The sequence below is a fragment of the Vibrio crassostreae 9ZC13 genome (assembly GCF_000272045.2).
In the GTDB taxonomy this organism is placed as follows: Bacteria; Pseudomonadota; Gammaproteobacteria; order Enterobacterales; family Vibrionaceae; genus Vibrio; species Vibrio crassostreae_C.
The window spans coordinates 1,686,704-1,802,046 of record NZ_AJYZ02000019.1 but is presented as its reverse complement, the minus strand read 5'-3'; the positions used below and the strand labels follow the sequence as shown (position 1 = coordinate 1,802,046).

Genomic DNA, 115,343 nt, shown 5'->3' with positions numbered 1-115,343 from the left:
GAACCCAGATTCCAGCTACGAAAAAGCCCAACTCACTCAATAAATATTGAATCGTTGGGCTTCTTTTCAGCAACTAGCGATCAGTGCGTGGTCTTTACTCGATTACCAATAGGTAAATAGAACCAAGCTACCGCTTTACGCCAGTTTAAACTTACCAACTAATGCTTCTAGCTCAGCAACCTTAGCGTTCAAGCCTGATGTATTTTCGGAGCTACGAGTTGCTAGCTGCAGAGATTGCTCAGAGATATCGCTAATCGCGGTAATGTCCGCTGCAATTTCTTTGGTCACAGCCGTCTGTTCTTCTGCCGCAGTCGCAATAGAGTTGACCATGCTTTGTACATTGCCCGCTCCGCTAACAATCGCTTCCAATGCTGAAACCGCACTTGAACTTTTCTCTACGCCAATCTCAACTAACCGACAGTTATCCTGCGTGTAAGTAACGGCTTCTTGCGTACCAGATTGAATTGATTGAATAATGCCCGATACTTCTTGTGTCGCTTTGGTTGTTCTCTCAGCCAACGCTCTCACTTCATCAGCAACTACAGCAAACCCACGCCCAAACTCGCCAGCACGCGCAGCCTCAATCGCAGCGTTAAGAGCTAACAGGTTAGTTTGCTCAGCAATGTCTTCGATTACCTTGATAACGCTACCAATCTGCTCACCGTGAGAACCTAGAGTATTCATTTGCAACGACATATCGCTCATTTGAGTCGACACTTGTTGAATACTCGCCACCATCTCAACAATCACGTTGCGGCCATCTTCTGCAGAGGTTTCTGAGCGAAGTGCTTCTTCATAAGTAGACGTGCCCTGCTGCGCCACTTCTGAAATGGTCAAGCTTAACTCTTCAGCAGCCGTTGCAATTAAGTTGGCCTTATCAGCTTGAGCAGAAGCGCCCGTTACGATGTCTTGGCTAATAGAAGAGAGCTCCCCTGTCACCGATTGGACTTGGTGAGTCACAGACGAGATTGAACCTAATAGGTCTACTAGTGATTTCTGCATCTGGTTAATCGACTTAGCCAGTTCAGCCAATTCATCACCAGAATCATCAATAATATCGCCTGCCGTTAGGTCACCATTTGCTACACGTCGTGCTACTTGTTCTACACGAGTAAGACGATTGGTAATAGAGCTAGACAATAGATACGCAATCACACAACCAAAGACAATCGCAATAGCAGACAACACCATGATAGTGCGCTCGATGGTAGTAAACGTGTCGGTTAGTGTCAGTAGTGACTGTTCTGTATCTGCGCGCTCACTTGCTGACGCTTGATCCAGTAAGTTCTCAATAGGGATAAGATTGCTCTCATACAAAGATCGTAGCTGTTGAATATTAGCTAGTAGCGCAGCTTCATCATTGATCTTCGGCACAAGCTTTGATTCAAACTCTTGAGTGAAACGCCCCATCAGGTCTTCAATTCGCTGAATACGGCGGTGGTCTTCCGAACCTCTACTCTCCAAACGCTTAGCCTGCTCGATAGCTTGAGCAAATTCGTTCTTGCTGGTTCGATAATCATTGAGTGCGTTATCAACCAGTGTAATTGCACCAAGCGCATCTCGATAGACATCTCCAGCTTCATCGATCAAAACAAGGTAGGTAACGGTACCCGGTACATCATCTAATCTAATCTCATCGGCGCTCTTATGAGCGCCAATAACTTCCATCCATACAATACCGACTAACGTGACAAGCACCGCCAATATAGAGCCAAAACCGGCATACAGTTTCTTTCTCACTGACAATTTCACACAACACCTACCTAAATCAAAATATAGCTCTAACAGCTATTCGTTCCATTTATATCGGCTATCAGACGGATACCTTTAATAATTATTTTTCTTAGATAATTAAGTTCCAGACATAAAAAACGGGAGCTAATGAGCTCCCGTTTCTTAACTTACTTTAGCTCGCGATTGTAGCTTCTTAAAACTATAGCTTCTTAGAGATAAGCGCAGAGCCAGCAATAATACCAATACCTAGTAGCATGATTGCACCTTTACCGCTGTCGAAGCCAGAAGAGATACCCATGAATGCAACGATTGCGATAGCTACTGGGATGATGTACTTAACTAGCGTGTACCATAGACCGAATAGTGGGAAAGATACTTCACCATCGTTAGTGATTTCTTTCTCTAGGTCAGCACGGTTTAGTCTCCAACCAGCGAAGATACATACCAACATACCGCCAACCGCTAGGAAAATCTTATCCGTTAGTAGGTCGAAAATGTCGAACGCGCCAGTATCAAACAGTGTTGGACCGAAGCCGCCAAGTGATAGAGAAGCGAAGATACATAGAATCGCCATTACAACACTTGCAGACAGTACCGCTGTTACACGCTTCATGCCTTTCTCATCGATTAGGTAAGAAACCACAACTTCAAGTAGAGATACTGAAGATGTTAGTGCCGCAACACTCAAACCAACGAAGAACATAAGAGCAAATAGAAGACCAACTACGCCGCCCATTTCAGCGAACAGCTGAGGAACAACAACGAATACTAAACCAGGGCCCGCTGCAGGTTCCATACCGAACGCGAACATTGCAGGGAACATTGCAACACCAGCTAGAATAGCAACACCAGTATCCATTGCGGTTACCATTGCTGTTGTCTGAACTAGGTTCTCTTTCTTCTTAAGGTAAGAACCGTATGTCATCATACAACCCATACCAAGACTTAGAGAGAAGAATGCTTGACCTAGAGCGGCTAGAATTACATTGCTGTCTACTTTAGAGAAGTCAGGACTGAATAGGAACTCAAGACCAGCCATCGCGCCCGGAAGCATAATGCCTTTGATTGATACTACAATAAGGATAATGAAAAGAAGCGGCATCAGGATCTTACCTGCTTTCTCAATACCACCAGAGATACCTTTCATAACGATAACAACGTTAAGTAGTAGGTATAAGCCCATCCACATTAGTGGTTGAACTGGGTTTGAGATAAAGCCACCAAAGCTATCACCAATTGCTTCTGGTGCGTCTAGAAGACCACCTGCAATTTTACCGATGTATGCGATTGACCAACCGCCTACTACTGGGTAGAAACCCATGATAAGTAGACCACTGAATACGCCGATAACGCCAGCGAACGTCCAACGACGGTCAGTTGTTTTAAATGCACCTACTGCTGATTTTTGCGTATGACGGCCAATCGCAAATTCAGTCAGCATGACACTGAAACCAATAAAAATTACAAAAAACAGGTAAATGGCAACGAATGCACCACCGCCACTTTCGCCTGCTGTGTATGGGAATTTCCAAATGTTACCTAAGCCAACAGCAGAACCTGCTGCAGCCATTACGAATCCTAACTTCGAACCCCAGGTATCGCGGGGTGTTGTGGTTGTATTACTAGTAGCCACGTGTACTCCAAACTTTTGTGTTATGTGATGTTGTGTTTTGCTTTGGGTGGCGTCTTTAAAAGGAAGGTGTATAAATAAATTTACACACCTAAAAGATTTGATTGACGCTCGTTGTCTAGCAAGTAAACCAGTTTAAGAATAAAATTGGAAGAGCATACCGTACAAATTTCGTTAAAGATGTAAATTTTTATGGTTAAATGCCGACTTTTCATACAAAACAATCGTTTTCTTCTTAAGTTGACCAAAACTTAACAACTTTAACCTATTTACATCTTTTGCTCTATTTTGTAAATAGTTGAATCCTTAAATTCCCATATACGTTAAATAGCATTACTATCTAAGTGTCTCTTTTTTCGAGTATTCAATGTGGATAAGCTTTATCATTTTTTAACTTTGGCCTCTGTTGTTTTGTACTGGGTTCTCGTAGCCGGTGTGACGTTTCGTGTTGTACTAAAACGACGCTCTGTCAGCGTTTCTCTTGCTTGGCTAATGGTTATCTACATTATCCCGATTGTTGGTGTAGCTTGTTACTTCCTTTTTGGTGAGCTAAACCTAGGCAGAAAAAGGGCTGAACGCGCTCATCGTATGTTTACCCCTTTCGGCGACTGGTTCCGTCAATTGAATGATTGCCAACTTCACCAACCAGGGAAAGTCGGCTCCCCTATCCATAAGATTGACGAGCTTTGTAACAATCGAATGGGCATCCCTGCACTCAGTGGAAACACTCTATCGCTGCAATCTTCACCAAACGAGATCCTACACGCAATTATCGAAGATATAGAAAATGCACAAACCAGTATCAAGATGGTTTTCTATATTTGGCATCCAGGTGGCCTGACCGATTCGGTTGCCTCTGCGCTGATTCGCGCTGCAAAACGTGGCGTAGATGTTAAAGTTTTGCTCGATTCAGCCGGTAGCCCTCGCTTTTTCAAAAGCCACTGGCAGTCAATGATGAAGGACGCAGGCGTTCAAGTCGTACAAGCACTAGAAGTGAGCCCATGGCGTATTTTCTTACGTCGCCTAGATTTAAGACAACACCGCAAAATCATTGTGATTGACGAGACTATCGCCTATACGGGTTCAATGAACATGGTCGATCCTGCTCACTTCAAACAAAGTTCCGGCGTTGGTCAGTGGATTGATGTAATGGTCAGAGTGACTGGGCCAACCGTTAATGTGTTATCCGCTATTCATGGCTGGGATTGGGAAGTTGAGACTGGTGAACGCATTCTCCCTGATATACCTGAATGCCCAGTTGAAGAAATCATGACACATCATCCGGTTCAAGTAGTGCCGTCTGGCCCTGGCATGCCGGAATATTTGATCTTACAAGTACTGACCATCGCCATCAATCAAGCGAATCATTCTGTACGTATTACTACACCTTATTTTGTGCCAAGTGCTGACTTACTCGAAACACTTAAGATGACAGCTCAACGCGGCGTAACTGTAGAACTGATCATTCCACACAATAACGATTCACTAATGGTTAAATGGGCTTCTCGTGCGTTTTATACCGAGTTGCTTGAAGCTGGCGTGAAGATCTATGAATTTTACGGTGGCCTTCTTCATACCAAATCGGTAGTGATCGATGAAGAGTTTTGCTTGATCGGAACCGTCAATATCGACATGCGCAGTTTGTGGCTCAACTTTGAAGTGACTCTGGCTGTGGATGATGTGCATTTCACGCAAAAACTGTCTGAGCTGCAGAAATCTTATATCGCTTCATCCCACTCTGTAGAGTTAGAACAGTGGGAGCAAAGAAACCTTAGTAATCGCTTCTTTGAGAGGCTGTTCTACTTGTTCAACCCACTCCTATAATTCCAGCAATGAGTCGATTATGGCTCGTTGTTTCCCCATCGATCATTTTTAACCTTTCACTGTTAACTGAGTGAAAGGTTAAAAATCGTAAGAAAAGCGCAAAAATCCCCGCTCCGCTCTTGCTTTGAACACTCTTGGCATGTTTTAAATAGGACATAACCGATTGATAAGGAATTCACAGCATGTCCGAGAACAAAACCACTAAACTTATCACTGCCGGTCGTGATAAGAAGTGGACCAATGGTGTTGTTAACCCACCAGTACAACGCGCTTCAACTGTCGTATTTAACTCAGTAGAAGAGAAGCGTAAAGCTACGATTAACCGCGCTAACAAGACCCTTTTTTACGGACGTCGTGGAACCAACACTCATTTTGCCTTCCAAGATGCGATGGTTGAAGTAGAAGGCGGCGCGGGTTGTGCACTGTACCCGTGTGGTACAGCAGCAATTTCGAATGCCATTCTCTCTTTTGTAGAAACAGGTGATCATATTTTAATGGTTGACACCTGCTACGAACCTACTCGTGATTTCTGTGACACCATCATGAAAAAGATGGGGGTAGAGACAACTTACTACGAGCCAACGATTGGTGAAGGTATCCAAGACCTTATCAAGCCAAACACTAAGGTGCTGTTTACTGAGTCTCCAGGCTCTGTCACCATGGAAGTGCAGGATATTCCAACACTAGCGCGTATCGCTCATGAACATGACATCATCGTTATGCTAGACAATACTTGGGCGGCTGGCGTGAACTTCTCACCGTTTGATTTTGGTGTTGATATCTCGATTCAAGCAGCGACCAAATACATCGTGGGTCACTCTGATGTGATGCTAGGTACGGCAGTCGCCAATGAGAAATGCTGGGATCAACTAAGAGAGCAAAGTTACTTGATGGGGCAATGTGTCTCACCTGATGATGCTTATTTAGGGCTTCGCGGCATTCGTACTCTTGATGTGCGTCTACGCCAACACGCAGAAAGCAGCTTGAAGGTCGCAAAATGGTTAGAGACTCGTCCTGAAGTTAACCACGTTCGTCACCCTGCTCTTGAGTCTTGCCCAGGCCATGAATTCTTCAAACGAGATTTTACTGGCGGTAATGGCTTGTTCTCTTTTGTACTAAACAACTCTAATATCAAAGCGACGACAGCGTTACTTGATGGAATGACACATTTTAGTATGGGTTACTCTTGGGGTGGATTTGAAAGTTTGATTCTAGCTAACGAACCAAGCAGTTTTGACAGCTTGAGAACTGTTGCCAATCCTAATTTCGAAGGTACCTTGATACGTGTTCATATTGGGTTAGAAGATGTTGATGACCTGATTGCTGATCTAGAGGCGGGATTAGAACGTTATAGCGCTCTGATTTAATCTGAGACGATAGGTCTAATATGCAAAAAAGGCAGGATATTCCTGCCTTTTTCTGTTTAAAGCATAACTCAAAATACTCATATTCAGATACTTCAGCTCATAATACAAACCGCTCATAGTCCAGAAGCTTTCAAAGCCAATATTGAACCTTAAAGCACATCTACTTAAAGATCTCAGAGCGATGAAAAAATGGCTATGAATTTTTCAATTTCTAAGTGATTGTTCCGCTGAAATAAATAACACTTTATTTGTGTGGGCAACCGACTAAATGATCATTGACCATACCTGTTGCTTGCATAAATGCGTAACAGATTGTTTCTCCTACAAACTTAAAGCCTCTCTTCTTCAAAAACTTACTCATCGCTTTAGATTGCTCGGTAGAAGCGGGAACTTGAGACATCTCAGTCCATTGATTCACGATCACTTCATTATCAACAAATTGCCATAAGGCATTAGAAAGAGAGCCGAACTCTTTCTGTAATTCAAGCGTTGCTCGTGCATTGTTGTATACCGAAGCAATCTTACCCCTGTGTTTAACCACATCGAAGTTTTCAATGATGTGCGGCACGTTGTCTTCATTCAGCTCAGCTAGCTTGTTTAGATCGTAATTATCGAACGCGGCACGATAGCCTTCACGCTTTTTAAGGATCGTAATCCAACTCAGACCTGCTTGAGCACCTTCTAAAGTAATGAACTCAAACAGAACTTGGTCATCATAAACAGGCACGCCCCACTCTGCATCGTGGTACTCCCTTTCAAGCTCATGTTTAAGCGCCCATGCACACGTTCTATCCACTGTATTAGCTTCCATTTCGATGGTCTCTTTTAGTAATCATACATAAAAATAATGCCCCAATTAGGGGCATTATTTCAAAGGTCAGTTGACGTTAAGCCACTTCAATTTTATGGAACAAACGATACAGCACAGGCACTACGATTAGCGTGAGTACAGTCGCAAAGCCTAAACCAAACATGATGGTTACTGCCATTGGTTTGAAGAAGATATCCGGTAGTAGAGGGATCATACCTAGAATGGTGGTAATCGCCGCCATACATACCGGGCGAACACGACTCAGAGCCGCATCAACAACCGCTACATACGGATCTTTACCAGATTTCATCTCAATCTCAATTTGATCAAGTAGTACGATACCGTTCTTCAGAAGCATCCCAGATAGACTCAAGAAGCCCAACAGCGCCATAAAGCCGAATGGTGTATTCAAGGCTAGCAAGCCTGTCGTCACCCCTATCAACGCCAATGGAACCGTTAACCAAACGATCAGAGGCTCTTTCACCGAGTTAAACAAGAACACAGTGATTAAGAACATGAACAAGTAACCCAGAGGCATGGTTGTGAACAGTGACGCCTGTGCATCTGCTGACGACTCATATTCACCCCCCCATTCCAATGAGTAACCCGGAGGCATCTCAATCGCTTCAATCTGTGGTTGTAAGCGTTTCTGTAGAGTTGAGGCCGTCTCTTCACCCAATAGATCAGGATCCGCCATTACCGTTAGCATACGCTTACGGTTCTTACGGATGATCAGTGGATCTTCCCATTCTAGCTCGTAACCTAACGTTACTTGTTGAAGTGGGATGTACTCACTTAATGCTGGGCTCCAGATCTTCATGCCTTCGATGTTACGAATATCGACACGCTCGTCTTCAGGCAAACGAGCCACAATCGGCATTAACGTTGTACCATCACGATACACACCAATCGACTTACCAGAGAAAGACATTGCTAGGAAATCATCAACGTCAGATTTAGTAATACCATAACGACGCGCTTGGCTTTCATTGAACTGAGGCTCTAATACCTTAGTTCTTTCACGCCAATCGTGACGAACGTTAAATGCGCCTTCATCAGCACGCATGATGTCCATCACTTGTGCAGCGATTGAACGTAAAACCGTTGGATCAGAACCCACAATTCGCGCTTCAATTTTCGCACCGCCACCAGGACCTAATTCGATCTGTTTAAGCTTGTAGTCAATCTCTGGGAACTGACCATTTACATGTTCACGGAAGCGTTTCATTAGCCCTTCAAGTACTTCATAACTTTTCACACGAACCGTTATCTCGCCGTAAGCGCTATAACTTTTCTCTGGCGCATAAGTCAGCATGAAACGTTGCAGGCCTTTACCCGCGGTTGTCGTGATATGTTCAACTTCGTCCTGCTCAGCTAGCCAACTCTCAAGCACTTTAAGCTTGGTATTGGTCGCTCGAATATCGGTACCTTCTGGCATCCACACATCCACTTGGAACATAGGTGTGGTTGAAGACGGGAAGAAGGCTTGCTTAACGAAACCAAAACCGTACACACTCGCGCCTAAACCAATAATCAGAACAAACATGGTTAACCAAGCACGCTTCATACAGAACTCAAGGAAGTTTTTGTAGATAACAAAAACCATCCCGTTGTATGGGTCCTTACCTTCGTTATCTGGATCGACCTTCTGACCTTTAAAGAACATGTCGGCAAAGAACGGCGTGAGCGAGATGGCAGTAAACCAACTCAGCATCAAGGAGATCAGTAGCACCGTGAACAAGGTGCCACAGTATTCGCCTGTTGAGTCTTCAGATAAACCAATTGGAGCAAACGCAGTCACCGCAATAACCGTCGCACCAAGCAGCGGCCATTTGGTTTGGGTTACGATATCGGTGGCTGCCTGCATCCGGGTTCGCCCCTTCTGCGTGCCGATCAATATCCCTTCCACCACCACAATGGCATTATCCACCAGCATCCCCAAGGCGATAACCAACGCGCCCAGTGAAATACGTTGTAGGTCGATCTTGAAGTACTGCATGAAAATGAATGTACCGAATACGGTCAATAGCAGTATCAAACCAATCAATAGGCCCGATCTTAGTCCCATGAAGAACAGTAACACCACGATTACGATCGCAACCGCCTGCCCTAAACTCACCACAAATCCGCTTACCGACTTGTCTACCTCTTTCGGTTGGTTATAAACCTCGGAGATGTCGATGCCGACGGGTTGTTGATACTTTAGCTCGGCCAATCTTCGATCAAACGCTTCACCAACCGCTACTACGTTCACGCCTTGCGCAAAAGAGACACCAAGGTTAAGTGCGAGCTTGCCGTTATAGCCAATGATGTTACTTGGCACTTCAACATAACCACGAGTTACATTCGCCACATCTTTTAAATAGATGAGACCTTGAGCACCACCTTCTGTCAGAATTAAATCGCCAAGCTGCTCAACATTCTGGAACTCACCCGTTGGATGAATTCGAATGTATTCGTCGCCAATTCTTACCGCACCCGCACTTGATACAATATTTTGAGTCGATAAAAGATTAAATACCGTGCTTGGAGACAGACCTAAGGAGCTTATCCGCTTCATCGATATCTCAATGAATACTTGCTCTTGTTGTTGACCAGAAACAGAGACCTTACTGACCCCATCAACCAACTCCAGCTCTCGCCTTAGATAATCAATGTAATCCAGCAGCTCTTTGTAGCTATAACCATCACCCGTCACCGCAAGCAAGATCCCGTAAACGTCACCGAAGTCATCAATGACTTGAGGATCATTGACCCCAGGTGGCAGTTCAACCTTAAGATCATTCACTTTTCGGCGAAGTTCATCCCAAATTTGCGGAAGATCGTCCGGACCATAGTTATTCTTCATCGTTACCGTTACCTGAGACAGGCCACGGCTTGAAATAGAGTTCACTTCGTCGACATAGGTAAGCTGTTGAATCGCTTTCTCTAGTGGGTAGGTAACTTCTTCTTCCACCTGCTGAGGCGTTGCCCCCGGGTATGAAGTCACGACCATTGCATCTTTGATGGTAAAGGCAGGATCTTCTAAACGCCCCAAACCGAAGAATGCTGAAACACCACCAATAAGAAAGATCAGAGATAGCATCCAGCTAATGACTTTGTTACGTATAAAGTAAGAAGCAACACCTGTGATCTGATCATCACCCTGTTGATCGTCATTTTGGGGCTTGTTATTTACTTCACTCATTGTTCGTCTCCTGAGACAATACTTCCACTGTCATCCCATCTCGCAATCGCGATACGCCTGCAACAACGACATGCTGCCCCATTTCCAATCCTTTCACTACCTGCAATGTTTCCTGGTTTGCTTTTCCTAACACGACTTGTTGTTTCGAGACTGTCTTGTCGTCGTTAAGAACCCACACATAAGAGTTTTTACGATCCAGTTCATCACCGTCTGCATTGAATACCGCTTCGATCGGAATAAGTACACCAGCTTTTAGCTCCAAACCGATATCCCGCCCGTTTGAAGTCACATCAACGGCCATACCATCAAGAATCAAATCGTCTTCTGGCATCGGCAAAGCTAATGTAACCGTGAAGGTACCCGTACTTGGATCGGGTTCAGTGGTGAACTCTTTAATACCTGCGGTGTATTCATTACCGCTTGGCACTCTCACCACAGCTTCCACGTTCGAGAGGAGCGTTTCATTGGGTTGATTCACATAAATTTGGTCAGGGAGCTGAATCACAACTTCGACATCCTCAACACTGTGAATGTTCACAATCTGTTGGCCTACCTGAATATTTTCATATTGGTCGACACTGACTCGAGAAATAATCCCATCAACAGGCGCACGAAGCATAGTGAACGATAAGCGCAGTTTCGCCAGTTCCAACTCGGCATAAGCAATCTGGCGTTGAGCGGCAATTTCATCGAATTGCGACTTAGCCAATAAGCCTTTCTTCACTAGCGGACTCGAACGTCGGTATTGACTATTGATTACCGTGTAACGAGCTTGAGCATTGTCCACATCCAATTGATAATCGGTTGGGTCAAGCTCGGCAATGATGTCCCCTTTGGCAACTCGTTCACCTTCCTTCACATCTAGCTTGAAGATTTCACCCGCAACTCGGAAACTGAGGTGAGCCTTCTCAGCAGCGTTTGCTACCGCAGGGAAATAGAGTTTGTCGCTAAAATCGATGACTGAAATCTCGATAGCTTTAACCAAGGGCGTGTTATTCACTTCTACAGCTTGCTTATCTTCACAAGCCGTCAGTAAGGCTAAACACGACAGGCCAGCAGCCACTTTAAGTGTTTTCATGTTATAGCCCCCTTTCCTTGATCCACTCTCGAACTTTAATGCCCGACTCAAGACCATTGACGCCAGAAGTCACAATGCGATCGCCATCGTTCAATCCAGAGACGATATGGCGTTTTTCATCGATGACAATGGCAACATTTTCAACAATGCCGTCGCTATTCACACGCCATACAGAGACATCATCCCCATCGGTCATCATTGCTGACGTTGGTATTTTGGTGGCCGCCGCTAACGATGAAACGAGATTTACCGAGCCAGACATACCGGGCAAAATACCCACATCGGTTGGTCTTTCCATTACCATGGTGACTTTGTACGAACCTGTTTTCGGGTCAGCTTCGGTATCCACTTCTTGGAAGGTTAAAACGTAAGAGTTTTCAGGAAACGCATCAAAAACCATGGTTGCATCAATCTCGACCCCTGATGAAAAGCGCGTAATAAGTTGGTCGGGTAATAAGAAGACGACTTTAAGAATTTGATTGGTTTGAATATTCATCACGCCTTGTTTAGCCGCAATGTATTCATGGTTTTCAGCAGGAATGATGGAAATGGTTCCGTCATACGGCGCAACCAAAGTGGTGTAGCGAAGATTCGCGTTAGCTTGATTAAGCACCGCGCGAGCTGAATTGTGGTTCGCTTTCGCTTGGTCGAAATCTTGCTCTGATACCACACGATCTTTACGAAGTTTGATCGCACGTTGATATTGAACATCGGCTAGCTGAAAATTCGCTTTTGCTTGCTTCTCGAGTAGTTGATATTCATCGGGATTTAACTTAGCAAGCTCGTCGCCTTTAGACACGTGCTGCCCAGCGGTCACATCGATGCTCTGCAATAACCCAGGAACACGGAATGCGAGTACCGCTCTGTCACCAGCTTCTGTGGTAGCAGGGAAATTACGCTCAAAGGCATTATTACCGACGGAGACAGTGAAGAGTTTGGCGGGTCTGGACTCAGGTTCAGGCACGGGAGGAAGCTCCTTACCACACCCAGACAACCCAGCTAAGGCAGTCAATAGGACAAGGGAGGCTCTATACATTGGTGATCATCCATATCTATAAATATTTTTATAACATAGATTAATCACATGTAACTTACCAGTCAGCGTAAGATTTATTTAGAGAAAATTATTAAAAAAAATAACGGCTTGGAATAAATTTTCCTAAACCGTTATCTAATCCTTTTTAGATTTTACCACTACATGTTCTTAAATTCACGATTCACTTTAAACGTATCTGAGGTGACATAAGCTTCCATGTTGCGGACACTGGTCTCTAACTTCTGGAAATCACCCTCTAAAGTGTTCAATAGCGACTCTGCAGTTTGCCCTTTTTCCCAAGGCTTTTGCTTCAGCGTATGCTCTTGTTTCGCCTTCATTTGGTCGACATACTGAGGTGGTTGTTTTTCAAGCATAAATGTCAAAGCTAAATACGCTAATAACACCAGAAAACTACCACCAAGCAGTGCTGCTGAGATAACTAAGATGCGAACCAACCACACTTCAAGGCCAAAATAGTTCGCTAACCCTGCACACACACCAGACAATTTGCCGTTAATCGTGTCGCGATACAGTTCTCTACTCATAGTTTCGTCTCCAGTTAGGCGACTCCGCATCCAGTATTTTTTCTAGCGTTTTCACTCGGTCTTGCATGGATTCGGCTTGCGCAGAAAGCTTATGCAGACGTTGAAGATCCGTTTCAGAAAGACCATTGCTGGATTTCTTCTTGCTGCGGTAATGTAAGAATAACCATAGCGGTGCCACGAAGATTAAAAAGACAATCAGTGGACCTGCAATTAGAAATGTTGACATAGACAACTCCTAGATTATTTATCGCGGTTTTCAACTTGTTGCTTCAGTTTCGCTAGCTCTTTTTCGATTTCATCTTGAGCTTGTAGCTCGGCAAACTCTTGGTCTAAAGATTTTGCGTTGCCAGTCTTAGCGTAAACGTCCGCTTCAGCTTCTAATTCATCCACTTTACGCGAGAATTGCTCAAACTTCGCCATTGCTTCGTTGGTTTTGCTTGAGTGCAGGTGTTTTTGAACATCACGACGGTTGCTTGCCGCATTGTTACGAATCATTAATGCTTGTTGCTTTGCACGAGTTTCTGCGATCTTTGTTTCAAGTTTACCAATTTCACTCGTCAATTTTTCGATGGTTTCATGAACCAAGGTTTGTTCGGTGTGAAGGCTCTTGATGATGTCTTCCAGTTTTTGCTTTTCGATTAGCGCCGCTCTCGCCAAATCTTCGCGTTGTTTGGTCAGGGCAAGTGTCGCTTTATTTTGCCAATCTAGAATCTGTGTTTCGATAGCTTCTACTTTACGCGCTAGCTCTTTCTTGTCAGCAATTGCTTTTGCTGAGTTGGTACGAACTTCAACTAAGGTGTCTTCCATTTCTTGGATAATAAGACGAATCATCTTTTCTGGATCTTCAGCCTTATCTAATAGTGCACTGATGTTTGAATTTACAATGTCTGCAAAGCGAGAAAAAATACCCATGAGGAACTCCTTAATTACAATGATGGCAAATGCGTTTCAAATCGTTGTGCGACTTTATCAATCCACTTGCTCAAAAATTTACGTTTGTTGTTAAACCTACCATAAATAATCCAAGTAGCGTGCCAACTTTTAAGCCATTTATTATCAGTTACTTACAATAAAATGGTGATTAACTCGAACCATGCTATGATGAATTTAGCCAAGTATTGGTATTTTTCACCACTATGGCTCTTACATGACCTCTCCAGCGATTAATTCATACAAGGACCCGCTATGCAGCAGAACCTCATTGGTGAATCACCTAGCTTTCTCTCTGTGTTAGATAAAGTTTCCCAACTCGCACCAATAGAAAGACCCATTCTGATCATTGGCGAACGTGGCACAGGTAAAGAGTTGATCGCACAAAGACTGCATTACCTTTCAAGACGTTGGGATCAACCTTTGATCTCATTGAACTGCTCAACCTTAAGTGAAGGTTTGATTGATTCAGAACTGTTTGGTCATGAATCGGGATCCTTTACGGGTTCGAAAGGGCGTCATCAAGGTCGTTTTGAAAGAGCAGAAGGCGGAACGCTGTTTCTGGATGAGCTGGCGACCACTCCCCTTGCGGTTCAAGAGAAACTACTGCGCGTTATTGAATACGGGCAATATGAACGTGTCGGTGGGCAAAAGGCGCTAAGTGCCAATGTCAGACTGGTGTGTGCAACCAATGCCGACTTACCATACATGGCATTAAAGGGCGAATTCCGAGCAGACCTATTAGATAGACTGGCGTTTGACGTCATTACTATCCCTCCTTTGCGTGAGCGAAAAGAAGACATCATGCTACTGGCAGAATATTACGCCATTAAGATGTGTCGTGAATTGGAATTGGAGTTGTTTGTTGGCTTTGCCCCCTCTGCCGTTGAATCGCTTTTGGATTATTCTTGGCCAGGGAATGTACGAGAACTCAAAAACGTCATTGAGCGAGCTATCTATCAGCACGGAAAAGATCCATATCCTATTGAATATTTGGTGTTTAACCCATTTAAACCCGCATGGAAAACAGAGCAAGATTCCTCTCCGGAAACTGGCAATGAGCCGTCTAACAGCCATACTTCATCAGAGAGCTTGTTTTCTTTGCCGCTTGATTACAAAGCATGGCAAGAACAACAAGACATCAAGCTACTCAACCAAGCCCTCAAACAGAGCAAATATAACCAGAAACAAGCCGCAGAATTACTTGGGTTAACCTACAACCAATTACGTGGAATGGTGAGGAAGTACGCGATTGTCGGACAAGCTAACGATAAATAGCTGTCCACGCTTGATTATTATTTGGAGCCGAATAAATAAAATGTTAAATTGTCCGGATCTTGAGGCTCCTCTAACGCCTCGTTTCGAAAAGTATTTCTTTTTATGAAAGCACTAATAAGACTATCACTGAGCATCTGCACGTTGAGCTTTCTCGCTGGATGTGGTGAGAGTGTGAATCACGAGCAAATCCGTGAAAAAGGCTTCATTTATTGCGGCCAAGGTAATCCTAGTACCTTCAATCCACAGCTAGTTGATAGTGGCATTACCGCAGAATCGCTGAGTCCTCAAATCTTCGATACACTGCTCACTCTTGATCCGATGACGTACCGACCAAAACAGAACTTAGCGACAAGTTGGTCTGTTGATAAATCAGGTACAGAATACACGTTCAAACTGCGCCCAAATGTTGCGTTCCAAACCACAGACTGGTTCACCCCAACTCGTAGCATGAATGCACAAGATGTGGTGTTTAGCTTTGAACGTGTCATTGATAGTTCAAACCCATTTCATTATGTGGGTGGCGGCCTATACCCATGGTTTGCCGGAATCGACTTCAAAAACCTGATTGTCGATATCACCGCAGTTGATGACCTAACGGTGAAATTCCAATTAAGTCGCCCAGACAATTCGTTTCTCAACAATATCGCCACCAGCTATGCAGTCATTCACTCTAAGGAGTATGCCAATCAGCTCATTGCAGCGGATGAGAAAAATCGAATCGATTCCAATCCAGTCGGCACTGGCCCTTTCTACTTAGATGAATACCAAATCAACGACCTAGTGCGCTTGAAAAAGAACAAGCACTACTGGAAAGGTGAAGTACAAATGGACCAAGTTGTGTTCGATACTTCGCAACGTGGAACAGGCACACTTGCCAAGCTTCTGCGTAGTGAGTGTGACGTGCTCAACTCACCAATTTCTAGCCAAATCCCTATTATTCAGGCTCATGAAGAGTTGAAGATTTCTGCTACTCCGGCGGTTAATGTCTCTTTCATCGCGCTGAATACTGAGCACCCTGCACTGCGTGACTCTCGAGTTCGTAAAGCGCTCAACTTAGCCATCAATCGTCAGAACATTCTTGATTCTGTGTATTACGGTACAGGAACCAAAGCCTACACCTTGCTTCCTCCGACTTCTTGGGCTCACCAAAAAGACAGCGTTCAAGTTCGCTACGACCGAAACTATGCGGTTGCGCTTCTCAAAGAAGCTGGCGTTGAACCTGGGTTAGAGCTTTCAATGTGGGTACCACTAGAGCCACGCGCATACAATCCAAGTCCAAGAAAAACGGCAGAACTTATCCAAGCAAACTTAGCCGATATTGGTATTGAATTGAAACTCTATACCGACGACCGATTTGACCGCACACAGTTGTCCTCTATTTCCTCAACAGACTTGTTGCTTACAGGCTGGATAGGCAATACCGGTGACCCGGACAACTTCTTACGTCCGCTGCTCTCATGCAGCTCTGAGCGTGCAGGGTTAAACGTCTCGATGTGGTGTAATTCAGACTTTGATTTCCTTCTCGACTTAGCATTAGAGATCAATCAACAAAGGCACCGTGTGAACTTGTACCGACAAGCCCAAAACATTCTCAATGAAGAAGTTCCTGTGATTCCTTTAGCTCATGGCGTGCAATTTCGCGTGCACGATCGTTCGCTAACAGGCTTTAAAGCAAGTCCTTTCAATGCCCAACCTTTTGATCAAGTCAGAAGAGAGGTGCAGTAATGTTTTGGTATACATTAAGACGTGTAAACTTATTCGTTATTACGCTAGGAATTCTGACCTTGGTAGGTTTTTCCCTGCTTCGATTAGACCAAACCTCACCTTGGGCAATTCAAGATTTTTGGCCCGGTTGGATTAGCTATATCACTGAATTATCGACGCTAAACTTTGGCCTAAGCAAACACGGTGTGCCTATCATCGATGAGTTGGTCCTGGTGTTCCCTGCAACGCTAGAGCTGTGCTTCTTTGCCTTTGTGTTGGCACTCATCATCGGTATTCCTTTCGGCACCATTGCTGGTATGAGACAAGGTAAATTTGTTGATACCACCATATCGTTCACCTCAATGGCCGGTTACTCTGCGCCTATATTTTGGGTCGCGTTGCTGATGATCATGGTGTTTTCACTGCACTTTGAAATGTTCCCAGTTGGTGGCCGATACGACCTACTTTACGAGATTGAACACGTGACTGGATTCGCGATGATTGACGCCTTTTTTGCCGAGGGTCGCTACCGTGCGCACGCACTACAAAGTGTTATCGAGCACATGGCGTTGCCTTGTCTTGTTTTAGCACTGGCGCCAACGACTCAGGTCATCCGATTGATGAGAGCGTCAGTGGCTGAAGTAATGACGCAAAACTACATCCGCGCTGCGCGAATTAAAGGTCTTTCCACTAGAGAGATCATCACGCAGCACGTGCTAAGAAACGCGATACCTCCGATTATTCCTAAGGTCGGTGTTCAGCTATCGAGTATGTTAACGCTTGCTATTGTTACCGAGTCTATCTTTAACTGGCCGGGCATTGGCCGCTGGTTATTGGATGCCTTATCGAATCAAGATTACGTTTCAATTCAAGCTGGTGTAATTGTGGTGGCTACCTTAGTTTTGACCGCTAATATTCTGTCCGATCTACTGGGCGCGATGATCAATCCACTGGTAAGGAAGGAATGGTATGCTAACAAATAACGTCTACCAAGAAGAACAGATTCCAACCCAGTTCGAACGTTTCTGGCGCAGCTTCCGCAGCAATAATCTAGCTATGTTTGGCTTGTGGTGTTTGGTGCTTATCATTCTGGTCACCGTCACTTCACCGTGGCTAGCCCCGCATGATGCACAAGAACAAACCGGTCACCTATTAACGCCGCCCTCTTGGGATCCTGCGGGAACGGTAGAATACTTTTTGGGTACGGATGACTTAGGCAGAGATATTCTCTCTCGCCTAATAATTGGCTCTCAGTTAACCTTCGGCGCCGCGGTGGTGATTACCTTTATCGCAGCCGTCATTGGTTGTCTGATTGGCGTACTTGCTGGTATGACGCGCGGTTTACTATCAAGCACGCTAAACCACCTGCTTGATACTGTTATGTCGATTCCATCTCTTCTGCTGGCGATTATCTTCGTGGCATTCCTTGGCTTTGGGGAGTTTAATATCTTGCTCGCCTTGTGCTTGGCACTGATCCCGCGCTTTATACGCTCGGTGTACATTGCCGTGCATGCTGAAGTAGAAAAAGACTATATTCTGGCTTCTCGCCTTGATGGTGCGAACGATTTTTACCTGCTATGGAACTCAATCCTTCCGAACATCCTTACCGTGATCGCTCTTGAAGTTACGCTGGCACTGTCAGTCGCAATTCTTGATATCACGGCTTTAGGTTTCCTAGGGCTTGGCGCTCAAGCACCGAGTACCGAATGGGGCTCCATCTTGGGTGATTCGGTCGAGTTGATTTACCTTGCGCCATGGACAGTTACCCTACCCGGCTTAGCTATTATGTTTACAGTTATCGTGATTAACCTCGTCGGTGAAGGTGTTCGCCAAGCGCTAAATGCAGGAATCGAATAATGCCGTTACTTGATATTCGACATCTAACCATCGAGATTGAGACCCCTCAAGGGATGGTTAAAGCCGTAGATCGAATGAGTATTACCCTCAATGAAGGGGAAATTCGTGGCTTAGTAGGTGAATCAGGCTCAGGTAAGAGTTTGGTTGCAAAAGCGATCGTCGGAGTATGTAAAGAAAACTGGAAGGTTTCTGCAGACCGAATGCGCTTAGGTAATATCGACCTACTGCAACTGACGCCGAAAGAAAGACGCCGAGTGATCGCCCGCGATATCGCAATGATCTTCCAAGAGCCATCAACGTGTCTTGACCCTTCTGAAAAAGTAGGTAACCAGCTCGTTGAAGCGATCCCTTCCCATTCGTTTGAAGGTCGATGGTGGCAACGATTTAAGTGGCGTAAGAAGCAAGCGATCGCATTACTACACAAAGTCGGCATCAAAGACCACTCTCGCCTAATGGACAGTTACTCTTATGAGCTGACAGATGGTGAGTGTCAAAAAGTCATGATCGCAATGGCGATCGCTGCCAAGCCAAAAGTCTTGATTGCTGACGAGCCAACCAACGATTTAGACCCAATTACACAGTCTCAAATATTGCGTCTTTTGAGTCGTATGAACCAGATCAATAACACCACCATCGTGTTGATCGGCCATGACTTAACCACCATTACCCAATGGGCGACTCGCATTACCGTGATGTACTGTGGTCAATCGGTAGAATCCGCTGATACACCGAAGCTGTTGGATGCACCAAAGCACCCGTACACCGTTGCTTTGTTAAAAGCGATGCCAGACTTTAACGACTGGATTGCCCACAAGGAGAAGCTCCAGTCTTTGCCGGGGTCAATTCCACCGCTGCAACATCTTCCTATTGGTTGTCGATTAGGGCCTCGCTGCCCATACGCACAAAGGCAGTGTGTCGAGATCCCACATACGAAACGTATCAAGAACCATAAGTTCAACTGTCACTTCCCTCTGAATATGGAGAAGAAAAAGAAATCATGAGTGCATTATTAGAAGTCAGTGATTTGTCTAAAGACTTTACGACTCGCTCTGGTCTTTTCCGTAAAAAGATTCATCAGGCGGTGAAGCCAGTTAGCTTTTCTCTTGAAGCAGGCCAGACAATTGGTTTTATCGGCCAGAATGGTTCTGGCAAATCAACATTAGCCAGAATGCTCGCAGGCATGGTGGAGCCAACCGCAGGCGAGATCCGCGTGAATGGCGAAAAGCTAGAGCACAAAGACTACTCGACTCGTTGTAAGCTGATTCGAATGATATTCCAAGATCCGAATACGTCACTTAACCCGCGCATTCAGATCGGTCGAATTCTTGAAGGTCCATTAAAGCGAAACACCAACATGCCTCCAGAAGCTCGTATGCGTCGTGTGAAAGACACACTACTGCGCGTAGGCCTTCTACCGGAACATGCGTATTTCTACCCTCAGATGCTTGCTGCAGGCCAGAAACAGAGGGTTTGTTTGGCTCGTGCCTTAATACTTCAGCCATCCATCATTGTTGCTGATGAAGCTTTAAATGGTTTGGACATGGCAATGCGCTCGCAAATCATCAATCTGTTCTTAGAGTTACAAGAAGAGATGGGCGTATCGTTCGTTTATGTATCTCAACACCTCGGTATTGTTAAGCACATTACCGACAAGATTATTGTCATGCATGAAGGCAATGTGGTTGAGAGTGGGGAAACAGATCAAGTGCTAACCAATCCAACTCACCAAATCACCCAAAGATTGGTTGAGAGCCATTTCTCCAAAGCGCCGAACCACTAACCTGGAATCACGCTACATTTAGCAGAGGGGAAAAGTATGTATCGAACAGCTTCAATGCTTCCCCTCTTGTTGGTGCTGTTGTCCTTTAACGCGACAAGCACACCGCTCACATGGCTAGATAGAAGCTTCGTCGAAACTGCCTTTTATAACGTCGCGCTTCAACACGAATACTCCCAAGGCAACAAACCGCTCGCCAAGTGGAAACAACCGATCAAGATTTGGATCGATCATCGAGTGGGCGATGAGGAACTGCATCAAGAGCTCACAGAGCTTCATATCAAACACTTATCAGAAGTCACCCAACATCCAATAACAATCGTCAGTAAAGAGTCCGAAGCGAACGTTAAATGGATATACACAAGGCAGAGCCAGTGGGTATCTGAGGCGAAATCGGTGCTCAAGCTCAAATCAACTCAACATTTAAATAGCGCCATCTGCACGGCGGGCTATAGAACCAATTCTAAAGGCGAGATTGTATACGCTGGGATTGTAATCCCGGTTGATCAGGCAAGATCGCGAGGTAAGCTGGTCGCCTGTATCGTGGAAGAGATCACACAAGTTCTAGGCCTGCCGAATGATTCAGATAAAGCCTACCCTTCTATTTTCAACGACCACACGCCAGAAGACTTATTATCGCCGTTAGACGTAGTGCTACTGCAATTGCTGTATGAACCAGAATTGAAAGCTGGAATGACAAAATCTGAAGTAAAACCTATCGTTCGAAAGATACTCAAGAGATACAGCAAAACAGGTGTGCTTCAGCAAGCTTCTAAAGCCGCACAGCAAGCGCCTTTGTATCAGTTGATTGGGTATTGACGAATATACGTTGGAAGTAACTTAGATGGGATAATTGAATGATAGCGCTGCCTAAGAAAGGCAACGCTGACTTACGATGTTACTGTATTACGAAAGAACTAGCGCTTAGCTGCCTGCTTTTTCAATTCGAAGTCGAACTCATCCGGGAACAAGATAACGCCTTCTTCTTGCTCGTTCGGGAATACTACAACAGCAAGTTCGTCGTCTTCTAGACCGTTCGTCCAGCGACTGTGCCATTTGTTCAACGAAATAGACTCAGCTTTACACTCAGACCAATCACCCGTTGCCCATGATTCTGCGAACTCTTGGTTTGGCCATACTGGAACACAATCTTCATCTTCTGTGTTCAGCATTACACAACCGTGTTCATCGGTTAAGATCCATACTTCACGGTTTGCTACGATTTCTTTCACACAGTATTTCAGGCGTTGCTCGCCCGTGTACTTGTTGATTTCAGCGATTTTTTTATCGTCTAGCTGTGTAGTCATCTTAATTTCCTACTTTAGTCAGTAACTTTGCTCTTAAAGCTATTTTATGCCGAGTGTTGTTAACTTCAAACATTATCGATGAAGAAGAAAGTCTACTTCAAAGAAAAACGCCTGCTAAATAAGCAGGCGTTTAATATTAAGCGACTTGATTAAACAAGCTCACCTTGTAGCCAAGGCCAGCCTTGCTTCTTACGGCTTAGTGTATTTTCCATCATTAATACGCCGCCTTTCTCGTGCTTAACCAATTTCTCAGCCCACTCACCTTTGTATAGAAGACGAGTTTGAGCAGTAGTGATATCTGTTAGCATTACCGCAGCGAACGCTAGACCGTCTTTCTCACAACGCTCTTCAAGATCAGCTTCTAGCGCTTCGATCATGCCGTCTACTTGCTCAAGAGTCGCAAGTTCAACTTGACCAACAACAACATCACGACCGTTGAATGGGTAGCCTTTAAGGTCTTTTTCTACTAGCTGTGCAGCAGATAGGCCTTCGATGTTTGTTTTTGCGATTAGAAGCGCTTTGATGAATGCATCAACGTCAGTTACGCCAGCAATTTCAGCAAGCTCAGCAACCGCGTCTTTGTCTTTTTGAGTACATGTTGGAGAAGCGAAACCAACTGTGTCTGAAAGAATTGCAGACATCATTAGTTTAGCGATTTGTTGAGAGATTGCGTGACCTTCAATCTTGAACATGTTGAAAAGTACAGTGTTTGTACAACCAACAGGCCAGATCCAAGCTTCCATTGGGTTTACTGTCATCACGTCGCCTAGACGGTGGTGATCAACAATACCTACGATCTCTGCATCAGCAACATCATCTGGTGCTTGTGCTAGATCTGAGTAGTCTACTAGCCAGATTTTCTCACCAGCAACAGAAGTACGAAGCTCTGGCTTTTCAGCACCAGCGACTTCTAGAATGTGTTGAGTTTCGCGGTTGATCTCGCCTTGGCGAATTGGTGTCGCTTCCTCGCCACGAGCCTTAAGAAGCTCAGTTGCAACTAACGCACTACAAATACTGTCACTATCAGGGTTTTTGTGACCAACAACTAAAATCATGTTTCTTCCTATTACACTAACAATTATGACTCTACCTTTAGAGCCTCTCTTTATTAGCCATACTTTACCTCATTTTTTTAGATTGGTCATGTTTCGTGGGTTTAGCCAATAGTAACAATAGATAAAAAAACAACAAATGCAATTGATAATTATTATCATTCGTATATATTTATCTTAAGCCACTAATTTTGAGTAACACCTATGGATCGACTAATCTCTTTTTTGCCAAGCAGTAGTGCTGCGAAAACAACTCAGTTTTCACTGTCATTTAAGCGCCTGCTTTTGCCTGTCTCACTTGCAGCTTTGGTTGCAGCCCCAGCTACACGAGAGCTGACGGTGACTACTTTGTCAGACGCGTTTTGGGCAGTGTCTTGTTATGTTGCTTTAACCTTGGCTATTTACCACTGGTTAAGTCTGTACATAAACAAAGATAACGTCTTCAATAAGCTCGTCCATCAATCTCGTTCAAACCAAGTGGTATTCGCGGCTCTCATGGGCGCGTTGCCCGGCTGTGGCGGTGCGATAGTGGTAACCACACAATTTATCTCGGGAAAACTCGGATTTGGTGCGGTAGTTGCGGTGCTCGTCTCAACCATGGGTGACGCGGCGTTCCTGCTCATAGCGAGCGAGCCTAAGACAGGTTTAGCCATGATGGCGATGGGCGTGATCGTGGGTACTGCGTCAGGCCGAATCATTAACTTGTTTCACGCAGACGACTTCTTACGCCCAAAAAAAGCAGAGAAAAATGAAGTGGTGAGCAGCTGTGCTTCTCAATCTCAAGACAAAGAATCGGTCTCTAAAAAAGCGATAAACCTGCAAGGTTACCTGTGGTCTGTACTGATTATTCCGGGTGCTGCCGTTGCCCTACTTGGCTCTTTTCAAGTCGATGTGAACGAGCTGCTCGCTTTGCCTGAAATGTCGATGGAATGGGCGGGGACAGTTTTGCTGATCAGCTCGATGTTTCTGTGGGGGCTAACCCGTGAAATTGAGGATTACAAATCAGCCGTGAGTGAGGACGAAAAGTGTATAGGCTCTCACCCATTGCAAAAGACCGCTCAAGATACAAACTTTGTCACCGCTTGGGTGGTGGTTGCCTTTCTTTTCTTTGAATTTGGCTCTGTGATAGCAAATGTTGATTTTGCGACGCTATTCTCAAGCTGGGGCATCATGCTCCCCCTGGCTGGCGTGTTGATGGGTTTGCTACCGGGCTGTGGACCGCAATTATTGGTCACTAGCTTGTACCTATCAGGTGCGCTTCCACTTTCGGCTCAGGTTGGTAATGCGATTTCAAATGATGGTGATGCGTTATTCCCTGCGATTGCCATGGCACCTAAAGCAGCGCTTATCGCGACCTTGTATTCGAGTGTGCCCGCTTTGATCTGTGCATACGGTTATTGGTTTATGTTCGAACTTTAAGCTTAAGTTTCTATTCAAGGCTCAAGTTTTTATTCAAGATTTAGGCTTCACTCCTTAGGTTTCAAATCGTCGGTACTCTGTATCGGCCTTTTTACTTTCGACGACCTAGCTCTTTAGAAAGCACTCAAAAACCCTCTTCCTTTGCCCCATAGCTGTTACCACGTTGCTTCTGCAACTTATCTCAAGCCATACTTTATAACTCGCCGCTAAAAAGCCTTCATAAACGCGACTACAAGACTTAATTAGAAATCTCTGTACAGATATTAGAAATACAAAAAGCCCCTGTAAGAATCCTTACAGGGGCTTTAATTCAAGCTCTAATCTTAGCTTTTAAGCGAGAGGCTTAAGCTACTTCGATTGGACCACCGAATGAAGTTACTGGAGGCAGTTTGCCTTGGAACTTCTCGAAATCAACCAAACATGTGTTTGCTGACGTTGCTTGAGCAAGTTCAGACGTACCGATATCTTGAGTCAGTGTGTTTGGATCGCCGTATGTATCTAGCGCGCCCACTTTCTCGTTGATCGGACCGTACCAAGCACCTTCTTCGATACGAACAACACCAGGAGCGTAGCTATCCATTAGAACAGCACCTGCTAGTAGTTGACCACGGTCGTTAAACACACGTACTACATCGCCATCTTTGATGCCTTTCTTCTTAGCATCTACTGGGTTGATGTAGATTGGCTCACGGCCTTGTACCGCGTAAGTCGCACGCCACTCTTCAGATTCACACATCTGAGAGTGAAGACGCTTGTCTGGGTGACAAGATTGTAGCCAGTACGGGTGCTTGTCAGAGCCTGGACCACCGTGTGAACGTTCAGATTTCTCGAACCACATTGGGTGTTCTTGACAGTGCTCGTAACCCATGTTGCCAACAGTACGGCTTGTGATTTCGATGAAACCAGAAGGCGTGCCTAGTGCGTTGATCTCTGGATCTTCACGGAATGAAGCGTGACGAGTCCATGGCTTACCTTTGCCGAAGTCTAGGAAACCTTTCTCCCAGAACTCAGCAAACTCAGGCATTTCGAAGCTACCTTCGTTTGATGCGCGACATTCGTCGTACAGAGATTTAACCCACTGCATTTCGTCCATACCACGCGTGTAATCGTCGTAACGACCCCAACGCTTAGTTAGGCTAGACATGATCTCGAAGTCAGTCTTAGACTGGAACAGAGGATCCACTAGCTTGTGCATTGCGATCAAACCACGGCCAGAGTACGCGCCGTAACCATCGATATCGTTACGTTCCCACTGAGTACAAGCTGGAAGAACAATATCAGAGTGACGACAAGTTGCAGTCCAAGCGAAATCAACAGCCACTACAGTTTGTAGGCTCTTGAATGCTTTACGCATCTTGTTGCGATCTTGGTGGTGGTGCCACGGGTTGTTACCACTGAATACCATCATCTTGATGTCAGGCAGTGTCACTGTTGCGCCGTTTGCTTTGATCTTCTTACCTGGCTCTAACAGGCTATCTACCCAACGAGCAACAGGGATTACGCGGCTGTAACCGTTGTAATCAGTGTTAGTGTGCTTAGGCGATTGACCTTTGTCGATGTTCAGCGGGAATGAACCCGGAGCAGCGAAGCCAGTTGAAGATACACCGATACCAGAGTAGTGGTGACCGTAAGAGATACCACCGCCCGGAAGACCAATTTGGCCAACCATTGCTGCGATAACTGCACACATCCAGTAAGGCTGTTCACCGTGCTCTTGACGTTGGATACTCCAACCAACAAGAATCTGTGTACGACCGTTAACCAGCATCTTAGCGAAGTCACGAATAGAGTCCGCGCTTGCGCCACAGATAGCAGAAGCCCATTCTGGCGTCTTCTCAACTCTGTCTTTCGTTTCACCTTGAACGTACTTGATGAAATCTTCAAAACCTAGACAGTAAGTTTCGATGAACTTCTTGTCGTATAGGCCTTCGTTGTAAAGAACGTGAGCAACACCAAGCATGAACGCCACATCAGTTTGTGGGTTGATGTACATTTGCTCGTTTTCTAGGTAACGACCTGTTTTGTTTTTAACAGGGTCAACAGAAACAACGTTGATCTCTTTCTTAGCAACTTTTTCTTTCAGCTGTTCTAGGTATGCGAACGACTCGTGAGTCTCACATGTCCAACCTACTTGCAGGTTTTTAACTGGATCGTTACCCCAAAGAACAATGTTGTCACTGTTTTCTAAGATAAGTTCCCAAGATGTACCTTGTGCGTAAACTTCAGTAGAACCTAACACGTAAGGCATGATCGTTTGACCAGCACCTGTTGAGTAGTCACCGATTTTCTTCACAGAGTAACCGTGAAGTGCCATTGCACGTTGCATGTGGTTAGTACAGCTGTGGAACTGACCCGTTTGTCTCCAACCAGTTTGACCTGTGTGAAGCGCCCATGGACCGTAATCTTTCTGTACGCGCTCTAGCTCGCGGTAAACAAGGTCTAGTGCCTCATCCCAAGTCACACGAATAAAACGGTTGTTACCACGCGTGTCTGCGCTGTATTTATGCTTCTTCAACCAATCTAGGCGAACCATTGGGTAACGCACACGTGATGGGCTGTAGATAATACCTTTAATACCTTTCAACATCTCAGTTGGGTGTTGATCGATTTCTAGAGGTTTAATTTCTTGTACTTTACCCGCATAAACACGAGCTCGGAATGCACCCCAGTGAGAACCAGAGACTTTCCACGCACCGTCTGTTTCTGCTGCAGACGCTGATGCCGACGCCAATAAGCTTGGACCGATAACCGATGCCGCACTTGTAGTAGCGACACCTTTCAGAAAACTTCTTCTTGTAATTGCCATTGTGTTACTCCAATTGACGTCTTATTAGTGATGGCCTTCAGAAAAATCTGATGAGTGCTTCTGTAGATACTTAAGAACCAGTGCTTCTGTATCTGTATCGAAGTTAACGAATGCAATCATACCATCTAGCATGCCTACCCAACCGTTAGCGCTGAAGTGAGCTTCATCTGGCTGTGAGTGACACGTTGAACAGTTAGATTGGTACGCTTGACCCGCTGCGTTCCAGATTGGATCGAAGTTATCAACCATAGACTCTTTCTTCATCCAAAGTGCTAGGTTAACTTCTTCCCATGGAAGGCCAGTAAGCTCATCTTCTTTCTTCTCACCAACAGTGATAACGTCACTTTGAGATACTTCTTTCGTCAAGATTGCAGTTGAGATGTTCATACCGAAGTCTTCTTGGATTACACGTCCGAAGCCTTTCGCTTTACGCCAACCGTCGATTTGAATCTTGATCATGTCGCCTTTTTCGTCGATAACCGCAACTTTACTTGCAGGGCTTAATAGACCCGCTTCAACTTCAGCTGTTTCATCCGTATACATTGGTAGGTGACGAATAGAGATTACGTCTGAACCATTTGCGTAAGATGTGCTGCTTGCTACATTTTCTAGCTCGCCAACAATACCGCTTGCTGATGCCATATCTAATGGAAGGTTGTGAGCAATACCTTTGTGACAGTCAACACAGCTTTGATCACGCTCTGCCGCGTTTTTCATCTGGATACGCGCTGTTGGGCGCATGTTTTCGAAATCCATTGAATCGTAGTTGTGGCAGTTTTTACACTCTAGAGATTTGTTCGAAGAGAAACGATCCCATTCGTGTTTAGCCAGCTCGATACGACGAGCTTCGAATTTCTCAGGCGTATCTAGGTCACCAAATACTTGAGCGAAGACTTCTTTAGATGCTTGCATCTTACGAGCAATTTTTGCTGTCCATTCATGTGGAACGTGACAGTCAGGACAAGTAGCACGTACACCAGAAGTGTTTTTCCAGTGAACCGTTTCTTGTAGTTCTACGTATACGTTGTCACGCATAGTGTGACAGCTTACGCAGAACTCTTCTGTATTCGTATGTTCTAGCGCTGTATTAAAACCGCCCCAGAAAATAACACCGGCGATAAAGCCACCCATAGTTAGTACACCAAGACTGATGTGTACCGCTGGGCGAGTCATTGTGCGCCATAATTTAACTAAAAATGATTTCATGTTTAGCTCTCTTAAAAATTAGTTCTAATAAAAATGTGATAGCAAGAGGGCATTACATGCCGCCGTGAGCACCTGGAGGTCCGAATACAAACACTTGCAGTGCCCAAACTAGGAAGCCGTAACCGCCTACAAAAGCCACACTTAATATTGGGAAGAGAACCACCGCGATGAAGAGGAAAGACTTCCACTCCAGCGAATGTTTTTCGCTAGTTTCAATTTTATTAACATCACTCATACATTTTGCCTATTTTGTATTTAGTAATTTCGAGTAACCCATTCTATGGGGCTAAAGTTCTTAAGTATCTAACGACAAATTTTAGACCATACTCAAAGTAGGGTTCAATCAAATCTCCCGTTATAACCCTTGCTAATCAATACTTTTTTGAGCTCATCCAAAGTTGTTTTTAGTTAAACAAAGTTATTAAAAAGTATTAACAAATGTGAAGAATTAAGTACATTTCACAAATGTTAAACTCCAACATTTACGCAACCGTAGTGTAACCAATTTTAACGTTTTACCTACTAAGTAGTAGCCAAAAAACCCTCAAATAACCATTATTTTGTACTTTGAATGTTAAATAATTGAGCCTTTTTTGAGTTCGACAGGTATGACTCTGAAATGCATCATTTGGCACTTTCAGATATGATAGAAGCCTTATTAAAAGGAAGCATTATGCAAGACGTTATTGATATATCTTGGTGGCAATTATTGTTTTTCAGTTCACTTCTCTTGCTACCAATTGTAATCAACCACAAGCTAAAACTTGGCCTTGGAAAAGAGGCTTCTATCAGCATCATTCGCATGACTGTTCAGCTATTTCTGGTTGGCCTCTACCTAGAATACCTGTTCACTTTGAATAGCTTGTGGGTCAATTTACTGTGGTTATTTACGATGATTATCGTTGGGGCAAGCTCGATTGTTGAAAAGTCCAAGTTACCCCGAAACCTCTTGTTAGTGCCTGTCGCTGTGAGCCTAGCGGTAACCTGTGTACCCATTGTCTTGTTCATCTGCTTATTTATCATTAAACCAACACCGGTTTTTAACGCTCAGTACCTTATCCCGATCGCAGGGATGTTATTGGGTAATAGCTTAAGCAGTAATATAGTGGCATTGCAGAACCTGTTTGGTGCTTTTGAAACACAGAAATCAGAATATGAAGCAGCAATCGCGTTAGGCGCGTCTCCTACTTATGCTGCAGCGCCTTTTGTGCGTAATGCTATACAGAAAGCGATGTCTCCTATTATGGCCTCAATGGCAACCACAGGCTTAGTAACGCTACCGGGGATGATGACAGGTCAAATTCTCGGGGGAGCTTCACCAATGATCGCAATTAAGTATCAACTGATGATCATGCTGGCGATTTTCGTGATGATGAGCTGTTCTTTGGCACTCTCACTTCACCTAGCTTTGAAGACCTCTCTAACAAAAGAAGGTCGAGTTCTCGCCCGTATACAACCAACAAACTAGCTACCTCCTCCCCTCAGTTCTGGTTACTCACCGAATTTGAGACAGGTTATCCACAGAAATTGTGGATAACCAAATCAACATCGATCCTTTTTTGGTCACTTTGACTCAACAAAAGATCATTGCCATTGATCCTTGGGGGTTTTCAAAGACATATACACACATGAAAATCAGCGTTGTTGGGCGTTCGTTTCAATAATTAGAGAAATGAATAAGTAAGTTTTCCACAAATAAAAAACGGCCTGCAATGCAGGCCGTCTTGTAAATGTCATAAGTCAGTTAAGTGTTTCCACAGAGCGTTAACTCATTTCGTCAACTGAGTTAGTCACGTAGGTAGATCAACCAGTACCACATACCAACAAAGATACCGCCGCCAATGATGTTACCGATGGTAACGGGCAGCAAGTTGTTCATCAGAAAGTCCATCATGTTCAGATCAACATAGTCCGCAGGATTAGCGCCCGTCATTGTCCAAAATTCAGCTGGAGCAAATGTTTTGATACCGATAGCTAAAGGAACTTGGAACATATTCGCAATACAGTGCTCAAAGCCCGATGATACAAACATCGCGACAGGTAAAATCAGTACTGCAATTTTGTCAGTCAGTGTTCGTCCACTAAACGTCATCCATACCGCGATACAAACCAATACGTTACACATGATGCCAAGCGCGATAGCTTGGATAAAACCATGGTGCATTTTGTGCTGAGAGATGGCCATGGCATTCAAACCCACTTGCCCATGGTCGAACATGTACTGTTTAGTCAGAAGCATGCATGCCACTAGCAATAAAGCACCAATAAGGTTACCGATATAAACGGTCGCCCAGTTCTTTACTAGGGTTCCCCAGCTAATCTTGCCACTTGCACGAGCAACAAGAGTGAGCACCGAACTGGTAAATAGTTCACCGCCAGTAACAACAACGAGGATTAGGCCCAAGCTAAATGCAAGGCCACCTAATAAGCGAGTAATACCCCACGGCAAATCACCAGCACCAGTCGTTACGATGGTGTAAAACACAAACGCAATACCGATATGTATGCCAGCGGAAATCGCTAGGAGAAAAGATTTGATTGGATCTTTGGTTGCTTTACCTACGCCAATATCTGCAGCGCGCTCAGCCATTTGTGGCGGTAATAATGAGTCAAATTGGTTTAGATTCATGATGATTTACATTTTGAAACATGTCGTCGGGAGCGCGATAATCCTCTCTTTCATTTCTGAATTCAAGAGCTATTTTAGGCACAAAATAGCTCTCACAGCCTTGTTGAAAGCAAATAGTCCGAGTTATTCCAAATTCATACGACTTTAGTAGTAAAAAGAAAACTCTGCTGAATGATTAGTTATCAGCATAGAAAATAACACATCTATAAATATCAACAAGTTACGTTAAAAATCAAAGAATAACGTACACTAAAATGGCTCACAGAGCGCTTTTATTTCTAGATTTTGACATAGATCAACAGAACGTAAAAAAGCGCCCTAAGGCGCTTTTAACTCAATCACAAATAAAGAAATTAGTGATGCTAAACCGAAGGTTCAATCACTTCTTCTGATGATTGTTCTAGGGTTGAATCCTCTAGAGTAGATTCAACAGCTGGGGACATCACATCAGAGTCACTTTCGTTGGCCACTTTGCCACCTAAGCTTTTCAAACTATCCACTAACTCTTCTAAGCTTTTAATGTGAGCATCACTCTTGGTAATCTGCTCACCGAGCAACTCACTGTGCTTGGTTGCTTCAGACAGTTGCTGCGCTTGCTTCTGGTTTTCAGACTCCAGCTTAGCTAATTGCTCAGTCAAAGTTTTAATCTCTGACTTTAATGACGCCGTCATGTCTGAGCCTTTCAGCGCTTTAACACTCGCTACAATTTTTTGAGACTGAAGACGCAATACAACATCACGGTGATCTTCATCATTAACCACTCGTGAAATGCTCAATAACTGGTTCTCTGCATTCAAAACCGACTGTTCGAACTGGTCGCCTTTTACGCTCGCCAGCACTTTGACTTCATGAGCAACACTGCGTACGTGGTTTAATTCGAACTCCGCAGCGTGAACTGCGTCTTCAATGATAGACTTTTCACGGGGACTGGCTTTCACTTGGCTTTCTGCCAAAGCAATTTGAGATGCCGCTTTAGCAAACGTCAGTGGAACAACGTCATCGAAATCTTCATCTTCCAAGAACTCTAATTCGTTCTTCAAAGGTTCGATGTATTTCTTATGCGCCACTTTAACTTCTAGTAAGCGAGCATTGTTAAGAAATTCCACCTGCGCTTCTTGAGCGTCTTCAAGCTCATCGACCAGCACATACTCGAACAACTCGCTGTATTCTGAATACAAACGTTTGTAGCTCGAGGTAAACATGGTATCTGCGCCAAGAAACTTCAGGTAATCCATTTGGACAATCGAATCCGCGAGTACTCGATCAGCCTTCTTCTTTAACACTAAGATCGAGTCATAGTTTGATTTGATCAAAGCGATTTTTTCATCGAAGGCTTCAGCGTAAGTTAGGCTCGAAAAAATGGAGTAACTCTTGGTTATCCGAGTTTCGTCTTTAAGTAAGTCCGCATAAATGCTTTCAGCATCATCCCATGCGTCTAATAGTTCATTGTAATTCTCTGGTGCATAGAGAGACAATTGAGCATGGTCTTCAAGCTTAACTTCCCATTCGGAGTAAACGCTTTGGACAGACTGAAATGAACGGACCTCTATTGTCGATTCATTATTGTTGTTTGTGGTTTGGTTCGCGTCTGTCTGCTCTGAGGGTGTGCTTTGACAACCTGAGATAGCAAATAGCATACTGATCGTTAATGCTACTTTGTTCGCTCTCACTTATGCATATCCTTTTTATACAATATTCGCTCAATGCAAATTATTTCTAGTCACAATATATTACAACCACTTAGCAATAAACATCACTGATGATTTAAGTGGGTGCAAATCACCCAATATAACCAAAATAAACTCATCACTCGATGATTAATCAATCAATTTGGTATCACTTATCAATTCTCTTTATTTGCTATTGCCTGAGCCGAGAATGCGCACTAAGGTGAAGGTAGAGAACGTTATGAATATATAGGTCAATTATGAAGTACAACGCTGAACATATTGCTGATTTAAACCTCCTTCTTCAATTTGATGTAAGTAGTGCAGCTACTGGAATTAAAGTCCATCAAGAGGCAGCTCAAGAAACTCAAGACGCTGTTAAGCGCCTATTCGAAAAAAACCTTTGTACTCAGCCAGACGGCGGTTACCTAACAGATGAAGGTATCGAGATGGCAGAGCGCGCAGACAAGCTTCTTCGCGTACTAAACTAAAGCTCCATTGTTCTAGTAAAAACTCCACTTGCTTCGGCCGTGGAGTTTTTTCATTTTTGGGCAAAGCTTTGTTAGGCTTATTGTAAATTCGTCATTTGCAGTTGTGAGGAACACATGGCTTCTATATTTATTGTCGGTGCAGGATGGGTAGGTGCACCTTTATCTGAACATTTAGAAAAACATGGTAACCGAGTAGTGGTCACGAAAACGACCCAAGCGGGAGCAGATGCCATTGGTAGCGAACAAATTCCATGTGAAGTGTTTAGCTTTGATTCATCCGATCCACAACAGACTATCGGGCGACTCTATTCATTGTTACTCGAAAACAACACTGAAATTGTGATTGGCAGCTTCCCTCCTGGCTTTAGAAAAGGAGCAGGACAAGAGTATGCCGACTACTGGCAGCAACTCACCAATGCATGCCAAAAGGCCAACATTAAAAAGCTCATTATGGTTAGTTCAACTACGGTATACCCAACTAAGCCGGGTGTGCTGAACGAGCTGGATGCATCACTCCCTCTTTCGACCTCAGATAACGAGCACGCGTCTTTATTTTCCGATAACGCACGAATCATGCTGCAAGCTGAACAGTCAGTGATTGATTCCGGTATCGACTACACCATTCTTCGCTTTAGTGGCTTAATCGGCCCAAGCCGTCACCCATCACGCTTCGCAAGCAAGTTAAAACAAGTCAGCACTCAAGCTCCAGCCAACATGCTGCACCTTGATGATGCAATTGGTGCTGTCGATTTCGCTATCAGTCAACTGCACAATGAAATAGTTAACGTGACCACACCAAATACAGTCAGTAAGGCGGAGTTTTATGCCGCGGCACTGAAAAGCGCCAACAGCAGTGAGCCTCTGCCCGCTGTTGTTGATACCCCAGACAAGTTAATCTCTTCGAAGAAGATTCTCGACTTAGGTTATTCATTTAAATTCGAATCCACACTGGACGCACTTCATGACTGAACAATCTATAGCTAACAAAGATCCCAACATAAAACTGCATCGCTCAGTCGACACCCTTTGGAACTTTATGTCTATGGGTCACAAGGTTACGCCTTCCGACTGTATCTTTGTATTGTGTAGCAACGATACTCGCGTCGCTGAATATGCAGCCGAGCTTTATCACCAAAAGGTCGCGCCTTACATCGTTTTTTCTGGCGGTGTTGGACGCTTTACCGAAAGAAGCTTTGAACGCTCAGAAGCAGAAACATTCGCTTCTATCGCACGAGATTGTGGCGTGCCTGACTCTGACATTATCATAGAGAAACACGCAACAAATACTGGGGAAAATGTACGATTCACTCATGAGTTGCTGACAGAAAAAGGGTTATCGCCGAAGAGGCTAACCTTAGTTCAGAAGCCCTTCATGGAGAAACGTACCTACGCAACCTTCAGTAAACAATGGCCTGACGAAACTTCCGAGATTACCGTGACGTCGCGATGGCAAACTTGGGATGATTACTTTAACGAAGAGTTGCCGTTAGATATGGTGTTAGGCGCATTAATTGCTGATTACGAGCGAATCAAATCCTACCCAGAGAAAGGCTTTCAGATTGAGATGCCGATCCCCGACGACGTTGACCACGCCTATCAAGCATTGAAGAAGCTCGGTTTCGAATAAGCAAAAGTTAGACTTTGAACAAAGTAAAAGCTCGGCAGGAAATAAAACAAAAGCTCGGCTTGGAAGAAAGCAAAACACAGGCCCAATAAACAAAAACGGTGACACTTGGTCACCGTTTTTCGTTCTTTCGCGTTAGCAAATAGAGCTGCTTATTTACCTAACGCTTCTTTGTAGTGCAGACGGCAAACAGAAACGTATTTGTCGTTCCCGCCAATAGCCACTTGGTCGCCCTCAGCAATCGCCACACCGTGCTCGTCGGTACGAATTACCATGTTCGCTTTACGGCCACAGTGACAAATTGTTTTAAGCTCAACAAGTTTATCTGCCCAAGACAGTAAGTAACGGCTACCTTCAAACAGTTCACCCAGGAAATCGGTACGTAGGCCGTAACAAAGTACAGGGATGTGCAGCTTATCAACCACTTCTGTTAATTGGTACACCTGCTCCTTCGATAAAAATTGGCACTCATCGATCAAAACACAATGACGCTTTTCTTCCTCATTGAGCTTTTTGATCGCATCAAACATGTTGGTGTCATTTTTAAACAGCTGAGCTTCAGATTGCAGACCAATTCGTGAGCTCACTTTACCGATACCATAGCGATCGTCCAAAGCTGCCGTAAAGATCACTGGCGTCATGCCACGTTCTTGGTAGTTGAATGAAGATTGAAGAAGCGTTGTTGATTTACCCGCATTCATTGCCGAGTAATAAAAATACATCTGAGCCACAGAAATATTCCTGTTAATTAAAAGTTGAAGATAGAAAAGGTGAAAATAGAGAATTCGTGCTAGAAAAAAGGGCTGAAAATCAGCCCTTTTTATAAGATTTACTTACGACGCCAAGTCGTACCTTCTGGGCCATCTTCCAGAACAATACCCAACTCGTTTAGCTTATCACGTGCAAGGTCGGCATTTGCCCAATCCTTTGAAGCACGAGAGTCGTTACGCAGTTTGATCAACGCTTCGATTTCAGCCACTTCGTCGTCGTTACCTGCCGCATCACCTTGTAGGAAGGCTTCTGGCTCTTGGTGAAGAATACCGATGATGTCTGCTAGTTCACGCATCAATGCACCCAGTCCGCTTGCTTTTTCAATGCTTTCAGGCTTGATACGGTTGATTTCACGAGCCATTTCAAACAGTACTGAATAAGCTTCAGGTGTGTTGAAATCATCGTTCATCGCTGTAGAGAATCGAGTCACGTACTCTTCGCCACCGGCAGGAGCGGCTGTAAGGTCTAGGCCACGAAGTGACGTGTATAGACGCTCTAGTGATGCGCGAGCTTGGTTTAGGTTATCTTCGCTGTAGTTTAGCTGGCTACGGTAGTGACCAGACATTAGGAAGTAACGTACCGTTTCAGCATCGTAATGTGCTAGCACGTCACGGATAGTGAAGAAGTTACCCAGTGATTTAGACATCTTCTCTTTGTCTACCATCACCATACCACTGTGCATCCAAGTATTTACATACTGAGTGCCGTGCGCGCAGCAAGACTGTGCGATTTCGTTTTCGTGGTGAGGGAACTGCAGATCTGAACCACCACCGTGGATATCGAAGTGGTTACCAAGAATAGACGAGTTCATTGCTGAACATTCGATGTGCCAACCTGGACGACCCGGGCCCCATGGCGATTCCCATGTAGGTTCACCTGGCTTAGACATCTTCCAAAGAACGAAGTCTAGTGGGCTGCGTTTTGCAGATTCAACATCAACGCGAGCACCCGCTTGAAGCTGATCAAGGTCTTGCTTTGAAAGCTTACCGTATTCGTCGAATTTCTTTACTTCAAACATCACGTCGCCGTTGCTTGCAACGTATGCGAAACCACGTTCAATCAGCTTTTCAACAAGCTCGATGATTTCAGTGATGTATTCTGTCGCACGAGGCTCAACATCTGGACGCTTCATGTTCAATGCATCAAAGTCAGCGTGCATCTCACCGATTAAACGCTCAGTCAGAGAGTCACAAGACTCACCGTTTTCGTTAGCGCGTTTGATGATTTTGTCATCGATATCTGTGATGTTACGAACGAAATTCAAATCGTAACCAAGGTAACGAAGGTAACGAGTTACTACGTCGAAAGAAACGAACGTACGACCATGACCAATATGACAGAGATCGTATATGGTTACCCCACAGACATACATACCGACTTTGCCAGCTGTAATTGGTTTGAATTCCTCTTTCTGTCTTGTGAGTGTGTTATAAATTTTCAGCATGATCTCTATCTATATTTGTGTATTAATCAAAATAAGAGGTCAAGTATATCAATTCATGCGTTATTAGGTAATCCCCCAAAGCAGTAATTACCTCAAACAACCAAGTTAAGTTAATGATTTGGTGATTTGAAAGTCTGCCAACATGCGCTAGAATTCGAACTTCATATTAAAAAGACAGTAAGGTAACAATCATGATCATCCTTCACACAAATTTTGGTGATATCAAAGTTCAACTTAACGAAGAAAAAGCACCAGAAACAAGCGCAAACTTTCTACAGTATTGCCGTGACGGTTTCTACGACAACACACTATTCCACCGTGTTATCGATGGTTTCATGATTCAAGGCGGCGGCATGACTTCTGGCCTTAAAGAAAAGGCAACTCGTGCAACGATCAAGAACGAAGCAAACAACGGTCTAGCGAACAAAGTTGGTACGCTAGCAATGGCTCGTACTATGGAACCGCATTCAGCGAGCTCTCAGTTCTTCATCAACGTTAACGACAACTCTTTCCTAAACTTCCGTAGCGAAAGCCTAGACGGTTGGGGCTACTGTGTATTCGCAGAAGTTGTTGAAGGCATGGACATCGTAAACAAGATTAAAGGTGTTAGCACTGGTTCTATGGGTATGCACCAAGATGTACCTCTAGAAGAAGTGATCATCACTGGTACTACAATCGAAGCTTAATTCATCGCTTTCGGTTAGTATTGATGAGCCGATAAAATCAGGATATAGGGAGCGAATCGCTCCCTTTTTTTAGACCTATGAAAACATATTTTATATCAGATCTGCACCTTTCTCCGTCACGAGAAGACATCACAGACTGCTTCTTAGCCTTTATGAAGAAAGAAGCCGTAGAAGCGGATGCACTTTACGTATTAGGTGACCTTTTCGAATTCTGGATTGGTGACGATGATAAGAGTGAATTCGCGACTTCTATCCGCCAAGCGTTTATCGACTTAGTGAAAACAGGCGTGCCTTGTTACTTTACTCAAGGGAACCGCGACTTCTTAGTCGGCAAAAAATTTGCTAAGCAAACGGGCGTACAACTTCTCGACGAAGTTTCTACGATCGATATCTACGGGAAAAAAGCGGTAGTATTGCATGGAGATACCCTATGTACTGAAGATGTAAAGTACCTCGCCTTTCGCGAAAAAGTGCATCAGCCATGGTTACAATGGGTCTTCAACCGAATTCCATTTTTCATCAAGAAGAAAATTGTTTCAAAGGTTCAATCAGATATCAAAGATGACAAGCAGACCAAGTCTCTCGACATCATGGATGTGACACAGCAAGAAGTCGAAGATGTGATGGAACGAAACAATGTCGATCTGATGATCCACGGCCATACTCACCGCCCAGACATCCATACATTTAATGCTAACAATTGCACTAAAACCCGTATCGTACTTGGCGATTGGTATACGCAAGGCTCAGTGCTGGTGTTCACGCCGCAAAGTTTTGAACTACAGAATCGAGCGTTTAGCAATAGCTTTTAACATCACGCTTAAACTTTCACTTTGATTATTATTGTCGGTCAGACTTTCTTAGAAAGTGTATGGTAATTTCTAGTGAATTAGCTATTATCTCTCTACCAGAAATAAACCGAACACAGTACTAAGTTGAAATATTCATACGTAGCGCGTCAACCAATACTCGACACAGGCAAGAAAACCATAGGTTACGAGTTGCTATTCAGGGATGGTCCTAAGAACACTTTCCCTGAAGTAGAGCCGGAGCTCGCTACTAGCCGTTTGCTTTCCGATCACTTCTTATCGACCCACTATAATACGTTGGGTGATAAGCTTGGGTTCGTGAACTTCCCATATGCAAGCCTAATCAACTTAGTCCCTACTCTGTTCCCCAAAGAAAGCCTCGTTGTTGAGGTTCTTGAAGACTGCGAACCAACAGACGAATTACTTGAAGCAATCAAAACCATCTTTGACGCGGGTTATACCATTGCGCTAGACGACTTTGTGCCAAGTAAAGCTTGGAAGCGCTTCTTACCCTACGTTTCAATTATCAAGTTCGATATCCGTTTGACGCCAATTGCCAAAGCAGCGATGTTTATGAACTCTCTCAAAGGGCTAGATATCAAGTTCCTTGCTGAGAAAGTAGAAACGTACGAAGAATACCAAGAAGCGAAAAAAGCAGGCTTCACCTACTTTCAAGGTTATTTCTTTAGCAAGCCAGAGATGATCCAAACGCGTGCGCTCAACCCGGCATTCCTGACGACCGTTCAGCTGTTAAAAGAGATTGCGCACGACCCTATCGACTTTGGTGAAGTAGAGCGTTTGATTACGCTCGATGTGACCATGTCGTATAAGCTACTTACCTACGTAAACTCCGCTGGCGGTTCACCAACAACGATTCGTTCATTCCGCCAAGCGCTTATTTACCTTGGTGAACAAAAGCTGCGTAAGTTCGTTTCACTTGTGGCGATCGCATCAGCGAAAGAAGACAAGCCGGACTCACTCTACGGTTTAGCGGTATTACGCGCGCGTCAATGTGAGCTCTTAGTCGAGAAGATGAATGTGAAGGTTGAGCCAGGACAAGCCTTTTTGACCGGTATGTTCTCGCTACTGGATTCACTGTTTGACCAACCGTTGAAGCAAGTACTGGACTCAGTGCCAATCGACGATGAGATTAAACAGGCCCTTATCCAACGTAAAGGCGTGTTAGGTGCGATTTTGGCCATGGTTATTGCTTATGAACAAGCCCGATGGGACGAAGCAACGCGCATTCGTAAACTTCTCAAGCTCAGTGAGGCTCAACTAGGCCAAGCTTACGATGAAGCAACGACTTGGGCACAAGAGCTATTGTCTCCAGCCTTGAAATAGTAAACTTCGCGCTAACACTTTGATAATTTCAATAACTTCAACAGAAACCAAACTTTGGTGAGCGATCGTTTCTTGGTAAACTCCCACGCATTCACTTATGGCCTCTTAATAGAGGCCATTTTTACAGGATCTGACTATGTCTTTATGCCCATGCGGTAGCAAAAATACTTACCAACAGTGCTGTGAATCAGCGCACCTTCACCACAGTGCTGTTGAAACGCCTGAACAGTTGATGCGCTCTCGTTATTCAGCGCACGTGTTGGGTTTAGTTGACTATGTTGTTGCGACTTACCACCCTAGCTGCAACGCAGAAGCGCAAAGAGAAGGTATTGCCGAATCTATCAACAGTGATTGGGCAGGACTAGAAGTCATCGATACTGCGGTAGGCTCGCACCAAGACGAAGGCTTTGTTGAGTTTAAAGCTTACTTCAATGAAGAAGGCGCACAATACTGCATGCAAGAACGCTCTCGCTTTATACGTGAAGACGGTCTTTGGTACTACATTGATGGTACCTTCCCAGAGCAGGAACAAACTACACAACCAGAAATTGACCCACGCTTAAATCAAACCGTTGAGAGCTTTAAAATCGGCCGTAATGATCCGTGTATTTGTGGCAGTGGTAAGAAATACAAGAAGTGCTGCGGGTAACTCGTTCGACTAAGAAGTCAGATTAAGAGAAGAGATTCCTGATGTCGCTTAGGCTCCTCGGAATGACGCAAAGTCAGAGGTTAGAAAAGTGACGTAGGGCTTAGAAATCTTGAAATCTTAAAATCTTAAAATCTTAAAATCTTAAAATCTTAAAATCTTGAAATCTTGAAATCTTGAAAATTAAAAAACTAAAAAGCCCCGTAAACATGTTTGTTTGCGGGGCTTTTGTCTGTCTTTTACGCGGTTCTATTAATCTAAAGAGAGCTTACTTATGACGCTCTTTCAGCTTGTTTACCACATCATCCATCGATAAGCCTTGGTCTTGAAGAAGAACCATTAGGTGGTAAATCAAATCTGCGGATTCACACACTAACTCCGCCTTATCGCCCGACGTCGCCGCAAGCGCGACTTCAACGCCTTCTTCGCCCACTTTTTGCGAAATACGCTTGGTGCCACGGGCATATAGACTGGCAGTATAAGAAGATTCAGGATCGGCGTCCTTGCGGGCAGCCAATAGCTGCTCAAGCTGATGAAGCCACACCATCTGAGACTCTTCTTGCTTGTCTCCATCCCAACACGTTGTTGTACCTGTGTGGCACGTTGGACCAATGGGATTAACTTTAACCAGTAAGGTGTCGCTGTCACAGTCCAAGGCGATGTTTTGCAGTTGCAATACATTGCCCGACGTTTCACCTTTCGTCCAAAGACGCTCTTTTGTGCGAGAGAAAAACGTCACATTGCCAGTTTCACCCGTTTTCTCAAGTGCGGCTGGGTTCATGTATCCCATCATTAGCACTTGGCTTGACTGGTAATCTTGAACAATCGCTGGCACTAAGCCATCTACTTTTTCCCAGTTAATACGCTCTGACAATGCGCCTACTTCTGTTTTTGATAAGCTTACGGGTTCAAAACTCATAGTCGCACCTCTACATCTTGTTGTTTTAAATACTGTTTAAGTTCACCAATATTGATGACTTGTTTGTGGAATACCGAAGCCGCAAGTGCTCCATCCACGTTGGTCTTTTTATAAGCTTCAGCAAAGTGCTCCATTGCACCAGCGCCACCAGAGGCAATCAATGGCACATTACACACTTCACGCACCATGTTTAACTGATCGATATCATAGCCGTTACGAACGCCATCTTGGTTCATCATGTTTAACACAATCTCACCTGCGCCACGCTTCTGTACTTCCTGCACCCAATCTTTGGTTTCCCATTTGGTTGCTTTAGTACGCGCTTCATCGCCTGTAAATTGGTAAACCTGATATTTACCGGTTTCTTTGTCGAAGTATGAATCGATACCGACAACGATACACTGAACGCCAAACTTATCAGCAAGGTCAGTAATCAGCTGTGGATTAGCCAATGCCGGTGAGTTGATTGACACTTTATCCGCACCAAACTCAAGAATGCGCGCTGCATCTTCTGCTGATTTAATACCACCAGCGACACAGAAAGGGATATCGATCACTTCAGCTACGCGTTTCACCCAGCTTTTATCGACCACACGGCCATCACTTGATGCGGTGATGTCATAAAATACCAATTCATCGGCGCCCTCTTCTGCATAGCGTTGTGCTAGCGGAACGATGTCACCAATAATTTCGTGGTTACGGAACTGAACGCCCTTAACCACTTGTCCGTCACGGACATCCAAACAAGGGATTATTCGCTTTGCCAACATGCAAATGCCTCCTCTGCGGTAAACTTGCCATCAAGTAGCGCACGACCCACAATCACACCCGCAACACCGCTGCCTTTAAGCGCTTCGATATCAGCTAGGCTGCCAATGCCGCCCGATGATTGGAATTGCACTTGTGGGTACTGCTTGCAAAGATCAACATAGAGCTCTACGTTTGATCCTTCTAGCGTGCCGTCACGTGAAATATCGGTACACAGCACGTGTTTAAGGCCAACCGTGAGGTAGTCTTCAATCAGCGCTTCAATAGTCACACCTGAATCTTCTTGCCAACCTGAAATCGCCACTTTACGTGTGCCGCTTTCATCAATGTTGATGTCTAGAGCCAGCACGATTTTTTCCGCGCCATACTTCTCCATCCAACCTTTCACCAACTCAGGTTGCTTAACGGCTGTAGAACCAACCACAACGCGCTGTGCGCCAGCTTCTAGCAGATCAACGACATCTTGTTCGTTACGCACGCCACCACCAATCTGGATGTTCGCAGGCGTGCTAGCAAGGAGCTTAGCAATCAAGTCTAACTGACGAGCCGTTGTGTCTTTTGCGCCCGTTAAGTCAACAAGGTGCAGCCAGCCAGCGCCCGCTTGGTGGTACAGATTAAACTGCTCTGCTGGGTCTACTTTGTATTCTGTTACTTGCCCGTAGTCTCCTTGGAATAAGCGAACTACTTGGCCTTCAATTAAATCTAACGCGGGAATAATCATTTACATTCCTTATATGGCAACGTTAGCCGCTGCCTAATCCTTATTACAATTCCAAGAAGTTCTGAATCAGCTTAGAGCCAGCTTTCGAAGATCGCTCTGGGTGGAACTGAACACCATAATAATTGCCACTTTGAACCGCCGCAGTGAACGGATTACCGTAATCACATTGTGCGATTGTGTAGTCGCCCACTGGCATTGCGAAGCTATGAACAAAGTAGAAGTATTCGCCTTCTTCAATGTCTTTAAATAGCGGGTGATTAGGCGTTGCTGTTACTGTGTTCCAACCCATGTGTGGTAATGGTAAGTCGCCCGTTTCAAGTAAACGAACTTCGCCATCACACAAACCTAGGCATTCAACTAACTCATCAGCCTTTTGACCTTTCTCTTGAGACAGTTTGCCTAACAGCTGCATACCTAAACAGATACCCAGCAGAGGCTTCTCAACTTGCTTGACAAGGGTAACAAGGTCACGCTCTTGCAGGTTCTTCATTGCCTCACTTGCTGTACCTACACCGGGTAGGAATAGCTTGTCGGCAGCAAGAACAACTTCTGGTTCTTTTGAAATTTCAACTGCGTAGCCCAGACGTTCAATCGCAAACTTCACCGATGAAACGTTGGCACAACCAGTATCAATAATAACGACTTTTTGCTCTTTCATACCGAATCCTTACAGAACGCCTTTGCTGCTCGGTAACTCGTTACCTTCAACTTTAATTGCTTGGCGAAGTGTACGACCAAACGCTTTGAATAGGCTTTCAATGATGTGGTGATCATTGTTGCCAGCAGAAGAAAGGTGCAGCGTACAAGCTAGCGTGTCAGTTAATGAGCGGAAGAAGTGAACCACCATTTCCGTTGAAAGGTCACCCACTTGCTCACGGCTAAATTTAGCATCGAACTTAAGGTATGGACGGCCAGAAAGGTCTAGCGCACACTGAGCTAAACACTCATCCATTGGCAGGCTAAAGCCAAAGCGGCCAATGCCACGTTTGTCACCTAGCGCGTCTTTCAGAGCTTGGCCTAACGCAAGTGCTGTGTCTTCTACTGTGTGGTGATCATCAATGTGCAGGTCGCCTTTCACGGTCAGGTTCATTTGGAAACCACCGTGTGTCGCGATTTGATCAAGCATGTGGTCAAAGAAACCCATGCCTGTATCGATCTTGTTGCCACCGGTTTCATCAAGGTTTACCGCTACCTTGATGTCAGTTTCTTTGGTGGTACGAACCACTTCAGCAACACGCGCGTTAACCGTCAGGTCTTTTACAATTTGTGGCCAGTTTAGCGTGCCTTCCGTTTCAGCATCTGGGCCATATTGAATACCGCGGATTGCCATGTTCTCTGCAAGTTGAAGATCCGTTACTCGATCGCCAATCACAACTGAGTGTTGGAAGTCGACTTTACCGCCCTGCAGATATTCTTTAACCATACCTAGCTTAGGCTTACGGCAAGAGCAATTGTCTTCGTCAAAGTGAGGGCAAATAAGCACGTCGTCAAACTTAACGCCTTGAGATTCGAAGAACTCCATCATCATATTGTGTGGTGCATCGAAATCTTCTTGTGGGTAGCTATCGGTACCTAAACCATCTTGGTTAGTCACCATCACTAGACGGTAACCAGCATCTTGCAAAGCAAGCAGGCTAGGAATTACTCGCGGTTCGAATTTTAGCTTGTCTAAACGGTCTACTTGAAAGTCAACTGGCGGCTCAACAATTAAGGTGCCGTCACGGTCTATAAAAAGTATTTTCTGTTGTTTACTCACTTGAACTTCCTTTTAATTTTAAATCTGGTGGCCTAGCTAAAATCAAACGCTAACCCAAAATATTGGTTTCACTTGCCAGCCCAATTAATCAACTCAAACTGGCAAATGTTATTACTGGTAAACCTTTCATTACTGATAAAAGTTACGAATGAATCCAAGTGTCTTTTCGCACTCTTCGCGGTTACCAATACTAATACGAACACAGTCTTCAATAGGTGAATTACGCAAAATAATGCCCGTATCCCAAGCCGCTTTAAATAACTCATCGCCGTTCGGGAATTTCACCAGTAAGTAGTTACCCCAGCCATCAAAAACCGTCACTTGAGGCATACCTAATAGACCCGCCTGCAAATACGCTCGGTTAGCACTTAAATCCAGAACTTGGAACTTAGCTCGCGCGAGTCCTTGCTCTGAAAGTGCTTGAACGGCAATGTCAGCAACAGGGATTGGCACTGGATAAGGAGCAATCACTTTCAACAGTACATCGATAAGCTCTTTGTTCGCTAGCGTAAAGCCACAACGTAAGCCCGCCAAAGCAAAGGCCTTCGACAAGGTGCGCAGAATCGCTAGGTTTGGATATTGCTCAAGCAAATCAACGGTTGACGCTTCTGGACAAAAATCGATATACGCTTCATCCATCACCACAATCGCTTTGTCTTGTGTCATTTCAAGCAACTTGATGATGTCTTTGCGATCAACCAAATTACCGGTTGGGTTATTTGGGCTACAAACAAACACCACTTTTACGTTGTCGAGCTGAGCTTCGATAGCTGGAAGATCCAATTGCCATTCAGAAGTCAGAGGCACAACCTTACGCTCAACACCAATCGTCTCTGCACTGATTGCGTACATACCGTAAGTGGGTGGGCAGTAAAGAATAGCGTCTTCGTTCGGCTCACAGAAAGCACGAATCAGTAATTCAATACCTTCGTCAGCACCACGCGTTGTCAGAGTTTGCTCTGATTTCACGCCTGCGTATTGAGCGTAAGCATCAATCAGCTCTTTTGGCTGACATTCGCTGTAACGGTTAAGACGAGACAAGTTCAGGTTGTACTCGTTATCAAACGGAGATTCGTTGGCGTTTAGCCATACATCACCAGTACCGCCTATGCGTCTTGCAGACAAGTAAGGTGTTAGAGCCTGAACTTGTTTTCTTGCTAACTTTTCCATGCCCTACCCTTATTTCGCTTTATTTAACTTTTCAACTCGGATAGTCACAGCGCGTTTGTGTGCATCCAAACCTTCGGCTTCCGCCATTGTTACTACTGTTGGCGCTAGGCCTTTCAACCCATCGGCTGTTAGCTCCTGCACCGTCATTCGCTTAGAGAAATCAGCCAAACCTAGGCTTGAATACGTCTTGGTATAACCGTAAGTCGGAAGAACGTGGTTTGTGCCGGATGCGTAGTCACCTGCAGATTCTGGAGACCAGTCACCAAGGAAAATTGAGCCTGCATTATCTAGCAATGGCAGCAATTCACGTGGGTTCTTGGTTTGAACGATCAAGTGCTCAGGACCGTAGAAATTCGAAATCGCAATCGCTTGAGTGATCGATTCAGCAATGATGATTAAGCTTGAAGCCAATGCTTGCTGAGCGATGTTCGCACGAGACAGTTCTTTCAGTTGCTTTTGAACCGCTTCTGTTACTTGGTCTGCAACCACTGGAGATGGAGTTACCAATACTACTTGAGAGTCAGGCCCGTGTTCCGCTTGGCTCAACAAATCCGCTGCAATGAAGTCTGCATCAGCCGTTTCATCAGCAATCACTAACACTTCAGATGGGCCAGCTGGCATATCAATAGCTGCTCCGCGGAAGTCATTACTCACTTGGCGCTTTGCTTCCGTAACGTAGGCATTACCTGGGCCGAAGATCTTATCGACTTTAGCCACACTCTCGGTACCGTAAGCCATTGCTGCAACCGCTTGACCACCACCAACGTTGTAAACTTCGTCGATCTTACAAAGCTTAGCGACATACAAGATTTCATCAGCGATTGGCGGAGGTGAACAAAGCACAACCTTACGACAACCTGCGATTTGAGCAGGAACACCTAACATAAGAACCGTTGACGGTAGTGGCGCACTGCCACCGGGAATATAAAGGCCAACAGTATTAATCGCGCGCGTCACTTGCTCACACACAACACCAGGCTGTGTCTCAACCTTAATTGGCTGCGGCTTTTGAGCTTCGTGAAACTTAGCAATGTTGCTATAAGCTTGCTCTAACGCTTGCTTCATCTCTGGTGTTAGACGAGCACACGCCTCTTCAATCTCACCCGAACTGACTCGGATAGATTCTGGAGTTACACCATCAAACTTTGCAGTCAGCTTTTTAAGCGCGGCATCGCCTTCATTTCGTACTTTTGCAATAACATCAGAAACAGTCGCTGTGATGTTTGCACCTTCAGTAATAGCTGGACGCTCTAATACCGAGTCTTGCTGTGATTCACTTAAAGATTGCCAAACAACGGTTCTCATCGTCACTACCCCATCATTTTTTCGATTGGTAATACTAGAATCGAGCTTGCACCCAACTCTTTCAGCTGTTCCATTGTTTCCCAGAACAAGTTCTCTGTACTTACTAGGTGCACGGCAACTTTGTCTTTGTCTGTAGATAGAGGAAGAACCGTTGGATCTTCAGCACCAGGCAGTAGTGCTTTGATTTGCTCTAGTTGAGAGGTTGGCGCGTGAAGCATGATGTACTTCGACTCTTTCGCTTGTTGAACACCCTGCATACGAGTCAGTAGTTTTTCAATCAGTGCGGTCTTGTCTGCGTCGAAGTCGCCAACACGTTGAATCAGTGTTGCTTTCGATTGGAAGATAGCTTCTGCTTCTTTTAGGCCGTTCGCTTCAAGCGTTGCACCTGTAGAAACTAAATCAGCGATAGCGTCTGCAAGGCCAGCGCGAGGCGCAACTTCAACCGAACCTGTTAGCATACAAGTGCTGAACTCAACACCCTGCTCGTCCATGTAGGCTTTAAGTAGTTGTGGGTAGGTTGTCGCAATACGTTTGCCCGCTAAGTCTTGTGGGCCGTTGTATTCTTCGTCTTTATTAATAGCGATTGAAAGGCGGCAACCACCGAAGTCTAAACGACGTAGTGTGCGGAACTCTGAAGGCTCTTTAAGAGCAACACGATCTAGACGAACTTCTTCTAGTTCATTTTCACCGATGAAACCAAGGTCAACTACACCATCCATGATAAGACCTGGGATGTCGTCATCACGAACGAGTAACAAGTCGATTGGCATATTTAGTGAGTGAACCACTAGGCGCTCACCCATGATATTAAATTTAACACCACATTTTTTAAGTAGGTCTTGGCACTCTTTACTTAAGCGACCTTTCTTTTGAATTGCGATTCTTAGGCGTTGTGTCTGCATTGCTGTATCCCTGTGCAAATATTTGAATTTATTGATTATTTAAAAGCGCTAAAACTAAAAAACCCTCGGGGACTTTGTCATCCCGAGGGTTTAAATCTAAATTCTTTTGACTTAACCTCCGGGAGTAATCTTGCTCCCGGGTATACGTAAATCTCCCCGAAAGACTAGATAGGGTGATGATGGTGATGAATGTTCATTACTAATTTACGCATACTTATCAGCTCTTAGGTTGTTTGCTGTCTTGTCTCCACACTAACTAAGCTGACATCCTTTTTCAACCATTTATTCGAACTTTTTTCACGAAACTTAAAATTAAATTAACAGGCACAAAAAAGGGAGGCAAACGCCTCCCTGATAGTTTACTGATTAACTTTCAATTTTAGCTTTTGCACGTCGCCATTTTGCAGCGAGAGAAGTAAGCCAATGCAAAACATACAGCAACAAACGTTAGAGACGCTGCGCCAAATGCGATGCCAATTGAAGATGTCATACCTAGAGTGATGAAACCAATGCACGATACGAACGCTACAGACAACGCGTATGGAAGCTGAGTCGAGACGTGGTCGATGTGGTTACAACGAGCACCAGTAGAAGACAGAATCGTCGTATCTGAGATTGGAGAACAGTGGTCACCAAATACTGCACCCGCTAGAACCGCACTTAGCATTGGAAGAATCAGTGCGATATCCGATGCTGCAGCCATATCACCCGCGATTGGTAGCATGATACCGAACGTACCCCAAGATGTACCTGTAGAGAACGCCATAACGCCCGCTAGAAGGAACAACATAACCGGTAACCAGTGGTAATCAATGCTGCCTGTTACTAGAGACGATAGGTAAGAACCCGTTTTCATGTCGCCGATAACAGAACCGATAGTCCATGCAAACACAAGAATCAGAATCGCGCCAAACATAGAGCTAGCACCGATCCACATTGTTCTTGCGATATCAGTCATAGATAGCTTTTGCTTGAATACTGTCGCTAGTGCTACTAGTAAGCCAATAACACCACCGTAAACAAGAGACTTACCTACATCCGTGTTTTCGAATGCGCCTAGAAGGTTGAATGCTTGGCCATCAGCAGCCAGCGCTTGGCCGCCTGTGTAAAGCATTGCAGCCACTGTCGCTACAATTAGCGATACGATTGGCATAACAAGATCAGAAACTGAACCGTTTTCGCTCTCTTCGATGTCGAGCTCTTCGTTTAGATCGTGCGCTTGCTTCTGGTCGTTGTCGCCTTCAAAGCCACGGCCTTGAGATGCTTCGATCTCATGCTCACGCATCTTACCAACGTCTAGACCGAACCATGCTACTGCAAACACCATTAGTAGTGCGAATACAGCGTAGAAGTTCATTGGGATAAGACGAACGTAAGCACCCAGTGCAGAATACTCTGTCACACCGTGTGTCACTAAGATGCCACCAATGATCGTGATGATGTAAGCACCCCAGCTAGAAGCAGGCATGATCACACACATAGGAGCAGCTGTTGAATCTAGGATATAAGCAAGCTTAGCGCGTGATACATAGAAGCGGTCTGTTACAGGACGAGAGATAGCACCAACCGCTAGGCTGTTAAAGTAGTCATCAACAAAGATGAATACACCTAAGAAAGCAGCAAGTAGTTTTGAACCACGTTTGCTCTTAACGCGAGACTGTGCCCACTCCGCGAATGCGCGAGTACCGCCAGACAGTGTTAATAATGCCGTTGTCATTCCAAGAATAATTAGGAATGCAATGATGCTCATGTTCCAAGTGTTGATGCCACCATCTTCGATGAAAACACCAGATGCTTTAGTAAACACGTAACTAGCTGCGTTACCTACTGAGTAGTCAGCAAGTAGAATCGCACCCATGATGATACCGACACCCAAAGAAACCAATACACGGCGGGTAACAATAGCAAGGCTCAAAGCCACAAGGGGCGGAAGCAAAGATAAAGGTGATGTTGCAAAATCTATTAAATTCATGATCTTCAAAAACCAGTTTTTTATTTGGCTAGAGATCTACTGCAGACAAACTTGATACGGCTGACCAAGCTCATGTTGAACTAAGCGAAAGGGAAGTGAACACTTCACCCAACCCTACAGTAGCGCTCCATAGTTTAAAATTAAGACTATGGCAGTGTTGTACCTATTGAGCACAACCCCAGCAAATTGCTTAGATATACAATTTACTTCGGCAATTACACCTTTCATTCCCGTTCATTGGCATCACCCCAACGGAAGTTACTTTTTATAATTGCACCTCTACGTGCGATAACATTATTAACCGTGTAAACCAGAGTTTAACAACAAATTAACTAATACCTCGCATCAGGTAGCCGCAATTGTACTCATCAAGAGCAACAATGCAACATATCATTCCGAGAAAAATAGCTTTTTGCTAATGAACTAATCAATAAGAGAATAGTCTACATAAGTTCACTACTCCACCAGTCACATATCATTTTTTAAGATAATCTTAATAATTATTATAAATTCGATAGAAATACAGCTCTGAATTTTCAACTATTCATCTCACTTTTATATTTAAATATGTAATAGAAGAAATACTATTTGTTTTATTCCTAGGCTCTGTTTATTATTAGGAAGATTATTTAGTTTACCTTGATGGAAAATATCATGTCTGAATTAACAAAAACTCTATTAAATATCCGCAGCCTTCGTGCGTTCTCACGTGAATTAACTCTTGAGCAACTTGAAGAAGCGCTAGACAAGCTGACTATTGTTGTACAAGAGCGTCAAGAGTCTGAAGCTGAAGAGCGTGCTGCTAAAGCAGAGCAAGAAGCTAAGCTTTCTGCTATTGCTGAACAAATTGCAAAAGACGGAATTGATGTTGCCGATCTTATTGCTGCACTTTCTGGTGAAGCAAAATCTAAAACAACAAAAGCTAAACGCGCTCCTCGCCCAGCGAAATACAAATACGTAGACGCAAACGGCGACGAGAAGACTTGGACAGGTCAAGGCCGTACGCCTTCAGCTATCCAAGAACAGCTAGATGCTGGTAAATCTCTAGAAGAGTTTGCTATCTAAACATTTAGTTTACTTAGTGAGTAATCAATTACACGCTAAGCGATAGAATTAATATTTAAGTCGACCAAAGTATTATTTACGACTTCAATATATTCAGAAACAAAAAAGGCTCCTTTCGGAGCCTTTTTTATATTTGTACTATCAGTATTAGAAACCAACTGATACTGATAGTACTACTGATTAAAGAAAGTAACTTATCTTTCCCAGTACGCTTCTTCTAGGCTATCTTCTCTTTCAGGAAGGCCACGAGATAAACGTGGAGAGTGTTGAACCAACACTTCATAGCTTGCACGGTTAGAATATTTACAAACTTGTGAGAACGAAGAGTACGTCAAGAATGAATGTTGGTGCTTACTTGAGTTTGGCACGTTTTCTTTGTGGTACTTATTCGCAGCCATATCATGTAATAAAGCAGATAACGCAGCATCACCTGCACCATTGGTATTTTTGATCTTTTCTGGTCCACCCATGTATGGCGCAATGTGCGAATACACTTTGGTTGGGTTTTCACATAAATCTTTATGCGCAGGACGGCTAAATTCAAAACGGTTGAATTCAGCAATTGAACCTGGAAGTAAAGGCAGTGACGTTTCACGCTTAGCTGCATCTTCTGTATAACCAGCCATAAATAGGCCAACAGGTCCCGCAGTACATAGAACAAGGTCTACCCACTCTAGCGCTTTATCTGATGCAGCCAGTGGATCGCTTTCACCCGTTAATGCTTCAGCTTCGTCTTCATTCATTGCAACAACCGTTACGTGTTGCTCAAGGAAGTCTTTCCAGAATTCTGGATCATCTTGAATAACGAACTTAGTACCCAGTGTAAGAACGACTGGCACATCGTATTTCTTCGCGTATTCGATCGCTTTCATTGTTGCTTCAGGCATAGGGTCGCCTGGCTTACAACGAACTAAATAAGCGGTTAAAACTAAAGCAGAAGCACTTTTGAAGATTTTTTCAGGAATACTTTCTGGTTTTAATTGGTTCATTTGTCCTTCGCTAATTGCGAAAGTACGTTCACCGTCTTCTGTAATTAATGCAAAGCAGCGACCAATTGCGCCATCTACCCCTTGTAAATGGTTCAGATCCATTCTGCTTGATGTATTACATAAATAGCGATAACCGTAACTACCAATCTTAATATCTTGGCTCATTACACCTAACAGTGTAGAACGGTCATCCGCTAGCACTGAATAGTTGTGTAATGTGTTACCAATTGTGCCACCAGCGTATTCATTGGTAATCAGGCACTGCTCTTTTAATTCTTGATACAAAGATTCAGCGGCTGCGTCGCCAATAACCAGTGAATGTCCCTTGCTCAAACCATACTTCTCAATAAGTTCAGAACTCACCTTTGCTTCAATATCCACCAATGTTTGGTCAATACCGATAATATGAGTGCGTGACATTCTTTTACTGCTTTGAGCTTGGCTCACTAGAGGATCACGAGCGTGAACCGGAAAGTAGTGCTTTGATTTACGTTGTCCAGGGAATTTCATAAGGCTAGTCTAAGTCAAGGGGAAATAGGTGGCGGATTCTACCGCGCTATATTTAACGCGGCAATCTTTCAAACTATAGCAAACGTTTGCTGAAGGTTTTTTTTATTCGCCTTCCATAAAGCTTAAATCAGGCAGCATGCCCAAATGCTCCGCGTAACGTTTTTGATTAAACTCCGCGCCGTTTTTCATAACGTCAAATACTTCAATTGCCAGTGCACATGCCATAGCCGCAATTGCTTCTTCACGTGGAGTGCCTGTCATCATTAAACGCATCAACGTCTCTTTCACTTTCACTGGTTCGCCATCTTCAAGCTGGTTCTCGATGATCTCAATCAGCTCTTCTTCTTGCATAAATTCATTTTGTTCAGACATTTTTTTATCTCAGGTCTTGGATTTCGAGCGACTATGCCACATATACTTCTGACATCCTAGCGACTCACCTCGCTCTCATGCGATTCTCTAACAAAGTCAGCGCACTATTTGTGCAAATGAAACTGTGATTCCGGTCTCGGATCTGTCACGGCGTTTCTCTTTCTGTTAGAATCTGCGACCAAGTAATAGTAACGGTGTTTAGACATGTCAGATATCAGCTCTGGAAACAGCGAAAAGAAAGTAATTGTCGGTATGTCCGGCGGTGTAGATTCGTCAGTATCGGCGTATCTTCTTCAGCAACAAGGCTATCAGGTAGAAGGCCTTTTCATGAAAAACTGGGAAGAAGACGATAATGAAGAATACTGCACGGCAGCTGAAGATCTTGCTGATGCTCAAGCGGTATGTGACAAACTAGGTATCCACCTTCACACTATCAACTTTGCTGCAGAATACTGGGACAACGTATTCGAATACTTCCTTGAAGAGTACAAGGCAGGTCGTACACCTAACCCAGATATCCTTTGTAACAAAGAAATCAAATTTAAAGCATTCTTAGAGTTTGCGGATGAAGTGCTAGACGCAGACTACATTGCGATGGGTCACTACGTTCGTCGTACTTTCCCAACTCAAGAAGAGCTTGATGCTGGCGTAAAACCAGAAATGCTACGCGGTCTAGACAGCAACAAAGACCAAAGTTATTTCCTATACACGCTAAGCTCAGATCAAGTGGCACGCAGCCTATTCCCTGTCGGTGAATTAGAGAAGCCAGAAGTGCGACGTATTGCTGAAGAGCAAGACTTGATCACAGCTAAGAAGAAAGATTCAACAGGCATCTGCTTTATCGGTGAGCGCAAGTTCACTGAGTTCCTAGGCAAATACCTACCAGCACAACCGGGTAACATCGAAACACCTGAAGGCCAAGTGATTGGTCAACACCAAGGTTTGATGTACCACACGCTAGGTCAGCGTAAAGGCCTTCATATTGGCGGCACTAAAGGTGGTGGCGGTAACGAAGAACCATGGTTTGTTGGTGAAAAAGACCTTAAGCGTAATGTACTTATCGCAGTACAAGGTAAAGACCACCCTCTTCTGAAATCAGAAGGCTTGATCGCATCTCAACTTCATTGGGTAAATCGCACACCAATTACTGAAGTTATGACATGCACGGTAAAAACACGTTACCGTCAAACAGATATTCCTTGTACAATCATCCCAATTGATGATGAGAACATTAAGGTTATTTTTGATGAGCCACAAATCGCAGTGACCCCAGGTCAATCTGCAGTGTTCTACCAAGGCGAAGTATGTCTTGGTGGTGGTATCATCGAAAAGCGCATCTAATCAATCAAACGACAAACGATAGAAGACAACTAGGAGTTACTACGTGGCTAATACACTTTATGACCGTACTATTGCTTTCGCCGGAATTTGCCAAGCTGTGGCTTTGGTTCAACAAGTAGCGAAAGACGGCCATTGTGATAAAGATGCCTTTGAAGCTTCACTCAGTGCCATTTTAAATACCAACCCATCGAATACCGTGGGCGTATTTGGACGTGAAGCGAACCTAAAGCTTGGCCTTGAGTGCTTAGTAAAAGGTATCGATAGTACTCCAGCAGGTAGCGATATCACGCGTTACATCATCAGCTTGATGGCGCTTGAGCGTAAGCTGTCTTCTCGCAACGACTCTATGTCTCAGCTTGGTGACCGCATTCAAACTGCAGAGCGCCAAACTGAACACTTTGATCTGTTTGACGAGCAAATGATCAGCAACCTTGCAAGTATCTACCTTGATGTCGTCAGCCCTATCGGCCCTCGCATTCAGGTTTCTGGTACTCCGTCTGTACTTCAGCAGACATCGAGCCAACATAAGGTTCGCGCACTGCTTCTATCAGGGATTCGAAGCGCTGTGTTATGGCGTCAAGTTGGCGGTAAACGTCGCCACCTTATCTTCGGTCGTAAGAAGATGATCGAGCAGGCTCAAATCCTACTAGCTCGAATGTAGTTTATTAGCTCGCGCCTCGTCGCGAGCTTGTTTTTTGTATCAACACAACTCTCACGCAAACGATTGCGCAATGTGCGTGACAATTGAGATTGTTACTGGTATAAACCTCTCAAAATTTAGAAAACTCAATTCAGGAGAACACCATGGAACTGTCAGCATTGACTGCTGTTTCACCAGTAGACGGCCGTTACGGAAGTAAGACTATTGCATTACGCAGCATCTTTAGTGAGTTTGGACTACTAAAGTACCGCTCTATCGTTGAAATTCGTTGGTTACAAAAGCTTGCAGCAACTGATGCAATCAAAGAAGTACCAGCGTTCAGTGCAGAAGCTAACCAGTTTCTTGATGAACTAGCCGCTAACTTCAGCGAAGAAGATGCTCTACGTATCAAAGAGATCGAGCGCACGACTAACCACGACGTTAAAGCGGTTGAGTACTTCTTGAAAGAGAAAGTTGCTGGCGTTCCTGAACTTCACGCTGTAAACGAATTTATTCACTTTGCATGTACTTCTGAAGACATCAACAACACCTCTCACGCGCTTATGCTTAAAGAAGCTCGTGACACAGTGATTCTTCCAGAAATCCGTAACGTAATTGATGCTATCAAAGCACTTGCGAACGAGTACCGTGATATTCCATTACTGTCTCGTACACACGGTCAGCCAGCTTCTCCTTCTACTATGGGTAAAGAGATGGCTAACGTTGCGTACCGTATGGAACGTCAATACAAGCAAATCGAAAACGTTGAGATCCTAGCGAAAATCAACGGTGCTGTAGGTAACTACAACGCACACCTTTCTGCATACCCAGAAGTTGAATGGCACCAGTTTAGCGAAGAGTTCATCACTGAATCTCTTGGCGTAACTTGGAACCCGTACACAACTCAAATCGAACCTCACGATTACATCGCTGAGCTATTCGATGCAATTGCTCGTTTCAACACTATCCTTCTAGACTTCGACCGTGACGTTTGGGGCTACATCGCTCTTGGTCACTTCAAGCAGAAGACTATTGCTGGCGAAATCGGTTCTTCGACAATGCCGCATAAAGTTAACCCAATTGACTTCGAAAACTCTGAAGGCAACCTTGGTCTAGCGAACGCAGTATTCAGCCACCTTGCACAAAAACTTCCAGTTTCTCGCTGGCAGCGTGACCTTACTGACTCTACGGTTCTTCGTAACCTAGGTGTGGGTGTTGGCTACGCAATCATTGCATACACTTCGACTCTGAAAGGTATTAGCAAGCTTGAAGTTAACCGCGCTGCGCTACTTGCTGAACTAGACAAGAACTGGGAAGTATTGGCTGAACCAGTACAAACAGTAATGCGTCGTTACGGCATCGAAAAACCATACGAGAAGCTAAAAGAGCTAACTCGTGGTAAACGTGTAGATGGCGAAGGCATGCGTGCATTCATCGATGGTCTTGAGATTCCTGCAGACGAGAAAGTTCGTCTGAAAGAGATGACTCCAGCGAACTACATCGGCCAAGCAATCGAGCTAACTGACAAACTGTAAGGTTCGAATTTCGAATCACAGAATAGACTAAGGCTTCCCATGTGGAAGCCTTTTTGTTGAGCGGAACAAAGTGTATTGAGCACAAGAGACGTCAGCAAAATAATACAAAGCAACCCAGTATCATTACCCTACTCATCTCAATCCGTGCGATATCAACCAATCAATATCGTAATGCTTCATCACCAGTAACCCTCTATCGCCAGACACCTATTCCTCGAATACTTACTGTCTTAGATGCCAAGATCAAAAAAGACCTCCCGAAGGAAGCCTTTCAAATGTATCTTGTCGATTAGCGACTGAAGAATACGTAGCGATTACATGTTACGTAGAGAAGCAATACGCTTGTCTAGCGGCGGGTGGCTCATTAGAAGCTCTGTTAGAGACTTCTTACCGTTGATACCAAACGCCATCATAGAACCTTCTAGTTGTGGCTCATGGCTCACCTTTAGACGCTCTAGCGCTGCAATCATCTTCTCTTTACCAACCAAGTGCGCAGCACCTGAATCAGCATGGAACTCACGGTGGCGGCTGTACCACATGGTAATGAAGCTCGCTAGGAAACCAAATACCAGTTCCAGCACCATAGACACACCGAAGTACACCATCATGTTGCTGCCACCCTCTTCTTCGTTGTCATTCGACGCAACAATGTTGGCGATGAAACGAGATAGGAAGATAACGAACGTGTTCACAACACCTTGCATTAGGGTCATCGTCACCATGTCGCCGTTTGCGATGTGGCTAACTTCATGCGCTAATACCGCTTCAGCTTCGTCACGTGTCATGTTGTGCAGCAGGCCTGTTGATACCGCTACCAATGAATCGTCACGCTTAGCACCTGTTGCGAATGCGTTGATGTCTGGCGAATCGTAGATCGCCACTGTTGGCATACCAATACCAACTTGTTGAGCTTGACGGCTTACCGTCTCCATCAACCAATGTTCTGTTTCGTTACGTGGGCTTTCAATGACCATGCCGCCTACCGAGCGTAGCGCCATTTTCTTCGACATCATTAATGAAATGAATGAGCCGCCAAAACCAAATACCGCAGCCATCACCAATAAGCCTGATAGGCTACCGGGTTGCATACCTGTAACTGCGTATACAACATTAAGAACAACACTTAGTACCAATACAACCGCTAGGTTAGTTGCAAGGAACAACATTACTCGCTTCATTACTTATCTCCGCATGAAAGCTGTTTTTATAAAACTTATTGTTATAGACAAGGCAGACAGCAATAGATTCCAACCTTGAAGACTTATACTTACTTATACATATAGTCTTAGATTAAGAAAACAAGGTTAAGCATTAAATTGCAACATTTGATTACGAGACCATATCCGAATTAAATCCACTCTATTAGACCTAAGTCGTATGGTGTCGATATAACAATCCGTTTACAGTGACTTCAGATGATTTATTGGCTAGTCCATGTACAAAAAGGAAAGGATCATGGTTGAAGGTACTAACACTCAAATGGCTATCGATTTACTGTGCTGTCACCTAGGGATTACTGAAGAAGAAGCGAAAAAGCAGGTTGGAATCCTAACACCGCAAACGGCACAGACAAAAATCACAGAAACTCAGCAAGCTTTAATGGGACTGACTAAAGAACATTAGTTCTAAGCTTGTTTATTAAAAGACCGGTTGTTTATCAACTCAAGGTCTAAAGGCTTAAAATAGCAAAAGGGCTGCAATCGCAGCCCTTTTCTTATTTCTCGTATAACTTGAGAATTAAAGCTCAAGCAATGGCTGTACATTAATGTACTTGCCAATATTCTTAGACTTCGCTTTTGGTACGTAAGGGATCTCACCTAACTTTGGTGCACCTAGCTTATCTTCAAGCATCGCAATAATATCAGCGTAATGTTCAGTGCCTGGATTAATACGGTTTGCTACCCAACCAACTAAGTTTAGTCCGTCAGCACGAATCGCTTCAGCAGTTAGCAGTGCGTGGCTCAAACAACCAAGCTTAATACCCACAGTCAGTACCACTGGAAGCTGCTCTTTTTTAACCCAGCTAGACAAGTATTCATCATCTGAAACCGGTACACGCCAACCACCAGCACCTTCAACTAACACGATGTCAGAGTTTTGCTTATGCTCTTCCAGCTTTGCAGATAATACGGCTTCATCAATCACCACGCCGTCATGCTTAGCAGCGATGTGAGGCGATGATGGTAGCAACAACGCATATGGATTGACGTCTTCGTAAGCAATATCTTGCGTCGCCGCTTCTTGAAGATGCAGTGCATCACTATTACGTAGTCCTTCAGGAGATTTTTCACTCCCTGCAGCAACTGGCTTGTAACCAATTGTTGATAAATCTTGTGCGGCCAAAGCTTGAAGAATCGCTTTTGAAACCACAGTTTTTCCCACTTCGGTATCCGTACCTGCAATGAATAATGCATCAATCATAATTGAATAACCCCTAAACAAACTTGATATGTTGCTGGTAAGAAACCTTGATGGTTCTTAAACTCTCGATATTCCCGATCAACAAGCTGCAACATGCGACGACTTGTTAAACCTTGTGAGCGACCACTTACGTGATTAGCGCCGATACCTTTAAGGTCGCGCATCAGTTCAAACGCAGTGTCGTACCAAACGGTGATGGTGGGCAAGTCTAGTTGATGAACGGTACAGCTAGATTGCGCTAACGCAATTTTTACCTTATTGATTGTAATAAAATGGTTAACGTGTTGATGTGCGTCAATTTTGGACCACGACTTTTTCAGTTCAAACAGCGACCCATCAAGCAAAGTTGAGAAAATAACACGCCCACCAGCCGCTGTAACACGCTTCATCTCTCTCAAAGGCGACGACAAATCGTCACACCATTGCAACGCAAGGCTAGAGAAAACGATGTCAAAGCACCCATCTTCAAACGGCAATTGTTCGGCATCGGCTTGTTGATATAAAGATACAGATGCACCACACCGCTTCTCTGCTGTTGCTAGCATTCCAACAGAAAGATCAGCGCAAACCACTTCGGCGCCTCGTTTTACAAGTTGCTCGGAGAAATAGCCAGTACCACAACCTAGATCCAGCACCTTAAAGCCTGACAGATCGCTGGGTAATTTATCCAGTAATCGGTGGCCAACATCGCGTTGAAATTCAGCGTGTTTGTCATAGGTTGTTGCCGCTTTACCAAAGGCTTCGGCAATCGCACTCTTATCTTGGCCAACGTAATTATGCACTACTGCTTCTTGTGACATTTACTGAGCCTCTTTATTTGATTCAAAGCTTGGATGGATACCCGGTTCAGTGCTTAAGTCGATGTTTCGTTCAATGGCTTGATGCAACGACCTGGTTAACTGGAGAATCTGTTTTGGGCTATGGTTAGCTGTTAACGTGATTCGTAATCGAGCAGTTCCAGCAGGTATGGCTGGCGGCCTTATTGCGGTCACCCAAACTTGGTTTTGCTTTAACTCTTCAGCTATTGATAATGCCGCTTGTGCTTCACCTATCACAAATGGCTTAATCGGAGTCTGAGTATCCACAAAGCCTTTCAAGCCGCTCACCTGCTCTGCATAGAGAGACCCTAACTCAGTCAGCTTTTCTCGGCGCCACTCTTGAGTTTGAGTCATCTTACAGGCATGAGATAAAGCCACCGCTTGTGAAGGTGGCATCGCCGTCGAGTACACATGATGACGAGCAAACTGAGTTAAGTAATCACCCACTTCTGACGAACAAAGAATCGCAGCACCAGAAACGCCAAATGCTTTGCCAAAGGTCACCACCAAAATATCGGGGGAGATTTGTGCTGCACTGCAACTCCCAGCTCCTTTATCACCTAATACGCCGATACCGTGGGCATCATCAACCGCCAACCAACTGTCGTATTGATGAGTCAGGTTAGATATCTGGCTGAGAGGCGCTTGATCGCCGTCCATGCTGAATACGCCCTCAGTGACGACCAAGGATTGTAGAGATCGGCTTAATAGAGACTCTAGATGCTGCGTGTCGTTGTGTTTAAAGCGTTTCATGGTTGCATGAGAAAGCATCCCCGCTTCCATCAAAGAGGCGTGATTAAGCTTGTCTTGCAGCAGAGAGTCGTCTTTTTCGAGCAGAGAAAACAACAAGGCTTGGTTCGCACTGAAACCAGAACTAAAGAGAATCGCACGTTCAAAGCCCAACCATTCACACAGCTGAGCTTCTAAATTTCTATGAGCAGGACTAAAACCCGTGACCAATGGCGATGCCGCACTGCCAGCACCATAAAGGGAAAGCCCCGCTTGCCACGCCTCTACCAATTCAGGGTCGTTCGCCAAGCCTAGGTAATCATTACTCGAAAAATTAATAAAGCGAGAACCTTCGCAATTAAGCAAAGGACCATTACTGTTTTCGAGCACTTTAAGTTGACGAGTTAGCCCCTGCTCACGGCGTTGAACAAGGGCATCTTTGATACGGGATTTAAACAGTGGCATCGTAGAACATGTCATCTTTCGTTGGACGAGCAGCAACGCGCTCCACTACTTGATCTAACAGTTCGTTTTCTTGAATTTCATCAGGCTTCTGAGCCACTTGTTGGCTGTTGATGCCTAACTTCTTAAACAGCTGCATGTCCGTGTCTTCATCTGGGTTTGGCGTAGTCAGTAGCTTACAACCGTAGAAGATAGAGTTCGCGCCAGCCATGAAGCACATCGCCTGCATCTGTTCATTCATATTCTCGCGACCTGCAGATAGACGAACCGCTGACATTGGCATCATGATACGAGCAATCGCAATCAACTTAATGAAGTCAAAAGATTCAACATCATCGACGTTTTCCATCGGTGTGCCTTTCACTTTCACGAGCATGTTGATTGGCACACTCTCAGGGTGTACCGGAAGGTTCGCTAGCTCTACCAGCAGGCCTGCACGGTCATTGGTACTTTCGCCCATACCAATAATGCCACCAGAACAGATCTTCATACCGGCATCACGTACGTGAGATAGCGTATCTAAACGATCTTGGTAAGTACGAGTGGTGATGATGCTGCCGTAAAACTCGGGAGACGTATCAAGGTTATGGTTGTAGTAATCCAAGCCTGCATCCGCTAACTCGCCAGCTTGATCAGGGGTTAACATGCCTAGTGTCATACAGGTTTCTAGACCCATACCTTTCACACCTTTGATCATATCAGTCAAGTGAGGCATATCGCGTTCTTTCGGGTTTTTCCACGCCGCGCCCATACAGAAACGAGTCGAGCCCGCGTTCTTGGCTTTTTGCGCCGCATCCAAAACACGCTCTACTTCCATTAGGCGTTCTTTGTCGACATCCGTTCGGTAGTGAGCACTTTGAGGACAATACTTACAGTCTTCAGGACAAGCACCAGTCTTAATCGATAGAAGCGTACTCACCTGCACGTGGTTGTGCTCTTGGTACTGTCTATGAACCACTTGAGCTTCAAACATTAAATCCATAAACGGTTTTTCAAGCAGTGCTGTTACTTCAGCAACTGTCCAGTCATGACGAACTTCCACGTGTCGATCCTTTTTTATTATTTGATGTTTCATCTCTATCAATAGAGATTGCATTTATGCTTGGCTAGTCTACCGACAAGCTTTAGACTGTCAACACATTGATAATATCAAAAGTTTACATCTGGTTATTTTTTAATCACACCAAGAATGGAAGTTACTATGGATCTCGCCTTTGATCGCCAGCATATCTGGCATCCCTACACATCAACGTTAACACCTCTGACCTGCTACCCAGTCACCAACGCAGACGGTGTTTACCTAGAATTAGAAGGCGGAAAACGAATTATTGATGGTACGTCATCTTGGTGGTCAACCATCCACGGCTACAATCATCCAGAGCTAAACGCTGCAGCTCATAGTCAAATCGATAAGGTTTCACACGTTATGTTTGGTGGCATCACCCACCAGCCCGCTATCGATCTATGTAAGAAGCTTTTGAATCTCGCGCCAAGTAATCTTGAGCATGTATTTTTGGCCGATTCAGGTTCAGTTGCCGTAGAGGTTAGCCTCAAGATGGCATTGCAATATTGGCACGCTAAAGGACAACCTCGTTCAAAGTTCCTCACACTAAGAGATGGCTACCACGGTGATACCTTTGCGGCGATGTCAGTGACCGACCCTGACAATTCGATGCACAGCCTCTACAAAGGCTTTTTGCCGGAACATATTTTCGCTGATTCGCCAAAAACAGGCTTTTGGGATGAGTGGAACTCAAGTGACATCGATAGTTTTCGAGAAAAGCTGGCAGCACACCATCAAGAAGTCGCAGCGGTGATCTTAGAGCCTATCGTTCAAGGGGCTGGCGGCATGCGCATCTACCACCCTGAGTTCCTAAAACAAGTTCGCTTGCTGTGTGATGAATTCAACGTATTGCTGATCTTGGATGAGATTGCGACCGGATTTGGCCGCACAGGGGAACTGTTCGCTTGTGAGCATGCCGATGTTCAACCGGACATATTATGCGTAGGCAAAGCTTTAACTGGTGGCTATATGACATTGTCAGCGACGCTTGCGAGTAAGGAAGTTGCTGACACGGTATGTGGCGGTGAAGCGGGCTGCTTTATGCACGGGCCAACCTTTATGGGCAACCCATTGGCTTGCGCAGTCGGTGCGGCAAGTTTATCCATCATCGAGCAAGGCCATTGGAAAAATCAGACTCAACAGATTGAACAGCTCTTTTCTGAGTTGTTACCACCGTTGCGAGAACATGAACTGGTTAAAGACGTGCGTTGGTTAGGCGCTATTGGCGTCGTTGAAACTCACACACCCGTCGATATGGAAGCCATTCAAGCTCACTTTGTAGAGCAAGGCGTTTGGATCCGTCCGTTTGGTAAGCTAATTTATATGATGCCTCCGTTTATTATCAAACCACAACATATTGAGCAATTGGTCGCTGCTATCGACACTGCATTACAAAATACTCATTGCTTTAAATAAGGCGTTTATTGCTCTAAACAAGAGCGACGATTATTTCTATATATCTTCATTAATAAATCATTTAATTAAACTAAAAGGCCTTACATAAAAGTAAGGCCTTAACTGCTTGAAGGTAACCGTCAGTTTAACGTAATTGGCTATCTTTACTTGCTCGACGGTTAAACAATGAATGTCGATGTGCGTCATGCTCTAATATTGACTGACATTCTATACACAAACGAACGCCTTTGATCGCGCGTCGTCTTTGTTCCGGAATCTCATCACCACACTCATCACAATAACGCAAACCCTCACCACCTCGAAGGTTTCCTCTTACACGAGAGATCTCATCATCAATGGTATTTTGTATTTGCTGGCTGACACTATCGTCACCTGCCCATCCTACGGCCATAAGCCCTCCTCAGTATTTGAACGAGAAAATCTATACCTACCGCGGTAAGAGCATATTATAGCCACATTTAAGGATTGTAATAATTATCAAAATCAATAAAACACTATTACACATAGGTAACAAAAATTATTTATTTCTCGCCACTGCACTATTCTATAGGCAATAAAAAACCCAGCCTGTTGGCTGGGTTTTATAAGTAACCTAATGCTTAATCAATCTAATTAACCGATGTGCGTTACGCCGCCCATGTATGGTTGAAGTACTTCTGGGATAGCAATACGGCCATCTGCTTCTTGGTTGTTCTCAAGGATAGCAACCATAGTACGACCAACAGCAAGACCAGAACCGTTTAGTGTGTGTACAAGTTCAGGTTTTTTCTCGCCTTTACGACGGAAACGAGCTTGCATACGACGCGCTTGGAAATCCCACATGTTTGAACAAGAAGAAATCTCACGGTAAGTCTCTTGTGCTGGAACCCATACTTCTAAGTCGTAAGTTTTCGCAGAACCGAAGCCCATGTCACCTGTACATAGAATCACTTTACGGTAAGGAAGCTCTAGAAGTTGAAGTACTTTCTCAGCGTGGCCAGTTAGCTCTTCAAGCGCTGCCATTGAGTCTTCTGGCTTAGTGATTTGTACTAATTCAACTTTGTCGAATTGGTGCATACGGATAAGACCACGAGTGTCACGACCGTAAGAACCCGCTTCAGAACGGAAACACGGGGTGTGAGCTGTCATCTTAAGTGGCAGTTCAGCTTCATCAGTGATCGTGTCACGAACCATGTTCGTTACCGGTACTTCCGCAGTAGGGATAAGCGATAGAGTCTTAAGAGGTACGTCACTTACTTGCTCAGTTAGCGGGCTTGTGTGGAACAAGTCTTCGCCGAACTTAGGAAGTTGACCAGTACCGTAAAGGCTATCGTGGTTCACTAGATACGGTACGTACATTTCTGTGTAGCCGTGCTCATCAGTGTGAAGGTCCAGCATGAACTGAGCAATAGCACGGTGTAGACGTGCAAATTTGCCTTTCATCACGATGAAACGAGAACCCGAGATTTTAACTGCGCTAGCAAAATCAAGACCGCCAGACATTTCGCCAAGATCGACGTGATCTTTCACTTCAAAGTCGTAAGTCTTAGGTTGACCCCAACGAGAAACTTCTACGTTATCGTCTTCATCTTTACCATCTGGCACTTCTGCATCAGGTAGGTTAGGAATAGACATTGTGATCGTTTCTAGCTCAGATTGAAGATCAGCCAATGCTACTTTAGCTTGGTCTAGTTCTGCGCCTAAGTTGCCTACTTCTGCAAGGATACGCTCAGCTTCTTCATGGTCGCCTTTTGCTTTCGCTTGACCAATGGACTTCGATCGAGAGTTGCGTAACGCTTGTAGCTCTTCAGTTTTCATCTGAAGGGACTTACGTTTTTCTTCAAGTTCACGAATTGTCTCTACATCAAGGGTGAAGCCTCGACGTGCTAATTTTGCCGCTGTTTCATCCAGCTCAGCTCGAAGTAATTTAGAATCCAGCATTGCTAATCCTATGCTTTAGTTATTTGAATATTCAGTAGTTTGCTACTGAATCACTGCTAAACCCCTAAAATTGGTGCTATTTCGACCAATTTATAACGATTTAATTGAAATTTTATGACTAGGTAACGATATCCAAAAAAGACTACTTTTCATAGCGTTTTTGTGGGCTTTTTGCGTCCAAATCCGCCAGATAATCTAGCTTCTCGCCAATTTTGGTCTCTAAGCCTCGTTTTGTTGGGAAATAGTATTGCTTCTCTCCCATTTCAGGAGGCAGATACTTTTCACCAGCGGCGTAGGCTCCTGGTTCGTCATGAGCATAACGGTATTCTTGCCCGTAGCCCATGTCCTTCATCAAAGTTGTCGGTGCATTTCGCAAATGATGCGGCACTTCATATTCAGGAAGATTGTGAGCATCTGTTAACGCTTGCTTCCACGCGGTGTAAACGGCGTTACTCTTTGGTGCACATGCGAGATAAACAACCGCCTGCGCAATCGCACGCTCCCCTTCAGCAGGGCCAATGCGCGTGAAGCAATCCCAAGCCGACATCGCTACCTGCATGGCGCGAGGATCAGCGTTACCGATATCTTCAGAAGCAATCGCCAGCAAGCGTCTAACGATATACAAAGGATCACAACCCGCAGCAATCATTCGTGCTGACCAGTACAAGGCCGCATCAGGGTTTGAGCCACGAATTGACTTATGAACCGCGGAGATTAGGTCGTACCAAATATCACCCTTGTTATCGAAACGAGCGACTTTCTCACCAGCCACTTCAGCCAACAACTGCAAGGTTATCGCTTTCTCGCCTTTATCGTTGTCTTCTGCCATGTCATACAGCAGTTCAAGGTAGTTAAGCGACATACGCGCGTCGCCGTTAACCAGTTCTGCAAGGCGATCTAAAACATTATCAGCAAAATCAACAGGCACATCACCTAACCCACGTTGCTTATCTTCAATCGCTTGGCGAATGACAAGAGAAATATCATCTGTGTTCAGGGACGTCAGTTTGTAGACACGCGCACGTGACAACAAAGCGTTGTTCAGTTCAAAAGATGGGTTTTCTGTCGTCGCACCAATAAAGGTCACGGTGCCATCTTCGATATGAGGCAGAAAAGCATCTTGCTGACTTTTGTTAAAGCGATGGACTTCGTCCACAAACAGGATGGTTCTGCGCCCTGCTTGCTTGTTCTCGCGCGCTTTTTCAATTGCAATACGAATGTCTTTTACGCCCGAGGTTACCGCCGATACACGTTCCACTTCAGCATTCGCATAGTTTGCTGCAACTTCGGCTAACGTCGTTTTACCGGTGCCCGGAGGCCCCCACAAAATCATCGAGTGGATATGGCCCGCTTCCAACGCTCTGCGAAGTGGTTTACCTGGGCCTAATATATGCTGCTGACCGATGTACTGTTCGACAGTTTCCGGTCTCATACGAGCAGCAAGGGGACGAAAATCTTCGTCCCCCGCAAAATCTAAGCTGTAATTACTCAATTGCAATCTCTTGATTCGTTGATGGCATTAATGCCTATCGACGTACTACCAAACGATCTGCTTGTTTAGATCAGTTTCTTTGGTCGTCGACCTCGACACCTTCCGGTGCCACAAAAGTAAAGCGGTCTGCTGCAGGTTTACCCAAATCAACATTGCTAAAGGTAAACTCACCTTTTTGACCGTCTTGTTCAATCACATTAAAGCCCTGAACAATGCCCTTTTCGGTGATATTAATCTGGAAGTCACCCTGATTAGAATCGACAGCGGTTGGCGTTAGCGTGAATTGGTTACCCGTTTGCGCCACATTATAATTATCCCAATCACTTTCTTGGTTACGTGTAAGCAGGACAAAAGGTGTCTGTGATGTCGCTTGCTCTTGCCAATAAATGCTCACTTGCTCAATGAACGGGCTGTAGTACCACAAGCTTTGGCCATCAGATACCAACAAGTTTTCATCAGGGAACGTGGTCTCCCAGCGGAACAGGCTTGGGCGTGCAATCTCTACCGTGCCCTCACCTTCCATAACAACATCACCATCAGGGCTGGTCACGACTTGTTTAAAGTCAGCGCTGAAGCCTGCGTTTAATGCCAAGCGGCTACTCAACTCTTCTTTCGGAGAAGCAAACACTGAGAAGCTCATAAATAAAAGTGCGAATACTTTTTTCATCAATAATCCTGTTAGAACATAAGTCGGTCATATTTTCGATTTGACCGACTGAATAGTTATGAGTTCCTACCGGAACTAATCTTTTGGTGGCGCTGGTGCTAAGACTTCTCGGTTACCGTTATGACCTGGAGCACTTACGATACCTTGAGCTTCAAGTTGCTCGACAATACGTGCAGCACGGTTGTAGCCAATCTTGAATCGACGCTGTACACCTGAAACTGAGCCACGACGTGAATGAACAACGTGTTCTACCACCTGATCAAACAGAGGATCGACCTCTTCATCACCTTCCATCTTCTCACCCGGAAGCAAGGTTTCTGGGGTTTGTTCGCCGTTGGTGATTTCATCAATATAGTTTGGCTTACCACGCGCTTTCCAGTTATTCACGACTGCGTGTACATCGTCATCAGATGCAAAGGCACCGTGAACACGAGTTGTATGGCTAGAACCAGGAGGCAAGTAAAGCATATCACCCATGCCCAATAGTGATTCCGCACCACCTTGGTCAAGGATAGTTCGTGAATCCGTTTTAGTTGATACCGTAAAGGCCACACGGGTTGGAATGTTCGCTTTAATAAGACCAGTAATAACATCCACTGATGGACGTTGCGTCGCTAGGATCAAGTGAACACCCGCCGCACGTGCTTTTTGTGCCAAACGTGCAATCAGTTCTTCAACCTTCTTACCAACCACCATGATTAGGTCGGCAAATTCATCAACGATAACCACAATGTAAGGCAGTTTCTCAAGCAATGGCGCTTCTGGGTCCATGCTGTCGCCCGGCTTCCACAGTGGATCGTGAATTGGGTGACCCGCTTCCGCTGCCATCTTAAGCTTATCGTTGTAACCTTTAATGTTACGAACGCCTAATGCTGACATCAGCTTATAACGTCGTTCCATCTCGCCAACACACCAACGAAGGGCGTTCGACGCATCTTTCATGTCGGTTACCACTTCAGACAATAGATGAGGAATACCCTCATAAACCGATAGCTCAAGCATTTTCGGGTCGATCATGATGAAGCGAACATCTTCCGGTGATGCTTTGTAAAGCATACTCAGAATCATTACGTTCACACCTACCGACTTACCAGAACCGGTTGTACCTGCAACCAGAACGTGAGGCATTTTCGATAGATCAGCAATAACGGCTTCACCAGCGATGTCTTGTCCTAGAACCACTGTCGTTGGCGATTTCGCTTCTTGGAACTGAGGGCTAGCAACCACGTCTGAGAAGAATACCGTTTGGCGACTCATATTCGGCAGTTCTAAGCCAACATAAGGTTTACCCGGAATCACTTCTACGACACGTACTGCCAATGCAGAGAGCGAACGCGCTAAGTCCATAGAAAGGCCAGAAATACGGCTTACTTTCACACCTGGAGCCAGATCAAGTTCGAATCGAGTGATTACTGGACCTGGGAAAATGTCGACAACGTCTGCTTTGATCTTGTAGTCCGCTAGCTTAGATTCAACAAGACGAGCAATTGCCTCTAGCGCATCACGGTCAATAAAGGTTTCACGCTTTTCAGGGTGGAATAACAATTCAAGCGTGGGTAATGGCTCAGCAGGCTTAGGTAAATTAACATCTTGTTGAACCAAGAACGGATTCTGCGCCGCTGCCATATTCGCTTGGGCTTCAGAAACAATGCTTTGGAATGCGGCGACATCTTGATCTTGATGCGCAGGTTCTTCTTCCGTTACTTCTTCCCAAGGAAGATCAACAGTTGGCTCTAGGTTTTGTGCTGTTGGCTGTTCAGGTTCTGAATGTTCTTCTTGATAAGGGAAAGGTTCAAACTGTTCTTCGATTAATGCTGCGTCAGCTAATTCAGCTTCAGCCTGTTCTGATTCAAGCTCTGAGCCCTGTTGGTAGCTTTGCTCTTCCGTAACATCAAACGGTGAAGGTTGTGCAGAGAAATCGTCTTCCACGGTTGCTTCTGGCTCGCCCATAGGTGAAGCGTATAAAGATTCAGGTTGGACATCTTCAGCACCAAATTCGCCATTTACTTGTGGTGAGCTATCTAATTCTGATTCAGCACTTTCAAGGTCAGCATGAGCAGGGCCAACTTCTGGTTGTTCGTTCTGCATGTATTGTTGGTAAGCAACCTGAGAATCATGCGCGTCAACCTGATCTTGTTCTGCTAGGTCATCTTCATACATGGCCGCATTTTCTAGCTGCTCTATCGTTGCATTCAACTGTTTAGAGCGCTCAATACCTTCTTCTAGCGGTTCTTCTGGCGCTTGGTAAACAGCTGCTGCAGGGATCGTTTGCTCTGACTCAATTACCGCTTGAGGCTGAACCTGAGGTTCTTCATGAACAGGAGCTTCTTGTTTCGCAGGAGCATCGACAGGCATATGAATATTGTAATGACGCTTCGGCGATGCAGCATTGTCTCGCGCATTTGTCGCCACGTCTGCCGACTCATTGGTCGCAGAAAAACTCATCGCAGGATCTAGCGGATCATGCTCTGTTGATTCTTTGTTGCCTTCTATAGCAGGAACATCGCGGTAAGTTGGCGCTTGATGCTGCTGATGACGTTCTTCGATTAAATCGCGGTCTGCTGATTCTCTTAATTGAGGCTCAAGCAGCTCTTGGTCTTGGCCACGAGCCTTATTAACAGTAGACGTGAAAAATTTGATGGCACATTCACCCAACCATTCCACAATGCTTAGCCAAGAGATACCGGTTAATAGAGTGAAACCAGCACCCCATAAGAAAAGAAGAACCAGCGTACTACCAAGAACATTCAACGTTGGAAGTGCAAGGCTTGTTAAAACGTCACCTACCACGCCACCGGATGAAAAGTACCAGATGTCGTCAAAGTTGATATCCGCTAAACCACAACTCGTAAGAATTAGGATAGTCAGGCCAAGTAAGCGAGTGCCCCACAGCATGAAGTCGATCTGCTCGTCTTCATTACGTTTGCGGAATAAAACCCACGCAGCAACCGTCACTAAGATAGGCAGAGGGTAAGCCAAAGAGCCAAATACGAAGAAAAGCGTATCCGCCAACCAAGCACCTAGGTAGCCACCCGCATTTTGAATGTCACCACCCCACGCCGTTTGCGACCATGATGGGTCTGCAGGACTAAAAGTTAATAACGCAACGGCAAGTAGAATAGAGAAGAGAACACCGAGAATCAGACTGCACTCTTTGAGACGTTGAGAACCACTCAAACGAGGAGACTGAGGCTCTTCACTCGTTTTAATGATTGTTTCTACTTTATTACTGCTCTGCTTGAACATAAACCAACTTAATAATTAAACGGGATAAAAACATCTCGAGCGGCCAAAGCCGCTCGTTTCAATGAAACTACTGTTGATTTAACCATATCAAACAGAAAAACCCAATTCCAGAAAGCAAGAAAGCGGAACAAATGTCCGCTTTCTTTCATTTCACCAATTGTGACTAACGAGTTTTAATCACAAGTTGATTGGTTTGTTTCACTTCTTCCATTACTACGTAAGTTCGAGTGTCGTTTACGCCCGGTAGACGAAGTAACGTATCACCCAGTAGCTTACGGTAAGCACCCATATCAGATACACGTGTTTTTAGAAGATAGTCAAAATCACCCGACACTAAATGACACTCTTGGATGTCATCCAGTTTCTGCACAGCGGTGTTGAATTGTTCGAACACATCTGGCGCACCACGGTTCAACGTAATTTCAACAAACACTAAAAGTGAAGCATCAAGGTACTGTGGGTTCAGCAACGCTGTGTACCCAGTAATGTAACCTTGACGTTCTAAACGACGAACACGTTCAAGACATGGAGTTGGAGAAAGTCCTACTCGTTTTGAGAGTTCAACGTTTGAGATACGACCGTCTTTTTGCAACTCATTAAGAATGTTGCGGTCAATACGATCTAGTTCCTTGGACGGCTTCTTATAATTGTCTGCCATTTTTTATTCCACCTTATTACTTCCTTGCAAAAAAATATACTACAACTTTTTAATATTCAGTATCAAATTTTATCTAAACCTATCTATACTAGATATTAATTCGACAGAATTACCCTACACATAGATAAAACAACCAAAATAAAATGAGGAGTCAGGATGATCATTGGCGTACCTAAGGAAATCAAGAACCACGAATACCGCGTTGGTATGACCCCAGCTAGCGTGAGAGAACTAATCTCACACGGCCACCAAGTTTTTGTAGAAACCAATGCCGGTACTGGTATCGGTTTTTCAGACGATGATTACATCGCTGTAGGCGCATCCATTCTTCCTACTGCTGCTGACGTTTTCGCGAAAGCAGAGATGATTGTAAAGGTTAAAGAACCTCAAGCTGTCGAGCGAGCTATGCTTCGCGAAGGGCAAATATTATTTACCTATTTACACCTTGCACCAGATTTTCCACAAACTGAAGAGCTTATCAAGAGCAAAGCTGTCTGCGTAGCCTATGAGACTGTAACAGATAATATGGGTCGCTTGCCACTATTAGCACCAATGTCTGAAGTAGCTGGTCGTATGTCTATTCAAGCAGGTGCACAAACATTAGAGAAATCTAACGGTGGTTGTGGTCTTCTTCTTGGTGGCGTTCCAGGTGTTGAACCAGCAAAAGTTGTTGTTGTTGGTGGCGGTGTTGTAGGTGCTAACGCAGCACGTATGGCTGTAGGCCTTCGCGCTGATGTTACAATTCTTGACCGTAACGTAGATACACTGCGTCGACTTGATGAAGAATTCCAAGGTCGCGCAAAAGTGGTTTATTCTACTGAAGACGCCATTGAGAAGCATGTTCTAGAAGCAGACCTAGTAATTGGTGCAGTACTAATTCCTGGCGCAGCAGCTCCAAAATTGGTTACAAAAGAGCACATCGCTAAGATGAAGCCAGGTTCAGCAGTTGTTGATGTTGCAATCGACCAAGGCGGTTGTTTCGAGACTTCTCACGCAACCACTCACGCAGACCCAACTTACATTGTTGATGACGTAGTTCACTACTGTGTTGCAAACATGCCTGGCGCTGTTGCTCGTACTTCAACTTACGCACTAAACAATGCAACACTTCCTTACATTGTTAAGCTAGCGAACAAAGGCTACCGCGATGCACTTCTATCTGATGAAGGCTTCCTAGAAGGTCTAAACGTTATTCACGGTAAAGTAACTTGTAAAGAAGTTGCAGAAAGCTTTGACCTTGAATACGTAGACCCAGCAGAAGCAATCGCAATGTTTAACTAATGATGTAATGACTAACTGAACGCAATAATCTTCTCGTTGAAGCGTTCAGTTAACTCATACACATTAAACAAAAAGCCAGTACGACATTATGTCGCGCTGGCTTTTTTGCATTAATGGATTTAGTTCGTAAAAACACGTAACAGTACGGTTTACCACTAGCGCTCGATTTTAACCCCATGAATCAATAGATTTCTTGGCGTAATACTGCGTTCACAGAACTCTTCAATCGTAGCTTCATAGCCTTGCTCTTGCAGATAGATAGCGCGATCTAAAGCCAGCCATATCTCTAATGGTCGTCTAAAGACTTGTTGAACCAAACTCAGCTTTTCCATTTCCCAGAAAAGCGCTTCGCCTTGAATCAAATAAGAGTCAAAATCAATATCTGAGCCCAGCGATAGCTCTTTCAATTCAGATGCCCAACGGCAGAAAGATTCAAAACCCTCAGCTAACTCTGATTTTTTGATGCTCGGTACAGGAATGTATTCGTCAATGTTAAGTTCAGCCTTAAGCAACTGGCTGAAGCCTAGACGATAGCTCATCTCTAGTTGACGATGTCTTTTTACTCTTTCACCACCAGTAACGGTTTCTTGAAGCGGGATTCTCAAGTCGCTCTTACTTAACGTTAATGCTGAGCTTTTCGCGATAGAAGACATCGCTTGATAGTTTTCGTCTCGAATAAGATGATAACAACAAGGAGAAATAGTGACCGCTGGTAGCCCATGTGACACTGACTTTTTAACTAGCTCAACATGAAGATCACCACAAGCATGAAGGGCCACGGCATGTTGGTACGAATTAAACACGTCATCGGCCTTGTCTGAAAACGCATCTCCTTGAACAAAATCCATCGCTAACTTCTGGTCATCCGCAATCTTTTGTCCGCTTTCGCATAACGATTGCTGCCATTCAAAGCTAGTGACTTTTTGATCCGATTGCTGAGATAGGATTCGACCAAGAAAGCCTTTACCAGAACACCACTCGAGCCACTCTTTGCCATGGTGATGGCATAATGCAGCCTCGCCCATTGCGACAATTTGATGTAGCTTTCGGCCAGGAATACCATCAGCAGTACCACGTGGGAGGTCTAAACCAACCAAAGCAGTGTTATCGAACTGGATGTTTTGGGTAGCAGTTTCTAATTCAGGTAGGAAACGAGTCAGTTCCTCAATCAAAAGCTGAGGCTGCTCTTTTAAGGTTTGAATGCTTTCATTATCTAAGCTTTCTAACCAATCAACGAGTGGACGATTGACCTCTTTCCACGGCTGCTGTTGAGTTTGGCATAGGTGAAAAGGCTCTGAACGCCAGTAAATCTGGTGCTCTAGCAAAAATGAATCGAGTATTTTAAATCGTGAATGCATGCTTCCCCCTATGATGCGTGGATTGTAGGGGTAAGAGGTCGAAATGGAAAGGCCCGATAAAGAAAACGAAAACTAAAAGCCCAAAAGAAAAACGGCCTGCAAATACAGGCCGAATAAGAATCAAAATTTACACGATGAGATTAACGAACTGGCAGATCGATATCCTTAAACATCTCTTCGATCTCATCATTCGATTTTAAAGAGATAGCTTGTTCAACAACAGGTCGAGTTAAATGCGGGGCGAAACGCTCCATGAAATCAAACATGTACGAACGCAGGAAAGTGCCTTTTCTAAAGCCAATGCTTGTGGTGCTTGCACCAAATAAATGACTAGCATCAATAGCGACCAGGTCCGTATCTTGTTCTTGGTCGATGGCCATACTTGCAATGACACCAACACCAATGCCCATACGAACGTAGGTTTTGATTACGTCTGCATCGGTCGCAGTAAACACAACACGCGGTGTTAAACCTACTTTGTTAAACGCGGTATCAAGCTCAGAACGGCCAGTGAAACCAAATACATAAGTCACGAGAGAGTAAGCCGCAAGATCTTCGATCGTGATATTACGCTTCTGTGCCAGGGGATGATCTTTGGTCACGACGATCGAACGGTTCCAGTGGTAACAAGGCAGCATAATCGCATCTTGGTAAAGGTGTAGCGCTTCCGTTGCAATCGCAAAATTCGCTGTACCTTTAGCGACGGCTTCTGACATTTGGCTTGGCGTACCTTGGTGCATGTGAAGCGATACTTTTGGATAGCGCGCCGTGAAACCTTTAATCACATCAGGCAGTGCATAACGAGCTTGAGTATGAGTCGTTGAAATATTCAATGTACCCATCTCTGGATGTGTGTGTTCACCCGCTACCGCTTTAATGCTTTCAACGCGCGCCAAAATCTCTTGAGAGATACGAATGATATCCTCACCCGCTTGGGTAACCTGCGTTAGATGCTTGCCGCTACGCTCAAAAATCTGAATGCCTAGTTCGTCTTCAAGTAATCTAACTTGCTTACTAATGCCAGGCTGAGATGTGTACAAACTCTCTGCTGTAGCTGAAACATTTAGGTTATGGTTTACAACCTCAACAATGTACTTCAGTTGCTGTAACTTCATATCTAACCTCGTAATCCTTTACTCATTTCTGTGCTAACTTATTTGCAAAGAGAGCGTTATAGTCGCGTGTAATATAATTAATAGTTATAACGCTTCGAACACAAAAATGACAGAAAAATTGAGTTTTTCTAGCTTAACAAACAAAAATATCACTAACGCTTTGCAACCCAACCCTCATTCTCATACATTAGTTGGTAAGTTTTGATTGCCGATTTCGCTCAACAAGAGATAATCAGAAATTGCAATTTACGAGTGCCGATACACAATGGAATCGTGTATCCTCTCCAGTTAGCTATAGAAAATAATAAGCAGACTCAAATATATGAATATTGGTTTAATAATCGTCTTAGTAGCCGTTCTTTTGGTGTTAGTTTTAGGCTACAACATCATGCTTCAATATAAAGTTAAGGTAGAAACAGCGAAGAAACAGGAAGCTTCTCGTTATCTAACCATTATTGACGGTACAGAAGAACTGATTGGCAACGCTCATCACATGCCGTTTAGCCAAGATCTTCTTGTATGCTTAAACAATCGAATTCTTGATGCATTAGAAAACATGTATCAACTCGATCCAAAAAATAAGCAGCTTGCCCAACGCATTGAAAGCGTAAAACAACAAATCACTCAGCTAAAAGAGAACTACAAAGGTGGCGAGAGTACCGCTTTCCGCGTACCAAGTAGTGACAAGCAAGCGATCATGATGCTTAAGTTAGTTAAACGCCTGCGTGATACGGTGCGCAACGAGCACAATAAAGGCCGTTTCGAGACTCAAGCTTATGTGGTTGAAAATGCTCGCCTAGAAACAATTCAAATCCGTATTAACATTGAAAATGTTATCAAACGTGCAAACGATTCGATTTCTCGCGGACAACCGGGAACAGCGATTCAGCTATTACGCAAAGGTATTGATGCTTTGGCGACTAAGAACGACTCGTACTCTAATCAAGCCAAAGAAAAGCTTCAACAGATGCTTAACGAGCTTGACCAGAAACGCCAAGACAAAAACGCTCAAGATTTGCAGCAGATGGAATCTAAAGAACGAGAAGACGATATGGATGCCCTCTTCGGTCAGAAGAAGAAATGGTAACAGTCTAACTCAACACTTAAAGGCCGCCTTATTTACATTAAATAGGCGGCCTTTTTTGTAGCTGTTGAATTTCCTTTCTCTGTATAGGGAGATCTCTTGAGCTGTGATAAAATCCCCGCATTATCAACAAACTTTCCCTGACCATGTATCAAGAATTACTCGCTCCAATCCAGTCTTTTCTTAAAGCCGAAACGCCAGATTCATGGATAGATGAAGCCAAAAAGCCAGAAAATCTTCACATCATTCTACGCGATCACATGCTGTGTGAACTTAAGGCGGCACAGAGTGCTTTATTCCTTATTCGCAAGTACGCCGTCGATAAAGAAAGCGCGAAGCAACTGAATGAATGGATTTTGCCATACGAGCAATTTGCTTACCGTCGTATCGGAGACTTAGAGTCTCTGCGTGGTAAAAGCAACGTATCCAAGCAAATCACAGCGAAAGAAGGCTGTAATTACGGTGCTGACCTAATCGATAAGATGGTTTTACTGATCAAAGAAGAGCTGCATCACTTCTACCAAGTCATGGAGTTGATGGAGAAGAAAGGCGTGACTTACCAGCCAATCGAGGCGGGTCGTTACGCTAAGGGCTTGATCAAACAAGTTAAGACTTACGAGCCTGATGCTCTGGTTGATAAGCTTATCATCGGTGCGTTTATTGAAGCTCGCTCTTGTGAGCGCTTCGCTAAATTGGCTCCTTTCTTGGAAGAAGACATGGAGAAGTTTTACGTGTCTCTACTTCGTTCAGAAGCTCGCCACTACCAAGATTACCTTGAGCTAGCAGAACAGATCGCAGGGAAAGATATTTCAGAGCGTATTTCGCATTTTGCTCAAGTAGAAGCTGATCTTATCACTTCAGAAGACAGCGACTTCAAATTCCATAGTGGTGCTCCGGTTTAGGCTCCACACAGAACATTCAGTCCAGTTTAGACTAATCCAGACTAAAAAATTAAGGCCAGCAATTTGCTGGCCTTCTTTATTTATATCTCAATCCAAATATAGACTTAAGCAAGCGTACCGTTGATCTCTGCAAGTACAGCAGCAGGGTCTATCGCTTGCGTAATCGGACGACCAATAACAAGGTAGTCTGAACCTGATTCAATCGCTTTAGAAGGCGTCATGATGCGCTTCTGGTCACCAACATCTGCGCCGACAGGACGAATACCTGGAGTAACTAGCTTGAACTCTTGACCAAGTGCACCTTTAAGCAAAGAAGCCTCTTGTGCAGAACATACAACACCGTCTAAGCCAGAGTTTTTCGTTAGAGAAGCCAAGCGCATCACGTGTTGTTGTGGTTCAAGATCCAGACCGATACCCGCTAAGTCAGATTGCTCCATACTGGTGAGTACCGTTACACCGATTAACAGTGGACGATCTTTGCCATAAGGTTCTAAGATTTCGCGAGAAGCCGTCATCATACGCTCACCGCCACTTGCGTGTACGTTCACCATCCAAACACCCAGTTCAGCGGCAGCACGGACTGCTTTTGAACATGTGTTCGGGATGTCGTGGAATTTAAGGTCTAAAAATACTGAGAAACCACGCTTATGTAATTCACGAACAAATTCAGGGCCAAACAGGGTAAACATCTCTTTGCCCACTTTTAGGCGGCAAGATGCTGGGTCAATTCGATCGACAAAGGCTAACGCATCCGCTTGATTATCATAATCCAAGGCTACAATGATTTTTTGGTCGTTCATTTCATCTCCTAACGCAGTTAACTTTCTAAAAATTTCTAATCACCTAAGCAGGTGATAAATAACAGTCATAAAAATGCAGCCCGAAAGCTGCAATTAATAATTTGGTCTTAAAGTGACCACAAATCTATTCACCATCAAGCCCACGAATAGGCTTGATCGTCCCCCACCCTTTACATGAAGGGCAGTGCCAATACAAAGAGTGTGTCGAGAAACCACACTGACGACAACGGTAATGAGGCTTAACCTTAAGCTGTTCACCAACCATAGATTGAAGTGTGGTTAAGCTGTCTTTTGCTCGGCCTTCTTCTGCTTCCGCTAGGTGGTAATCGATTAATCGATAAAAACCTTTCATGGTTGGATTTTTAACAAGCTGCTTTGTCAGTAACTCTTGAGCAGAGCCTACATCTTCATGGTGAGCAACCAATTGCGCCAGCATCAGTTCAGCAGATACACCTGCTTTCTTCTGAATACACGCTTTGAGGAACTCGACCAATTGAGCTTCTTGTCCAAGCTTGTGGTAACACTCAGCAAGGGTTGGTAACACCTCACTGATAAAATCGATATCTTGTTCTAGTACCGACTCAAGACAATCAATTGTCTTTTGGTAATCTTCGTTCGCTAAGTGGAACTTCCCTAGCGCGATACTTGCACGAACACATTTAGGGTCTTCAGAAAGCGCCTTCTTAAAATGCTGGAGCGCTTTAGAACGATTACCATCGGCTTGTTCTTGCATTGCAAGTTCACACCAGAAATGCGCAACGGTCGCACGCATCTTCATTTTTTTCTTGCCGAGCTTAACTAAGATATTTCCGTAATGGATAGCCTTGTTCCACTCACGGGTCTGCTGATAAATAGCCACCAACTGCTGTAAAGCGCCCTCTTTATGGTCAGGTTCTTCTACAAGTTGTTCAAAGATTTTTTCAGCGCGATCAAGGAAGCCAGAGACCATGTAGTCTTTAGCTAATTGTTGCAGTGCGAGATTTTTCTGATCGAGGGTAAGCCCCGAACGAGAGATGAGATTTTGGTGAATACGAATAGCGCGGTCGACTTCGCCTCTTGAGCGGAACAAGTTGCCCAAAGCCAAGTGAGTATCGATGGTTTCATTGTCTACTTGAAGCAGCTCAATGAAGTGATCAACCGCTTTGTCAGATTGGTCTGACAGTAATAGGTTCAAACCCGTCACGTATTGACGGGAGATCTGGTGTGATTGCTTTTGTTTTTCTTGCTGAGCATTACGATTACCCATATACCAGCCATAAGCGGCTGCGATGGGCAAAAGTAAGAACAGTAACTCTAACATCAAATATAGCCTTTAAGCTTTAGTATCAGCAGCGACCTGCTTTGATTGCTTATTGAGTTGCTTCTTCAAGCGATGAATTTTTAGCTGAGACCGCATGTGCATATTACCAAAGACTAACCAAGCAAGGGCGAAGCCTGAAACGAATACAACACCTAATAAACTTGATAGGTGGAAGTCACCTTGCGCTAGCAGATAGTTGAAATTCACAGTTGCTTGGTTTTGAGAGCCTAAAGCCAGTGCAATTAGGAAAAGTGCGATAACGGCGACTATTTTTATAATTTTCATAGTTCATCACTCATTGGTTGGTTAGCTGTACGATTATGCAGGAAAATTACTAATCAGACCACCATATTATGGTCATAAAAAAGCGGCATACATTATAGTATGCCGCTTTTCTTAATTCCGATAAGTAGGCTACATTCCTGAGTTTACTCGTTCACGCAACTCTTTACCTGGTTTGAAGTGAGGAACGTATTTACCTTCTAACTCAACCTTGTCACCAGTCTTTGGGTTACGTCCAACACGAGGCTCACGATAATGCAGAGAGAAACTGCCAAAACCGCGAATTTCGATTCGATCACCACTTTCTAGTGTTGAAGCCATATGCTCTAAAATGTCTTTTACAGCGTCTTCAATTTCTTTTGCAGAAAGATGCGTTTGCTCAGCGCACAGTCTTTCAATCAATTCAGACTTAGTCATAGTTACCCTCGTTGGTTTTCTTTTTAGAAATTATAGACCTATCGGAAAAATAAGCAAAAAAAAAGGAGCCTTACGGCTCCTTTCTTGGCTAGATAGCTATAATTCTCTTAATGAGAAGCTATTATTCGCCTTTAGCAGCTTTGAATGCGTCTGCCATTGCGTTACCGAACGCGCCTTCTTCAGACTTGTTCAGTGAAGCCATTGCTTCTTGCTCATCAGCTTCATCTTTAGCTTTGATAGATAGGTTGATTACGCGGTTCTTACGGTCTACACCAGTGAACTTCGCTTCAACGCTGTCGCCAACGCTTAGGATTAGAGATGCATCTTCGATACGGTCGCGAGAAACTTCAGAAGCGCGGATGTAACCTTCAACGCCTTCGATTAGCTCGATAGTAGCGCCTTTCGCGTCAACTGCAGTAACAGTACCGTTTACAAGAACACCTTTCTTGTTGTCAGCAACGTATGCGTTGAACGGGTCGTTTTCCATTTGCTTAACGCCAAGAGAAATACGCTCACGCTCTGCATCTACTGCTAGAACAACAGCAGAGATTTCGTCGCCTTTCTTGTATTCACGTACAGCTTCTTCGCCGGCAGCGTTCCAAGAAATGTCAGATAGGTGTACAAGACCGTCGATACCGCCTTCTAGACCGATGAAGATACCAAAGTCAGTGATAGACTTGATCTTACCAGTAACTTTGTCGCCCTTAGCTTGCATTTCTGCAAATGACTGCCATGGGTTAGCTTTACACTGTTTCAGACCTAGAGAGATACGACGACGTTCTTCGTCGATATCAAGAACCATAACCTCAACTTCGTCGCCAACATTAACAACTTTAGAAGGGTGGATGTTCTTGTTAGTCCAATCCATTTCAGAAACGTGTACTAGACCTTCAACGCCTTCTTCGATTTCAACGAAGCAGCCGTAGTCAGTTAGGTTTGTAACACGACCAGAAAGCTTGTGACCTTCTGGGTAACGCTTAGCGATTGCTACCCATGGATCTTCGCCTAGTTGCTTAAGACCTAGTGAAACACGAGTGCGCTCACGATCGAACTTAAGAACTTTAACTAGGATTTCGTCACCAACGTTAACGATCTCTGATGGGTGCTTAACGCGCTTCCAAGCCATATCTGTGATATGTAGAAGACCGTCAACACCGCCAAGGTCAACGAATGCACCGTAGTCAGTAAGGTTCTTAACGATACCTTTAACTTCAGTACCTTCTTGTAGAGTTTCAAGAAGTTCGTCACGCTCAACACTGTTTTCAGATTCGATAACAGCACGACGAGAAACAACAACGTTGTTACGCTTCTGGTCTAGCTTGATTACTTTGAACTCTAGCTCTTTGTTTTCTAGGTGAGCAGTGTCACGGATAGGACGTACGTCTACTAGAGAACCTGGAAGGAAAGCACGGATACCGTTAAGTTCAACAGTGAAACCGCCTTTAACTTTACCGTTGATGATACCAACAACAGTTTCAGCTTCTTCACAAGCTTTCTCAAGTACGATCCAAGCTTCGTGACGCTTAGCTTTCTCACGAGAAAGTTGAGTTTCACCGAAACCATCTTCAACAGCGTCTAGAGCTACGTCTACTTCAGCACCAACTTCAACTTCAAGTTCGCCAGCAGCGTTCTTGAATTGTTCAGCAGGGATAGCAGATTCAGACTTAAGACCAGCATCTACAAGAACGAAACCGTTCTCGATAGCTACTACAGTACCTTTAACGATGCTGCCTTGTTGGAATTCAGTTTCAGATAGAAACTCTTCAAAGAGTTGAGCAAAAGATTCAGTCATTATTTAATCTTCAATAATTAAACGTCCATGGGTATCCTACCGCATGGGGTTGATAAATTCGCCGGTCATCATCCTTGCGACCAACGTTCGTACTAGCTCGGCGAAATTACCCAGCCAGTTTCGATTCAATATAGTGTAGTGCTTTTTCTACTACCTGCTCAATATTCATTGAGGTGGAATCAAGCACTAGAGCATCCTCTGCAGGGCGAAGTGGCGCCACTGGGCGATTACGATCTCGGTCGTCTCGCTCTTGGATCTCGCTCAAAAGGTCGTCAAATTTAACATCTAACCCCTTCTGTTGCAACTGTTTAAGGCGGCGACTCGCACGCTCTTCAGCACTTGCATCTAAAAATATTTTCGCTTCAGCTTCAGGGAACACAACCGTTCCCATGTCACGGCCATCAGCAACCAAACCAGGTGCCGCGCTGAATGCGCGTTGACGACGAAGCAGTGCTTCACGAACGCGAGGTAAAGCGGCCACTTTTGAAGCTGCCATGCCGGTTTCTTCTTTGCGAAGTTCACCAGACACATCTTCACCTTCTAGGATAACCTTAACTAAGTCGCCTTCAGCAATAAACTGCACGTCTAAGTGTGTCGCAAGCGGTACTAAAGCATCTTCTGATTCAGTATCCACACCATGGTGAATTGCCGCTAAAGCCAATACGCGATAGATCGCGCCTGAGTCTAGAAGATGAAAGCCTAGCTTATCTGCTAGCAACATACACAGGGTACCTTTACCTGCACCACTTGGTCCATCAACCGTAATCACTGGGCTTTGAGAAGGCATCTTTTACTCCACGTTTTGTCGTAAGTTTTATTCTGTACTAGCGATTCGCCACTACTTTATAGGCGGCATATTATAGAGAAAAATTGGAAGTCGAGCGAGGTAAATCTCAGATAATTCCGAGTTGATGATGCATAAACCAATGCAACCAGCCCAATATCCGTTTGCTTAGGTCAATACGCGAGCTTAGATCCATAAGAGACGTTCGCAATTTTCTATAGACATAAAAAAGCCTCACAATAAGCAAGGCTCAGCGGTGTTCTGTAAACAGCTCAAAGAAGCTTAGCCAATAATAGCTCGAACCGCTTCTAGATCTTCAGGCGTATCAACACCAGCAGCTGGCGCCTCTTCTGCAACTGCCACATGAATTTTTTCACCATACCAAAGTACACGTAACTGCTCTAGGCACTCAATACGCTCAAGAGTACTTGGTTCCCAATTGATATAGGTATTGATAAAACCCGCACGGTAAGCGTAGATGCCAATGTGACGAAGCAGTGGAGATTCCGCTGCTGTACCGTTGTTCGCGTAAGCATCGCGATCCCAAGGAATAGTAGCTCGGCTAAAGTACAGGGCATACCCATCTTTGTCCGTCACAACTTTTACGGCGTTAGGGTTAAACACTTCATCAACATGAGTAATTTCCACACCGAGTGTTGCCATCGGAGCTGTACTGTTCGCAAGATTGTTCGCAACCTGATTAATGATCGCTGGTGGGATAAGTGGCTCATCACCTTGAACATTCACGATAATATGATCATCAGGAATCTTCATAACTTCAATCACTTCAGCTAGGCGTTCAGTACCTGACTCATGATTCGGTGATGTCATACAAACGGTCGCGCCAAATGCTTTAGCCGCTTTTTCAACTCGAGCGTCGTCGGTAGCGATAATAACGGTATCGGCACCCGCTTTCATTGACTGTTCGTATACCCATTGAATCATCGGCTTTCCACCAATGTCAGCAAGCGGCTTCCCAGGTAAACGGCTCGATTGGTATCTCGCAGGTATAACAACCGTATAAGACATTACTTACCCTCATCCATTGAAACGGTGCGAGCTTCAGGTTCTAAAAGAACAGGAATACCCTCTTTAATTGGGTAAGCAAGGCGATCAATTTTACAAACAAGCTCTTGCTTATCCTTGTCAAAAGTTAGTTTACCTTTACATACAGGGCAAGCAACGATCTCAAGCAGACGGTGATCCATAGTATTCCATAACCTCTTTTATTCTTTTTAAAATTTGCTGTTGCGAATCTTCATCAAACTGCGCAGAAACTGGAAGATACCACCAGTTATCTTGAGCATATTCTTCGCATTTTACAGCGTCTTTTTCTGTCATAATCAGATTCATACCTTTCTTAGCTAAGGCATGAAGTTCATCTTTATCAAAATCTTGATGGTCGGCGAAGCCCTGTGTGAAAACAACATCACCATCAAGATCTTCCAATGTTTTAAAAAAGCGTGGTGGGTGGCCAATACCAGCAAAAGCCACCAACTTCTGTAGTTCTGCTACCGATATTTTCTGACCGGTCTTTAGGTTAACGGCTTGGCTTGGTAGCAAAGACATAGAGAACTCTCGTCCTTGCACTTTACCGCCATTGTTAACCAAAAAGTCTACGTCATCTAAACGAGATATAGGCTCTCTTAACGGGCCTAAAGGAATTAGGCATTCGCTACCAAAGCGTCTAGCACCGTCGATAACCGCAAATTCAATATCACGTTCAAGTGCATAATGCTGAAGGCCATCATCCGTGATGATGACATCAACCCCTTCGCTAAACAAAGCCTTTACCGCGTTTGCGCGCACAGGATCGACTGCGACAGGCGCACCAGTTCGCTTTCGAATTAAACGAGGTTCATCGCCAGAGTGTTCAGCAGGCGTGTTTTCATCCAACACTAACGGGTAGCTTGGCGCTTTTGCCCCATAACCTCGAGAAACCACTCCAGGCTTAAAGCCGTTAGCTTGAAGCACCTCCACTAACCAAATCACAACCGGTGTTTTACCATTGCCACCAGCGGTAATATTACCAACAACAATTACTGGTAAGGGCGGGCGGTAGGTCTCTTTTTTACCGGATAGGTAGGCGTCACGTCTTTGACCGCTGATCATTTTGAAAAGCAGACTCAATGGCCACAGTAGCGGCCAAAGAAGGTATTTTAACGGATGATTGTTAAACCAAATCTTTTCGATCACAACAAGGCCTAATCTTATCCGCTGAACTGAATTCGGTGTAATTGTGCATAAGCACCATCATGCGCGATTAGCTCAGCATGTGCGCCCCTTTCTACAATATGACCATCATCAACCACTAGAATCTCATCAGCTTGCTCGATGGTAGAGAGTCTGTGTGCGATAACTAATACTGTTTTGTCTTTCTGCAGTTCTTCTAGTGCAGATTGAATCGCTCTCTCTGACTCAGTATCCAGTGCAGACGTCGCCTCATCAAGAATCAGCACAGGCGCATCTCTTAATAAAGCACGTGCAATCGCAATACGTTGTCTTTGACCACCAGAAAGGCTTGCGCCATTTTCACCAACAACGGTATCGATGCCATTTTCCATGCCTTCGATAAACTCACTTGCATGAGCAAGCTTAGCCGCGTATTCGATCTGTTCACGTGAATACTGTTCTTCTGCTGCGTAAGCGATGTTGTTAGCCACCGTATCGTTAAACAGATGTACATTTTGAGAAACGAGCGCAAAGTGCTCACGCAGATTTCTCAATTCGTAATCACGAATGTCGTGGCCATCAAGCTCAATTGAACCAGAGTCTACGTCATAAAAACGAGTGAATAGGTTAGCAATGGTACTCTTACCCGAGCCAGATCGCCCAACAAGCGCAACCGTTTTACCTTTCGGTATATTGAAGCTGATCTTATCAAGTGCTGGTTTCTCTGCACCGTCATAAGTAAACGTGACATCTTTAACAGCCACTTCACCCATTACAGTTTCAGGTTTCAACGTCCCTTTGTTTTGCTCGGTATCTAGATCCATCAAGCCAAATAGAGTCGTACTCGCAGCCATACCACGTTGGAATTCAGACGTTACGTTAGTTAACGCCTTTAGCGGACGTAATAGACCAAACATTGCAGAGAACACAACGGTAAACGTACCAGCAGTAAGCTCGGCTTTAATAGAATCGACACTAGCAAGGAATAGAACAACAACAATCGCAACTGATGCGATCATTTGAATAATCGGGTTAGCGGCCGCTTGAGCAGTGATTAACTTCATGCTTTGTTGGCGCATTTGGTTACTAACTTTATCAAAGCGGTGTTTTTCTAGATCTTGACCACCGTAAGTTAGAACCACTTTATGCCCTTTCAGCATTTGTTCAGCTGAAGAAGCAACGTGACCCATGCTAGTTTGCATGTTCTTAGAGATCTTTCTGAATCGCTTCGATACGATACTGATCGCCCACGCAACCAAAGGCGCTACAGCAAATAACACCAAAGATAACTGCCAACTATTCCAGAACATCAGCGTCAACAAGCCAATAATACTTGCACCTTCACGGACAATACTGACTAACGCCTTACTGGTTGCTGCAGACACTTGCTCTGAATCGTAAGTAATTCGAGATAGCAATGCGCCTGTCTGTTCTTTATCGAAGAAAGAAACAGGCATGTGCATAAAGTGGCTAAAGATCTTACGACGAATTTCCATGACCACATTGCCAGAAACCCAACTGAGGCAATAGGTTGAAACAAAACCACTGACGCCACGCACAAACATCATAACAAATATGATAATTGGAAGTGTACGTAGGAAGTCTGACTCAGCATTACCAAAACCTTCATCAAGCAGAGGCTTCAGTAAAGAAATCATATAGGTATCAGAAACGGCATTTATAATAAGCGCAATAATCGCAACACCAAGGCCGGCCTTATACAGTCGAATATAAGTCCAAAGTCTTTTAAATGTGACCCAGGTAGTTTCATCTGTTTGTGTTGACATAGAATCGCTTAATTTTCTCACAATAATCTATCTATTCTACTCCCTTACGAAGCATCTGCCTATACCACTGCCTGCCTTGTTGTTCTCTAATCGTATGATATTTCCAACCTTCCTGACTGATTGTGATGGTTATTTGTCCGCTTTCTCCGGTATCAAGCCAAGCACTACCCGTTTCATGATAACGTTCAATCACAGATTTGCTTGGCATTCCCCACTGATTACCTTTGGCCAAAGAAGCAATTGCTAGCTGAGGTGAAACCGCCTCAATAAACGACTTAATCGATGACGAATCGCTGCCATGATGCGGAACCAACATAACATCACTCCTTAGCTGTTCTCCTTCACGAGCAAGTAACCACTCACTTACCAGTTCAATATCACCAGTGAGCAACATTGAGAAATCAGCACTATGATCTGAGATCTTGACCACACACGAATGTGGGTTATACGCCCTCTTTACTTGCTTAGGCGGCCACAACACCTCAAAAACAACATCTTGCCAGTTCCAAACCTCTCCAATAGTACATGTTTGAATATTAGACGGGGCTTGAGTGATAGATTGGCGTTCTTGAATAATGTTCTGACTGGTTCTTATCCACTTTGGCGTATAGTTCTCAAGTAATGCCGGATAACCACCAGCATGGTCAGAATCGAAATGACTCACAATCACGCCTTCTAATTCATAAATCCCCCGCTGATTCAAAGTAGGAATCAACAAAGACTCAACAACCGAGCCTCCTGGCCACGCATTGCCAAGATCATAAACAACAATCTGATTGTTCTTTTCCAAGACCAAAGACAACCCATGCCCAACATCCAAGATATCAATAGTTAGTTTGTCTTGCTGGGGTTTGCTGAACTCCCACCACAGCACAAACACTGCAGTTACCAATATCGATAATGTTCGCTTGAAATACCGACTAACAAAGCTCAAAAACAAGATAAGGAATACTGATAATGCAATCGTCTGATTATCGACTTGGATCCAAAATCGCTCAGAGAAAGGAAGACTAAATACGAGAGGCTCAAGCGATAAGTCGACTAACTTCCACAGCTGACTGACCAAATCATTGTCTAGCGCTGTTATACCAACCACGCCAGACACTGACTCCGATATTAAGCTTAGAAACATTGCCAGAAACAACAGCGGGATCGTCACCATCGATACCCAAGGCAAAAGGAACAAGTTGTAGAAAACAGAGACTAAACTGACTCCTTTGAAAAACAACATCGAGGAAGGCGCGATAAGGAATGTCAGCATCAGTTGAAGCTTAATAAGTTGGAGTGCGTGGTCGATAAATGTAAAGCTTGAAGCTGAGCGCTGAGTATTACAGGCGATATAGAAAACAGCGCCCAATGCACCAAAGGACAACCAAAAACTGCTCGACAAAGCTGAAAACGGCCAAATCAGCAGAACCACGCACACACTTAAAGTAACATACCGAAGCAAACTGATATTTTGCCCACGCCACAAGAAATAACTCGCGATAACGCACATCACCAAAGCTCTCAAAGTTGGCAGCGTGAATCCAGCAAACCAACTATAGAAATACGCCAAGCCGAGCCCGAATATTGTAGGTAACCAAAGAAATGAAGGGGAAAGTAACCTTAATATCTTGCCAATCTGATAGCCGATACCAAAGGCAATCCCAATATGCAGCCCCGAAATAGCCATCAAGTGAATCAGGCCACTGCTTTTAAGCATATCCCACCGCTGAGGCGGAATAAGGTCTCGATATCCAAAACTCAAAGCGATAATGAGATCTTGATTTGCCAGCAGACTTAACCTTTCAAGGCTGGCTTCAAACCATTGGGCGCGTAAGTTGGTGCTAGAATGAATTCGGTACTTGGTATCTGCTCTGTAAGTTGCATTGGCAACCACGCCAGCACTAAACAAGTACTTTTCTCGGTCAAAGCCGGCTTCGTTGAGTTTGCCCCATATCGGCTTTATTGAGGCCGATAAATAGACATCATCTCCAAGCGTTAGCTTGAAAGGAGTAAACAAACGCAATTTTATCAATTGAGGAAAGATTAATTTTTCGCCGCCAATTGATCTGACTACTATTACGCTTTCAAAACCGTGGCTATTTTCACTAAAAAGGCTAACAACCGACGCATTTATGGTAGTATTCTGCCCTGATTGGAATAATCGACTCGTTTGTATTTCAATCGCATTCCCTAGGCAGATAACTAGTATCAATGCTGTTACTGGACCTCTTGCACTCCGGAAAACGCTATACTTTGTTGGTGCTAGCAGTAACAACAGCATCAATGGTGCCCAAACCCAATGTGGCATCACAGGCCAGAAGCTGGCAGACACAACTGTCGCAGCAAATGAAATCAAGAACCAAGTGTTAAACAAGAGAGTAGCTTCCTCCTATGCCAAGAAAGTTTATCAAACGATTTATGCCTGACCATGATCTAATCAAGCGTCAGAAAGCATTGAAAGTTTTTGGCAATGTTTTGTACAACCCCAACTTATGGTGCCTTAATCGTCGCTCTGCGGCTGGCGCGTTTGCTGTTGGGTTATTCATGGCGTTTGTCCCTCTACCAAGTCAAATGATTATGTCTGCAGGCCTTGCTGTCGCATGTGGCGTTAACCTGCCTTTAGCTGTCGCACTTGTTTGGATCAGTAACCCGGTTACCATGCCTGTTCTCTTCTACTTTGCTTATAAAGTCGGGGCGTTTGTTATGCATGTGCCACCGCAAACCTTCCATTTCGAATTGTCTTGGGACTTCATCTTGGCGCAAATGAGCACTATAGGGCCTCCGTTCTTATTGGGTTGTCTGATTTGTGGCGTGGTTTCAGCAATGATTGGCTACTTTGGTATTCGCGGTTTATGGCGCTACTCAGTAGTAAGAAGTTGGAAGAAGCGACAAGCAAGGCACTGAACGCCATTTCTTGTTATTCAATCTAACCTTGTATGCGCTTCACTTAAAACGTACACAAGTTAAAATCGGATGAGCTACTTACCTCTGCAAGATTGGCATGTAACGAAAGTCGTAAAGAACACGAATTGAATTCAATAAAAAAGGATCCCATCAGGGATCCTTTTTTGTTTATGCCGTTAGTCTATCGCGCAACGTGACGTTTACTTAGCGTATAACTTCGAAAATTACTTCGAGCTAAGCACCGAGGCCGGGTTTAGCTTAGCCGCTCGTGAGGCTGGATACCATGTCGCCAGTAAACTCAGCACAATCGCAGTGCCGGAAACCACAACAACATCCGTCATATCAAGTTGTGATGGCAAGAAGTCGACAAAATAGATATCACCGGACAAGAACTGGTGATCGACCAACTTTTCAAGTCCTTTGATTAGTGTCGTGAGATTAAGAGCGACTAGCACACCTATTGCACTGCCCACTAAACTGCCTAACACGCCTGAGAATACGCCCTGCCAAACAAAGATGCGCTTCACAAGGCCGTCTGATGCACCCATGGTTCTTAAAATCGCGATCTCTGATGCTCTGTCTTTTACTGCCATCATTAGCGTCGAGACAATATTGAAACAAGCCACACCAATAACCAGTACCATCACCAGATACATGATGGTACGAACGAGTTGGATATCTCGATACAAGAAACCAAACTTCTGCTGCCAGCTTCGTAGATACACATACACATCAAGCTGATTGCCCACTTCACGCACAATAGAGTTCGCGTTCAGCACATCGGTCACTTTTAAAGAGACTCCAGTTACCGCCTCACCTAAGTTGGCGTAGACCTGAGCATCACCAATCGGAATCAGAGCCAAGCTGTGGTCAATCTGGCCATTAAGCGTCAGCAAGCCAACCACTTTCACTCGAACACGCTTTGGCGCCTGAACCTTCACAGAACCGTTTACCGCTGGAATCATCAAAGTCAGATAATCACCGACTTTCGCACCCAGCACATTCGCTACACCAGAACCTAAGATGATTTGTTGTTGCCCTGCTTTAAACTCACTCCAAGCTTGCTTATCGATAAAACTCGACAGGCTCGATACTTGTTGCTCAAGTTGTGGGTCAACGCCGCGAACTTCAATTGCTTTGAGTTCTTTGCCCTTTTCAGCAAGCGCTGTAATTTTTACATAAGGCGCAGCAGCAACGACTTTATCGTGCTTAACCGACTCCTCAATCACGTGCTCCCAACGAGTCACAGGCTCATTCACGCCTTCAAATTCACCATGAGGAATGACAGAAAGTACTCGTGATTGAAGCTCTCGCTCAAAGCCATTCATCGCAGATAAGCCGATAATGATCACCGCGACACCAACCGCAATACCAATGGTCGAAGACAATGAGATGAACGACACCATCTTGTCTCGTTGTTTCGCACGGCTAAATCGGCCGCCTATCAATAGAGATAAAGAGGAAAACACTTAGCTCTCCTCTTTTTCTACGTTGACCAGTAAACCATCTTGCATGTGAAGTTGGCGATCCATCTTACCGGCAAGTTCACCATCGTGAGTCACGACCAAAAAGGCAGTATCGTATTCACGGTTCAGTTCACGCATTAAGTCGTAAATAGACAGTGCGGTGTTATGGTCAAGGTTACCGGTTGGTTCATCCGCCAACACTAGCGCAGGCTTATTCACCAATGCACGAGCAATCGCCACACGTTGCCTCTCGCCACCAGAAAGCTCTGAAGGTCGGTGGTCCACGCGGTGACTCAATCCAACTTTGTCCAACAAACGTTGTGCTTCTTGCTTTGCTTTAGCGGGCTTTTCGCCGCCAATCAATAACGGCATCGCCACGTTTTCTAAAGCTGAAAAGTCAGATAGAAGATGATGGAACTGATACACAAAGCCAAGATGCTGGTTGCGAAGCTTCGCCTGCTTATTCGAACTCAAAGATGCTAAATCTTGACCAAGAAAACTCACACTGCCCGCAGAAGCATCGTCTAATGCGCCTAAGATATGCAGTAAGGTACTTTTGCCCGAGCCAGAGGTACCGATGATTGCTACTAGCTCACCCTTTTCGATGTCAAAGCTGACTCCCTTGAGCACCTCAGTATCTAACGAGCCTTCACGGTACGTTTTACGGATATCATTACATTGAAGAAAATTACTCATAACGAAGGGCCTCAGCAGGTTTCACAGACGATGCACGATAAGAAGGGAATACAGTGGCAATCAGGCTAAGTGCAATAGCCAGAACCACAACAACAGCGATTTGAATTGGGTTAATCAAAATAGGTAACTGACCACCAAACGAGAATAGAGCAACACCCATCGCTTCTAAAATCGGGTTAAGGTTCATTGCCAGAACAACACCTAGTGCGCCGCCGGATAGTGCGCCAATCACGCCACTACTCGCGCCCTGAACCATAAAGATGCCCATCACTTGGCCGTCAGTCATGCCCTGAGTTTTAAGTATCGCGACCTCAGATTGTTTCTCCATCACCACCATAATCAGCGCAGAGATAATATTAAATGCAGCAACCCCGATGATCAGACCAAGCATTAGGCCCATCATGTTTTTCTCCATACGAACCGCTTGGAACAGCTCGCCACGTTGGTCACGCCAATCGCTCCACAACCAACCTTCCGGTAATGGCTGAGTTGATAACTCTGCGACTTCAAACGGGTCTTCAAAAAATAGTCGCCAGCCTGAAATAGTGTCTGATTTATAACGCATCAAACGCCCAGCGTCTTGGATGTCTGTCACCATCAGTTGAGCGTCGATATCAGAACCTGTATTGAAAATACCGGCAACGGTGAAATTTCGTTGGCTTGGAATACGACCTAATGGGGTGTATTGGCTAGCGCTGGTCACCATCAAGCGAACTTTGTCACCCATAGATACCTTCAAATTTCTCGCCAGAGTATGACCAAGAAACAGCTGATATTGCCCAGCTTGAAGTGAAGACAAGCGACCCGCGATTAAGTGGTCTTGAAGTGGATCATCAGAATTGGGTTGGATGCCAATCAAAAGGCCAGCAGAAAGCTGAGCAGGGCTCTGAATCACTGCCTCACTGCGAACAATCGGTTCAACATGACCATTAAGCGAAATTTGTTCTGCGAAGCTTGGGGCTTTTTCAGAAAGTGAGGTCGTGCCTCCTTGTTCATAAACCACCGCTTGAGGAAGAACACCAAGAATTCGGTCTTTTAACTGCGCTTCGAATCCATTCATTACCGATAAAACAGTAACCAAAGACAGCACACCAATGGTGATACCTGCCGTCGACATATAAGAAACAAAACGGCTAAAGCGATCACCTGAACGGCCTTTCAAATAGCGTAGGCCAACAAACAACGAAATAGGATGAAACATACTTTGAACCATCTAAAGGGGATGCGGGTTAATGTAACGGGTATTGCTGTTACTGTGTAGGGGTTAATTGAAAATATAGAGTGAATTAACTCAATTAGTTAGGCTTGAAAAACAGAACCTTGTCAAATAGCCAGATTTCAAACAACTATTTGAGACTTTCAATTAACTGACCTTGATTACTGCGGCCACATAGCGATAATCAATAGATCACTTCAAGGAACTAACGCATGACAGAACAAGAGTTTTTCACCGTTCACCATAGCCTTACCGCTAATATTGAACCAATGGACAGCGGCTTCACTTTACCTTCTCAAATTCAATTCGAATCTGAGATCCCAGCACCATTTGTGGTGGCAAGTGAATTTAGCCAATTGGATCTGTTAGCTGACAGCGCTCGAGCGGAACTGAAAAACAGCGACTTGAAGAATGTCACCAGTTTATTGGATGCACAAAACTCAAAATTAAACCTCTTGTTGAGCTTTATGTTATCGCAGCAAGATGATGAGAAATTTCGCACTCACACCTATTCATTTGGTGCGAGTCAGTTTTCCTGCTTTTCAAAAGCAGACATCGAACCGGGTCGCTTAGTAAAAGCCAAACTTTTTCTAGAGCACCCAGCTGCAGCCATTTATTGCTACGCAGAAGTATTTGCTAGCGAGGCGAAAGACTCAGGTTTCGAAATCAAATTTAAATACGCTCATCTTCGCGATACCGACCAAGACCTGCTAATTAAAGCGGCACTTTATCAACAACAGAAACTCTTGCGTCAACGCTCTCTAGACCGAGATAACAAGTAAATTAACATGACCAAAAAATCCATATTTACACTACCTAAACTTAAAGGTGCCGGTGACAAAAAGCACATCGGTAACCTAGTCGGTTCGTCTCTCGCTCTTGCCATTGCCAAACTCGCAGAGCAACACAACAGCCATACCGTCTTGGCAGTACCCGACCCACAAGTGGCGCTTAAGCTTCAATCTGAAATTGAACAGTTTACGGCACATGAAGTCGCATTATTCCCTGACTGGGAAACGCTGCCATACGATAGCTTCTCGCCGCACCAAGAGATCATCTCAGATCGTATCGCACGCCTTTACGCACTGCCAACATTAAAAGATGGCATCACGATCGTTCCGATCAGCACGTTATTGCAACGCCAGTCACCGCGAGACTTTTTGCTACAACACACGTTAATGGTGAAAACGGGCGATCTCTACTCGCTTGAGAAACTTCGCCTACAGCTTGAAAAATCCGGCTATCGCTACGTTGATCAAGTGTTTGGCCCAGGTGAATACGCAAGTCGTGGTTCGATTCTCGACCTGTTCCCGATGGGCAGCAAAGACCCGTATCGTATCGATTTCTTCGATGATGAGATCGATACCATTCGTACCTTCGATCCTGAAAACCAACGTTCTATTGAAGACATCTCTGAGATCCGCCTGCTGCCTGCTCACGAATTCCCAACCTCGGAAACGGCAATTGAAGATTTCCGTATTCGTTGGCGCCAACAGTTTGATGCCCGCCGCGAACCAGAATCGGTTTATATGCAGGTATCTAAAGGCACATGGCCTGCTGGTATTGAGTATTGGCAACCACTGTTCTTCGATCACACAGAAACCTTGTTTGATTACGTTGCCGATGAAGCGCAACTGCTGATTCTAGGTGATGTCGAGACTGCAGTAGACTCATTCCTAACGGACGTTGCTCATCGATACGAACAGCGCGGTGTTGACCCATTACGGCCACTTCTCACGCCTGAACAACTGTGGCTGAAGAAAGACGAGCTGTTCGCACACTTCAAACAGAAGCCACAAGTCAATCTGAGCTTAGATTCAATTGAAGAGAAAGCTGGACGTACCAACCTTCCGGTTGTGTCTCTTCCTGATCTCAGTGTTCAGCATCAAAATAAAGAACCTTTAGCTAACCTAAGAAAGTTCACAGAAGCCTTCGACGGCAAAGTAGTATTTTCGGTTGAATCAGAAGGTCGTCGTGAAGCGCTGAGTGAACTGCTTCGTGGTATTAAAGTACGACCAAGCGAAGTTGAAAACCTCGATGCCTCAATTAAAGGCAAAGACAAGTTCAGCCTCATCCTTGGCTCTGCTGAACACGGTTTTATCCATGAAGAGCAAAACATCGCCCTTATCTGTGAAAGCGACCTGTTGGGTGATCGCGTTGTTCAGCGCCGTAAGAAAGACAAAAAAAGTGTTAACAGCGACACTGTCATTCGTCACTTAGCCGAACTTAAACCAGGTCAACCTGTAGTGCACATTGACCACGGTATTGGTCGCTACATCGGCTTGCAGACACTCGAAGCCGGTGGCATGAAAACAGAATACGTGACACTTGAGTACCAAAACGATGCCAAGCTGTACGTGCCCGTTGCGTCTTTGAACCTTATTGGACGTTACTCTGGTGGCGCCGAAGATTCTGCACCGCTACACAAACTAGGTGGTGAGGCGTGGCAAAAAGCGCGTAAGCGTGCCGCTGAAAAAGTACGTGACGTTGCTGCAGAGCTGCTGGATGTTTACGCCAAGCGTGAGCTTAAACCTGGCTATAAATTTGTTTTAGATCGCGGGCAATACGCAACCTTCAAATCTGGCTTCCCGTTTGAAGAAACCGATGACCAAGCGATGGCCATCAATGCTGTTATGTCTGATATGTGCCAAGCCAAAGCCATGGACCGTTTGGTGTGTGGTGATGTTGGCTTTGGTAAAACCGAAGTCGCGATGCGTGCAGCATTCATTTGTACCGACAACAGCAAACAAGTAGCGGTTTTAGTTCCTACTACTCTACTTGCTCAGCAACACTTCGAAAACTTCCGTGACCGTTTCGCCAACTTGCCGATTCGTGTTGAGGTTCTATCCCGATTCAAATCAGCTAAAGAGCAAAAACTAATCATGCAAGATGTCGCCGACGGTAAAGTGGATATCCTAGTCGGGACTCACAAGCTGCTTTCGAGCGATATTAAGTTTAAAGACCTAGGCCTGCTGGTTGTCGATGAAGAACACAGATTTGGTGTACGTCAGAAAGAGAAAGTGAAAGCGATGCGTGCGGATGTCGATATTCTAACGCTTACTGCGACACCGATCCCGCGAACGCTGAACATGGCAATGAGTGGCATGCGTGACCTTTCGATCATCGCTACACCACCCGCACGACGCTTGGCAATTAAAACCTTCGTTCGCGAGAGTGATGATGCCATCGTCAGAGAAGCGGTGCTGCGTGAAATCATGCGTGGTGGCCAGGTTTACTTCCTACACAACCAAGTCGACACGATTGAGAAAACAGCAGAGTCATTGCAAAAGCTGATTCCAGAGGCGCGCGTGACTGTAGCTCATGGCCAGATGCGAGAGCGCGAACTGGAACGCATCATGAATGACTTCTACCACCAGCGCTTCAACTTACTGGTGTGTACAACCATCATTGAAACCGGTATCGACGTACCAACGGCAAATACCATCTTGATGGACAGAGCCGATAACCTTGGTTTAGCACAGCTGCACCAATTACGTGGTCGTGTAGGTCGTTCGCACCACCAAGCTTATGCTTACTTGTTAACGCCACACCCTAAAGCAATGACCAAAGATGCGATCAAGCGATTGGATGCGATAGCTTCGCTCGAAGACTTGGGCGCAGGCTTTACCCTAGCAACTCACGATTTAGAGATTCGTGGTGCGGGTGAGCTGTTGGGTGATGAACAGAGTGGTCAAATCCAGTCGGTTGGTTTCACCTTGTACATGGAGATGCTTGAACAAGCGGTTGAAGCGTTGAAAGAAGGTCGAGAGCCTTCGCTTGATGATCTATTGCGTGAACAAACTGAAATTGAGATGCGTCTGCCTGCACTATTGCCAGACGACTATATTCCAGACATCAACACGCGTTTATCAACATACAAACGTATTGCGAGTGTGAGTGACACCGACGAATTGGCAGAGTTGAAAGTCGAGCTGATTGATCGCTTCGGCCTTCTGCCTGATGCAACCAAGAACTTGTTATCAGTTTCTGAGCTAAAATTAGCCGCAGCGTCTATCAAAGCGAAGAAAATTGAAGCCCACGATAAGGGTGGATTCTTAGAATTCTACCCGGATGCTGACATAAACCCGACCTACCTTGTTAAACTGTTGCAATCTCAACCGCAAAAGTTTTCAATGGAAGGACCAACAAAGTTCAAGTTTACGATACCATTGGTCGACAGACGGAAGCGAATTCAATTTGTTAGTGATTTATTGGGCGAATTCAGACAAAACTTGCTGCCTTCAGCATAAGACCCAATCCACTTGCACATATAAATTATCCAGCCGGTAGTTCGGCTGGAAGACGGAGTAAAAATGAAAAGACTGATCCCACTGCTACTATTGTTCGTCTCACTGCCAAGTTTGGCGCAGAGACAATTTGATATAGAAGTGATCATTTTTAAGCGCGCTGTTGATGCAGAGAAGGTGAACGAATCTTGGCCAAATACACAGCCTAAGATTTCACTTGAACGCGTTGGTTCATTTCAAGATACCCAATACCGAGCAAAGAAAGGCGTTCAAATGCTACCTTACTCGGAATACAAGTTAACGCCTCAGAAAGACAAGCTACGTAAACACGCTGGCTTTGAAGTTCTGATGCATACCGCTTGGCGTCAAGGCGACCAAGGTAAGAGCTCGGCACCTGTTTTCCATATTCAAGCAGGTAAAGATTTCTCTAAACAGTTTAATGCTGATGGCTCTGAAAAAGGCGCAATCACTGCAGGCAGCGCTGATGGGTTCCAAGAAGAGACAATTGATAAGCCACTCTACGAATTAGACGGCAAGCTGCAAATCTACGTTCAGCACTACCTATACGCTGAAACGACATTAGATTTAAAAGCGCCAAGCGTTCGTGAAGTGACTCTACAAGAGCAACAAATTGAGCTAGATTCACCAGTAAGTGGCGCAGAAAGCAACGTCCAGGTGGGCAATCTAACTGAAATTTCTCCGACGGTTGAAGTCCAAGAGTTCCTTAAGAGCTACCGCATGGACCAAAAACGTCGTATGCGCAGTACAGAAACTCATTACCTTGACCACCCACTTCTTGGAATGGTGATTCAAGTTAGACGTGTAGCGCAGTAAATTACTTGCCGATTCGGCTATAATTATATAAATAATTCAATCCGCCCTCCTAGTGAGGGCGTTTTATTAAGTGCTATCTATCTTTATTCTGTACTGACTCTCTTTGCTCAGTACTTACACGTTACTTGGTACGCTCTATGAGCCCTGAATTTCAGATCAACACACAAAATCTTAGCCTTAAAATCATTGAGGCCTCAGATGCTCAAGAATTTTCTCAGCTGGTTAAGTCCTCCCCTAGCTTGCTGCCATGGGTCGACTGGTGTCATAAAGAGTTTTCTATCGTCGAGGCCGAGAAATTTATTCTGGCAACTCGCCTGAACTGGGTGAAAGCCGATGCGTTTGGCTTTGGCATCTTTGAACGAAAAAGCGATAAGTTAGTCGGTATGGTTGCCATTAATGAGCTTTACCACACCTTTAATATGGCGAGTTTAGGTTATTGGGTCGGTGATGACTTTCAAAGGAGAGGGATCGCCAAAGAAGCGATGTTCGCCCTATTTGAATTTTGTTTCGCGCAACTCAAGTTAACGCGTTTGGAGATTGTCTGCGATACCGAGAACCTACCCAGCCAAAAGTTGATCGAGAAGTGTGGCGCTGAGCGAGAAACCATTGCCCAGAATCGATTTCTGTTTAACGGTAAGCCGAAAGATGGCGTGGTTTATTCTGTGCTACCTCCAACGTCTTAACAGCAGAAATGAGTTCAACACCTGCGATAATCCATAATCGACACGATCAAAAAAGAGCTCCGAAGAGCTCTTTTTTATTATCAGCGTAATGCTCTGAGAAGGCTTACCTGATTAGTGAAGCTTTAGGTTTGGACGAAGTACACGGTTAATACGACCAACCAGCATCATCAGTGATGTTTTGATTAAGCCGTGAAGCGCCATCTGGTGCATGCGGTACAAAGAGATGTAAACCACACGAGCAATACGACCTTCGACCATCATCGAGCCTTTCGTCAGGTTACCCATCAAGCTACCTACCGTAGAGAAACGGCTAAGTGAAACTAGCGAGCCTTTGTCTTTGTAGATGTAGTCTTTCAGGTCACGACCGTTCAACTTAGCAATGATGTTGCTGAATGCACAGCTTGCCATTTGGTGAGCCGCTTGTGCACGTGGCGGAACGAATGAACCGTCTGCTTGTGTACATTGCGCCAAGTCACCGATTGCAAAGATGTTGTCATCCAGTGTTGTTTGCAGCGTGTTCTTCACAACCAACTGGTTGATACGGTTGGTTTCAAGACCACCGATATCTTTCATGAAATCTGGTGCTTTGATACCTGCTGCCCATACCATGATTTGAGCTGGGATCTTGTCACCATCTTTGGTTGTTAGGCCGTCAGAATCCGCCTGAGTCACCATCGTATTCGTACGAACGTTCACACCAAGCTTGGTTAGCTCAGAGTGTGCTGCACTTGAAATACGAGGAGGTAGAGCTGGAAGAATACGCTCACCCGCTTCAACTAGGTTTACGTTCAGCTTGCTTGAATCTAGGTCGCCGAAGCCGTAAGTACGAAGTTCTTTAACGGCGTTGTGTAGCTCTGCAGAAAGCTCTACACCAGTTGCACCAGCACCAACAATCGCGATGTCTACCGTGCCTTGACCGTTCTTAGCGTGAAGCTTTAAGAACTGATTGTTCATTTCTGTACGGAAACGGTGTGCTTGCTCTGGGCTATCAAGGAAAATACAGTTGTCACGAACGCCTGGAGTGTTGAAGTCGTTTGACGTTGAGCCTAGCGCCATCACTAGAATATCGTATTCAAGTTCACGGCTTGGCATCAGCAGTTCACCGTGCTCGTCTGTAAGCTCGCTTAGTGCAATCACTTTACGCTCACGATCGATGTCGTTCAGGCTGCCCATTTGGAAATCGAAGTAATGGTTTTTTGCGTGCGCACGGTAGCTTAATGCATCAACACCTTCATCCAGTGAGCCCGTTGCTACTTCATGAAGTAATGGTTTCCATAGGTGGCTTGCTTTACGGTCTACCAGAGTAATCTGGGCACGTTTCTTACGACCTAAAGTGCGGCCTAGCTTAGTGGCTAGTTCTAAACCACCAGCACCGCCGCCTACTACGATAATTTTTGTCACAATGACAATCCTCTACAAAATGAATAAATGGGGTTCGGCTCGATTACTCCAACCGATAAATTCTATGTATCTACTCGGCCTTGAATGCGAAGGCTGTTACAAATTGGGTTACCGCGAAAAAGAATAACGACAGCTCACCGAGTAGTTAGAGGGGTTACAAACAACAAATAATGGTTTGTTGCTTTGCTCACGTGGATATAAAAGGTGACTACCTGAGAGGCAGAACACAAATTATGGGCAAGTTTTTTCACTCGCTCTCAATTTTTTTTGATATTTGTCAAAATATTTTGCTTGGGAACATTATATATAGCAAAAAGATGACCGCAACAAAAAAATCCTTACCCTCAATGAGGATTCGCGACTAATTAGTTAACGTTTGAGCAAACTGATCTATAAATGCACAAACCGACCGATAAAACATATACAACTACTTTATCAATACCAATCTCTAAGATTCAGATGTGAAAAAGCAGCACTCATTGAGCACTGCTTTTATAAAACATCTGGATTGATTAAGCGTTTTTGAACGCTTTCATTGCTTGAAGATGTTGAGAGATCTTTTTGAATTTATGACTCTCTTTCTCATCCCAGATTACATCGTAGTAATCTTCTAGCGCGGCAGCTGTTTTGGTATTGTCGTGAATTTCATCTTCACGAGAAAGCACCACTAAACAGCGTCCTTTGTTTTTCATACGGTACTGAGCAACACATTTAGTTGCGATGTCTTCGTACTCTTCTGGACGGTCAATTCGACCTACCATGTTGTTCTCAGGGTGCAGATTAGGGTTGAACACCACCTGCTTAATCCCACATAAGAAACCAATACGCTCAGACCAAAAACCACCTAAACCTACACCACAAATAATGGGATGCGGATCATCGGATTGCTCTATCACCTTATGCACTTCTTTTAGCAGATGCTGCATATCGTGTTTTGGATGCAAAGTACTGTAGTTGATGAAACGAACGTCATCATCAATGAATTGCAACTGCAGTATTTTTTCGTGATTGCCCGGGCTAGTTGAGTCGAAGCCATGTAGATAAATAATCATTAGTACCTCCTTGTTGAATATTGGTACGTTTTAATTAATCTAACATGAAAAATAAGGTTTTAAAGGGAACACGAACGAAATTATATTTTTCACTTCCTAAACGTGATCCTAGCTACATAAAGTGTGACTCAGCGCCTCTGCTTCACGCAGATAACTTTCATCGCCCCAGAGCTGATGAGCAAGCAAATACCACAGCATCGCCATCATTTGGCTTCTTGGTAACCATGCTTCTACCCCATCAAGCCAAGGTTGGGCATCATGGATGCCTCGCAGCTGACAGTACTTCTCAACCGCTTCTGTGACTGGCGCGCCAGCAACCGCAATGGTTAATGTCAAATCGAGCCTAGGGTCTGCGAGCGCAGCGTATTCCCAATCAATAATCTTAATGCAGTCACTGTTTCTCACTAGGTTATAACCACCTAAGTCAAAATGGCACAAAGACAGGTCAACATTGGTAATACTCGGAGCCACGCGCCACTCTTGATAAATCTTAGTGCAGGCTTCGGTCTTATGAATCGCATCAAGCTGCAGCCAGTAATGGTCGACTCGCGCCGTGAAACTGAATGGTTGCAGTGGTAATCGCGCAGTATTAACCAGATGAACAGAGATCAGCGTTTTCAACAGGTCATCGAGTTCTAGATCTTCGTAAAGTGTCTCACCCGCAATCCACTCAACCAGTAACCCCTGCTCATTCACTACCATTGGGCTTGGCCCGATACCGAGTCGCTCAATGGCAGACAGCACTTGGTACTCTTCATGGCGAGAAATGAAGAACGCTTTGGTGATAGGTGTGGTTGGCCGCCAAACATACGCAGTACCATCGGCATCGACCAACTTCCAACATCGATTGGTCAAACCGCCTGTTAATGTCTGTGCTCTAACTGGAGGCTCAGAAAAGTAACCGTCAAGCGAACTCAAACTGGTATCAAGAAGCTTAGCCTCAGACCAAGAAAAAATTGCCATATTTACTCCCTATAAACGTCTTCATTCCCTACAAAAAAGACACTGACCAAAAGCCAGTGTCTCTTCATAAACAGCACATCATGCACTGCATTGGCGTGTGACCAAGCTATACGCTGTCAAGATTAAGCGCTGCCAATACTAGACATTGTCAAATCCGGCTGCGCATAGTTGGCAAGTAAGCGAAATTAAAGGCCTAGTAGGCTCTTAGATTGTTGCTTACGGATTTCAGTCTCGTCAGCCCATTCAATCAAGCCAGACTCAAGATCCATTAGACGCATCGTCATTTTGTAGTATACGTCTTCATCGCTACCCGCTTTCTTAACGATGCTTGATAGGTTGCCGTACAGCATGTACTGAGCACCAACCATTTTACCGAATTGAATCGCTGAACTTTGGTTTACAAGCTCATCGTTGTTTTGGAAGTTCAATTGGTCACGAACAGACTCTACACGGTCCATATCAACGAAACGGAACTTACCAGAGTTCAGCATCTTAGTGCTGATAGTGTCAGTGATTGACTCAGTATCGATGTGCTCACTTGTTTTGTTCTTGATTCGCTCTACAAACACGATTGGACGCTGTTCACGAGTAATGTAAGACACAGAACCAGACGCCATCATGCTATCGACCATTTCACCCGCAATCGTTTGAAGGTCAGTTGAACCGAAATCGATTGTCGTGGTTTCTACTGCTTGTGCATCACCGTAGCTTACCTTGTTTGAACAACCGCCTAAAATAACCGCTAAACCTAGTAGCGCAATGACACTCTTTTTCATTTTGTTTCCTCAACTTATCACTGAGCGGGGTTACCCACACTCTTAAATTCTTGTATTTACGAATCATGAGACCCGTTTAATCTAACTTACTGCTCTCGGAACTGGACTCTGAACTGAGTCGCTTTCGGGTTTACCGACACTTCCGACAACGAAATACTTTCAAAACCACGAACAATCGCTTGCTTCCAAGGACCTTGTTTAAGGTTGACCTCAAGCCCGGCATCGTCGTACCAGTAAAAACGATAAAGAATATGTTGATCGCCTTTATAGTTACTGTTTAAACGAACGATTCCTCGCGTATGACCGTCGACCAGATCGGTGCGAATATCTTCAACCTGTAAACGGCTGCCCAATACCTTGTCACCAAAGAAAACGTTCTGAGTCAGACTATCGACCCTTACGCCAGCTGTATTATCAGCACAACCAGCCAGAGCCATAACCGCTGCTAAGCTCACTAACCACTTTTTCATTACAGCCTCCCTAGCTGTTTATGCCACATTGTTGCATTGTTTCCTTGTCGAGAAATCCACACCAAGGTGGTCTGCCCTTCTCGAATATCAAAGTCGTACGTTTTAGCGCCCGCTTCCAACGTATATTGACCGCTATTTGCTACAAACGTACTGCTCTTAATCTCTGCAGGTAATGATTGCCAACTGCGAGTGTCTGGTTGCTCTGTCAGTGTGTTCCACACGTTGAACAGAATATTACCGACATCATCGCCTTTGGTTGCTTCTTTTCGAATGCGATCTTTCGCGACTACACGTAGCGCTTGGCGAATAACAATGCTTGTCATACGTTCCGATAGATCGTTCTGCGCCATCGCGTTTACATCAGTGATCAAATGTTCTTGTAGCGGCTGTCCGCTGATTCGCAAGGCAGAAAAACGCTCTACGTTTTGACTTGGGTAATATGGCAGCGCAAGAGAGTATATTGCCCCCTGATCGCGACTGTCATAAACAGGCAAATCCAGTCGCCAACTGTCCATAGCTTGCACAGCGCTCTGCTCTTGAAGAACAATCACTCGCCCTTCACCTGCACTAAGTTTAGAAGATTGCTTATAGCGTTTTTCTAATGTTGCTAAATCTTGTCGCATCCCTAAACGAGCGGCTGTTGCCATGGTTCTATCGATGATTTCTTGGTTATCTGGCATCACAGCCAAAGCACGACGATAGTCAACGTAGGCGCTGTTTAAATCATTTGACGCTTCATAAAGCAGACCAGACAAGAACATCAGATACGCATTCTGTACTGACTGCAGTTTCTTACCCGCATCAGGGTAATTGGCAAGGATGCTACCCACATTGGCAGACAAGCCTTGCTTCTTCGCATCGCTGGCTGCTTTGTCTAACTCAGCCTCGCGTTGCTTCTTCGCTTGTTCTTGAACTTGGTTGGCGCGACGCATTTCGATCACCGCACCTTCTAAATCGTTTTTCTTGAGGTAATTTAAACCGAGATACAGATGAAGAAAGCCCAACTCGTAATCGGCTGGCACATACTCGGTAATATTGTCATTCACAGCCAACGCACCCACACTGGTTGCACTGTCTGAGATTGAGATCACGGCTTTGCGTTGCTGCTCAGTAACCGCCTGATCAGCCACTTCAAACGAAGCCTTACTCTCAGGGTATTTTTGATCCAGCAGATTAATTCTGCCTCTTTCAAAGTTATCAAGGATGTCGCCTGCCGCGTAATCTGGTAGCTCTTGCTGAGCCTCTGAATAATCTCCAGATTTAACGGCTTGGTAGATCGCTTTGTTTTGTGCGCTGTAATGACTGAACAGGCTTCCTGCAGACATACTCGCACAACCTACGGTCAACGCCGATAACAGGGCAATGGAAGCGAATCTAAACTGTTGCTTCACTTATCGTCTCCGTGCATGTTTAAAATGCCTACTTTATTAGGGTCTGCTGACCTTTAATGGTCTCATTATCAAAACGAAACGCGTTGTAAAAAGGATCTCAAGCCAGTTGAAACCCTACTGATTTAGCCTCTGCCTAAGCGATGCCGACATTCAGACAACAGATAGAACTTAAAGTTGGCATACAAACTACAAATTTTCCAACTAACTACTTGTGTTAACCCACTAATGAGCGCGTTTAAACTAGCTCATTAGCTTTCATTAACTCGTTAGCTTTTCATTAGCTCATTAACTTTTTATTAGCTCATTAATAGGGGGCCAAGTGGACGGCCGCCAACCAAGTGCATGTGAATATGATAAACCTCTTGGCCACCGTGAGAGTTACAGTTCACGATAAGACGATAGCCATCTTCTGCAATGCCCTCTTCTTTTGCTAACTTGCGAGCAACAGTAAACATGCGCCCCATCATAGCTTCATCTTCGACTTCAACATCGTTAGTTGTCGGAATCAGCTTGTTTGGGATGATTAGGATATGGCTTGGCGCGCGAGGGTTAATATCGCGAAATGCGGTTACTAAATCGTCTTGGTATAGTAGATCTGCTGGGATTTCTTTGTTGATGATCTTAGTAAAAATGGTTTCTTCAGCCATGTTTCTCTCCGATAAAACATTTATTTTTTAATGCTTTGAGTATGCGCTATGCCGCATCAAACCACAATAAATCTGCTGTAAAGCATAATAAAAAACACCGTTCAAATCAAAGAAAACGAGCCTTAGCTCTCAAGAATGGCATGTTGGTTATAACTGAGCGCTATTTTTGACGTGTGCGTCATAAAATGCGTAAGCCGAGCTCAATAGAATGCTGATAATTTTGTTAGTTTTACCTTGACCTGACATTAGGTCTGCATTTTTATTTAGGGAGAAAGCCATGAAGGGATCTGTGATCAAGCGTATGTACGCTGGTTTCGCACTGATCATCATCATGTTCGCAGTCACGATAACCATCATGATGAACAGCATGAATCAGATACACAGCAATTTTGAGAGTGTCTCAGAAACCTCATTACCACTTGTCGCGCTTTCAAATCAAACGAGTGTTCAATTGCTTTCTGCTGATAAGTCATTCAAAGATTTCTTAACCACACAAAACGCTGAACGCATGTCTGCAATGCGTACAGAATTTGCTGCATCACAAAACTCGTTTTCAGAAGTTCTCGGTAGTTTAGAAGCGGCAAGCCAAAACAATGCTTCACTTGTTGAACGTATCGCGCAATTAAGAGCAATGGAAGAACGCTACTTCGCCGAAGCTGACGAAGCGATGAACAACTACGTCGCGATGTTCGAAGCACAAGAACAAGTACAAAAAGCGTCTCGTGACTTCCAACGCTTACATTCAGAATTAACCGTTGGTATGAAAGAGTACGTTGCCGACCAAAAAAGCATCTCTGTAAAAGTGATGGCAAAGAGCTACTTCATCAAACTGCAAGACGCAGAAGTTATTACCTCTGATGCACTTGCTAGCTCTGATGTTGCCTTCGTTCAAAAAGCCGTTAACCAAAACAAAAAGGCCGTTACTCACCTTAACTACGCTTATCGAGGTCTATCAACACAACTACCAGCACTTAAAAATGTCTTCGATGAGTCGGTTCAGAAGTTCACCAAAGACGTTGGTCAGAAAGGTGGCGTACTAGACAAACACAACAACTACCTACAAGCCAAACAAGCGTTGTACGTGAACATCGCTAACCTAGCTCTAGAAGTTGACCAAGCGATGGCTGTTTTGGACTCATTCAACGTGACCGCTGAAGAGCAACTTAACTCATCACTCGCTGACGCAAGCAGCATCTACGACAAAGGCCTATTCAACGCGATTGCCATTGGCATTGTTGTGACTGTGTTCGCTGCTGCGATTGGTTACCACATTGCACACAGCGTACGAGAGCCATTAACTCGCATCCTCGGTACATTAGAAGGTCTAACTGAAGGTGATATGACTCAGCGTATCGATATTCGCTACGACAACGAATTCAGCCGCGTGAGCCGTCACATCAACACCTTGGCTGACAACCTGCACAATATCCTTGTGAAGTTGAATGATGCTTCAGATGACTTAACTAAGACTGCAAGCGTCAACCAGAAGACGTCATCTGAAACGCAGGCTCAATTGAACAGCCAACGTGAGCAAACCGCGACTGTTGCGACCGCAATGACAGAGATGTCTCATTCTGTACAAGAAGTGGCGAACAGCGCGCAAAGCTCACTCACCATGGTTCAACAAGTAGAATCGGCTTCTGAGTCTGGTCGTCAGATCATGAACACCAACATCAGCACCATTAATCAGCTTGAAGTTCGCCTTACTGAATCAGTGGGCGCTGTAGGCGAGCTACAACAGATGAGTAGCCAGATTGGTTCAATCCTTGACGTTATTCGTGGTATTGCTGAACAGACCAACCTACTTGCACTTAATGCGGCAATTGAAGCAGCGCGTGCAGGTGAACAAGGTCGTGGTTTTGCAGTCGTTGCCGATGAAGTACGAGTGCTAGCACAGAAGACCACTCAATCAACCTCTGAAATCGAGACTATGATCAGCAATCTGCAATCAAGCTCGAAAACTGCAAGTAACGTAATTGAAAGCTGTATGAGCGATATGGACATGTCGGTTCAACAAGCTTCAAGTGCAAACAGTGCGATGGAAGAGATCCAAGCCTTGATTCTAGAGATCAGCCACATGAGTACACACATCTCTCAAGCAGCCGCTGAGCAGAGTGAAACGTCTGGTGATATTGCACGCAACATCGAAGACATCAACCACATCGCAGATAAGAGTTACCAAGCGATGTCTTCAATTGCGGAGGCAAGCCAAAACCTAACAATTTTGGCGAATCAGCAAGGTGATTTAGTACATCAATTCAAACTATAGATAAATGAAGAATCGATAGATATTTAGTGAGATTGTTGAGACTTCTTACCCAATAGTGGTGACTAATTGAGCTAGGGCAACTTTTATCAAGGGTTGCCCTTGTTTTTTATGAGCTTTGTCATTATATGATTATTAAGGCTTGCTGCTTCCCGTTTTTTCTTTCACCTTTATGAGCGAGCCGCTATTAAGGAATTTATATGGCTGTTCATGTTGGCATTATCGATCAAGACCCCATTCGCTTGCTCACCCCATTACTTGATAACCGAACGGTCAGCACTCACATCGTGTTTATCGGTGACAAAAATCAAGTCAGTATGTACAAACGTTTAGACAGCGTTTTGCACAAGCGCGACATTACGAGTGAGTTTTTCGAAATTCCGACCATCGTAAATACATCTGTCATTAAAGAATCTATCCAAACCCTTGCCGAAGACCTCAAAGCACGCGGTCAAGAAGTGAAGCTCAACGCAAGTTGTGGCCTCCGTCACCGCCTACTTTCTGTGTACGAAGTATTCCGTACTTACCACTGGCCAATCTTCGTGGTTGAACCAAATAGCGACAAGCTTTGCTGGTTGTACCCTAATGGTAAAGAAGACGCACAAGTTCAAGACCGCATCACTATCGACGACTACCTAACTGTGTTCGGTGCTCGCGGTGAATTCAGCGATGTTCAGCTGTCTCCGCAACTGGATCAGAAACTTTATGAACTGGGTGAACGTTGGGCAAGTAACGCACTCGAACTAGGCCCTGGCCTTGCGACATTGAACTACCTAGCAACGACCTGCCGTAAAGAACAAAAACTTGATGTAGGCCTATCTGAGAAGCAACAAGGCTATCGCGAGCTCAACATGCTGCTGAGCGATTTGGTTGAAGCTAAAATTGCGACTTACGACAATGGTATTTTGACCTTTGCCAACGAAGACGCGCGCCGCTTCTCAAACGGTGAATGGCTTGAAACATTGGTTCACAGCACAGTTAAGCAGATCCAAGATGACATGCCGACCATTCAAGACCGTTCTTTGAATGTTCAGGTATACCGTCAACTGGGTGAACGTGAGGTTCGTAACGAGCTTGATGTTGCCTCTGTGGTGAACAATAAGCTGCACATCATCGAATGTAAGACCAAAGGCATGCGTGATGATGGTGATGACACCTTGTACAAACTGGAATCGCTTAGAGACCTGCTAGGTGGCCTACAAGCACGTGCAATGTTAGTGAGCTTCCGCCCTCTTCGCCATAACGACATCACACGAGCTGAAGATCTTGGCCTTGCATTGATTGGCCCTGACGAATTGAAAGATCTTAAAACACACCTAACGGCATGGTTTACAGCTGCGGGTGGCAGTGAAGATCTAGAGTACTAAAAACCAATAAGCTCATGAGAGCTCAATGCTCTTAAGCAGATTGTTAAAAAGGCGAATGACGATTAAGTCACTCGCCTTTTTTGTTGTCTGTTTTCTCTATTGATTACTTTCAGACGGCACAAAAAAATGGCCGCATCATACGATGCGGCCATTTTCAAAATTTAATGTCACTTGAAGACTTAATGCTCTCTAAAACTCAGAGCACTTTAAGACTTAAAGCATTTTACGAGCGGCTTCTACAACCACTTTGATTGAACGTGCTTCTGTTACTTTTAGAGTGTCGTGATCAGGCGTCTCTTTTTGAGTACGGTTGATGATTACACCAGCAACACAACCTGCTTTCAGACCAGAACTTGCACACATAGTTAGCAGTGTTGCAGATTCCATCTCGAAGTTTAGAACGCCCATGTCTTGCCATTCTTGCATAGAGCCTTGGAAGCGCTTAACAACGCGACCAGAGAACGTGTCGTAACGCTCTTGACCTGGGTAGAACGTATCGCTTGATGCCGTTACGCCCATGTGAACTGTTGCACCTGATTCATCAACTGCCGCTTTCATTGCTGTTGCAACTTCAAAGTCAGCCACTGCTGGGAACTCCATAGGAGCAAAGTGTAGGCTAGCGCCGTCTAGACGAACAGAACCTGTAGAAACAATCATGTCACCCACGTTTACGTGAGGTTGGATAGCACCAGTCGTACCAACACGTAGGAAAGTGCGAACACCAAGTTGAGCAAGCTCTTCAACTGCGATAGAAGTCGATGGACCACCAATACCTGTTGAACATACAACAACTGGTTTGCCGTCTAGCTCTGCGCGGTAAAGCGTGTATTCACGGTGACTAGCAAGGAATACTGGGTTCTCCATCTCTTCTGCAATTTTTTGCACACGAGCAGGATCACCAGGGATGATCGCAAGAGTAGCACCGTTAAGATCTGCTTCAGTAACACCTAAGTGGAAAACAGCTTGAGACATAGTTCGCTCCTTTTGGCTTATTGGGCTTTTTACCCTTATTTAAGCTCATAGTAAATTCGTGGGGTACGAACACACTCTAACCAAGCTCATTACAAAATGAAGTGACACATGTCACATGAATGATCGCAACAATAATTCAAGTTTCACAAAAAACCGATTGGCATCACAAAAATAAGCAATCCGCACGCCTATGTTGCATACTAATGAGACAAAAAGCGCCTTTAACGTATTACCGCTAAAGGCGCTTTTATATTAAGAATGCTCTATGTCGGTGAGCTCGATTTAGTCCGCTTTAGATTTAAATCGAAGCAGACGCAATGCGTTCAATGTCACCAATGCAGTTGCACCACTATCCGCTAAAACTGCCACCCACAAACCGGTAATACCTAACAAGCTTGTCACCAAGAATACGACCTTCAAACCAAGCGCAAGGGCTACGTTTTGACGGATGTTGTTCATGGTCGCTTGCGACAGTTCAATCATCGCTGGCAGCTCAGTTAAACGGTTATGAGTCAGTGCTGAATCCGCCGTTTCCAAAGCGACATCCGTACCACCACCCATTGCGATGCCGACATTCGCCGTTTTCATTGCTGGTGCATCATTAATGCCATCACCGACCATCGCCACGTGCGACTGTTGAGATAACTCCTCAACGTAAGATACCTTGTCGCTTGGCAATAGGCTTGCCTTGTACTGCATACCAATCTTGCTACTGATCGCTGCTGCACTGCGCGGATTATCGCCGGTCAACATGATAGATTGAATACCTAATTCATTAAGTCGTTCAATCGCAAGCTTAGCGTCACTGCGTAACGTATCTTGCCAAGCAATCAGACCAATCACCGTCGTAGCTTGCTCTGTTGATTCTTCTTGATCTTTAACCTCAAGAGCAACCACAACCGTCTTGCCCTCACCTTCTAATGCTTCTACCTGAGAAACCACATCGGCACCAAGTTCGAACGTGACTTTAGACGGTGACAGAACCTGATACTTAACACCATCAACATCCCCTTCAACACCACTACCAATCAACGCTTTCTTGTTGTGTGATTCAGGAATCTCAATATTCAGGTCTTTTACTTTAGCGACAAGTGACTGCGCCAACGGGTGAGTAGAGCCAACTTCAATCGCCCCAACCACACGCAGCATCGCGTCTTGTTGCCACCCCGATAGAGGTTGAATATCCGTAACCTGAGGCTTACCTTCGGTCAGTGTGCCTGTCTTATCGAAGGCGATGGTTTGGATTTTACCAAGCTGCTCTAGCGCTGCGCCGCCTTTAATGAGCGCGCCACGTTTCGCTGCTGCTGCTAAGCCAGAGGTAATCGCTGCAGGAGTCGAGATAACCAAGGCACACGGACAAGCAATCAACAATAGCGCTAGGCCACGGTAAACCCATGTTTCCCATGGCTGCGCAAACAACAATGGTGGTGTGATGATGACCAACAGAGCCACTACCATCATTAACGGTGTGTACCAACGGCTGAACTTATCGAGGAATCGCTCTAGTGGTGCTTTACGAGACTCTGCTTCTTCAATCAGATGAAGAATGCGATCGATCGCGTTCTCACCCTGTTTTGAAGTGATGGTGATACGAACCACTTTATCGACCACCACAGCGCCAGCCATGATGCTATTGCCTTCGATGTGTTCAACAGGAACAGATTCACCGGTTAACGCACTTTCCTCAAAGCTTGCCGCGTCTGTAATCAATTGGCCGTCAGCAGGTAAACGAGAGCCCGCGGCCACTTCAATCACATCACCTGGAACCAGTTCACTGACTGCTACTTCTACACGCTCGCCGTTGATGATCTTAGTCGCGTTTTCTGGTACCAATGCCATTAGAGCTTGAACGCCACTTCTTGCTCTTGATGAAGCAAACGCTTCTAAGCGCTCACCAATCAAGAACAATAATAGAACCATCGCTGCTTCCGCAGTTTCGCCAAGGTACAAAGCACCCAGCGCGGCAACACTCATTAAGGTTTCAATAGCAAACGGTGTACCTGAACGCGCCAGCTGAACCGCTTTCTTCGCCACCGGATATAAACCAAGCAGACAAGTTACCGTAAACAAGCCTTCGCTTAATTGAGGAGAGGTACTTTTCAGAAGCGCCGCAAACAGCATTGCCGCTGCAATCGCGATAATCTGTAAATTAGGTTGGATATAAGCTTGCCAAAAAGTCTCAGGTTGTTGTTTTTCTTTCTTTGAACCGACTTCCGTAAGAGGGAAACCCGTTTTGATAGAGACCTGTTCAATGGTGTCAGCAAGGCTTTCATTATCGAATTTCACAACCAGCTTTTCGGTAGCAAAGAGAACCTTCGCTTGAATAACACCGTCAATATTGCTGATCGCGTTTTCTATTTTTCTTGCACAAGCTGGGCAGTCCATTCCGGCAACCAGCCAACTTTTCGAAAATTTGGCATCGAGAGATAAAGTTGAGGACTGACTGTCTTCTTCTCCACTATCCGACGAACTACAACAATCATCTCCAGACGATGACGAAGCAGCAGAAGAGCTACAACAACCAGATGAAGTACCTGCTGCTGTGATGCTTGAAATTTTAGGGCTAGAGCAACTTGCTCCTGCCGCTTGAGGTTGAACGTCCACTTTTGCTGAGCGGCACGCTGCATGTTTTGCGCACATAATGTATCTCCTTAATACTCAAAAGCCTTGAGGTTGTTGCTAACTTACGAGCAACAGAACCTTAAGTTCATCAAAAGTATAAACCTTGGAGGCTACTCCAAGGTCAAGAAGAAGTTTTCAAGAAAACAAAAATATTATGCCAGCGCCGATGGCTTACTGAGATTTAAGCTCCGCACACTCTTCACGGTTTGCCGATACATCATCAATAAGAACCGCATCGTGTGAACAGAATGGCTGAGTGTTCAAGCTGACAATCGACACATCATCTTCCACTGGATCAACTTGAGATCCTTGCATCAGTTCAGCGATATGATGTCGAAGCACCAAGATACCTAAAATTCCGAACAAAACATTACCCAAAGCTTGACCATAGAGAACACCCAAAGCGCCATACCATTGCGAACCTAGATATACGAACGGCAGAGTACCTAACGTCGCTTTACCCAAATTCAATGCTGTCGAGTAAAGCGGTTTACCTAGGTTGTTGAAAGACGTGTTGGCAACAAATAGTGCACCGTTAAAGGTGAAGGTTAACGCCACATAGGTACAGAAAGCCGCCACAATGATTGCTGCATCACCTTGTAAGCTAAAGCCTTGAATGACATAACCTTGAACGAAGTACAACAGAATACAAACAGCGATGGTGTATGCCGTAGTAACCAGCAATGAGTTATTGAGTGTTTCTTTTACTCGGTCCATGCGTTCAGCACCAAAGTTCTGACCAATGATTGGCCCCACAGCGCCAGACAAGGCAAAGATAACCGCAAAACAAACTGGCGTCAGACGACCTATCACGGCAAAGCCCGCGACAAAATCCTCACCATATTGTGCGATACCCGTTGTTACAATCGCATTACCGATAGGCGTTGCGGTATTGGTGATAATCGCAGGCAGCGCAATCGCCAATATTGGTCGAATATTAATGCGCCATTGCACAAAAGAAGGCGGAGCTACCAGCTGATGGCTGCGAATAAGAGGATAAAGCGAAAAGAATAGCACCGAGAAACGAGCGACAACCGAAGCGATAGCCGCCCCTTCGATGTTCCAACCAAAACCAAAAATAAACAGAGGATCGAGAATCGCGTTAACAATGCCGCCAGACAAAGTTGCCCACATCGAACGCTTAGCATCACCTGCCGCTCTTAAGCCCGCACCCGCTGCCATCGCTAACGCCAAAAATGGACCACTAGGTAGCAAAATCTGTAGGTAAGCTTGAGCGCGTTCGGCTGCAATGCCTTTGGCGCCTATCGCGGCTAGCAGCTCTGGAATATAAGCGAACATGATTGCAGTTATGGTTGAACTGATAACAAACGCAGTCAGCATGATACTGGTGCTTAGGTTTCGAGCGTGCTCTTGATTCTTGGAGCCGATGGCTTTGGACACTAATGCGCCCATGGCAATGGAAGTACCGATAGAAACGGAGGTAGAAAAGAAAGTCAGCGTACCTGCAAAGCCTACCGCAGCAGCCAATTCAACCTGTCCGAGCATACTGATAAACAGCATGTCGAGCAGATCGACCACAAATAACGCCATCAAACCGACAGAGCCAGCCCCCGACATCACCAATATGTGGCGCATCGTTGAACCTTCAACAAACTTTGCCGTTTGATTTGACATGAAACCTCCAAAAGTTGGAATACCCAAGAGCTAAAGCCTAATCAACTGTTCAACTGTTCAACTGGCTAGGGATCCAACAAGAAAGGATCGACCAAGAAAAGCGCTATACAGAAAAAAGGCGCTAGTGCGCCTTTTTTCAATTGAGAGTATTGAGAAAAATAATCGTTCTTAACACGCTACTATACCTGATGTTTGAAGCATTCTTCCAAGTTCTTGCCAATTGCTCTCAAAACATCAGTTCTGGTGATAATACCCACCAATTTTCGATTATCGATCACAGGGTATGCTTTAGGTTTTCCAACCTGCATCATGTCCGCCAATTCAATAATGGATAAGTCAGGTGACACCGACAGCACTTCTTGGTACATACAGTCACCCACAAGGTGTGTGTCTTGGCAGAAGTAACTGACCTTCACAAGTTTCTCGAGTAAATCCTGCTCTGAAAGGAAGCCAATCACTTGTTCGTTATCATCGATTACGGGCCCACCCATATGGTGGCTACGCATCACTTTGTCTAACGCTAGACTTAACGGCATATCAGGAGTAAATGTCACAACCTGCTGCGTCATGTAATCTTTCACTTTAATAGAATGCATTGCGTTCTCCCTAAATACTTTGCGTCATATATTTTCTATCTTGTTAAGTTAATTGTTGTCTAAAATCTTGATTTTACTAAATGGATTTCAACAATTTTATTGATAGGCAAAACCTAACAAGACAAAAAAGTGAGACAAACAAAGGGTTGAGCACGTTTTCGAACGCCAGAAAAAAGAAAAAAAAGAGCCCTTACAAAGCCTTACTTTCCCTTGCTTAACCTTACTTAGCCGAGCTAGCCTGCGTAAATAAACCCTGTAATCTTCACCTCACTAATAATTAGAAATCCCGTTTTAGGAAGTTTATGCAACACGACAACAACATGTACGCGTATATTTACGCAGGTAACGACGGCACAGAAAACACACTCATCGCCACTATCGATAATCAAGAAAAACCGCTGATATCAAGCTGCGTTGATGAGATAAAACGCATGTCATGCTTAGCCATTGATTTAGCAGCAAAACACGACCTAAAAGTGAAGCTGGTGAAATATCAAAGAGAACAAGAGATCGACTTCGGCCTATTCGTTAAATAGTGAATCCGACACTGATTTGGTTAAT

102 protein-coding genes, 1 riboswitch and 1 other annotated feature are annotated in these 115,343 nt (G+C 44.7%); of the genes, 35 read left to right on the top strand and 67 right to left on the bottom strand.

Annotated elements, in window-relative coordinates; genetic code table 11:
* Positions 1–135 precede the first annotated feature (135 nt).
* Both A136_RS09190 and A136_RS09185 read right to left on the bottom strand, forming a co-directional pair.
* Positions 136–1,752 (bottom strand): methyl-accepting chemotaxis protein, encoded by a 1,617-nt coding sequence (locus A136_RS09190; protein ID WP_017065341.1) that lies wholly within the window; start codon positions 1,750–1,752, stop codon positions 136–138.
* A gap of 181 nt (positions 1,753–1,933) precedes the next feature.
* Positions 1,934–3,367 (bottom strand): sodium-dependent transporter, encoded by a 1,434-nt coding sequence (locus tag A136_RS09185; protein WP_050546918.1) that lies wholly within the window; start codon positions 3,365–3,367, stop codon positions 1,934–1,936.
* 366 nt (positions 3,368–3,733) lie between these two features.
* Between A136_RS09185 and cls the strand changes: the two genes are divergently transcribed.
* Both cls and A136_RS09175 read left to right on the top strand, forming a co-directional pair.
* On the top strand, positions 3,734–5,188 hold the full coding sequence (cls, locus tag A136_RS09180) for a cardiolipin synthase (protein WP_017065339.1): 1,455 nt from the start codon (positions 3,734–3,736) through the stop codon (positions 5,186–5,188).
* A 182-nt stretch (positions 5,189–5,370) separates the two neighbouring features.
* Complete coding sequence (locus tag A136_RS09175) at positions 5,371–6,555, top strand: cystathionine beta-lyase (RefSeq protein ID WP_017065338.1); 1,185 nt, start codon at positions 5,371–5,373, stop codon at positions 6,553–6,555.
* A gap of 244 nt (positions 6,556–6,799) precedes the next feature.
* Here the strand turns inward: A136_RS09175 and A136_RS09170 are convergent, their stop codons facing one another.
* The 7 genes from A136_RS09170 to pspA all read right to left on the bottom strand — a co-directional run bounded on the left by A136_RS09170 (position 6,800) and on the right by pspA (position 14,124).
* A complete protein-coding gene (locus A136_RS09170; RefSeq protein WP_017065337.1) occupies positions 6,800–7,366 on the bottom strand; it encodes a DNA-3-methyladenine glycosylase I in 567 nt (188 codons plus the stop codon).
* 76 nt (positions 7,367–7,442) lie between these two features.
* On the bottom strand, positions 7,443–10,553 hold the full coding sequence (locus tag A136_RS09165; protein WP_017065336.1) for an efflux RND transporter permease subunit: 3,111 nt from the start codon (positions 10,551–10,553) through the stop codon (positions 7,443–7,445).
* Positions 10,546–11,631, bottom strand: coding sequence for an efflux RND transporter periplasmic adaptor subunit (locus A136_RS09160; protein WP_017060312.1), 1,086 nt, complete (start codon positions 11,629–11,631; stop codon positions 10,546–10,548). The genes A136_RS09165 and A136_RS09160 overlap by 8 nt, the downstream gene beginning before the upstream one ends.
* Position 11,632: 1 nt before the next feature.
* Complete coding sequence (locus tag A136_RS09155) at positions 11,633–12,667, bottom strand: efflux RND transporter periplasmic adaptor subunit (RefSeq protein WP_029235302.1); 1,035 nt, start codon at positions 12,665–12,667, stop codon at positions 11,633–11,635.
* Between the two features lie 158 nt (positions 12,668–12,825).
* Entirely contained in the window at positions 12,826–13,212 is a 387-nt protein-coding gene (pspC, locus tag A136_RS09150) for an envelope stress response membrane protein PspC (protein ID WP_017065334.1), read from the bottom strand.
* Positions 13,205–13,438 carry an envelope stress response membrane protein PspB gene (gene pspB / locus A136_RS09145; protein ID WP_004734605.1) on the bottom strand — a complete coding sequence of 78 codons (234 nt, stop codon included), beginning with the start codon at positions 13,436–13,438 and terminating at the stop codon, positions 13,205–13,207. The genes pspC and pspB overlap by 8 nt, the downstream gene beginning before the upstream one ends.
* Positions 13,439–13,452: 14 nt before the next feature.
* Positions 13,453–14,124 carry a phage shock protein PspA gene (gene pspA / locus A136_RS09140; RefSeq protein ID WP_010440091.1) on the bottom strand — a complete coding sequence of 224 codons (672 nt, stop codon included), beginning with the start codon at positions 14,122–14,124 and terminating at the stop codon, positions 13,453–13,455.
* Positions 14,125–14,397: 273 nt separating this feature from the next.
* Here pspA and pspF point away from each other — a divergent pair, with 273 nt between their 5' ends.
* From pspF to A136_RS09105, 7 genes are all read left to right on the top strand, one after another.
* Entirely contained in the window at positions 14,398–15,420 is a 1,023-nt protein-coding gene (gene pspF, locus A136_RS09135; RefSeq protein WP_017065333.1) for a phage shock protein operon transcriptional activator, read from the top strand.
* A gap of 102 nt (positions 15,421–15,522) precedes the next feature.
* Positions 15,523–17,145, top strand: a complete 1,623-nt coding sequence (gene sapA / locus A136_RS09130) for an ABC transporter substrate-binding protein SapA (RefSeq protein ID WP_017065332.1) — start codon at positions 15,523–15,525, stop codon at positions 17,143–17,145.
* The gene (locus tag A136_RS09125) at positions 17,145–18,107 is read left to right on the top strand and encodes an ABC transporter permease (protein WP_017060307.1); all 963 of its coding nucleotides are present in this window, start codon (positions 17,145–17,147) and stop codon (positions 18,105–18,107) included. Before sapA ends, A136_RS09125 begins: the two co-directional genes overlap by 1 nt.
* The gene (sapC, locus tag A136_RS09120) at positions 18,094–18,981 is read left to right on the top strand and encodes a putrescine export ABC transporter permease SapC (protein ID WP_017065331.1); all 888 of its coding nucleotides are present in this window, start codon (positions 18,094–18,096) and stop codon (positions 18,979–18,981) included. Before A136_RS09125 ends, sapC begins: the two co-directional genes overlap by 14 nt.
* On the top strand, positions 18,981–19,982 hold the full coding sequence (locus A136_RS09115; protein ID WP_017065330.1) for a peptide ABC transporter ATP-binding protein: 1,002 nt from the start codon (positions 18,981–18,983) through the stop codon (positions 19,980–19,982). Before sapC ends, A136_RS09115 begins: the two co-directional genes overlap by 1 nt.
* A complete protein-coding gene (locus A136_RS09110; protein ID WP_017060304.1) occupies positions 19,979–20,761 on the top strand; it encodes a peptide ABC transporter ATP-binding protein in 783 nt (260 codons plus the stop codon). Before A136_RS09115 ends, A136_RS09110 begins: the two co-directional genes overlap by 4 nt.
* Before the next feature lie 36 nt (positions 20,762–20,797).
* Positions 20,798–21,577 (top strand): DUF2927 domain-containing protein, encoded by a 780-nt coding sequence (locus A136_RS09105; RefSeq protein ID WP_029235301.1) that lies wholly within the window; start codon positions 20,798–20,800, stop codon positions 21,575–21,577.
* A 98-nt stretch (positions 21,578–21,675) separates the two neighbouring features.
* Here the strand turns inward: A136_RS09105 and A136_RS09100 are convergent, their stop codons facing one another.
* Both A136_RS09100 and A136_RS09095 read right to left on the bottom strand, forming a co-directional pair.
* Positions 21,676–22,065 carry a DUF2750 domain-containing protein gene (locus tag A136_RS09100; RefSeq protein WP_004734596.1) on the bottom strand — a complete coding sequence of 130 codons (390 nt, stop codon included), beginning with the start codon at positions 22,063–22,065 and terminating at the stop codon, positions 21,676–21,678.
* Positions 22,066–22,214: 149 nt separating this feature from the next.
* The gene (locus tag A136_RS09095; RefSeq protein ID WP_017065328.1) at positions 22,215–23,120 is read right to left on the bottom strand and encodes a manganese-dependent inorganic pyrophosphatase; all 906 of its coding nucleotides are present in this window, start codon (positions 23,118–23,120) and stop codon (positions 22,215–22,217) included.
* Between the two features lie 201 nt (positions 23,121–23,321).
* Between A136_RS09095 and A136_RS09090 the strand changes: the two genes are divergently transcribed.
* Positions 23,322–24,536: a putative manganese transporter gene (locus tag A136_RS09090; protein ID WP_017065327.1), complete on the top strand. Its 1,215-nt coding sequence runs from the start codon at positions 23,322–23,324 to the stop codon at positions 24,534–24,536.
* Between the two features lie 343 nt (positions 24,537–24,879).
* On the opposite strand, the gene torA is transcribed toward A136_RS09090, so the two are convergent.
* Genes torA through torE form a run of 3 tightly spaced genes read right to left on the bottom strand, consistent with a single transcriptional unit; the run spans position 24,880 to position 28,783 of the window.
* Positions 24,880–27,342: a trimethylamine-N-oxide reductase TorA gene (gene torA, locus A136_RS09085; RefSeq protein ID WP_017065326.1), complete on the bottom strand. Its 2,463-nt coding sequence runs from the start codon at positions 27,340–27,342 to the stop codon at positions 24,880–24,882.
* Positions 27,343–27,366: 24 nt separating this feature from the next.
* Positions 27,367–28,548: a pentaheme c-type cytochrome TorC gene (gene torC / locus A136_RS09080; protein WP_017060299.1), complete on the bottom strand. Its 1,182-nt coding sequence runs from the start codon at positions 28,546–28,548 to the stop codon at positions 27,367–27,369.
* A gap of 52 nt (positions 28,549–28,600) precedes the next feature.
* Positions 28,601–28,783, bottom strand: a complete 183-nt coding sequence (torE, locus tag A136_RS09075) for a trimethylamine N-oxide reductase system protein TorE (protein ID WP_017060298.1) — start codon at positions 28,781–28,783, stop codon at positions 28,601–28,603.
* 438 nt (positions 28,784–29,221) lie between these two features.
* On the opposite strand from torE, the gene A136_RS09070 reads away from it, so the two are divergent.
* On the top strand, positions 29,222–30,016 hold the full coding sequence (locus A136_RS09070) for an ABC transporter permease (protein WP_017065325.1): 795 nt from the start codon (positions 29,222–29,224) through the stop codon (positions 30,014–30,016).
* A gap of 318 nt (positions 30,017–30,334) precedes the next feature.
* Here A136_RS09070 and focA read toward each other — a convergent pair whose 3' ends face one another.
* Both focA and A136_RS09060 read right to left on the bottom strand, forming a co-directional pair.
* The gene (focA, locus tag A136_RS09065; RefSeq protein WP_017065324.1) at positions 30,335–31,177 is read right to left on the bottom strand and encodes a formate transporter FocA; all 843 of its coding nucleotides are present in this window, start codon (positions 31,175–31,177) and stop codon (positions 30,335–30,337) included.
* 362 nt (positions 31,178–31,539) lie between these two features.
* A complete protein-coding gene (locus A136_RS09060) occupies positions 31,540–32,847 on the bottom strand; it encodes an ATPase (protein WP_017065323.1) in 1,308 nt (435 codons plus the stop codon).
* Positions 32,848–33,104: 257 nt separating this feature from the next.
* On the opposite strand from A136_RS09060, the gene A136_RS09055 reads away from it, so the two are divergent.
* From A136_RS09055 to A136_RS09045, 3 genes are all read left to right on the top strand, one after another.
* The gene (locus A136_RS09055; protein WP_017060280.1) at positions 33,105–33,335 is read left to right on the top strand and encodes a TIGR02647 family protein; all 231 of its coding nucleotides are present in this window, start codon (positions 33,105–33,107) and stop codon (positions 33,333–33,335) included.
* Between the two features lie 114 nt (positions 33,336–33,449).
* Positions 33,450–34,304, top strand: a complete 855-nt coding sequence (locus tag A136_RS09050) for an NAD(P)H-binding protein (protein WP_017060279.1) — start codon at positions 33,450–33,452, stop codon at positions 34,302–34,304.
* Positions 34,297–34,962: a YdcF family protein gene (locus tag A136_RS09045; RefSeq protein WP_032546910.1), complete on the top strand. Its 666-nt coding sequence runs from the start codon at positions 34,297–34,299 to the stop codon at positions 34,960–34,962. The genes A136_RS09050 and A136_RS09045 overlap by 8 nt, the downstream gene beginning before the upstream one ends.
* A gap of 149 nt (positions 34,963–35,111) precedes the next feature.
* On the opposite strand, the gene A136_RS09040 is transcribed toward A136_RS09045, so the two are convergent.
* The gene (locus A136_RS09040; RefSeq protein ID WP_017060277.1) at positions 35,112–35,690 is read right to left on the bottom strand and encodes a thymidine kinase; all 579 of its coding nucleotides are present in this window, start codon (positions 35,688–35,690) and stop codon (positions 35,112–35,114) included.
* A gap of 98 nt (positions 35,691–35,788) precedes the next feature.
* Positions 35,789–37,174 carry a cysteine--tRNA ligase gene (cysS, locus tag A136_RS09035; protein ID WP_017060276.1) on the bottom strand — a complete coding sequence of 462 codons (1,386 nt, stop codon included), beginning with the start codon at positions 37,172–37,174 and terminating at the stop codon, positions 35,789–35,791.
* A 191-nt stretch (positions 37,175–37,365) separates the two neighbouring features.
* On the opposite strand from cysS, the gene A136_RS09030 reads away from it, so the two are divergent.
* The 4 genes from A136_RS09030 to A136_RS09015 all read left to right on the top strand — a co-directional run bounded on the left by A136_RS09030 (position 37,366) and on the right by A136_RS09015 (position 40,662).
* Complete coding sequence (locus A136_RS09030; RefSeq protein ID WP_017060275.1) at positions 37,366–37,860, top strand: peptidylprolyl isomerase; 495 nt, start codon at positions 37,366–37,368, stop codon at positions 37,858–37,860.
* A 77-nt stretch (positions 37,861–37,937) separates the two neighbouring features.
* Positions 37,938–38,672: a UDP-2,3-diacylglucosamine diphosphatase gene (gene lpxH / locus A136_RS09025; RefSeq protein ID WP_017065321.1), complete on the top strand. Its 735-nt coding sequence runs from the start codon at positions 37,938–37,940 to the stop codon at positions 38,670–38,672.
* Positions 38,673–38,795: 123 nt separating this feature from the next.
* Positions 38,796–40,013 carry an EAL and HDOD domain-containing protein gene (locus A136_RS09020; protein WP_029235300.1) on the top strand — a complete coding sequence of 406 codons (1,218 nt, stop codon included), beginning with the start codon at positions 38,796–38,798 and terminating at the stop codon, positions 40,011–40,013.
* A 136-nt stretch (positions 40,014–40,149) separates the two neighbouring features.
* Entirely contained in the window at positions 40,150–40,662 is a 513-nt protein-coding gene (locus A136_RS09015; protein ID WP_017060272.1) for a YchJ family protein, read from the top strand.
* A gap of 265 nt (positions 40,663–40,927) precedes the next feature.
* Here A136_RS09015 and hisIE read toward each other — a convergent pair whose 3' ends face one another.
* The 9 genes from hisIE to A136_RS08970 form a co-directional block, all read right to left on the bottom strand.
* Positions 40,928–41,578 (bottom strand): bifunctional phosphoribosyl-AMP cyclohydrolase/phosphoribosyl-ATP diphosphatase HisIE, encoded by a 651-nt coding sequence (gene hisIE, locus A136_RS09010; protein ID WP_017060271.1) that lies wholly within the window; start codon positions 41,576–41,578, stop codon positions 40,928–40,930.
* On the bottom strand, positions 41,575–42,348 hold the full coding sequence (hisF, locus tag A136_RS09005; protein ID WP_017060270.1) for an imidazole glycerol phosphate synthase subunit HisF: 774 nt from the start codon (positions 42,346–42,348) through the stop codon (positions 41,575–41,577). The genes hisIE and hisF overlap by 4 nt, the downstream gene beginning before the upstream one ends.
* Positions 42,330–43,067 (bottom strand): 1-(5-phosphoribosyl)-5-[(5-phosphoribosylamino)methylideneamino]imidazole-4-carboxamide isomerase, encoded by a 738-nt coding sequence (hisA, locus tag A136_RS09000; RefSeq protein ID WP_012604374.1) that lies wholly within the window; start codon positions 43,065–43,067, stop codon positions 42,330–42,332. The genes hisF and hisA overlap by 19 nt, the downstream gene beginning before the upstream one ends.
* A 43-nt stretch (positions 43,068–43,110) precedes the next feature.
* Complete coding sequence (gene hisH, locus A136_RS08995) at positions 43,111–43,725, bottom strand: imidazole glycerol phosphate synthase subunit HisH (protein ID WP_017060268.1); 615 nt, start codon at positions 43,723–43,725, stop codon at positions 43,111–43,113.
* A 9-nt stretch (positions 43,726–43,734) separates the two neighbouring features.
* Positions 43,735–44,823, bottom strand: coding sequence for a bifunctional histidinol-phosphatase/imidazoleglycerol-phosphate dehydratase HisB (gene hisB, locus A136_RS08990; protein ID WP_017065319.1), 1,089 nt, complete (start codon positions 44,821–44,823; stop codon positions 43,735–43,737).
* A gap of 129 nt (positions 44,824–44,952) precedes the next feature.
* Positions 44,953–45,993 carry a histidinol-phosphate transaminase gene (gene hisC / locus A136_RS08985; protein WP_017060266.1) on the bottom strand — a complete coding sequence of 347 codons (1,041 nt, stop codon included), beginning with the start codon at positions 45,991–45,993 and terminating at the stop codon, positions 44,953–44,955.
* A 9-nt stretch (positions 45,994–46,002) separates the two neighbouring features.
* The gene (gene hisD / locus A136_RS08980) at positions 46,003–47,304 is read right to left on the bottom strand and encodes a histidinol dehydrogenase (RefSeq protein ID WP_017065318.1); all 1,302 of its coding nucleotides are present in this window, start codon (positions 47,302–47,304) and stop codon (positions 46,003–46,005) included.
* Positions 47,304–48,200, bottom strand: a complete 897-nt coding sequence (gene hisG / locus A136_RS08975) for an ATP phosphoribosyltransferase (RefSeq protein WP_017060264.1) — start codon at positions 48,198–48,200, stop codon at positions 47,304–47,306. The genes hisD and hisG overlap by 1 nt, the downstream gene beginning before the upstream one ends.
* A 53-nt stretch (positions 48,201–48,253) precedes the next feature.
* Positions 48,254–48,389 (bottom strand) — a sequence feature (His leader region).
* Between the two features lie 190 nt (positions 48,390–48,579).
* Entirely contained in the window at positions 48,580–50,172 is a 1,593-nt protein-coding gene (locus tag A136_RS08970) for a Na+/H+ antiporter NhaC family protein (protein ID WP_017060263.1), read from the bottom strand.
* 112 nt (positions 50,173–50,284) lie between these two features.
* Positions 50,285–50,462: riboswitch (Lysine riboswitch) on the bottom strand.
* 364 nt (positions 50,463–50,826) lie between these two features.
* Between A136_RS08970 and A136_RS08965 the strand changes: the two genes are divergently transcribed.
* Positions 50,827–51,237 carry an H-NS family nucleoid-associated regulatory protein gene (locus tag A136_RS08965; protein WP_017060262.1) on the top strand — a complete coding sequence of 137 codons (411 nt, stop codon included), beginning with the start codon at positions 50,827–50,829 and terminating at the stop codon, positions 51,235–51,237.
* A gap of 194 nt (positions 51,238–51,431) precedes the next feature.
* On the opposite strand, the gene A136_RS08960 is transcribed toward A136_RS08965, so the two are convergent.
* A complete protein-coding gene (locus A136_RS08960) occupies positions 51,432–52,736 on the bottom strand; it encodes an inosine/guanosine kinase (RefSeq protein ID WP_017065317.1) in 1,305 nt (434 codons plus the stop codon).
* Between the two features lie 102 nt (positions 52,737–52,838).
* Positions 52,839–53,108 (bottom strand): hypothetical protein, encoded by a 270-nt coding sequence (locus tag A136_RS08955; RefSeq protein WP_010439986.1) that lies wholly within the window; start codon positions 53,106–53,108, stop codon positions 52,839–52,841.
* A 204-nt stretch (positions 53,109–53,312) separates the two neighbouring features.
* Between A136_RS08955 and mnmA the strand changes: the two genes are divergently transcribed.
* From mnmA to purB, 3 genes are all read left to right on the top strand, one after another.
* On the top strand, positions 53,313–54,449 hold the full coding sequence (gene mnmA, locus A136_RS08950) for a tRNA 2-thiouridine(34) synthase MnmA (protein ID WP_017060260.1): 1,137 nt from the start codon (positions 53,313–53,315) through the stop codon (positions 54,447–54,449).
* Positions 54,450–54,492: 43 nt separating this feature from the next.
* Positions 54,493–55,110 carry a high frequency lysogenization protein HflD gene (hflD, locus tag A136_RS08945; protein ID WP_017060259.1) on the top strand — a complete coding sequence of 206 codons (618 nt, stop codon included), beginning with the start codon at positions 54,493–54,495 and terminating at the stop codon, positions 55,108–55,110.
* A gap of 143 nt (positions 55,111–55,253) precedes the next feature.
* A complete protein-coding gene (gene purB, locus A136_RS08940) occupies positions 55,254–56,624 on the top strand; it encodes an adenylosuccinate lyase (RefSeq protein WP_017065316.1) in 1,371 nt (456 codons plus the stop codon).
* Positions 56,625–56,938: 314 nt separating this feature from the next.
* Here the strand turns inward: purB and htpX are convergent, their stop codons facing one another.
* Positions 56,939–57,802: a protease HtpX gene (gene htpX, locus A136_RS08935; protein ID WP_029235299.1), complete on the bottom strand. Its 864-nt coding sequence runs from the start codon at positions 57,800–57,802 to the stop codon at positions 56,939–56,941.
* Positions 57,803–58,079: 277 nt separating this feature from the next.
* Between htpX and A136_RS22835 the strand changes: the two genes are divergently transcribed.
* Complete coding sequence (locus tag A136_RS22835) at positions 58,080–58,247, top strand: hypothetical protein (RefSeq protein WP_017060256.1); 168 nt, start codon at positions 58,080–58,082, stop codon at positions 58,245–58,247.
* Between the two features lie 114 nt (positions 58,248–58,361).
* On the opposite strand, the gene bioD is transcribed toward A136_RS22835, so the two are convergent.
* The 4 genes from bioD to bioB are packed head-to-tail and all read right to left on the bottom strand — an operon-like array spanning position 58,362 to position 62,096.
* Complete coding sequence (bioD, locus tag A136_RS08930; RefSeq protein WP_017065314.1) at positions 58,362–59,045, bottom strand: dethiobiotin synthase; 684 nt, start codon at positions 59,043–59,045, stop codon at positions 58,362–58,364.
* Positions 59,042–59,845 (bottom strand): malonyl-ACP O-methyltransferase BioC, encoded by an 804-nt coding sequence (gene bioC / locus A136_RS08925; RefSeq protein WP_017060254.1) that lies wholly within the window; start codon positions 59,843–59,845, stop codon positions 59,042–59,044. The genes bioD and bioC overlap by 4 nt, the downstream gene beginning before the upstream one ends.
* Entirely contained in the window at positions 59,846–61,057 is a 1,212-nt protein-coding gene (gene bioF / locus A136_RS08920; RefSeq protein WP_017060253.1) for an 8-amino-7-oxononanoate synthase, read from the bottom strand.
* On the bottom strand, positions 61,044–62,096 hold the full coding sequence (gene bioB / locus A136_RS08915) for a biotin synthase BioB (RefSeq protein ID WP_016792500.1): 1,053 nt from the start codon (positions 62,094–62,096) through the stop codon (positions 61,044–61,046). Before bioB ends, bioF begins: the two co-directional genes overlap by 14 nt.
* Positions 62,097–62,255: 159 nt before the next feature.
* Here bioB and bioA point away from each other — a divergent pair, with 159 nt between their 5' ends.
* The gene (gene bioA / locus A136_RS08910) at positions 62,256–63,533 is read left to right on the top strand and encodes an adenosylmethionine--8-amino-7-oxononanoate transaminase (protein ID WP_017065313.1); all 1,278 of its coding nucleotides are present in this window, start codon (positions 62,256–62,258) and stop codon (positions 63,531–63,533) included.
* A 124-nt stretch (positions 63,534–63,657) separates the two neighbouring features.
* Here bioA and A136_RS08905 read toward each other — a convergent pair whose 3' ends face one another.
* From A136_RS08905 to lrp, 6 genes are all read right to left on the bottom strand, one after another.
* Positions 63,658–63,924, bottom strand: coding sequence for a DksA/TraR family C4-type zinc finger protein (locus tag A136_RS08905; RefSeq protein ID WP_017060251.1), 267 nt, complete (start codon positions 63,922–63,924; stop codon positions 63,658–63,660).
* A 221-nt stretch (positions 63,925–64,145) separates the two neighbouring features.
* A complete protein-coding gene (gene serS / locus A136_RS08900) occupies positions 64,146–65,453 on the bottom strand; it encodes a serine--tRNA ligase (RefSeq protein WP_017060250.1) in 1,308 nt (435 codons plus the stop codon).
* Positions 65,454–65,595: 142 nt separating this feature from the next.
* Positions 65,596–66,951 carry a replication-associated recombination protein A gene (locus tag A136_RS08895; protein ID WP_017060249.1) on the bottom strand — a complete coding sequence of 452 codons (1,356 nt, stop codon included), beginning with the start codon at positions 66,949–66,951 and terminating at the stop codon, positions 65,596–65,598.
* A gap of 64 nt (positions 66,952–67,015) precedes the next feature.
* Positions 67,016–67,612, bottom strand: a complete 597-nt coding sequence (gene lolA / locus A136_RS08890) for an outer membrane lipoprotein chaperone LolA (RefSeq protein WP_017060248.1) — start codon at positions 67,610–67,612, stop codon at positions 67,016–67,018.
* Between the two features lie 75 nt (positions 67,613–67,687).
* A complete protein-coding gene (locus A136_RS08885; RefSeq protein WP_017065312.1) occupies positions 67,688–70,858 on the bottom strand; it encodes a DNA translocase FtsK in 3,171 nt (1,056 codons plus the stop codon).
* A 163-nt stretch (positions 70,859–71,021) separates the two neighbouring features.
* Positions 71,022–71,516 carry a leucine-responsive transcriptional regulator Lrp gene (gene lrp / locus A136_RS08880; protein WP_004734558.1) on the bottom strand — a complete coding sequence of 165 codons (495 nt, stop codon included), beginning with the start codon at positions 71,514–71,516 and terminating at the stop codon, positions 71,022–71,024.
* 156 nt (positions 71,517–71,672) lie between these two features.
* Here lrp and ald point away from each other — a divergent pair, with 156 nt between their 5' ends.
* Positions 71,673–72,797 carry an alanine dehydrogenase gene (ald, locus tag A136_RS08875; RefSeq protein WP_017065311.1) on the top strand — a complete coding sequence of 375 codons (1,125 nt, stop codon included), beginning with the start codon at positions 71,673–71,675 and terminating at the stop codon, positions 72,795–72,797.
* A gap of 155 nt (positions 72,798–72,952) precedes the next feature.
* On the opposite strand, the gene A136_RS08870 is transcribed toward ald, so the two are convergent.
* Together A136_RS08870 and cysB are read right to left on the bottom strand one after the other, a co-directional pair.
* Entirely contained in the window at positions 72,953–74,155 is a 1,203-nt protein-coding gene (locus A136_RS08870) for a methyltransferase (protein ID WP_017065310.1), read from the bottom strand.
* Positions 74,156–74,295: 140 nt separating this feature from the next.
* Positions 74,296–75,270, bottom strand: coding sequence for an HTH-type transcriptional regulator CysB (gene cysB, locus A136_RS08865; RefSeq protein WP_010439939.1), 975 nt, complete (start codon positions 75,268–75,270; stop codon positions 74,296–74,298).
* A 322-nt stretch (positions 75,271–75,592) separates the two neighbouring features.
* On the opposite strand from cysB, the gene A136_RS08860 reads away from it, so the two are divergent.
* Together A136_RS08860 and miaE are read left to right on the top strand one after the other, a co-directional pair.
* A complete protein-coding gene (locus A136_RS08860; protein ID WP_017060243.1) occupies positions 75,593–76,357 on the top strand; it encodes a hypothetical protein in 765 nt (254 codons plus the stop codon).
* A gap of 143 nt (positions 76,358–76,500) precedes the next feature.
* Positions 76,501–77,256, top strand: coding sequence for a tRNA isopentenyl-2-thiomethyl-A-37 hydroxylase MiaE (gene miaE, locus A136_RS08855; protein WP_017065309.1), 756 nt, complete (start codon positions 76,501–76,503; stop codon positions 77,254–77,256).
* Positions 77,257–77,360: 104 nt separating this feature from the next.
* Here miaE and pyrF read toward each other — a convergent pair whose 3' ends face one another.
* The 11 genes from pyrF to A136_RS08800 all read right to left on the bottom strand — a co-directional run bounded on the left by pyrF (position 77,361) and on the right by A136_RS08800 (position 88,952).
* The gene (gene pyrF / locus A136_RS08850; RefSeq protein WP_017060241.1) at positions 77,361–78,056 is read right to left on the bottom strand and encodes an orotidine-5'-phosphate decarboxylase; all 696 of its coding nucleotides are present in this window, start codon (positions 78,054–78,056) and stop codon (positions 77,361–77,363) included.
* A gap of 124 nt (positions 78,057–78,180) precedes the next feature.
* Positions 78,181–79,356 (bottom strand): lipopolysaccharide assembly protein LapB, encoded by a 1,176-nt coding sequence (lapB, locus tag A136_RS08845; RefSeq protein WP_017060240.1) that lies wholly within the window; start codon positions 79,354–79,356, stop codon positions 78,181–78,183.
* Between the two features lie 12 nt (positions 79,357–79,368).
* Positions 79,369–79,641: a LapA family protein gene (locus A136_RS08840; protein WP_017065308.1), complete on the bottom strand. Its 273-nt coding sequence runs from the start codon at positions 79,639–79,641 to the stop codon at positions 79,369–79,371.
* Between the two features lie 129 nt (positions 79,642–79,770).
* Positions 79,771–80,055 carry an integration host factor subunit beta gene (gene ihfB / locus A136_RS08835; RefSeq protein WP_017060238.1) on the bottom strand — a complete coding sequence of 95 codons (285 nt, stop codon included), beginning with the start codon at positions 80,053–80,055 and terminating at the stop codon, positions 79,771–79,773.
* Between the two features lie 121 nt (positions 80,056–80,176).
* Positions 80,177–81,847, bottom strand: coding sequence for a 30S ribosomal protein S1 (gene rpsA, locus A136_RS08830; protein ID WP_010439921.1), 1,671 nt, complete (start codon positions 81,845–81,847; stop codon positions 80,177–80,179).
* A gap of 106 nt (positions 81,848–81,953) precedes the next feature.
* Positions 81,954–82,634 (bottom strand): (d)CMP kinase, encoded by a 681-nt coding sequence (cmk, locus tag A136_RS08825; protein WP_017060237.1) that lies wholly within the window; start codon positions 82,632–82,634, stop codon positions 81,954–81,956.
* A 279-nt stretch (positions 82,635–82,913) separates the two neighbouring features.
* A complete protein-coding gene (gene kdsB, locus A136_RS08820) occupies positions 82,914–83,660 on the bottom strand; it encodes a 3-deoxy-manno-octulosonate cytidylyltransferase (protein WP_017065307.1) in 747 nt (248 codons plus the stop codon).
* Complete coding sequence (locus A136_RS08815) at positions 83,660–83,839, bottom strand: Trm112 family protein (protein ID WP_004736429.1); 180 nt, start codon at positions 83,837–83,839, stop codon at positions 83,660–83,662. Before A136_RS08815 ends, kdsB begins: the two co-directional genes overlap by 1 nt.
* Positions 83,820–84,827: a tetraacyldisaccharide 4'-kinase gene (lpxK, locus tag A136_RS08810; protein WP_017065306.1), complete on the bottom strand. Its 1,008-nt coding sequence runs from the start codon at positions 84,825–84,827 to the stop codon at positions 83,820–83,822. The genes A136_RS08815 and lpxK overlap by 20 nt, the downstream gene beginning before the upstream one ends.
* Positions 84,828–84,841: 14 nt before the next feature.
* On the bottom strand, positions 84,842–86,590 hold the full coding sequence (msbA, locus tag A136_RS08805) for a lipid A ABC transporter ATP-binding protein/permease MsbA (protein WP_017065305.1): 1,749 nt from the start codon (positions 86,588–86,590) through the stop codon (positions 84,842–84,844).
* 31 nt (positions 86,591–86,621) lie between these two features.
* Positions 86,622–88,952 (bottom strand): DNA internalization-related competence protein ComEC/Rec2, encoded by a 2,331-nt coding sequence (locus tag A136_RS08800; protein WP_032546909.1) that lies wholly within the window; start codon positions 88,950–88,952, stop codon positions 86,622–86,624.
* Positions 88,953–88,969: 17 nt separating this feature from the next.
* Between A136_RS08800 and A136_RS08795 the strand changes: the two genes are divergently transcribed.
* Positions 88,970–89,482, top strand: a complete 513-nt coding sequence (locus A136_RS08795; RefSeq protein ID WP_017065303.1) for a DUF2062 domain-containing protein — start codon at positions 88,970–88,972, stop codon at positions 89,480–89,482.
* Between the two features lie 224 nt (positions 89,483–89,706).
* On the opposite strand, the gene lolE is transcribed toward A136_RS08795, so the two are convergent.
* The 3 genes from lolE to lolC are packed head-to-tail and all read right to left on the bottom strand — an operon-like array spanning position 89,707 to position 92,845.
* The gene (gene lolE, locus A136_RS08790) at positions 89,707–90,951 is read right to left on the bottom strand and encodes a lipoprotein-releasing ABC transporter permease subunit LolE (protein ID WP_017060231.1); all 1,245 of its coding nucleotides are present in this window, start codon (positions 90,949–90,951) and stop codon (positions 89,707–89,709) included.
* The gene (gene lolD, locus A136_RS08785; RefSeq protein ID WP_017060230.1) at positions 90,952–91,644 is read right to left on the bottom strand and encodes a lipoprotein-releasing ABC transporter ATP-binding protein LolD; all 693 of its coding nucleotides are present in this window, start codon (positions 91,642–91,644) and stop codon (positions 90,952–90,954) included.
* A complete protein-coding gene (gene lolC, locus A136_RS08780; RefSeq protein ID WP_017065301.1) occupies positions 91,637–92,845 on the bottom strand; it encodes a lipoprotein-releasing ABC transporter permease subunit LolC in 1,209 nt (402 codons plus the stop codon). The genes lolD and lolC overlap by 8 nt, the downstream gene beginning before the upstream one ends.
* Before the next feature lie 227 nt (positions 92,846–93,072).
* Here lolC and A136_RS08775 point away from each other — a divergent pair, with 227 nt between their 5' ends.
* The 4 genes from A136_RS08775 to A136_RS08760 all read left to right on the top strand — a co-directional run bounded on the left by A136_RS08775 (position 93,073) and on the right by A136_RS08760 (position 98,624).
* Complete coding sequence (locus A136_RS08775; RefSeq protein ID WP_017065300.1) at positions 93,073–93,642, top strand: hypothetical protein; 570 nt, start codon at positions 93,073–93,075, stop codon at positions 93,640–93,642.
* A gap of 6 nt (positions 93,643–93,648) precedes the next feature.
* Positions 93,649–97,110 (top strand): transcription-repair coupling factor, encoded by a 3,462-nt coding sequence (gene mfd, locus A136_RS08770; RefSeq protein ID WP_017065299.1) that lies wholly within the window; start codon positions 93,649–93,651, stop codon positions 97,108–97,110.
* Between the two features lie 63 nt (positions 97,111–97,173).
* Positions 97,174–97,941: a peptidoglycan binding protein CsiV gene (locus tag A136_RS08765; RefSeq protein WP_017065298.1), complete on the top strand. Its 768-nt coding sequence runs from the start codon at positions 97,174–97,176 to the stop codon at positions 97,939–97,941.
* Positions 97,942–98,078: 137 nt separating this feature from the next.
* Entirely contained in the window at positions 98,079–98,624 is a 546-nt protein-coding gene (locus A136_RS08760; protein WP_017060225.1) for a GNAT family N-acetyltransferase, read from the top strand.
* A gap of 111 nt (positions 98,625–98,735) precedes the next feature.
* Here A136_RS08760 and A136_RS08755 read toward each other — a convergent pair whose 3' ends face one another.
* The 7 genes from A136_RS08755 to hinT form a co-directional block, all read right to left on the bottom strand.
* Entirely contained in the window at positions 98,736–100,025 is a 1,290-nt protein-coding gene (locus A136_RS08755) for an NAD(P)/FAD-dependent oxidoreductase (protein WP_009847154.1), read from the bottom strand.
* Positions 100,026–100,537: 512 nt separating this feature from the next.
* Positions 100,538–101,077 (bottom strand): alpha/beta hydrolase YcfP, encoded by a 540-nt coding sequence (ycfP, locus tag A136_RS08750; RefSeq protein WP_009847155.1) that lies wholly within the window; start codon positions 101,075–101,077, stop codon positions 100,538–100,540.
* A 108-nt stretch (positions 101,078–101,185) separates the two neighbouring features.
* Entirely contained in the window at positions 101,186–102,040 is an 855-nt protein-coding gene (locus A136_RS08745) for a phosphotransferase (protein WP_017065297.1), read from the bottom strand.
* Between the two features lie 185 nt (positions 102,041–102,225).
* Positions 102,226–102,816, bottom strand: a complete 591-nt coding sequence (lpoB, locus tag A136_RS08740) for a penicillin-binding protein activator LpoB (protein ID WP_017060223.1) — start codon at positions 102,814–102,816, stop codon at positions 102,226–102,228.
* An 86-nt stretch (positions 102,817–102,902) separates the two neighbouring features.
* On the bottom strand, positions 102,903–103,286 hold the full coding sequence (locus A136_RS08735) for a YcfL family protein (RefSeq protein ID WP_017060222.1): 384 nt from the start codon (positions 103,284–103,286) through the stop codon (positions 102,903–102,905).
* Positions 103,286–104,677, bottom strand: a complete 1,392-nt coding sequence (locus A136_RS08730) for a COG3014 family protein (RefSeq protein ID WP_017065296.1) — start codon at positions 104,675–104,677, stop codon at positions 103,286–103,288. Before A136_RS08730 ends, A136_RS08735 begins: the two co-directional genes overlap by 1 nt.
* 296 nt (positions 104,678–104,973) lie before the next feature.
* Positions 104,974–105,324, bottom strand: a complete 351-nt coding sequence (hinT, locus tag A136_RS08725) for a purine nucleoside phosphoramidase (RefSeq protein ID WP_017065295.1) — start codon at positions 105,322–105,324, stop codon at positions 104,974–104,976.
* A gap of 277 nt (positions 105,325–105,601) precedes the next feature.
* On the opposite strand from hinT, the gene A136_RS08720 reads away from it, so the two are divergent.
* Together A136_RS08720 and A136_RS08715 are read left to right on the top strand one after the other, a co-directional pair.
* On the top strand, positions 105,602–107,593 hold the full coding sequence (locus A136_RS08720; protein WP_017060219.1) for a methyl-accepting chemotaxis protein: 1,992 nt from the start codon (positions 105,602–105,604) through the stop codon (positions 107,591–107,593).
* Positions 107,594–107,790: 197 nt separating this feature from the next.
* Positions 107,791–108,957, top strand: coding sequence for a DUF1887 family protein (locus A136_RS08715; protein ID WP_017065293.1), 1,167 nt, complete (start codon positions 107,791–107,793; stop codon positions 108,955–108,957).
* A 213-nt stretch (positions 108,958–109,170) separates the two neighbouring features.
* Here the strand turns inward: A136_RS08715 and udp are convergent, their stop codons facing one another.
* The 4 genes from udp to A136_RS08695 all read right to left on the bottom strand — a co-directional run bounded on the left by udp (position 109,171) and on the right by A136_RS08695 (position 114,782).
* Positions 109,171–109,929, bottom strand: a complete 759-nt coding sequence (gene udp / locus A136_RS08710) for a uridine phosphorylase (RefSeq protein ID WP_017065292.1) — start codon at positions 109,927–109,929, stop codon at positions 109,171–109,173.
* Between the two features lie 282 nt (positions 109,930–110,211).
* On the bottom strand, positions 110,212–112,569 hold the full coding sequence (locus A136_RS08705; protein ID WP_029235296.1) for a zinc/cadmium/mercury/lead-transporting ATPase: 2,358 nt from the start codon (positions 112,567–112,569) through the stop codon (positions 110,212–110,214).
* Positions 112,570–112,722: 153 nt separating this feature from the next.
* Positions 112,723–114,186, bottom strand: coding sequence for an MATE family efflux transporter (locus A136_RS08700; protein ID WP_017065289.1), 1,464 nt, complete (start codon positions 114,184–114,186; stop codon positions 112,723–112,725).
* Between the two features lie 179 nt (positions 114,187–114,365).
* Positions 114,366–114,782 carry a CBS domain-containing protein gene (locus A136_RS08695; protein WP_017060213.1) on the bottom strand — a complete coding sequence of 139 codons (417 nt, stop codon included), beginning with the start codon at positions 114,780–114,782 and terminating at the stop codon, positions 114,366–114,368.
* A 302-nt stretch (positions 114,783–115,084) separates the two neighbouring features.
* Between A136_RS08695 and A136_RS08690 the strand changes: the two genes are divergently transcribed.
* The gene (locus A136_RS08690) at positions 115,085–115,318 is read left to right on the top strand and encodes a hypothetical protein (protein ID WP_017060212.1); all 234 of its coding nucleotides are present in this window, start codon (positions 115,085–115,087) and stop codon (positions 115,316–115,318) included.
* The last annotated feature ends 25 nt before the right edge of the window (positions 115,319–115,343 follow it).

Coding starts and splice junctions, on each gene's coding strand:
- A136_RS09175 (WP_017065338.1), top strand. CDS start 5,371: ATGTCCGAGAACAAAACCACTAAACTTATCACTGCCGGTCGTGATAAG.
- A136_RS09170 (WP_017065337.1), bottom strand. CDS start 7,366: ATGGAAGCTAATACAGTGGATAGAACGTGTGCATGGGCGCTTAAACAT.
- A136_RS09165 (WP_017065336.1), bottom strand. CDS start 10,553: ATGAGTGAAGTAAATAACAAGCCCCAAAATGACGATCAACAGGGTGAT.
- A136_RS09160 (WP_017060312.1), bottom strand. CDS start 11,631: ATGAAAACACTTAAAGTGGCTGCTGGCCTGTCGTGTTTAGCCTTACTG.
- A136_RS09155 (WP_029235302.1), bottom strand. CDS start 12,667: ATGTATAGAGCCTCCCTTGTCCTATTGACTGCCTTAGCTGGGTTGTCT.
- pspC (WP_017065334.1), bottom strand. CDS start 13,212: ATGAGTAGAGAACTGTATCGCGACACGATTAACGGCAAATTGTCTGGT.
- pspB (WP_004734605.1), bottom strand. CDS start 13,438: ATGTCAACATTTCTAATTGCAGGTCCACTGATTGTCTTTTTAATCTTC.
- pspA (WP_010440091.1), bottom strand. CDS start 14,124: ATGGGTATTTTTTCTCGCTTTGCAGACATTGTAAATTCAAACATCAGT.
- pspF (WP_017065333.1), top strand. CDS start 14,398: ATGCAGCAGAACCTCATTGGTGAATCACCTAGCTTTCTCTCTGTGTTA.
- sapA (WP_017065332.1), top strand. CDS start 15,523: ATGAAAGCACTAATAAGACTATCACTGAGCATCTGCACGTTGAGCTTT.
- A136_RS09125 (WP_017060307.1), top strand. CDS start 17,145: ATGTTTTGGTATACATTAAGACGTGTAAACTTATTCGTTATTACGCTA.
- sapC (WP_017065331.1), top strand. CDS start 18,094: ATGCTAACAAATAACGTCTACCAAGAAGAACAGATTCCAACCCAGTTC.
- A136_RS09115 (WP_017065330.1), top strand. CDS start 18,981: ATGCCGTTACTTGATATTCGACATCTAACCATCGAGATTGAGACCCCT.
- A136_RS09110 (WP_017060304.1), top strand. CDS start 19,979: ATGAGTGCATTATTAGAAGTCAGTGATTTGTCTAAAGACTTTACGACT.
- A136_RS09105 (WP_029235301.1), top strand. CDS start 20,798: ATGTATCGAACAGCTTCAATGCTTCCCCTCTTGTTGGTGCTGTTGTCC.
- A136_RS09100 (WP_004734596.1), bottom strand. CDS start 22,065: ATGACTACACAGCTAGACGATAAAAAAATCGCTGAAATCAACAAGTAC.
- A136_RS09095 (WP_017065328.1), bottom strand. CDS start 23,120: ATGATTTTAGTTGTTGGTCACAAAAACCCTGATAGTGACAGTATTTGT.
- A136_RS09090 (WP_017065327.1), top strand. CDS start 23,322: ATGGATCGACTAATCTCTTTTTTGCCAAGCAGTAGTGCTGCGAAAACA.
- torA (WP_017065326.1), bottom strand. CDS start 27,342: ATGGCAATTACAAGAAGAAGTTTTCTGAAAGGTGTCGCTACTACAAGT.
- torC (WP_017060299.1), bottom strand. CDS start 28,548: ATGAAATCATTTTTAGTTAAATTATGGCGCACAATGACTCGCCCAGCG.
- torE (WP_017060298.1), bottom strand. CDS start 28,783: ATGAGTGATGTTAATAAAATTGAAACTAGCGAAAAACATTCGCTGGAG.
- A136_RS09070 (WP_017065325.1), top strand. CDS start 29,222: ATGCAAGACGTTATTGATATATCTTGGTGGCAATTATTGTTTTTCAGT.
- focA (WP_017065324.1), bottom strand. CDS start 31,177: ATGAATCTAAACCAATTTGACTCATTATTACCGCCACAAATGGCTGAG.
- A136_RS09055 (WP_017060280.1), top strand. CDS start 33,105: ATGAAGTACAACGCTGAACATATTGCTGATTTAAACCTCCTTCTTCAA.
- A136_RS09050 (WP_017060279.1), top strand. CDS start 33,450: ATGGCTTCTATATTTATTGTCGGTGCAGGATGGGTAGGTGCACCTTTA.
- A136_RS09045 (WP_032546910.1), top strand. CDS start 34,297: ATGACTGAACAATCTATAGCTAACAAAGATCCCAACATAAAACTGCAT.
- cysS (WP_017060276.1), bottom strand. CDS start 37,174: ATGCTGAAAATTTATAACACACTCACAAGACAGAAAGAGGAATTCAAA.
- A136_RS09030 (WP_017060275.1), top strand. CDS start 37,366: ATGATCATCCTTCACACAAATTTTGGTGATATCAAAGTTCAACTTAAC.
- lpxH (WP_017065321.1), top strand. CDS start 37,938: ATGAAAACATATTTTATATCAGATCTGCACCTTTCTCCGTCACGAGAA.
- A136_RS09015 (WP_017060272.1), top strand. CDS start 40,150: ATGTCTTTATGCCCATGCGGTAGCAAAAATACTTACCAACAGTGCTGT.
- hisIE (WP_017060271.1), bottom strand. CDS start 41,578: ATGAGTTTTGAACCCGTAAGCTTATCAAAAACAGAAGTAGGCGCATTG.
- hisF (WP_017060270.1), bottom strand. CDS start 42,348: ATGTTGGCAAAGCGAATAATCCCTTGTTTGGATGTCCGTGACGGACAA.
- hisA (WP_012604374.1), bottom strand. CDS start 43,067: ATGATTATTCCCGCGTTAGATTTAATTGAAGGCCAAGTAGTTCGCTTA.
- hisH (WP_017060268.1), bottom strand. CDS start 43,725: ATGAAAGAGCAAAAAGTCGTTATTATTGATACTGGTTGTGCCAACGTT.
- hisC (WP_017060266.1), bottom strand. CDS start 45,993: ATGGAAAAGTTAGCAAGAAAACAAGTTCAGGCTCTAACACCTTACTTG.
- hisG (WP_017060264.1), bottom strand. CDS start 48,200: ATGCAGACACAACGCCTAAGAATCGCAATTCAAAAGAAAGGTCGCTTA.
- A136_RS08970 (WP_017060263.1), bottom strand. CDS start 50,172: ATGAATTTAATAGATTTTGCAACATCACCTTTATCTTTGCTTCCGCCC.
- A136_RS08965 (WP_017060262.1), top strand. CDS start 50,827: ATGTCTGAATTAACAAAAACTCTATTAAATATCCGCAGCCTTCGTGCG.
- A136_RS08960 (WP_017065317.1), bottom strand. CDS start 52,736: ATGAAATTCCCTGGACAACGTAAATCAAAGCACTACTTTCCGGTTCAC.
- A136_RS08955 (WP_010439986.1), bottom strand. CDS start 53,108: ATGTCTGAACAAAATGAATTTATGCAAGAAGAAGAGCTGATTGAGATC.
- mnmA (WP_017060260.1), top strand. CDS start 53,313: ATGTCAGATATCAGCTCTGGAAACAGCGAAAAGAAAGTAATTGTCGGT.
- purB (WP_017065316.1), top strand. CDS start 55,254: ATGGAACTGTCAGCATTGACTGCTGTTTCACCAGTAGACGGCCGTTAC.
- htpX (WP_029235299.1), bottom strand. CDS start 57,802: ATGAAGCGAGTAATGTTGTTCCTTGCAACTAACCTAGCGGTTGTATTG.
- A136_RS22835 (WP_017060256.1), top strand. CDS start 58,080: ATGGTTGAAGGTACTAACACTCAAATGGCTATCGATTTACTGTGCTGT.
- bioD (WP_017065314.1), bottom strand. CDS start 59,045: ATGATTGATGCATTATTCATTGCAGGTACGGATACCGAAGTGGGAAAA.
- bioC (WP_017060254.1), bottom strand. CDS start 59,845: ATGTCACAAGAAGCAGTAGTGCATAATTACGTTGGCCAAGATAAGAGT.
- bioF (WP_017060253.1), bottom strand. CDS start 61,057: ATGCCACTGTTTAAATCCCGTATCAAAGATGCCCTTGTTCAACGCCGT.
- bioA (WP_017065313.1), top strand. CDS start 62,256: ATGGATCTCGCCTTTGATCGCCAGCATATCTGGCATCCCTACACATCA.
- A136_RS08905 (WP_017060251.1), bottom strand. CDS start 63,924: ATGGCCGTAGGATGGGCAGGTGACGATAGTGTCAGCCAGCAAATACAA.
- serS (WP_017060250.1), bottom strand. CDS start 65,453: ATGCTGGATTCTAAATTACTTCGAGCTGAGCTGGATGAAACAGCGGCA.
- lolA (WP_017060248.1), bottom strand. CDS start 67,612: ATGAAAAAAGTATTCGCACTTTTATTTATGAGCTTCTCAGTGTTTGCT.
- A136_RS08885 (WP_017065312.1), bottom strand. CDS start 70,858: ATGTTCAAGCAGAGCAGTAATAAAGTAGAAACAATCATTAAAACGAGT.
- lrp (WP_004734558.1), bottom strand. CDS start 71,516: ATGGCAGACAATTATAAGAAGCCGTCCAAGGAACTAGATCGTATTGAC.
- ald (WP_017065311.1), top strand. CDS start 71,673: ATGATCATTGGCGTACCTAAGGAAATCAAGAACCACGAATACCGCGTT.
- A136_RS08870 (WP_017065310.1), bottom strand. CDS start 74,155: ATGCATTCACGATTTAAAATACTCGATTCATTTTTGCTAGAGCACCAG.
- cysB (WP_010439939.1), bottom strand. CDS start 75,270: ATGAAGTTACAGCAACTGAAGTACATTGTTGAGGTTGTAAACCATAAC.
- A136_RS08860 (WP_017060243.1), top strand. CDS start 75,593: ATGAATATTGGTTTAATAATCGTCTTAGTAGCCGTTCTTTTGGTGTTA.
- miaE (WP_017065309.1), top strand. CDS start 76,501: ATGTATCAAGAATTACTCGCTCCAATCCAGTCTTTTCTTAAAGCCGAA.
- pyrF (WP_017060241.1), bottom strand. CDS start 78,056: ATGAACGACCAAAAAATCATTGTAGCCTTGGATTATGATAATCAAGCG.
- lapB (WP_017060240.1), bottom strand. CDS start 79,356: ATGTTAGAGTTACTGTTCTTACTTTTGCCCATCGCAGCCGCTTATGGC.
- A136_RS08840 (WP_017065308.1), bottom strand. CDS start 79,641: ATGAAAATTATAAAAATAGTCGCCGTTATCGCACTTTTCCTAATTGCA.
- ihfB (WP_017060238.1), bottom strand. CDS start 80,055: ATGACTAAGTCTGAATTGATTGAAAGACTGTGCGCTGAGCAAACGCAT.
- rpsA (WP_010439921.1), bottom strand. CDS start 81,847: ATGACTGAATCTTTTGCTCAACTCTTTGAAGAGTTTCTATCTGAAACT.
- cmk (WP_017060237.1), bottom strand. CDS start 82,634: ATGCCTTCTCAAAGCCCAGTGATTACGGTTGATGGACCAAGTGGTGCA.
- kdsB (WP_017065307.1), bottom strand. CDS start 83,660: ATGTCTTATACGGTTGTTATACCTGCGAGATACCAATCGAGCCGTTTA.
- A136_RS08815 (WP_004736429.1), bottom strand. CDS start 83,839: ATGGATCACCGTCTGCTTGAGATCGTTGCTTGCCCTGTATGTAAAGGT.
- msbA (WP_017065305.1), bottom strand. CDS start 86,590: ATGTCAACACAAACAGATGAAACTACCTGGGTCACATTTAAAAGACTT.
- A136_RS08795 (WP_017065303.1), top strand. CDS start 88,970: ATGCCAAGAAAGTTTATCAAACGATTTATGCCTGACCATGATCTAATC.
- lolD (WP_017060230.1), bottom strand. CDS start 91,644: ATGAGTAATTTTCTTCAATGTAATGATATCCGTAAAACGTACCGTGAA.
- lolC (WP_017065301.1), bottom strand. CDS start 92,845: ATGTTTCATCCTATTTCGTTGTTTGTTGGCCTACGCTATTTGAAAGGC.
- A136_RS08775 (WP_017065300.1), top strand. CDS start 93,073: ATGACAGAACAAGAGTTTTTCACCGTTCACCATAGCCTTACCGCTAAT.
- mfd (WP_017065299.1), top strand. CDS start 93,649: ATGACCAAAAAATCCATATTTACACTACCTAAACTTAAAGGTGCCGGT.
- A136_RS08765 (WP_017065298.1), top strand. CDS start 97,174: ATGAAAAGACTGATCCCACTGCTACTATTGTTCGTCTCACTGCCAAGT.
- A136_RS08760 (WP_017060225.1), top strand. CDS start 98,079: ATGAGCCCTGAATTTCAGATCAACACACAAAATCTTAGCCTTAAAATC.
- ycfP (WP_009847155.1), bottom strand. CDS start 101,077: ATGATTATTTATCTACATGGCTTCGACTCAACTAGCCCGGGCAATCAC.
- A136_RS08745 (WP_017065297.1), bottom strand. CDS start 102,040: ATGGCAATTTTTTCTTGGTCTGAGGCTAAGCTTCTTGATACCAGTTTG.
- lpoB (WP_017060223.1), bottom strand. CDS start 102,816: ATGAAAAAGAGTGTCATTGCGCTACTAGGTTTAGCGGTTATTTTAGGC.
- A136_RS08735 (WP_017060222.1), bottom strand. CDS start 103,286: ATGAAAAAGTGGTTAGTGAGCTTAGCAGCGGTTATGGCTCTGGCTGGT.
- hinT (WP_017065295.1), bottom strand. CDS start 105,324: ATGGCTGAAGAAACCATTTTTACTAAGATCATCAACAAAGAAATCCCA.
- A136_RS08720 (WP_017060219.1), top strand. CDS start 105,602: ATGAAGGGATCTGTGATCAAGCGTATGTACGCTGGTTTCGCACTGATC.
- A136_RS08715 (WP_017065293.1), top strand. CDS start 107,791: ATGGCTGTTCATGTTGGCATTATCGATCAAGACCCCATTCGCTTGCTC.
- udp (WP_017065292.1), bottom strand. CDS start 109,929: ATGTCTCAAGCTGTTTTCCACTTAGGTGTTACTGAAGCAGATCTTAAC.
- A136_RS08705 (WP_029235296.1), bottom strand. CDS start 112,569: ATGTGCGCAAAACATGCAGCGTGCCGCTCAGCAAAAGTGGACGTTCAA.
- A136_RS08700 (WP_017065289.1), bottom strand. CDS start 114,186: ATGTCAAATCAAACGGCAAAGTTTGTTGAAGGTTCAACGATGCGCCAC.
- A136_RS08695 (WP_017060213.1), bottom strand. CDS start 114,782: ATGCATTCTATTAAAGTGAAAGATTACATGACGCAGCAGGTTGTGACA.
- A136_RS08690 (WP_017060212.1), top strand. CDS start 115,085: ATGCAACACGACAACAACATGTACGCGTATATTTACGCAGGTAACGAC.